General features: G+C 37.1%; 103 protein-coding genes and 1 tRNA gene (1 of these 104 only partly in view). 42 read left to right on the plus strand and 62 right to left on the minus strand.

Annotated features, from left to right (window positions below; genetic code table 11):
• Nucleotides 1-462: 462 nt before the first annotated feature.
• On the minus strand, nt 463-1,812 hold the full coding sequence (purB, locus tag MSWAN_RS00485) for an adenylosuccinate lyase (protein ID WP_013824647.1): 1,350 nt from the start codon (nt 1,810-1,812) through the stop codon (nt 463-465).
• Nucleotides 1,813-2,000: 188 nt separating this feature from the next.
• Nucleotides 2,001-2,162, minus strand: a complete 162-nt coding sequence (locus MSWAN_RS00490; protein ID WP_013824648.1) for a preprotein translocase subunit Sec61beta — start codon at nt 2,160-2,162, stop codon at nt 2,001-2,003.
• A 532-nt stretch (nt 2,163-2,694) separates the two neighbouring features.
• Between MSWAN_RS00490 and polC the strand changes: the two genes are divergently transcribed.
• From polC to MSWAN_RS00505, 3 genes are all read left to right on the plus strand, one after another.
• The gene (gene polC, locus MSWAN_RS00495) at nt 2,695-5,991 is read left to right on the plus strand and encodes a DNA polymerase II large subunit (protein WP_013824649.1); all 3,297 of its coding nucleotides are present in this window, start codon (nt 2,695-2,697) and stop codon (nt 5,989-5,991) included.
• Between the two features lie 184 nt (nt 5,992-6,175).
• Nucleotides 6,176-8,479 carry an anaerobic ribonucleoside-triphosphate reductase gene (nrdD, locus tag MSWAN_RS00500; RefSeq protein ID WP_048188145.1) on the plus strand — a complete coding sequence of 768 codons (2,304 nt, stop codon included), beginning with the start codon at nt 6,176-6,178 and terminating at the stop codon, nt 8,477-8,479.
• An 89-nt stretch (nt 8,480-8,568) separates the two neighbouring features.
• A complete protein-coding gene (locus MSWAN_RS00505; protein ID WP_013824651.1) occupies nt 8,569-9,420 on the plus strand; it encodes an AbiJ-NTD4 domain-containing protein in 852 nt (283 codons plus the stop codon).
• A gap of 99 nt (nt 9,421-9,519) precedes the next feature.
• Here MSWAN_RS00505 and MSWAN_RS00510 read toward each other — a convergent pair whose 3' ends face one another.
• From MSWAN_RS00510 to MSWAN_RS00535, 6 genes are all read right to left on the minus strand, one after another.
• The gene (locus MSWAN_RS00510; protein WP_013824652.1) at nt 9,520-10,722 is read right to left on the minus strand and encodes a hypothetical protein; all 1,203 of its coding nucleotides are present in this window, start codon (nt 10,720-10,722) and stop codon (nt 9,520-9,522) included.
• A 200-nt stretch (nt 10,723-10,922) separates the two neighbouring features.
• Nucleotides 10,923-11,438: a UGSC family (seleno)protein gene (locus tag MSWAN_RS00515; RefSeq protein WP_013824653.1), complete on the minus strand. Its 516-nt coding sequence runs from the start codon at nt 11,436-11,438 to the stop codon at nt 10,923-10,925.
• 227 nt (nt 11,439-11,665) lie between these two features.
• Nucleotides 11,666-13,243, minus strand: a complete 1,578-nt coding sequence (gene lysS, locus MSWAN_RS00520; RefSeq protein ID WP_013824654.1) for a lysine--tRNA ligase — start codon at nt 13,241-13,243, stop codon at nt 11,666-11,668.
• Nucleotides 13,244-13,604: 361 nt separating this feature from the next.
• Nucleotides 13,605-14,903, minus strand: coding sequence for a phosphomethylpyrimidine synthase (gene thiC / locus MSWAN_RS00525; RefSeq protein ID WP_013824655.1), 1,299 nt, complete (start codon nt 14,901-14,903; stop codon nt 13,605-13,607).
• A gap of 384 nt (nt 14,904-15,287) precedes the next feature.
• A complete protein-coding gene (locus tag MSWAN_RS00530) occupies nt 15,288-16,202 on the minus strand; it encodes a carbohydrate kinase family protein (RefSeq protein WP_013824656.1) in 915 nt (304 codons plus the stop codon).
• 188 nt (nt 16,203-16,390) lie between these two features.
• Nucleotides 16,391-17,254, minus strand: a complete 864-nt coding sequence (locus MSWAN_RS00535) for a LysR family transcriptional regulator (RefSeq protein WP_013824657.1) — start codon at nt 17,252-17,254, stop codon at nt 16,391-16,393.
• Nucleotides 17,255-17,648: 394 nt separating this feature from the next.
• Here MSWAN_RS00535 and hxlB point away from each other — a divergent pair, with 394 nt between their 5' ends.
• Entirely contained in the window at nt 17,649-18,233 is a 585-nt protein-coding gene (gene hxlB / locus MSWAN_RS00540; RefSeq protein ID WP_013824658.1) for a 6-phospho-3-hexuloisomerase, read from the plus strand.
• A gap of 308 nt (nt 18,234-18,541) precedes the next feature.
• Here the strand turns inward: hxlB and fdhD are convergent, their stop codons facing one another.
• From fdhD to MSWAN_RS00595, 13 genes are all read right to left on the minus strand, one after another.
• The gene (gene fdhD, locus MSWAN_RS00545) at nt 18,542-19,294 is read right to left on the minus strand and encodes a formate dehydrogenase accessory sulfurtransferase FdhD (protein ID WP_013824659.1); all 753 of its coding nucleotides are present in this window, start codon (nt 19,292-19,294) and stop codon (nt 18,542-18,544) included.
• A gap of 101 nt (nt 19,295-19,395) precedes the next feature.
• The gene (locus MSWAN_RS00550) at nt 19,396-19,725 is read right to left on the minus strand and encodes a carboxymuconolactone decarboxylase family protein (protein WP_013824660.1); all 330 of its coding nucleotides are present in this window, start codon (nt 19,723-19,725) and stop codon (nt 19,396-19,398) included.
• A gap of 197 nt (nt 19,726-19,922) precedes the next feature.
• Nucleotides 19,923-20,453 (minus strand): beta-class carbonic anhydrase, encoded by a 531-nt coding sequence (locus MSWAN_RS00555; RefSeq protein ID WP_048187783.1) that lies wholly within the window; start codon nt 20,451-20,453, stop codon nt 19,923-19,925.
• 30 nt (nt 20,454-20,483) lie between these two features.
• Complete coding sequence (locus tag MSWAN_RS00560) at nt 20,484-21,683, minus strand: Coenzyme F420 hydrogenase/dehydrogenase, beta subunit C-terminal domain (RefSeq protein WP_013824662.1); 1,200 nt, start codon at nt 21,681-21,683, stop codon at nt 20,484-20,486.
• A 4-nt stretch (nt 21,684-21,687) separates the two neighbouring features.
• Nucleotides 21,688-22,113, minus strand: a complete 426-nt coding sequence (locus MSWAN_RS00565; RefSeq protein ID WP_013824663.1) for a hydrogenase iron-sulfur subunit — start codon at nt 22,111-22,113, stop codon at nt 21,688-21,690.
• A 355-nt stretch (nt 22,114-22,468) separates the two neighbouring features.
• On the minus strand, nt 22,469-23,668 hold the full coding sequence (locus MSWAN_RS00570) for a Coenzyme F420 hydrogenase/dehydrogenase, beta subunit C-terminal domain (RefSeq protein WP_013824664.1): 1,200 nt from the start codon (nt 23,666-23,668) through the stop codon (nt 22,469-22,471).
• Nucleotides 23,665-25,719 carry a formate dehydrogenase subunit alpha gene (gene fdhF / locus MSWAN_RS00575; RefSeq protein ID WP_013824665.1) on the minus strand — a complete coding sequence of 685 codons (2,055 nt, stop codon included), beginning with the start codon at nt 25,717-25,719 and terminating at the stop codon, nt 23,665-23,667. Before fdhF ends, MSWAN_RS00570 begins: the two co-directional genes overlap by 4 nt.
• A gap of 12 nt (nt 25,720-25,731) precedes the next feature.
• Nucleotides 25,732-25,974: a hypothetical protein gene (locus tag MSWAN_RS12865; RefSeq protein ID WP_161597476.1), complete on the minus strand. Its 243-nt coding sequence runs from the start codon at nt 25,972-25,974 to the stop codon at nt 25,732-25,734.
• Nucleotides 25,950-26,075 (minus strand): formate/nitrite transporter family protein, encoded by a 126-nt coding sequence (locus MSWAN_RS12995; RefSeq protein ID WP_144011532.1) that lies wholly within the window; start codon nt 26,073-26,075, stop codon nt 25,950-25,952. Before MSWAN_RS12995 ends, MSWAN_RS12865 begins: the two co-directional genes overlap by 25 nt.
• Nucleotides 26,076-26,743: 668 nt before the next feature.
• Entirely contained in the window at nt 26,744-27,628 is an 885-nt protein-coding gene (locus MSWAN_RS00580; protein WP_013824666.1) for a CBS domain-containing protein, read from the minus strand.
• 210 nt (nt 27,629-27,838) lie between these two features.
• Nucleotides 27,839-28,843, minus strand: coding sequence for a GTP 3',8-cyclase MoaA (gene moaA / locus MSWAN_RS00585; RefSeq protein ID WP_013824667.1), 1,005 nt, complete (start codon nt 28,841-28,843; stop codon nt 27,839-27,841).
• Entirely contained in the window at nt 28,824-29,531 is a 708-nt protein-coding gene (mobB, locus tag MSWAN_RS00590; protein ID WP_013824668.1) for a molybdopterin-guanine dinucleotide biosynthesis protein B, read from the minus strand. The genes moaA and mobB overlap by 20 nt, the downstream gene beginning before the upstream one ends.
• 311 nt (nt 29,532-29,842) lie before the next feature.
• The gene (locus MSWAN_RS00595; protein ID WP_013824669.1) at nt 29,843-31,060 is read right to left on the minus strand and encodes a molybdopterin molybdotransferase MoeA; all 1,218 of its coding nucleotides are present in this window, start codon (nt 31,058-31,060) and stop codon (nt 29,843-29,845) included.
• A gap of 468 nt (nt 31,061-31,528) precedes the next feature.
• On the opposite strand from MSWAN_RS00595, the gene MSWAN_RS00600 reads away from it, so the two are divergent.
• The 12 genes from MSWAN_RS00600 to wtpC all read left to right on the plus strand — a co-directional run bounded on the left by MSWAN_RS00600 (nt 31,529) and on the right by wtpC (nt 41,855).
• A complete protein-coding gene (locus MSWAN_RS00600) occupies nt 31,529-31,984 on the plus strand; it encodes a 4Fe-4S binding protein (protein WP_048187785.1) in 456 nt (151 codons plus the stop codon).
• Nucleotides 31,974-33,038: a tungsten-dependent formylmethanofuran dehydrogenase subunit FwdF gene (gene fwdF / locus MSWAN_RS00605; RefSeq protein WP_013824671.1), complete on the plus strand. Its 1,065-nt coding sequence runs from the start codon at nt 31,974-31,976 to the stop codon at nt 33,036-33,038. Before MSWAN_RS00600 ends, fwdF (MSWAN_RS00605) begins: the two co-directional genes overlap by 11 nt.
• A 10-nt stretch (nt 33,039-33,048) precedes the next feature.
• A complete protein-coding gene (locus tag MSWAN_RS00610) occupies nt 33,049-33,279 on the plus strand; it encodes a 4Fe-4S binding protein (RefSeq protein WP_013824672.1) in 231 nt (76 codons plus the stop codon).
• Between the two features lie 9 nt (nt 33,280-33,288).
• Nucleotides 33,289-33,819, plus strand: a complete 531-nt coding sequence (locus MSWAN_RS00615) for a molybdopterin dinucleotide binding domain-containing protein (RefSeq protein ID WP_013824673.1) — start codon at nt 33,289-33,291, stop codon at nt 33,817-33,819.
• 12 nt (nt 33,820-33,831) lie between these two features.
• Nucleotides 33,832-35,172, plus strand: coding sequence for a formylmethanofuran dehydrogenase subunit B (locus tag MSWAN_RS00620; RefSeq protein WP_013824674.1), 1,341 nt, complete (start codon nt 33,832-33,834; stop codon nt 35,170-35,172).
• Between the two features lie 8 nt (nt 35,173-35,180).
• Nucleotides 35,181-36,899 (plus strand): formylmethanofuran dehydrogenase subunit A, encoded by a 1,719-nt coding sequence (locus tag MSWAN_RS00625; RefSeq protein ID WP_013824675.1) that lies wholly within the window; start codon nt 35,181-35,183, stop codon nt 36,897-36,899.
• Between the two features lie 14 nt (nt 36,900-36,913).
• The gene (locus MSWAN_RS00630) at nt 36,914-37,723 is read left to right on the plus strand and encodes a formylmethanofuran dehydrogenase subunit C (RefSeq protein ID WP_013824676.1); all 810 of its coding nucleotides are present in this window, start codon (nt 36,914-36,916) and stop codon (nt 37,721-37,723) included.
• A 100-nt stretch (nt 37,724-37,823) separates the two neighbouring features.
• Nucleotides 37,824-38,117 (plus strand): DUF2097 domain-containing protein, encoded by a 294-nt coding sequence (locus tag MSWAN_RS00635; RefSeq protein WP_048187787.1) that lies wholly within the window; start codon nt 37,824-37,826, stop codon nt 38,115-38,117.
• Nucleotides 38,118-38,182: 65 nt separating this feature from the next.
• Complete coding sequence (locus tag MSWAN_RS00640) at nt 38,183-38,500, plus strand: DUF2097 domain-containing protein (protein ID WP_013824678.1); 318 nt, start codon at nt 38,183-38,185, stop codon at nt 38,498-38,500.
• Nucleotides 38,501-38,796: 296 nt separating this feature from the next.
• Entirely contained in the window at nt 38,797-39,849 is a 1,053-nt protein-coding gene (gene wtpA, locus MSWAN_RS00645; protein WP_013824679.1) for a tungstate ABC transporter substrate-binding protein WtpA, read from the plus strand.
• A 181-nt stretch (nt 39,850-40,030) separates the two neighbouring features.
• Nucleotides 40,031-40,822: a tungstate ABC transporter permease WtpB gene (gene wtpB, locus MSWAN_RS00650; RefSeq protein WP_013824680.1), complete on the plus strand. Its 792-nt coding sequence runs from the start codon at nt 40,031-40,033 to the stop codon at nt 40,820-40,822.
• Nucleotides 40,809-41,855: a tungstate ABC transporter ATP-binding protein WtpC gene (gene wtpC, locus MSWAN_RS00655; protein WP_013824681.1), complete on the plus strand. Its 1,047-nt coding sequence runs from the start codon at nt 40,809-40,811 to the stop codon at nt 41,853-41,855. Before wtpB ends, wtpC begins: the two co-directional genes overlap by 14 nt.
• Before the next feature lie 22 nt (nt 41,856-41,877).
• On the opposite strand, the gene MSWAN_RS00660 is transcribed toward wtpC, so the two are convergent.
• From MSWAN_RS00660 to MSWAN_RS00745, 19 genes are all read right to left on the minus strand, one after another.
• Nucleotides 41,878-42,963: an ATP-binding cassette domain-containing protein gene (locus MSWAN_RS00660; protein WP_013824682.1), complete on the minus strand. Its 1,086-nt coding sequence runs from the start codon at nt 42,961-42,963 to the stop codon at nt 41,878-41,880.
• Between the two features lies 1 nt (nt 42,964).
• Nucleotides 42,965-43,756 carry an ABC transporter permease gene (locus MSWAN_RS00665; protein WP_013824683.1) on the minus strand — a complete coding sequence of 264 codons (792 nt, stop codon included), beginning with the start codon at nt 43,754-43,756 and terminating at the stop codon, nt 42,965-42,967.
• Nucleotides 43,757-43,855: 99 nt separating this feature from the next.
• Nucleotides 43,856-44,659, minus strand: a complete 804-nt coding sequence (gene modA, locus MSWAN_RS00670) for a molybdate ABC transporter substrate-binding protein (protein ID WP_013824684.1) — start codon at nt 44,657-44,659, stop codon at nt 43,856-43,858.
• Between the two features lie 265 nt (nt 44,660-44,924).
• Complete coding sequence (locus tag MSWAN_RS00675) at nt 44,925-45,971, minus strand: radical SAM/SPASM domain-containing protein (RefSeq protein ID WP_013824685.1); 1,047 nt, start codon at nt 45,969-45,971, stop codon at nt 44,925-44,927.
• A complete protein-coding gene (locus MSWAN_RS00680; protein WP_013824686.1) occupies nt 45,968-46,393 on the minus strand; it encodes a hypothetical protein in 426 nt (141 codons plus the stop codon). The genes MSWAN_RS00675 and MSWAN_RS00680 overlap by 4 nt, the downstream gene beginning before the upstream one ends.
• 136 nt (nt 46,394-46,529) lie before the next feature.
• Complete coding sequence (locus MSWAN_RS00685; RefSeq protein WP_013824687.1) at nt 46,530-47,552, minus strand: XdhC family protein; 1,023 nt, start codon at nt 47,550-47,552, stop codon at nt 46,530-46,532.
• Between the two features lie 789 nt (nt 47,553-48,341).
• Nucleotides 48,342-49,124, minus strand: coding sequence for an ABC transporter ATP-binding protein (locus MSWAN_RS00690; RefSeq protein WP_013824688.1), 783 nt, complete (start codon nt 49,122-49,124; stop codon nt 48,342-48,344).
• Entirely contained in the window at nt 49,121-50,140 is a 1,020-nt protein-coding gene (locus MSWAN_RS00695) for a FecCD family ABC transporter permease (RefSeq protein ID WP_013824689.1), read from the minus strand. Before MSWAN_RS00695 ends, MSWAN_RS00690 begins: the two co-directional genes overlap by 4 nt.
• 173 nt (nt 50,141-50,313) lie before the next feature.
• Nucleotides 50,314-51,417 carry an ABC transporter substrate-binding protein gene (locus MSWAN_RS00700; RefSeq protein ID WP_013824690.1) on the minus strand — a complete coding sequence of 368 codons (1,104 nt, stop codon included), beginning with the start codon at nt 51,415-51,417 and terminating at the stop codon, nt 50,314-50,316.
• Nucleotides 51,418-51,423: 6 nt separating this feature from the next.
• Nucleotides 51,424-52,308, minus strand: coding sequence for a class I SAM-dependent methyltransferase (locus tag MSWAN_RS00705; RefSeq protein ID WP_013824691.1), 885 nt, complete (start codon nt 52,306-52,308; stop codon nt 51,424-51,426).
• A 407-nt stretch (nt 52,309-52,715) separates the two neighbouring features.
• Entirely contained in the window at nt 52,716-52,868 is a 153-nt protein-coding gene (locus MSWAN_RS12410; RefSeq protein ID WP_013824692.1) for a ribbon-helix-helix domain-containing protein, read from the minus strand.
• A gap of 6 nt (nt 52,869-52,874) precedes the next feature.
• Nucleotides 52,875-53,462 carry an FmdE family protein gene (locus MSWAN_RS00710; RefSeq protein WP_013824693.1) on the minus strand — a complete coding sequence of 196 codons (588 nt, stop codon included), beginning with the start codon at nt 53,460-53,462 and terminating at the stop codon, nt 52,875-52,877.
• An 86-nt stretch (nt 53,463-53,548) separates the two neighbouring features.
• Nucleotides 53,549-54,175 carry a class I SAM-dependent methyltransferase gene (locus MSWAN_RS00715; RefSeq protein WP_013824694.1) on the minus strand — a complete coding sequence of 209 codons (627 nt, stop codon included), beginning with the start codon at nt 54,173-54,175 and terminating at the stop codon, nt 53,549-53,551.
• Between the two features lie 15 nt (nt 54,176-54,190).
• Entirely contained in the window at nt 54,191-54,934 is a 744-nt protein-coding gene (locus MSWAN_RS00720) for a Rossmann-like domain-containing protein (protein WP_048188147.1), read from the minus strand.
• Nucleotides 54,935-54,962: 28 nt separating this feature from the next.
• On the minus strand, nt 54,963-55,523 hold the full coding sequence (locus MSWAN_RS00725) for an FmdE family protein (protein WP_013824696.1): 561 nt from the start codon (nt 55,521-55,523) through the stop codon (nt 54,963-54,965).
• A gap of 28 nt (nt 55,524-55,551) precedes the next feature.
• On the minus strand, nt 55,552-56,154 hold the full coding sequence (locus MSWAN_RS00730; RefSeq protein WP_013824697.1) for an FmdE family protein: 603 nt from the start codon (nt 56,152-56,154) through the stop codon (nt 55,552-55,554).
• Between the two features lie 268 nt (nt 56,155-56,422).
• The gene (gene fwdF / locus MSWAN_RS00735) at nt 56,423-57,430 is read right to left on the minus strand and encodes a tungsten-dependent formylmethanofuran dehydrogenase subunit FwdF (protein WP_013824698.1); all 1,008 of its coding nucleotides are present in this window, start codon (nt 57,428-57,430) and stop codon (nt 56,423-56,425) included.
• A gap of 101 nt (nt 57,431-57,531) precedes the next feature.
• Nucleotides 57,532-57,723, minus strand: coding sequence for a ferredoxin (locus MSWAN_RS00740; RefSeq protein ID WP_013824699.1), 192 nt, complete (start codon nt 57,721-57,723; stop codon nt 57,532-57,534).
• A gap of 316 nt (nt 57,724-58,039) precedes the next feature.
• A complete protein-coding gene (locus MSWAN_RS00745) occupies nt 58,040-58,249 on the minus strand; it encodes a TOBE domain-containing protein (protein WP_013824700.1) in 210 nt (69 codons plus the stop codon).
• Nucleotides 58,250-58,358: 109 nt separating this feature from the next.
• On the opposite strand from MSWAN_RS00745, the gene tsaA reads away from it, so the two are divergent.
• Nucleotides 58,359-58,850, plus strand: a complete 492-nt coding sequence (tsaA, locus tag MSWAN_RS00750) for a tRNA (N6-threonylcarbamoyladenosine(37)-N6)-methyltransferase TrmO (protein ID WP_013824701.1) — start codon at nt 58,359-58,361, stop codon at nt 58,848-58,850.
• A gap of 176 nt (nt 58,851-59,026) precedes the next feature.
• Here tsaA and MSWAN_RS00755 read toward each other — a convergent pair whose 3' ends face one another.
• The 3 genes from MSWAN_RS00755 to MSWAN_RS00765 form a co-directional block, all read right to left on the minus strand.
• Nucleotides 59,027-60,721, minus strand: a complete 1,695-nt coding sequence (locus MSWAN_RS00755; RefSeq protein WP_013824702.1) for a DUF128 domain-containing protein — start codon at nt 60,719-60,721, stop codon at nt 59,027-59,029.
• Between the two features lie 171 nt (nt 60,722-60,892).
• On the minus strand, nt 60,893-62,221 hold the full coding sequence (gene glnA, locus MSWAN_RS00760) for a type I glutamate--ammonia ligase (RefSeq protein ID WP_048188149.1): 1,329 nt from the start codon (nt 62,219-62,221) through the stop codon (nt 60,893-60,895).
• Nucleotides 62,222-62,508: 287 nt separating this feature from the next.
• On the minus strand, nt 62,509-63,261 hold the full coding sequence (locus MSWAN_RS00765) for a HesA/MoeB/ThiF family protein (protein WP_013824704.1): 753 nt from the start codon (nt 63,259-63,261) through the stop codon (nt 62,509-62,511).
• 198 nt (nt 63,262-63,459) lie between these two features.
• On the opposite strand from MSWAN_RS00765, the gene MSWAN_RS00770 reads away from it, so the two are divergent.
• Nucleotides 63,460-63,684 carry a hypothetical protein gene (locus MSWAN_RS00770; protein ID WP_013824705.1) on the plus strand — a complete coding sequence of 75 codons (225 nt, stop codon included), beginning with the start codon at nt 63,460-63,462 and terminating at the stop codon, nt 63,682-63,684.
• Nucleotides 63,685-63,766: 82 nt separating this feature from the next.
• On the opposite strand, the gene MSWAN_RS00775 is transcribed toward MSWAN_RS00770, so the two are convergent.
• From MSWAN_RS00775 to MSWAN_RS00820, 10 genes are all read right to left on the minus strand, one after another.
• Complete coding sequence (locus MSWAN_RS00775) at nt 63,767-64,057, minus strand: DUF2769 domain-containing protein (RefSeq protein ID WP_013824706.1); 291 nt, start codon at nt 64,055-64,057, stop codon at nt 63,767-63,769.
• A 32-nt stretch (nt 64,058-64,089) separates the two neighbouring features.
• A complete protein-coding gene (locus MSWAN_RS00780; RefSeq protein ID WP_013824707.1) occupies nt 64,090-65,790 on the minus strand; it encodes a glycosyltransferase family 39 protein in 1,701 nt (566 codons plus the stop codon).
• Nucleotides 65,791-66,495: 705 nt separating this feature from the next.
• Nucleotides 66,496-67,623, minus strand: a complete 1,128-nt coding sequence (locus MSWAN_RS00785; RefSeq protein WP_013824708.1) for a DUF362 domain-containing protein — start codon at nt 67,621-67,623, stop codon at nt 66,496-66,498.
• Nucleotides 67,624-67,730: 107 nt separating this feature from the next.
• On the minus strand, nt 67,731-68,654 hold the full coding sequence (locus tag MSWAN_RS00790) for a lysylphosphatidylglycerol synthase transmembrane domain-containing protein (protein ID WP_013824709.1): 924 nt from the start codon (nt 68,652-68,654) through the stop codon (nt 67,731-67,733).
• Nucleotides 68,630-69,271, minus strand: a complete 642-nt coding sequence (locus MSWAN_RS00795; protein ID WP_013824710.1) for a PHP domain-containing protein — start codon at nt 69,269-69,271, stop codon at nt 68,630-68,632. The genes MSWAN_RS00790 and MSWAN_RS00795 overlap by 25 nt, the downstream gene beginning before the upstream one ends.
• An 85-nt stretch (nt 69,272-69,356) precedes the next feature.
• Nucleotides 69,357-70,226 (minus strand): decaprenyl-phosphate phosphoribosyltransferase, encoded by an 870-nt coding sequence (locus MSWAN_RS00800; protein WP_013824711.1) that lies wholly within the window; start codon nt 70,224-70,226, stop codon nt 69,357-69,359.
• A gap of 446 nt (nt 70,227-70,672) precedes the next feature.
• The gene (cofH, locus tag MSWAN_RS00805) at nt 70,673-71,716 is read right to left on the minus strand and encodes a 5-amino-6-(D-ribitylamino)uracil--L-tyrosine 4-hydroxyphenyl transferase CofH (protein WP_013824712.1); all 1,044 of its coding nucleotides are present in this window, start codon (nt 71,714-71,716) and stop codon (nt 70,673-70,675) included.
• Nucleotides 71,717-72,190: 474 nt separating this feature from the next.
• Nucleotides 72,191-72,300, minus strand: a tRNA-Met gene (locus MSWAN_RS00810).
• A 381-nt stretch (nt 72,301-72,681) separates the two neighbouring features.
• Nucleotides 72,682-73,062: a CBS domain-containing protein gene (locus MSWAN_RS00815; protein WP_013824713.1), complete on the minus strand. Its 381-nt coding sequence runs from the start codon at nt 73,060-73,062 to the stop codon at nt 72,682-72,684.
• 177 nt (nt 73,063-73,239) lie between these two features.
• The gene (locus MSWAN_RS00820) at nt 73,240-74,628 is read right to left on the minus strand and encodes a DUF1254 domain-containing protein (RefSeq protein WP_013824714.1); all 1,389 of its coding nucleotides are present in this window, start codon (nt 74,626-74,628) and stop codon (nt 73,240-73,242) included.
• 856 nt (nt 74,629-75,484) lie between these two features.
• Here MSWAN_RS00820 and MSWAN_RS00825 point away from each other — a divergent pair.
• Nucleotides 75,485-76,141 (plus strand): hypothetical protein, encoded by a 657-nt coding sequence (locus tag MSWAN_RS00825; protein WP_227716977.1) that lies wholly within the window; start codon nt 75,485-75,487, stop codon nt 76,139-76,141.
• Between the two features lie 168 nt (nt 76,142-76,309).
• Here MSWAN_RS00825 and MSWAN_RS00830 read toward each other — a convergent pair whose 3' ends face one another.
• Nucleotides 76,310-77,677 (minus strand): glutamate decarboxylase, encoded by a 1,368-nt coding sequence (locus MSWAN_RS00830; protein ID WP_013824716.1) that lies wholly within the window; start codon nt 77,675-77,677, stop codon nt 76,310-76,312.
• A gap of 211 nt (nt 77,678-77,888) precedes the next feature.
• Nucleotides 77,889-79,454 (minus strand): MFS transporter, encoded by a 1,566-nt coding sequence (locus MSWAN_RS00835; RefSeq protein ID WP_013824717.1) that lies wholly within the window; start codon nt 79,452-79,454, stop codon nt 77,889-77,891.
• Nucleotides 79,455-79,839: 385 nt separating this feature from the next.
• Between MSWAN_RS00835 and thiC (MSWAN_RS00840) the strand changes: the two genes are divergently transcribed.
• The 7 genes from thiC (MSWAN_RS00840) (at nt 79,840) to MSWAN_RS00870 (ending at nt 88,988) form a co-directional block, all read left to right on the plus strand.
• Nucleotides 79,840-81,111 carry a phosphomethylpyrimidine synthase gene (gene thiC, locus MSWAN_RS00840; RefSeq protein WP_013824718.1) on the plus strand — a complete coding sequence of 424 codons (1,272 nt, stop codon included), beginning with the start codon at nt 79,840-79,842 and terminating at the stop codon, nt 81,109-81,111.
• Nucleotides 81,112-81,395: 284 nt separating this feature from the next.
• A complete protein-coding gene (locus MSWAN_RS00845) occupies nt 81,396-81,674 on the plus strand; it encodes a glutaredoxin family protein (RefSeq protein ID WP_013824719.1) in 279 nt (92 codons plus the stop codon).
• The gene (locus MSWAN_RS00850) at nt 81,671-82,195 is read left to right on the plus strand and encodes a ferredoxin-thioredoxin reductase catalytic domain-containing protein (RefSeq protein ID WP_013824720.1); all 525 of its coding nucleotides are present in this window, start codon (nt 81,671-81,673) and stop codon (nt 82,193-82,195) included. Before MSWAN_RS00845 ends, MSWAN_RS00850 begins: the two co-directional genes overlap by 4 nt.
• Nucleotides 82,196-82,585: 390 nt before the next feature.
• A complete protein-coding gene (locus tag MSWAN_RS00855; protein ID WP_013824721.1) occupies nt 82,586-83,428 on the plus strand; it encodes a helix-turn-helix transcriptional regulator in 843 nt (280 codons plus the stop codon).
• A 276-nt stretch (nt 83,429-83,704) separates the two neighbouring features.
• Nucleotides 83,705-85,873, plus strand: a complete 2,169-nt coding sequence (locus MSWAN_RS00860) for a PAS domain S-box protein (protein ID WP_013824722.1) — start codon at nt 83,705-83,707, stop codon at nt 85,871-85,873.
• A gap of 563 nt (nt 85,874-86,436) precedes the next feature.
• Nucleotides 86,437-88,104 (plus strand): ATP-dependent DNA ligase, encoded by a 1,668-nt coding sequence (locus MSWAN_RS00865; protein WP_048188151.1) that lies wholly within the window; start codon nt 86,437-86,439, stop codon nt 88,102-88,104.
• 488 nt (nt 88,105-88,592) lie between these two features.
• Nucleotides 88,593-88,988: a DNA-binding protein gene (locus MSWAN_RS00870; protein WP_013824724.1), complete on the plus strand. Its 396-nt coding sequence runs from the start codon at nt 88,593-88,595 to the stop codon at nt 88,986-88,988.
• 115 nt (nt 88,989-89,103) lie between these two features.
• Here the strand turns inward: MSWAN_RS00870 and MSWAN_RS00875 are convergent, their stop codons facing one another.
• Nucleotides 89,104-90,105 (minus strand): UPF0104 family protein, encoded by a 1,002-nt coding sequence (locus MSWAN_RS00875; RefSeq protein WP_013824725.1) that lies wholly within the window; start codon nt 90,103-90,105, stop codon nt 89,104-89,106.
• A complete protein-coding gene (locus tag MSWAN_RS00880; protein ID WP_013824726.1) occupies nt 90,102-90,785 on the minus strand; it encodes a glycosyltransferase family 2 protein in 684 nt (227 codons plus the stop codon). The genes MSWAN_RS00875 and MSWAN_RS00880 overlap by 4 nt, the downstream gene beginning before the upstream one ends.
• Nucleotides 90,786-91,150: 365 nt before the next feature.
• Between MSWAN_RS00880 and glmM the strand changes: the two genes are divergently transcribed.
• Nucleotides 91,151-92,500 carry a phosphoglucosamine mutase gene (glmM, locus tag MSWAN_RS00885; protein WP_013824727.1) on the plus strand — a complete coding sequence of 450 codons (1,350 nt, stop codon included), beginning with the start codon at nt 91,151-91,153 and terminating at the stop codon, nt 92,498-92,500.
• A 205-nt stretch (nt 92,501-92,705) separates the two neighbouring features.
• Here glmM and MSWAN_RS00890 read toward each other — a convergent pair whose 3' ends face one another.
• A complete protein-coding gene (locus MSWAN_RS00890; protein WP_013824728.1) occupies nt 92,706-92,912 on the minus strand; it encodes a hypothetical protein in 207 nt (68 codons plus the stop codon).
• A gap of 202 nt (nt 92,913-93,114) precedes the next feature.
• Between MSWAN_RS00890 and afpA the strand changes: the two genes are divergently transcribed.
• The gene (gene afpA / locus MSWAN_RS00895; RefSeq protein WP_013824729.1) at nt 93,115-93,684 is read left to right on the plus strand and encodes an archaeoflavoprotein AfpA; all 570 of its coding nucleotides are present in this window, start codon (nt 93,115-93,117) and stop codon (nt 93,682-93,684) included.
• A gap of 23 nt (nt 93,685-93,707) precedes the next feature.
• On the opposite strand, the gene MSWAN_RS00900 is transcribed toward afpA, so the two are convergent.
• The 3 genes from MSWAN_RS00900 to MSWAN_RS12145 all read right to left on the minus strand — a co-directional run bounded on the left by MSWAN_RS00900 (nt 93,708) and on the right by MSWAN_RS12145 (nt 97,030).
• Nucleotides 93,708-94,034 carry a hypothetical protein gene (locus tag MSWAN_RS00900; RefSeq protein WP_013824730.1) on the minus strand — a complete coding sequence of 109 codons (327 nt, stop codon included), beginning with the start codon at nt 94,032-94,034 and terminating at the stop codon, nt 93,708-93,710.
• A gap of 180 nt (nt 94,035-94,214) precedes the next feature.
• Entirely contained in the window at nt 94,215-94,703 is a 489-nt protein-coding gene (locus tag MSWAN_RS00905) for an adenosine-specific kinase (RefSeq protein WP_013824731.1), read from the minus strand.
• Nucleotides 94,704-94,969: 266 nt separating this feature from the next.
• Nucleotides 94,970-97,030, minus strand: a complete 2,061-nt coding sequence (locus MSWAN_RS12145; protein WP_013824732.1) for a PAS domain S-box protein — start codon at nt 97,028-97,030, stop codon at nt 94,970-94,972.
• Nucleotides 97,031-97,621: 591 nt separating this feature from the next.
• On the opposite strand from MSWAN_RS12145, the gene MSWAN_RS00915 reads away from it, so the two are divergent.
• From MSWAN_RS00915 to MSWAN_RS00975, 13 genes are all read left to right on the plus strand, one after another.
• Nucleotides 97,622-98,176: a helix-turn-helix domain-containing protein gene (locus MSWAN_RS00915; protein WP_013824733.1), complete on the plus strand. Its 555-nt coding sequence runs from the start codon at nt 97,622-97,624 to the stop codon at nt 98,174-98,176.
• Between the two features lie 44 nt (nt 98,177-98,220).
• Nucleotides 98,221-99,909, plus strand: coding sequence for an AMP-binding protein (locus MSWAN_RS00920; RefSeq protein WP_013824734.1), 1,689 nt, complete (start codon nt 98,221-98,223; stop codon nt 99,907-99,909).
• Nucleotides 99,910-100,119: 210 nt separating this feature from the next.
• Complete coding sequence (locus tag MSWAN_RS00925) at nt 100,120-100,422, plus strand: 4Fe-4S dicluster domain-containing protein (RefSeq protein ID WP_013824735.1); 303 nt, start codon at nt 100,120-100,122, stop codon at nt 100,420-100,422.
• A complete protein-coding gene (locus MSWAN_RS00930; RefSeq protein WP_013824736.1) occupies nt 100,383-101,534 on the plus strand; it encodes a 3-methyl-2-oxobutanoate dehydrogenase subunit VorB in 1,152 nt (383 codons plus the stop codon). The genes MSWAN_RS00925 and MSWAN_RS00930 overlap by 40 nt, the downstream gene beginning before the upstream one ends.
• 1 nt (nt 101,535) lies before the next feature.
• On the plus strand, nt 101,536-103,002 hold the full coding sequence (locus MSWAN_RS00935; protein ID WP_144011596.1) for a 2-oxoacid:acceptor oxidoreductase family protein: 1,467 nt from the start codon (nt 101,536-101,538) through the stop codon (nt 103,000-103,002).
• 540 nt (nt 103,003-103,542) lie between these two features.
• Nucleotides 103,543-105,261 (plus strand): 2-oxoacid:acceptor oxidoreductase subunit alpha, encoded by a 1,719-nt coding sequence (locus MSWAN_RS00940; protein ID WP_013824738.1) that lies wholly within the window; start codon nt 103,543-103,545, stop codon nt 105,259-105,261.
• Between the two features lies 1 nt (nt 105,262).
• Nucleotides 105,263-106,120 carry a thiamine pyrophosphate-dependent enzyme gene (locus tag MSWAN_RS00945; protein ID WP_013824739.1) on the plus strand — a complete coding sequence of 286 codons (858 nt, stop codon included), beginning with the start codon at nt 105,263-105,265 and terminating at the stop codon, nt 106,118-106,120.
• A 301-nt stretch (nt 106,121-106,421) separates the two neighbouring features.
• Nucleotides 106,422-107,201 carry an exodeoxyribonuclease III gene (locus tag MSWAN_RS00950; protein ID WP_013824740.1) on the plus strand — a complete coding sequence of 260 codons (780 nt, stop codon included), beginning with the start codon at nt 106,422-106,424 and terminating at the stop codon, nt 107,199-107,201.
• A gap of 57 nt (nt 107,202-107,258) precedes the next feature.
• Nucleotides 107,259-107,876 carry a DUF998 domain-containing protein gene (locus tag MSWAN_RS00955; RefSeq protein WP_013824741.1) on the plus strand — a complete coding sequence of 206 codons (618 nt, stop codon included), beginning with the start codon at nt 107,259-107,261 and terminating at the stop codon, nt 107,874-107,876.
• Between the two features lie 263 nt (nt 107,877-108,139).
• Nucleotides 108,140-109,447 (plus strand): Glu-tRNA(Gln) amidotransferase subunit GatD, encoded by a 1,308-nt coding sequence (gene gatD, locus MSWAN_RS00960; protein WP_013824742.1) that lies wholly within the window; start codon nt 108,140-108,142, stop codon nt 109,445-109,447.
• Nucleotides 109,448-109,690: 243 nt separating this feature from the next.
• Nucleotides 109,691-111,559 (plus strand): Glu-tRNA(Gln) amidotransferase subunit GatE, encoded by a 1,869-nt coding sequence (gene gatE / locus MSWAN_RS00965; protein WP_013824743.1) that lies wholly within the window; start codon nt 109,691-109,693, stop codon nt 111,557-111,559.
• Nucleotides 111,560-111,632: 73 nt separating this feature from the next.
• Nucleotides 111,633-112,547 (plus strand): NAD(P)/FAD-dependent oxidoreductase, encoded by a 915-nt coding sequence (locus tag MSWAN_RS00970; protein WP_013824744.1) that lies wholly within the window; start codon nt 111,633-111,635, stop codon nt 112,545-112,547.
• A gap of 168 nt (nt 112,548-112,715) precedes the next feature.
• The gene (locus tag MSWAN_RS00975) at nt 112,716-113,555 is read left to right on the plus strand and encodes a TIM barrel protein (protein ID WP_013824745.1); all 840 of its coding nucleotides are present in this window, start codon (nt 112,716-112,718) and stop codon (nt 113,553-113,555) included.
• Nucleotides 113,556-113,604: 49 nt separating this feature from the next.
• Here MSWAN_RS00975 and MSWAN_RS00980 read toward each other — a convergent pair whose 3' ends face one another.
• Nucleotides 113,605-114,729, minus strand: coding sequence for a Fic family protein (locus MSWAN_RS00980; RefSeq protein WP_013824746.1), 1,125 nt, complete (start codon nt 114,727-114,729; stop codon nt 113,605-113,607).
• A 395-nt stretch (nt 114,730-115,124) separates the two neighbouring features.
• Here MSWAN_RS00980 and MSWAN_RS00985 point away from each other — a divergent pair, with 395 nt between their 5' ends.
• On the plus strand, nt 115,125-115,343 hold the 5' end (the start) of the coding sequence (locus MSWAN_RS00985; RefSeq protein WP_013824747.1) for an AAA family ATPase. 903 nt of this gene lie beyond the right edge of the window; 219 of the gene's 1,122 nt are visible here — the first part of the coding sequence; its start codon is at nt 115,125-115,127; its stop codon lies off the right edge, out of view.

A 115,343-nucleotide genomic window follows, 5' to 3' on the forward strand; every position in this document is an offset into this window, starting at 1 on the left:
TCCTTGTATATTGTGGTATTATTTTTATTTTAATTATTATATTAAATTATTCTTTTATTAATTAATGGAAAATGGAAGAGTTATATTGAGGTGAAATTAAATAAAATCGATTTCTGTTTTATTAATTAAAAAAAGCTTTTCCTATGAATTGTACTTTTGATTTTAAAGTTTATAAATCCTTAAATTTTTATTTTTAAAAAAAGTTTTTAACAATTTATAGATTAAAAACAATAATGGTGGAATGTTTTTTTGGAGTATGTAATCAATTAAAATAGAATTAATAAAAAAGATTAGGCACCACAGTCTAAATATTAAAAATTAAGTTTAGATATTAAAAAAATAAAAAATTTTTAATTTTAAAGGATATTTAAAAGATATTAAAGTAATTAATTTCTTTAAAAGATGAAATAATTTTAGTCAATCAAATTAAAGGTAAGAAAAAATTTAAATTGGGATTTAATCCTAAAACCATTCATTTGAGTCCTTTAAAACATTTTCCACGATCTGGATCGAGGATCCAAGGTATGTGTGGGGGTCCATTATCTTTTCGATATCATCTTCCGTTAGATATTTCTTTATTTCACTATTTGACGAGACTATCTCCTTCAATCCCACATCTTTATCATAAGCCTCCAGTGAACAGTTCCTTACAAGTGCGTAAGCTGTTTGTTTTCCTGCTCCTTTTCTTGTAAGCTCTGCCATAAACCTTTCAGCCATTATGAGGCCGTTGGTCATGTTCAGGTTGTGTTCTATGTTCTCAGGATGGAAAACGAGGTTACTGAAGAGTTTTATGGATAGTTTGAGTATGTAGTCTGTGAGCATACTGGACTCTGGCAGGATTATCCTCTCACAGGAGGAGTTTGTAAGGTCTCTTTCATGCCATAATGGGTTGTTTTGAAGTGCAGGAGCAACATAAGCCCTTATAACTCTTGAGATACCACATATTCTTTCTCCAGTTATAGGGTTTCTTTTGTGGGGCATGGTGCTTGATCCGACCTGTTTTTTAGGGTCAAAACTCTCGCCAATCTCATCTATCTCAGTTCTTTGAAGGTTTCTTATCTCGAGTGCCATCTTTTCAAGGGTGCTTGCAATGTTTGCAAGGCACATTATGAATTCAGCGTGAACATCCCTTTGAACAATCTGGCTTGAGATTAAAACTGGTCTAAGGCCAAGTATTTCAGAAACCTTGTTGTGTACTGCAAGTCCATCTGTGCCCAGAGCTGCTGTTGTACCCACGGCCCCTGTTAACATGCCCACACAGATCCTTTTATTACACTCATCAAGCCTTTCGATCTGCCTGTGGAGTTCGTCAGCCCATATTGCAAACTTCATACCGTAAGTGGTTGGAAGTGCGTGCTGTCCATGGGTTCTACCGATACAAACAGTTTTTTTATTATCATCTGCAAGTTTTAAAAGGGTTTTTGTGAGCTCAACCACTTTTTCCCTAATAATTGATATGGTTTCCTTGAAAAGTAGGGACTGCGAAGTGTCTATAATGTCGTTTGATGTTGCACCGAAGTGCACGTATTCTCCGGCATCTCCTTCACATACCTCTGCAAGGGCCTTCACAATTGAAGCAATGTCATGATGGGTTTGCATCTCAATTTCGGATACCCTCTCAGATTTAACATATTTTGTACTTGCTTTACTTTTTATTTCATCTGCAGCTTCTTTTGGAATGATATTAAGTTGAGCTTCGGCATCTGCAAGTGCAGCTTCAACTTCAAGCATCTTTTGAAGTTTGTTATCTGCCTCCCAGACTTTTCTCATCTCTTCTGTATTGTATCTGTATTCAATAGGGTGGATAGCCATGATTAAACTCCTTGTAAAATTTTAAATAAAATAAAATCTTTTTCCTAAAAAAAATATTAAATTCAGTATTTAGGTTCCGTATCTCAGATAGTCTTCTTAAAAGAATATCTTTTTAAGATGCTTCCCCTAATCCATTGATTGAACCATTCAATTTGAATTGCAATAACCTTTACTTTAAAATACTTTCTTTATGAGTATGAAAACCTCAGGGCAATGCATAACGCTGCCAGAACAACGGTCATAATTACGACCTGTTCCGGTGTTAGTTTGGGTCCCTTTGTTTCTTCTTCGAAGTACCTTACAAGTCCGGCACCGCTTGGTGGGAGAACTTTTTTATCCTTTTTTGCCATAGAATCACCATAAAATTTACTTATTTACTGAATATTAACTACTAATCTACATTTACTTTACTGAGTTTAAATATTTATTTCAAGCTTTATAATTATAGTGGTCTTTTAATTTTCAAGTTTTTCAGATTGGATGAGAAAAAAATTTTTTATAATAAGATTATCTAAAATCTTAAATTTGAAAATAAAGGGCGAAAATATTATTATAATAAAATAACTTTATTTTAAAATGATTTTATAAATTTCTAAGGTGTAATTGCCTCTTTTCAGAGAGATATACGTTTAATGTTACCTTAAAGATATTTAAACGAATGCATACTGTCTAAAATCTCTTTAACTTAATTTTCATGTTTTATAGACAAATTTATAAATGGTTTTGAACATAGGACAACAGTGGAAAAAATTAGTTTTCCCCAATAAAGATTGCAACGATTTATTACACATCTTTTATAAAATCGTATTGATTTTAGTTGAATATAACAATTATACTAAAAGATAAAGAATTGAATGATTAAAAGATCAGCAAGGGACTGTTATGGGATATTTTGAGACTTTAGAAGAAGAAACACAGAAGCTGTATGATGTAGCAAGGCAGGCAAGACTTAAAGGGTATGATATTGAGTTAGAACCTGAAATACCCCTTGCAAAGGACCTTGCAGAGAGGGTTGAAGGGCTCGTCGGGCCGAAGGGCGTAGCAGCCAGGATAAAGGAGTTAGAGGATGATCTCTCTCGTGAGGAAGTGGCCTTCCAGATAGCCAGGGAAATCGTTACCACGCCTGATGAAGAAGGCAAAGAAGACAGTATGGAGGTTAAGGAGCAGAAGTCAGATCAGGCAACAAGAACTGCACTGGCCATTTTAACAGAGGGGGTTGTTGCAGCTCCTCTTGAGGGAATAGCAAAGATTGAAATAAAGCAGAACTTTGACCAGGGACATTATTTAGCTGTGTACTTTGCAGGACCGATAAGAAGTGCTGGAGGAACTGCAGCTGCACTTGCAGTCCTTATAGGTGATTATATACGGATTTCTTTGGGGCTTGACCGGTACAAACCAACAGACGTTGAGATCGAAAGGTACGTTGAGGAGGTTGAGCTCTATGAATCAGAGGTTACAAACCTCCAGTACTCCCCAAAGCCGGATGAAGTCAGGTTAACCATAAAAAATGTTCCTGTTGAGATAACAGGAGAAGCAACAGACAAGATCGAGGTTTCAAACCGTGACCTTGAGAGGGTTGAGACCAACAACATACGGGGAGGAGCACTCCTTGCAATGGCAGAGGGAATTATACAGAAGGCCCCTAAAGTCATAAAATACGCCAGTAAACTTAAAATCGATGGATGGAATTGGCTTGAACAATTCTTGAAGGCCCCTGATTCAAAGAGTGATGAAGACTCTGGTAAAGTGGATGATAAGTACATGAGGGATATCATCGGCGGAAGACCAGTTTTAGCATACCCCAAGGCCAAGGGAGGTTTCAGATTAAGATACGGCAGATCAAGGAACACAGGACTTGCTGCAATGGGAGTACACCCATCCACCATGGAGATAGTTGGTTTCCTGGCGGTTGGAACCCAGATGAAAATAGAAAGGCCGGGTAAAGGAAATTGTGTGGTTCCATGTGACACCATAGAAGGCCCTATAGTGAAACTAAGAGATGGGAATGTTGTTAAGGTAAAATCAGCGGAACAAGGAAAGGAGCTAAAAAATCAGGTGGAGGAGATTCTATTTTTAGGAGATATGCTGGTAGCTTTTGGGGAATTCCTCAGAAACAACCATGTACTTTTGCCTGCAGGCTGGTGTGAAGAATGGTGGGTTCAGACCATTGAAAATTCACCAGAATATTCAGGAGAACTGGATCTTAAGTCCCTAGAAACAGATTCAATAAGTCCAAAAGAGGCCTTTGAATTATCAGAGAAATACAAGGTACCTCTGCACCCAGCTTACACATATTTTTACCACGATGTAACTCGAGAAGATATAAACAGGATTCAAGACAAATTGTACCAGAACATTGGTGATGAGGAAGATATAACCAATTTAAATTTGGAAAATGGTTTAATAATGGACCTATCTCCAGAAAAAAGAATTTTAGAGGTTATAGGGGTTCCTCATCGTGTAAAAGAGGATAAAATCATCATAGATACTGACGATGCATACGCACTCTTAAACACCTTAAGGGAACCTTTAAACCTCGAAGATGATTTAGATACTGTTGAAGCCATAAATAAGGTTTCACGCGTTAAAATAATGGCTAAAGCCCCAACATATCTTGGTGGAAGGGTTGGAAGGCCTGAAAAGAGTAAAGAAAGAAAGATGAAGCCTGCTCCTCATTCACTTTTCCCAATAGGTATAAACGGCGGCAGCAGACGTAACATAATTGATGCCGCTAAAAAGGGTAATATAGTAGTTGACATTGCCCGTTGCAAGTGTACAAAATGTGGTGTAGGTTCAATGCAAGCTAAATGTCCTGTTTGCGGATCGAGGACTGTGCCAACAAGTTCCGGTAAGAAAAGGATAAACCTTGCAAGCATGCTGAAAAAGGCCTATGAAAACGTGGGTGTTCGCAGGCTCGACGAGATAAAGGGTGTGCAGGGAATGATATCTGAAGAAAAATTCCCAGAACCACTTGAAAAAGGAATATTAAGGGCTAAAAATGGTGTTTTTACATTTAAAGATGCTACAATAAGGCATGATTCAACTAATCTGCCTTTAACTCACTTTATACCTAAAGAAGTGGGCGTAACTCCTGAAAAACTCAGGCAACTTGGTTACACAGAGGACATCCATGGCCAGCCCATTGAAAACGACGATCAGATCGTTGAAATCAAAGTCCAGGACGTTGTGATCTCAGAAAACTGTGCAGAATATCTTATAAATGTTTCAAAATTTATAGATGACCTTCTTGAGAATTTCTACGAACTTGACAGGTTTTACAATGTAAAGACCAAGGAAGACCTGGTTGGGCAGCTGGTTGTTGGCCTTGCACCCCATACTTCAGCAGGAGTCCTGGGAAGAATTGTTGGATTTACAAAGGCATTATGTTGCTATGCCCATCCTTATTTCCATTCAGCTAAAAGGAGAAACTGTGACAGTGACGAAGATTCCATAATGCTTTTAATGGATGCTCTTCTCAACTTTTCCAAGGTTTACCTTCCAAGCACACGTGGAGGTAAGATGGACGCTCCTCTGGTTTTATCATCCCGGATAGACCCGGAGGAAATAGATGATGAGTCCCACAACATAGATGCAATGTCGAGACTTCCAATGGAACTCTACGAAAAAACACTGAACTTTGAAAAGCCGTCTGATGTTCTTGACCTTGTGGACAATGTAAAGAAACGAATTGGAACTCCAGAACAATACCATGGACTTATATTTTCACACAACACTTCCAGCATACACAGCGGACCAAAACAATGTCTTTACAAGATGCTTCCAACCATGAAAGAGAAAGTAGAAGGTCAAATAAGTCTTGCTGAGGAAATAAGGGCTGTTGACCAGAGAGGTGTTGTAGAAGGTGTTTTAATGTCCCATTTCCTCCCGGATATGGCAGGAAATTTGAGGGCCTTCTCAAGGCAGAAGGTTCGCTGTCCCAAATGCAACAAAAAGTACAGAAGAATGCCTCTTTCAGGTGAGTGTACATGCGGTGGAAACCTTATATTGAGTATATCAAAGGGTTCTGTTATTAAGTACCTTGGAATATCCAATGAACTAGCTAAGCGATATCCAATTGACCCTTATCTAGTTCAGAGGATAGAGCTCATTGAGTCAGGTATAAACTCGTTGTTTGAAAGTGATAAGTCCAAACAAAGTTCACTGGATGTTTTTTTATAAAAATTTTTTGGAAGATCAATTTTAAAAGGTTGCTAATTCAAGGTGTAAATCCCTTGAATTTTTGTTTTTGAATAGATTTTTGAATAGATTTTCGAATGATTTAAATTCCTTAAAAATTAGAATATAATGTAACTAAGCGATAGGTGTTATGATGAGGGAAGACTTAAAGAGGCAAGATTTAGAAATGGAGGATGTGCGAGTCATGGCGGCACTTCCTACCAAGGCACAGACGTGTGTCATTAAAAATAATGGAATATTTGAAAGATTCAGCCATGAAAAAATAGTCAAATCCTGTTTGATGGTTGGGGCTCCGCTCTGGGCTTCTGAAAAGATTTCATCAAGAGTGGCCACCACTGCTTACGATGGTATATCCACAGCAGAGATCAAGATGCTGGTGTACGATCAGCTCAAAAGGGTCGACAGGAAAATTGCTGATAAGTATAAGGCAGCCAACACCATGCGGGTCAGGACATCAAGGGACACCATTGAACCTTTTGATCAAAGGAAGATAGAAAAAACCCTGATCGTTGAAACAGAAGCCTCAGGAGAAGTGGCACGGAAAATAGCAACCCAGGTCTGGAAAGAGCTTAAAAAACTGGATGTTGAGTATTTAACAGCTCCTATGATAAGGGAGATCGTGAACACAAAGCTCGTGGAAAACGGTTTTGAAACTCTCAGACGAAAATACACAAGGCTTGGTATACCTGTCTACAACATAACCAACCTCATAAAAAATGGATCAAGGGACAACGCCAACATGTTACACAACCCTGAAACAGTTCACAAGTACGTTGCAGACGAGGCCCTTAAACAATACGCACTACTAAGTCTCCCAGATGAGCTTGCAGACGCACATATGAGCGGGGACATACACATACACGACCTTGAATTCTTCTCAGGACGTCCTTTAAACTGTTTGCAGCATGATCTGAGGGCGTTCATAAAACACGGTCTTAAGGTAGACGGTACAGGGGATCACACATCCATTGCAGGAGCACCAAAACATATAGGAACCCTTATGAACCACACCGGGGAGATAATGCTGGCAGCACAGCAGAACATGAGTGGTGGCCAGTCAATGAGCCTCTGGAACGTTTTTGTAGCACCATTTGCCGCAGGGCTTTCCTACGATGAAATAAAACAGGCAGTTCAGATGCTTATATACAACCTGAACATGGCATACGCTGCAAGGGGATCACAGGTACCATTCACATCAATGAACCTTGAATTCACAGTTCCAGACTTCCTTAAAAACGAACCAGCCTACGGACCTGGAGGTAAAGTTGTAGGGGTTTACGGTGATTTTGAGAGAGAAACAAGAGCACTTCAAAGGGCATTTACAGAAGAGCTTTTAAAAGGTGATTCCGATGGAAAACCCCACCTATTCCCAAACACCATCTACATGTTAAGGAAGGAAGTGCTTAAAAGTGAATTTGAAGACGATATAAGGTTAGTCCACGAACTTTCAGCCAAGTACGGAACATCCTACTTCGTCAACATGCTTCCAAAGTACAGGGGAAACATGGCCAACTACATGGGATGCAGAACCCAGCTGAACGATAACTGGACTGGAGACTGGTCAAAAGACTGCCTCAGGACAGGAAACCTGGCATACGTGACCTTGAACCTTCCAAGAATAGCCTACAACTCAAGTAGCGATGATGATGTCTTTGAATACCTTGATTCTTATATGGGGCTGGCAGAAAAGGTTTTAATGCTCCGTAGGAAACAGGGAATGCATTGTCTTGATGATTACAATCTTCTGCCATTCTTAACCCAGGATATAGATGGAGAACCATATTATAATGTTGACAACTCAACCCTATCCTTCGGATTTGTGGGATTAAACGAGATGCTGCTTTCCCACTGTGGAGCTGGAATTCAAGATGATAACGCCCGTAAATTCGGGTTAGACGTTGTAAAGTATATCAATAAAAGGGCAGACGAGCTTAAAAAAGAAACTGGTTTAAGATGGAGCGTTCTTCAGACACCTGCAGAATCAACAGCATACAGGTTTGCAATGCTTGATAAGGAAAGATTCGGGGACAAAGCCATAACCCAGGGAGATAAAAGTGCATACTACTACACCAACTCATCCCACGTCCCTGTAAATGCAGATGTACTGCTTCCAGAGAAGATCAGGATAGAAGAGAAATTCCACCCATTAACACTTGGAGGTCATATATTCCACGCATTCATGGGAGAATCCTATGCAGACCCTGACGCACTCATGAGCCTTACAAATAAAATAACCAAAAACTCAGACATAGGATTTTGGGCCTACAGCTCAGCACTCAGCTTCTGCATGAAGTGTAAAAGTCTTATGAAAGGTTTACAGGATAAATGTGCAACTTGTGGAGAAGAAACAGAAGTTGAATGGTACGACAGGATAACAGGCTACGTACAGCAGGTTGGTCATTCCAAATCAGCTTCAGGCGGATGGAATCCTGGTAAGATGCAGGAGTTAAGGGATAGGAAACGGTTCTAAATCTCTTTATTAATTATTTTTTTTCATTTTAATTTATTACGTTAACCTAAAATTTTAATTGATAAATAATTATTATTTGGAGTGATGTTATGGAATCATTTTCTCAAAGAAATGGATTTAAACCTATTAAAAATAGTTTACAAATAAATTCAATGGATAATGATTTGAAGACGGGTCTTTGGAATGCTTTTTATGAAGTTTATGTTTTGAAATTTAATGATGAATTCCATGATTTTCTAAAAGAAAAGATATGGGTAGAATACTTCAAGTACCCTCGTGATGAATTTGTAAGGTATCCTGAGGAGTATTACAGTGATGAATGTTATGATCAGATAAGAAATCATTTTTTGGACTTGGAAGATGATGAATTTTATGAAATTTGCGATTTAATGGAATTTATAGTTCATGTTTACCCAGTTGATGCGGTCAATGAAGCATTCATGGATAAATGTAATGAAGTTTTAAAGAGAGAATTATCTGCTTATCGTTTTGTGGGTGGAAAACTCATTAAAATAACTTCAGAAGAAGAAATAGGAGAAATAGAAGAGGCATTAGAAGAAGCTCCTAATCCAATTAGTATCCATTTAAAAGAAGCATTAGATTTACTTTCAGATAGAAGATCTCCGAATTACAGAAATTCCATTAAAGAATCAATAAGTGCTGTTGAGTCTATTTGTAAAATGATAACAGAGGAACCTAAAGGAACTTTAGGAAGATGCCTAAACAGAATAGGGAATAAAGTAGAATTGCATCCTGATTTAAGGGATGCATTTAAAAATTTGTATGGATATACGTCTGATTCTAATGGAATAAGACATGCTCTAATGGATGAACCCAATTTAGATTTTGAAGATGCAAAATTTATGTTGGTTTCATGTTCTGCGTTTACTAATTATCTGATTTCAAAAGCATCTAAATCTGGTATAGACCTTAAAATTTAGTCTTTTTTTATTTTTTTAACATTATGATTCAAAGATAAGCTATCCAAACTAACGAACTTTTTTTCATGTAACTTAGTGATGAACCTTGAGTGTGGGGGTTCATAAACCCTGAAACTCCCTGATTGAATGGACAGGATCTCCATTTTTAAGGGTTAATGGCATTGTTACAGATTCCGATGATGTTCCAAACCCATGTGCAATCATTGTGTGCCTTCCAGCCCCACCAGCCACAACCAGGACAACATCCCCTGGCGAACGGGTTATTCTCACATCATCTCCAACAATCCAATCTTTATCAAGCTTCCTGCCTCCACGATCTGCAAGCTCAACAGGTACAGCTGCATTTTCATGGATGTAATTTTCAACATCCGTCCTGTCCCAGCCGTCGCCTGCAACAGTTTCTGCGTGCTCTGGACTCATCACAACCAGGATCTCACCGGGCACATGGCTGTTGTTGCAGCCGGCAGTAGATGCTGTATGCACGATTGTATCCAGAAGGTCTTCAGCTGTACTGCTCCGATGGTCGTTCACATTCTGGGGTGCTTCAACTGCCATAACAGTGACCGTGCTAGTTTCAACATCAAAACCACGTTCCACATGCAAAGGTTTCCATGGACTTTCAGATTCTGCCTCTGCAAATGCGTAGCTGTACTTGGCAGGCGATCCCATGGTTGCATGGTCTCCTATGCCAGGCACGGCACCGCCGATGTTCATGAGACATAGCCTTAAAGCACGTCCAATGGTTGCATTGGCAATGTTACCTGGGCCTAGACATCCGGCCCCACTGTTTACGGCCAATTCACGGGATACTGGTCCGTTGAGGAGGGTGCACACTGCAACTGGGTGGGTGGTTGCGTTAACTCCGGGAAGGTTGAATTTTTCCTGTGAAACTGCTTCCACAGCTTTTTGAACTATCGGCGTAAATGAGGGGATGCAGCCTGCCATCACAGAGTTTACCGCTATTTTTTCAACCGTTGCCTTACCTCTCTTTGGTGGCAGAACTGCTATGACATCATCTGATTTTCTGTCAGTATAACCGAGGAATTTCTGCACTCTTGCCTTTGTTGGGGGAATGATTGGAAGCCCATCTGTTATTTTTCTCATATAAAAGTCGTTGTTGGTTTTTTCAATATCGGGGTCGACAAAAACTTCAAAGTCGCTTTCATGGGCGCTGCATAAACGTTCATTACTTATTTTGGGGTTTTTTTTGTTTTCTCCACAACCTTCCCCTATGAGATCGTCAATAGAACATCCACAGGCATTTTCACTGATTTTAACATTCTTGTTTTCCTTTTTCTCCATAAAAATTCCCCCTTCCATCGTTAATAATGTTTATGTCATATAAAAATCATTAAATCAAATAAAAATAAAAAAATTACTTAAATCAAGTCCTCTGATTTTTGATATCTTAAAGCAAGCTTAATATTAATATCATCCGATCTAGTATTTGTCCCTAATTATGGTCTGATCCTTATAAAATCAAGTACTCAATAATCTATAAGTCAAATACCCAATATCTCTTTGATTTTGGGAATTATTTTCAGAGTTTTTGCCTTGACATCTTGTTCAGAGAGTCCTGCAATAGGATGTTCAATTTCAACGATCCTCAAATTCTTTGCACCGTAAGACCTTGCAAGTTCCCTTGCAAATGGTGCAAAATGGTGGGAGCAGATGGATATTGTGGGCACTCCCCTTTTTTCAAGTCTTATTGCATCTAAAACAACCCAGGTTGTGCACGAACCGCAGTCACCAAGTGCAAGAATTGAAAGTTCAGCATCTGCTGCTTTTTCAATCTGTTGAGGGGTTGCAGAAGCTCCAGCTGGCTTTTTAACATCAAGGAATTCTATTTCTCCCAAACTTTCCAGCACTGTTTCCAGTATTATATCTGCACCGGGTTTGGTGTTGTCAAAGAGAGATATCCTGTTTAACTCCTTGGGAATGGGATTTATTCCCACCTTCTCCATTTCAGTTTCGCCCAATGGATTTAATACTTCCCTTTCAATGATTTTAACATTCATAAGGATTTATCTGTTCATTCCATCTTATTTATTTTTTTAAAATTAAGGAAATAGGGAACAAGAATAAGGAAATAGGAACAAGGTAAAAAGAATTTAATAAATTAAAAGATTAAAAAGAGTTCAAGGATTTAAAAGAGGTATGGATGTGATAAATCATGCCACACAAGAATTAAAAAAAATTTAATGGGATTAAGGTAAAAAAAGGACAAAAAAAGCATTAAAAAGATTTAATCTTCCATTCTAAACCTTTTAATAACCATATCCTTATCAAGGGACACTACAAAAGATGCAGCTCTTGGGCCCTGTTTTTTCCCGATAATGGCTTTATAAATTGCCTGGAACGCTTTCTGAGGTTTCATATCCATTTCCTCTATTATGACGTACAGTGCATCGTGGAATTCTTGAGATGTGTAATCCCTGGCTTCCAGGGCATCTGCAACCTTCAAAAGGAATTCTTTCTGGTTGTCTTGCAGTTCCAACCTTGGGATCTTCTTTTGAACCTGGAACTTCACAAATTCCGGTGCATAGGTGTTTAACCAGTTTTTAACATGGGTAATCCTTGCTTCAAGCCTTTCAACATCATTTTTATCAATTTCAGAGAATTCTTTACGTTCCATATCTTCTGGAAGCTGTGAATTTTTCTTCAATATGTTGAAAATCTTTTCTGTGTTATTTCCTGCTACCTGATAAGCAACGGTCATGAATCTGTAGGATGGTTGGAATGGCATGGTTTCTGCAACCTGGATTTGGGATGCTTCGTAGATCTTTTTAGATTTTTCACCCTCTTTCTCGGATGCTGGTTCCTCTTTTCCATAATAGATACGTTCCACACGGTCGTACTGTTCTATGAAATCCAGAAACGGCATTGCAGGGTTGAAATCCTTTGCCTTCATGGGTTTGCTTCTGAACAGATAGTAATTCAGGGTTTCAGGAGCAGCTATTTCAAGCCACTGGCCTGGTGTGAAGAACACTCCGTGTGATTTGGACATTGACTCTCCATTGAGGGTTATCCACTCGTAAGGAACAGGGTAAGGTGCTTCGTAGTTGAATATATCCTTGGATATGATTTTGCTCACGTCGTAGGATCCTCCGCTTGCTGCGTGGTCCTTTCCAAATGGTTCGCAAGTTGTACCAAATATCTTCCACCTTGCAGCCCATTCAACACGCCATGTGAGCTTTCCTTCACCTGTTTTTATATCCATGGTTCCGTCGTGTCCGCACTGGCACCTGTATGAGACAATATCTCCATCGTAGTCATAGGCATAGGTTGTGTTTACACGACCGCACTCTTCACAGATAGGATTGTATGGAAGCCAATCTTCTCCAAGTGGGTGTTCCCTGAACTTGTTGAATATCTCCCTTATTTCAGGAGCCTTTTCAAGTGATATTCGTATGTAATCATCGTAAACCCCATCCTTGTACATCTGCTCGCCGGATTCAACTTCCAGTTCTATTTTGAAGTCGTCCATTGTGTCAAGGAATGGTTTTTCAAAGTGTTCCACGAAGTTGGCACAGCAGCCCTCGGGACATGGTATTTTAGAGTAAGGAAGACCCAGATACTTTTCATAGGACTCTGGAAGTGGGTACGGCACCTTTCTTAGGGGGTCGTGGTCGTCTGCAATCCAGATGGTTCTGGCAGATGCTCCTAGTTTTCTGAGGGCTTTACCCACAGCATTTGCTATAAAAACGTCACATGAATTTCCTATATGTATAGATCCTGATATGGATGTCCCGCTTGCAATAACATGCTCTTTGACATCTCTTTCATTTAATTCTTCTGCGATCCTTTCGATCCAGTGTTTCAATAGTATCACCTTAGTTTATTCTGATTTGGAATCCTCAAAATTCCTTAAAAATTGTTTAATAGTAAAATAATAAAATTAAGATGTTATATACAGATTCAATTAAGTATAAGTCATCTAAATTTTACAATCAGTTTGTATTTATAATCAGATTATATGATTTAAGAGATTATATGATTTAAATCTTTTAAAAGTTTTTACCAAACATGAGATTCAGGGATTAATTCAAGAATATTAAGATTCAAAAATAAAATTTCTGATCTTCATAATACAATCAGATTCAGATTAAAAATAGATTCAGATTAAACATAAAATTAAACAGACTACTACATTTTAAAAAATAAAAAAAGAATTCAGGTGATGATCAGTCAAATACATCCTGACTTGCATCATCCAGCCATTCATTCACTATTTTTATTGCACAGTAATTTCCGCACATTGTGCAGGTGTCAGGGTCTTCTGGTGGTTTTGCGTCCCTTATGGCCCTTGCATCTGCTGGGCATATTGCTGCTTTGTACTGGTCTTCCCAGTTGAGTTTTTTACGTGCGTTTGCCATTTTAAGGTCGAGTTCGCCGTTGTGTATACCTTTGGCCATGTCTCCCACGTATGCTCCTATCCTGGTTGCTATGACTCCCTGTTTAACGTCTTCTGGACCTGGAAGTGCGAGGTGTTCTGCTGGTGTCACGTAGCAGATGAAATCTGCTCCTGCTGCTGCTGATTGTGCTGCACCTATTGATGAGACTATGTGGTCGTATGCAGGGGCTATGTCTGTCACTATTGGTCCGAGCATGTAGAAAGGTGCTCCGCGACATAATTTTTTCTGGACCATTACGTTGGTTGGTATCTCTTTAAGTGGGATATGTCCCGGTCCTTCAACAATTGTCTGGACTCCTGCTTCCCTTGCCCTGTCAACAAGCTCACCTAAGATGATTAATTCCTGAACCTGGGCCCTGTCAGTTGAATCTGCTATTGCTCCGGCCCTCATACCGTTTGCAAGGCTTATTGCAAAGTCGTATTCCTTTGCAATTTCAAGTACCTGGTCGTAGTTTTCATAGAGGGGGTTTTCGATTTCGTTGTGAACCATCCATGCGGATATGAATGCTCCTCCTCTGCTTACGAGCCCGCCTTCACGTCCCTGTCTTTTGAGCCTTTTGAGGGTTTCTTTGTTAACACTGCAGTGTATTGCCATGAAGTCTACGCCGTCTTTTGCCTGTTTCTCGATGGCGTTGAACATTGAGTCTTCTTCCATGTAAATTGCAGAGCCGTGTTTGTTTATTGACTCTACTGCAGCCTGATAAACTGGTACACTTCCAATAGGAAGGTCTGTGATACTTATAATTTTCCTTCTTATGGCGTCCAGGTCTCCTCCGATACTGAGCTCCATTAAAGTGTCGGCTTTGTTTTCCATTGCAATTTTAGCCTTTTTAACTTCCATGTCAACATCGTTTATATCTGTGGAAGTTCCGATTGTTGCGTTTACCTTGGTTCTGAGGCCTGCACCTATACCTACGGGGTTTGCATTTCTCTGAACGTTGTTTGGAATTGCTATAAATCCCTTTGCAACGGATTTCCTGATAAATTCTTCATCAACATTTTCGATTTTTGCAACTGCTTTCATCTGGTCTGTTATTATGCCCTTTTTTGCATCGTCCATCTGTGTCATAGAATCACCATATCCATTTTTTTAACTTAATCTGAATGACGGTTCACCAGCTTTATCAATATTATAAAATTTATGAATATTATAAAAGCATGTTGAAACTTCTTAATTAAATCTTGATATCATTGTTGTATGTTCAACGTAAAAAATAGGTGTTTACACTGAAACATAAATTTAACAAATCAAGTATCATTAAATTCTAATGGTACTGAGGTACTATTAGTTTAATATTGTTATGTTATACTTTATTTTCTATTTAAAATTCTAGTGAGTATTTTGTTTTAATATTTATTATTCAATAAAAAGTTTATCTAAAATTTTTAAATCACGTAAAAAAGTGATTGGATAATCCCATTTAATACAAATTTTCATTTAAATTTCATGCCCCTATTTCCACATTTCATTCATCCTTTCTGTGGCCATCTCAAAGTCAGGAACATTTGTTTGGCATCCTTCAGCTTCAACAATAAATGAGGCAACGGATGATGCGAATTTTCCGCACATCTCCAGGTCTTCACCTCTCAAATAAGCGTTTAAAAATCCTGCACGATACGAATCTCCTGCACCTGTTGGGTCTGGTGTATTTTGGAGTATTGCATCCACTTTTATCTTTTTATCGGTGCATATCATGCTGCCGTCCTTTCCGTAGGTTGTAACGACTATTTTGGGCCCAAATTTCCTCAGTTCGTCTATATCCATACTCAAAGTTTTGAGTATTCTTCCTATCTCATGATGGTTTCCAAACAGGATATCACAGATTTTCAGAACTTCTTCAAGCTCTTCTTTGGAGTACATGTGAAGGTCCTGACCGGGATCGAATGATATGAGTTTTCCTGATTCATGGGCTACTTGTCCAGATCTCCTGTTGAATCCAGGGTCTCCAGTTGCCAGATGAACTGCTTCAACCTTTTGAATGGCTTTTTTGGGTGGTTCTGATTTTTCAAAGTGAGCTGCTGCTCCCCAGTAAAAATAACTTATCTGATCCTTTGAAGAATCTGTAAACACGAATGCTGTGGGTGTTTTCTCATCCTCAATCACTATTCTGCTTTCCGTGTCTATTCCAAGAGTTTTTAGTTTATTATCGTAATCAGATCCAATGAACTCACCTCCAACTGCAGATACCAGGGATGATTTAAGTCCTAAAGTTGATGCAACAACTGCTACATTTGCTGCTGCCCCACCAAAAAAGGTTCGCATCCTTTTTATTGCTGTTGATGAGTTCGGTTGTGGGAATTCCCCCACTTGTATTATGTAATCAAAGGCTGTGTGCCCAATTGCTAGTAAATCTGTTTTATCACTCAATCAATCACCCGCAATATGTTTATTTTTGAAATATTTAAAATTAACCTAAATTTTATCATTAAATATCTCCAAATATTACAAAATTCTTTTAAAATGGAAATCCCGGGTTTGATATAGTTTATAGAACAAGAAAAGTTCATAGAACAAGAAAAAGCCGTTAAAACCTAACGCAAAAACATAAATACGTTTTAAATTCTTTCAAAACCATAATTATCTATTATATTTTGTCCTTCTCCTAAAATAAAACCTAAAAAATCCTTTAAAAACTCATTTTCATTGTTAGGTAGAACAACACTTATAATGTGTTTTGTATCAGATTTTAAAATATTTGAACCATATGTAAAACTGCTGTTAAGGAAAGTGCAGAGATATTCACTCTTTTGAACAATTTTGAGGGCATTGTATGGTGATTTAACAACTTCGACAATTTTGTAGTTTATATTCCTGTTGTCAAGAGTGTTCCATGCCAGACGCTGGGAAGAACCCTCCACTTCAACGAATTCCCGACCTTCAATGTCTTCCAAACTTTTAAATGATCTGGGTTGGTTTGATACAAGGACAAGGTGGTCGTAGGCTATTGGGGTAAAATCTAGATCCCACATGAAAGCGCGTACAGGGTCGTCAAGCGTTAAAATATCCACCATATCCATACTTGCAAGTTTTAATGCACTCTCATCATCTGTCTGGTATATGGTGGCATCCAACCCATATTCCTTTGATAAAAGTTCTAGAAGTCCTGCTGAGATATGTCCACCACAAATTACAGGTTTTTTACGCTCTTCCAGGCGGCTCATGTATTTTTCATATCTTCCGAGAATTTTAAAACCATATTCTGTCAGCCCAGAACCTGCACCTGTTGTGTCAACCAGTTTAATACCTAGTTTTTCCTCTGATTCTCTTATACGGCGATTCAATACTGCATGGGATATTCCAAGTCTTCTTGCAGCTTCGCGCTGGGACCAGGTTTTTGAAACGCACTTCAAAGTTTCAAAGAGTTTGTAACTAAACTCATGTCCATCTACAAAGAGATTCAGTTTTGGATCGTACTTCATCTGACCACTTGCACATTTATTAACCTAATTTTTTCATTAGCCGTAATTCTACCAAATAACTTTTATTAGATGCAATTTTACCAATAACTTTCATTAACCGCAAGACTCTACTAACTAATTTTTAGAGTCTTCAAAACATTATTTGGGCATTTTGAGATGATTTAGTCCATTAGGGTATATCCATTTAAATATATCCTATCTAGATTTGCAATATTTTGATTTAAGAGGTGTTTGTATAGTCTTAATATATTGTAATGTTCAATTATTTTATGTAACTTAAGTGATGATCTAAAGTTTTTAAGACGATCCTACTTGAATATATATAAACAACAATCATAGATATAGGTATAAAGAAAGTATAAATAATCTTAAGTAGTCCTTATTCGGTGAACACATGATTTTAAACGATGCAATAGACGAAATAGTCGATAATATAAATGCTGTTTCAGCAGAACTTGACGAAGAAACCATTATGGAAATGTTAGAAATTTTAACATCATCAAAGAACGTTTTTCTCCTTGGACAGGGAAGGTCTGGTCTGGTTGCAAGGGCATTTGCAATGCGGCTCATGCACCTTGGAATGGGGGTTTACGTTGTAGGGGAAACAATAACTCCATCTATAAACGAAGAAGACTGTCTCCTTGCAATTTCAGGATCTGGAGAAACGAGTTACATTTTAAGCACTGCCAAAATCGCTAAAAAGAGAGGTGCAAAAATTGTTTCAGTAACATCCTATGATGATTCATCACTTGGAAAAATGTCAGACCTTATAATATCAATAAAAGGCCGTACAAAAATTGATTCAGAAAAAAATTATATAAAACGGCAGATAAATGGGAGACATCAATCCCTTTCGCCTCTTGGAACTTTATTCGAAGTTACAACCCTGATATTCCTTGATGGGGTTATAGCACAGCTCATGGATAGAATGGGGAAAACAGAAAATGATCTCAAACAGAGGCATACAGTCCTAGAATGAATTCTGTGTAAAATACATTTACCAATCGTGGAATTTAAGAATCAAGAAAGAGAATAGGAAAAGAATCAAAAGATAATTTATTTATAACGTTGATTAATCTGTTTTAAAGTCAATTTTTATAATTTTTTATTTTTTACAAATTTGAATTATTAGACAGCCTCTGAAATAAACAATAAAATCAACTAAATACACAAAAATCAGTACTATAAATCAGTACTATCTGAATTTGATTTAAAATGAAATTAAATGATATTACTATTAAATTTAAAAGATTTAAAGATTATTTCCATTCTTAAATATTTCCAATTTTAAATGGATATCCTGTCTGGATGAGTGTAAATATTGAATCTATTTCCCCTTACAAAGCCTACCATTGTTACATGGGTTTCTTCAGCAACTGCAACTCCTGAAGATGTTGGGGCTGCATTGGATGCTATGATTGGAATGCCAACCCTCGCGATTTTTATGAGCATATCTGCAGGCATTCTGCCGCTGTAAACAATGAAACTCCTTGAGAAATCGCATTTTGCAAGTGCTCCTGCACCTATGACTTTGTCAACAGCAACATGGCGACTCACATCTTCTATTGCTATGAAACTTTCAGGAGTTACAAGTCCTGCAATGTGTGTACCGCCTGTTTCCTGCCAGACCTCTGCTTTTTCGCGCAGCATGTTGAAACACTTGAATATATCCTCTTTTGCAACTTTAAAGTTTGATTCCACCTCTCCGACAAATTCTATTTTAGTTCTCCATCCTCCAAAACAGTCAGAACCCACAACGAGCTCCTTTCTGATGTCAAAGTCTGTAAGGTCGATTGTTGCTTTGATGGTGTTGGCTTTGATTGTTATATTTGTGATGTTGTCTGCAGATGTGATCAATCCTTCTCCAAGAAGGTATCCTACTGTGAATTCTTTGAGTGAATTTGGACTTATGGAAAAACGTCTGGAAACGTTTTCGTTTATCAAAAGTTCTATTTCTTCATCGTTGACTATTTTTTCTTCAATGTAAGAGGATTTTCCTTCAACCCTTACAGCGTTCACACTTTTAAACATTTCTGTCATGATAAATTACTCCTTATCCAAGATATTCTTCCTTATCCAAGATAATTTTGACCAAGATTTTTTACAAGATCTCTTAATGGTTGATTACTTTATCAATCTTATCATTCTTCAAAAAGGTCGTCCACCCAGGAAACTGCAGCTGCAACATTTGGGAATCCAATAGTACTTGTAAGGAGTAGTAAGGACTGATAAACTTCTTCAGGTGTTGCTCCTGCTTTCAGAGCTCTTTTTGCATGGCTGTGAACAGCCCCCTCTGATCTTATGGCGGTTGATGCTGCAAGCTGCACTAATTGTGAAGTTTTCTCATCAATGGGTCCACTTTCTTTTGATATGATTCCAAGATTATTTAAAGCTTCACCATACTCTTTAAACCTTTTTCTTATGCTCACATAATGTTCGGGTAAATCTTTGTTGACTTTTTTATTTAACATAAATACCCCCCATTTCTTTAATTATAATATTCCTTTGATTGAATATATTTTTTAAGAGAGTGAGGGATATGAATATTAAACAGTATTCCTTTCCAGTGCAATTACAGATTTTATAGTTGATTTTTCCATACAGTTTAACTCTGTGAATTGTTTTTACCACTTATTATGTAAGAAAGATAAACGGGCAAGAAAAGATGTTAGCTGCCATCGACCAGAACCTTTAATGCACCACTTTCTATGTCTATTATAAGTCCATGTATTGGTGCATCTTCTGGAATAAATGGAGAGTTCTTAATCTGTTCAACTGTCTGGAAAACGTTGGATTCTTCATCGTCAATAGCACCTATCCATTCTTTTAAATTTACTTTGGCTATTTCTTTAGGATCAATTCCTCTTTCTTCCATAGCAGTTTTAAGTTTTTCTGGGTTCACATTGGCCATACCACAGTTGGTGTGGCCGATGACCATCACCTCTTCCACGCCTAAGGTGAGGATAGAAGCAGCCACGGATCGGATCACATCTTGGTCCACCACGGTGTTACCCGCATTTTTAATTATCTTGGCATCACCCCTTTCAATACCTAAAGCGGGCTCTAAGAATCCTGTAAGCCTGGTATCCATACATGTAACAATGCAAAGTTTCTTTTGAGGGAGATGACTCATTTTTTTAGGCTCAAATGCCTTGATAAAATCTTCGTTGGCCTTTAATATCTTGTCAATTATCATAATATCACCAAAAAATAAATGAGAGTGAGCAAATTACTCCTCACTTGGTTCTTTATCAACTATGGAGAGTGGTGGTTTTTGAGTTACATCCATTCCGGTACGATAACTAAAGACATCTTGCAGTTGACGGTTAAGTTTATGGTAGATTTTGGTTAGTGGTATTTCTGCAGGGCATACTTCTTGGCATTGCCCACAGTTGGTACATGAATCAACTATATGGATTAACCTTACCCAGTGGAACATGGGTGATGGTGGTATCACACCTTTGGGTGCCCATAATGGGGAATCTGATTCTATAGCACACTCTTTGCAGAAACAAAGAGGACAAGCCTCTCGGCAGCCGTAGCATTTGATGCATTTACTGAACTCATCCATGTATTGGTCAATGTCCATGAGTTCATTTTCTTGGTTGAAATCTTTGGATTGCCATTTTTTGGCCAGCTTGACCATGATTTTGTCGATATTTGCTCGGATTTCCACACCTTTAGGCTCTGGATCTTTAGTCCTTAAAGCTCCTGCTTTTATGGTTTTGTCCAGAATATCTGCACCTTTGTCTGTTAATACTTCTATAAATGTGGCTTTTCCAGATAATGGTCCTATAACTCCCCAGTTTCCTAAAGCCAGGTCTGCCATTCGAGGTATGTTTATTTCGCACCGTCTACAATTGGTTCTCCGTCCGTATCCTGCTTCTTCCAGTTCGTCTATATCTATTTCCTGTTCTTCGTGGTCTTTTGTTCCGATTATGAGTTTTCCTTTGGCAATTTCTTCTTTTATTACGTCATCTGGGTCGATTTTATAGAATTTTTCGATCATTTCTCTGGCTTTCACAGGAGGCATGGTTCCTCCACAGTTAACCCCCACCATTACCAATTTGTTGTTATCAACTCTTTTCCTCTTTATAAGTTCCACTATGCTCATGGCATCGCATGGTTTGACAGTGACAGCGATTTTCATGTCTTTAGATCCGTTGAGGTATTTTTCTAGTGGTTTGGCAATGTTGAGGGTTCCGCAGTGTAAGGAACCACCAGTTTCGATTATTTTTTTAGGGTCGTTGACTAGAGTAGGAACTGCGTCGTAGATGTCTGAACCTTTTTTGACGGCTAGAACCGCATCAACTATACTATCTTCTAAAAGAAATTTGAGTATGGAGGTCACGGCTCCTCCGCATTCTCCATTATTCACTATTTCTTCGTTTGGAGACCATGCATAGTACATGTCATTTACTTGAACCATATGATCACTCCATTTTAGCCTTTTTATGTCTCCAAGAAAAAGGACCAAGTTCTTTTACTTGTTCACTCACTTTCTTCATGGTGTTAGCAAATTTTTCTCCTTCTGATGCAGATATCCATTCTAAGTAAAATCTACCTTCACTGATTCCCAAGCTTTTCATGATGGTTTTCAAAGCTGTCATCCTACGATCACAAGCGTAATTACCCCTATCATAATGACAATCTCCAAAGTGGCATCCTGCAACCATAACGCCATCTGCACCATCATCGAATGATTTTAAGATGAAAAGTGGATTTATCCTACCAGAGCACATAACTCTGATAATACGGACGTTAGGGGGATACTGCATCCTTGCTGTACCTGCAGTATCGGCCCCTCCATAGGAACACCAGTTACAACAAAAGACTATTATTTTAGGATTCCATTCCATATTTTATTCTCCCAATTAACTTTGACTGATCTTTCTTTTTTCCACTGGAGAATTATGGTAAACCACATTTTGTAAAAATTAAGTTTTGATTTAGCCCGATCCTGTTTATGCCCATAATCACTACATTCATTTTATATGTTATCCCCAATGAATCCAAAAAACTTCAAAAACTTCAAAAATTAACAGTAAACCACATTTTTGGAAATTCAGGCCATAATTACAGAGGTGATTTTGAGCGATAATCATCCTTAATTAGACCTTCATTTTGTTAGTGGTTTACTGAATTTTGATACTGTGTCTTAGACATGCTAAAGAACTGATAAAACAGTACATGAATAATTAAGTAGATTTCACCTTATTTTTCAGACGAGAAATATGCAATAGGTGGTTTTCCTTCTCCAACTCCTTTGGTGTATCCAAAAGTGTTCTTTATTTTAGTGTTTACCTCATGCCAGATTTTGGCTAGTGGTATTTCTGCAGGGCAAACTTCTTCACATTGTCCACAGTTTGTACAAGATTCTACCATGTGAAGCATTCTTTCCATGTGGAACATTGGTGATGGTGGAAGTTCTCCTTTAGTCAACCAGTCCGGACCATTGTTAGCCTCTAGACAGCAGTCTTCACAGTAACATATTGGGCAAGCTTCTCTGCATCCATAACATTTCAGGCATCTTGAGAAATCGTCCTTGTATCCTGTGAGAACGGATAGGATTTCACGGCCGGCAACGTCTTCCCAGTCTTTGTTTTGCCATTTGTCTGCGAGTTTAACCATCGCTCCGTCGATTTTTTCCCTTATTTCAATTCCTTTTGGTATTGGGGCTTCCAAATCTAATACTCCTGCTTCTTTGGCTTTTTCGAGAACTTCGGCACCTTTAGGAGAGCAAACTTCGATAAACGTTGCTTTTCCAGCAAGAGGTCCTATAACTCCCCAGTTACCACATGCGAGATCTGCCATTCTTGGAATGTTGACTTCGCATCTTCTGCAGTTGGTTCTTCTACCGAATCCTTCGTCTTCCAATACGTCTATTGGAATTTCTTTTTCGGTACCATCTTCAGTTTCCACAATAAGTTTACCTTTGGCAATTTCTTCCTTGACAACAGAGTCCGGATCAACTTCGTAGAATTTTTCCATCATCTGACGGCCTTTAACTGGAGGCATGGTTCCTCCACAGTTTAAACCGACCATTATCACGTTGTCTGCGTTGACTTTTTCTCTTTTCATGAGTTCAACCATAGTCATTGCATCGCATGGTTTGACAGTGACGGCAATTTTCATGTCCTGAGCACCGTTAAGGTAGCGGGTAACTACTTTGGCAAGGTTGAGTGTTCCAAAGTGGAGAGAACCAGCAGCCCCTACAACTTTCTCAGGATCTTCTATCAGTATTGGAACCGCATCATAAAGGTCTGAACCTTCTTCTACGGCTAGAACGGCATCTACAATTCCCTCTGAGAGTAAGAATTTCAGAAGTGTTGTAACTGCACCACCGTACTCTCCAGCTTCGGCAATTTCTGCATCAGAAGATTTTGCGTAGAACATGTCGTTTGCTTTGATCATTCTGATCCCTCCATTTTAGATATTGCAACAGCACATGCTTTGTATTCTGGCATTCCAGATTTTGGGTCTATTGCAGCAGCGTTGGTTAAAATGTTTGCAGAACACTCTCTAAAGTGCATAGGAATGTTTACTATTCCTTTCATGATGTCAGGAGTGACTCTGGCAGTTATTTCGATTTCGCCTCTTCTGGATTTAACTTTAACTTTTTCTTTGTTGGCTATTCCAAGTTCAGCTGCGTCTTCAGTGTTTATTTCTACGTATCCTGTTGGTACTTCGCGATCCAGTGTTGGGGCTCTTCTGGTCATTGCAGCGTGGTAATGGAATAAGAGGCGAGTGGTTGTTAGTATTAATGGGTATTCTTCATCTGGTGTTTCCATTGGTCCCTGTTCTTCAAGAGGCATGAATATTCCTAGTCCGTCTGGGTGTGCAAATTTCTCAACGTGCATCATAGCGGTTCCTGGGTGATCTTCGGATGGGCAAGGCCAGTGAAGTGCTTCGGGTCTTTCAAGTCTTTCCCTGTTCATACCTGCGTATTGCGGAGTTACGGTTCTAACTTCTTCGAATATATCTTGGGCAGATTCGTAGGTGAACATTTTAGGATCTGCACCCATTCTCTTGGCTAAGTCGCAGAATATTTCCCAGTCAACTTTGGATTCTCCTGGTGCATCTACAGCTTTCCTTATCAGTTGAACTCTCCTCTCACCATTGGTGAATGTTCCTTCCTGTTCAGCCCAGCAGGCAGCAGGTAATACAACATCTGCAAATTTAGCGGTGTCGGTCATGAAAATATCCTGTACTACAAAGAAGTCCAGGTTGTTCAGTGCTTCTTCAACGTGGTGGGTGTCAGGGTCAGAAATTACTGGGTCTTCACCAGTGACGTAAAGGACTTTCAGGTCACCTTTTGCAGCGGCATCTATCATTTCTGGGATTTTAAGTCCGGGTTCACATTTTAAGTCACTGCATCCCCAGGAGCACGTAATATCTTCCATTATGTCTTTATCAACTACTTTTCGATATCCTGGGTAATCGGTTGGTAATGCTCCCATATCACAAGCACCTTGAACGTTGTTTTGACCTCTTAGTGGGTTTACTCCAGTTCCTAATCTTCCAATGTTTCCAGTGAGCATTGCAAGGTTGGCTGTTTGCATAACGTTGTCTACACCGTGCGAGTGTTCAGTTATACCTAATGAGTAAACTATGGCTGCTTTATCAGCTTTAGCGTATTTTATGGCTATGTCTCTGATGGTTTCAGCTGGTACTTGAGTTATTTCTTCGACTTTTTCAGGAGTGTATTTTGCTACCACTTCTTTTAATTTCTCGTAGTTCTTGGTTCTCTCTTCTATGAATTTTTTATCTTCCAAACCTTCGCTGATGATTACGTTCATCATGGCATTTATTAATGCAACATCAGTCCCGGTTTTGAATGGAACATACTGGTTGGCATGTTTGGCAGTTGGAGTGTATCTTGGGTCAGCCACTATGAAGTATGCTCCATTCATCTTTGCTCTGAGTAGTCTTCTTCCCACGAGGGGGTGGGCTTCAAGACTGTTTGCTCCAATTGAGAATATAAGATCTGCGTCCTCAAAACTCGCATAGGAGTTGGTCATGGCTCCAGAACCAAAGGAAGCGGCAAGTCCCGCTACGGTAGGGCCGTGACAAAGTCTTGCGCAGTGATCGATGTTGTGTGTCCCAATAACTATCCGTGCAAATTTCTGGTTTACGTAGATGTTTTCATTGGGGGATCTTGCACAGCAGAAGAAACCTATTTCCTTAGGATCGTATGCACCAAGTTTGGATGTTATTAGATCATAGGCTTCGTCCCAAGTAGCTTCTCTGAATTCACCATTTTCTTTGATAAGGGGGGTGGTTAATCTATCATCCCTGTGGATAATTTCATAACAGAAGTTCCCCTTTGGACATAATTTTCCTTCATTTACAGGGTTTCTTTTCCAGGGTTCTACGCCAACTACTTTTTTGTCCTTTACAACTAGGTTCATACCACATCCAACACCGCAGTAAGGACAGATAGTTGGCACGTATTTAATATCCATATTTTTATCTCCTCATTTTTTTTGCAAATCATACATTGAATCATATTTGAAATCTTTCTCTTTTTCAATCGAAGAAAATAAAAATGAAAGATATGAAGATTTCACAAACCTTACCAATTTTCCAACAATTAAACTTTCGCTGTTCTTCTCAGGAATGTCCACCATTAGATACATGTACGGATATTTGCTCCACCAGATGATGTTACTTAATTTAGCAGGGATCATGTTGTTTATAAGAACTGTCCAGTACTCCACTCAGGAATATTTCTGACAGGTATAAAGAACATGTTTGCAACAACGTGTTCATCTGATGGCACGAAAGCCATTATTGGGACCATATTCCGATACTTTACCAACAATGTTATATCCGACCTCCTTCAATCTTCAATTAGATTTTCTATTTTTTTACCCGAATATAACATGGATATTATATGGATCTGGCTATGATCAATCTATCATGATCTTTCAGTAACTAATTTTTATTACAATGGATTAGGCACTGTTTTTTGGGATAATTAATCAAATCCTCCATGAATGTTCATGATATATTGGATATGAATGCTCTCCTAATAAGTAATATATAAATTTTTATGAAAAGAACCATTCCGAAAGGTTTATATCCGTTATGCAGGTTTCAGCATATAGATCATAAAAAGAACCAGATAATCAGGGGTTTAATCTGTTTATTAGGGATTAATATAATTCTTTAGAAGTAGTTTAACCAAATAATCCCTGGAGAATTCACTGAGAAAAGTAGAATATTCCTTGTCTTGCAGTGTTGAAATTATCGAAATGTACTATTTTACAACACGGATAATTTTTTTTAAAACAACCCATAACAAAGAGGAACCCAATTGAAGGGGCATATGGTGGACGAGTATTAAAACACCGCTTATTATCGTATTTATCTTTAAAATAATGTTAAAAACCTTACATGGAAGGATATGTAGTGTGGAGAGATTATTGATATGTTTATTTTAAGCAAGTTTAATTAGAAAAGATAGTTTAGACCCTTGCATGGTATTCAGTTCATAAAATCATTTTCTATGTTTAAAATATCGGTTTTTGTTACAATTCCGATGGGCTTTTCATTTTCATCAACTACAATAAGACGCCCAATTTTATTTTTGTTCATGATTTTAATGGCTTCTGGAATCATCACATCCCTTTTCACGGTTATTATGTACTTTGACATCAGTTTTGTTATTTTAAGATCTTTTTCTTCATTGGCAATTGCCTTTGTGATGTCAGTAAGCGTTAGAATTCCGACAACATCCGGACCTTCAATTACAGGTGCCCCACCTATTCCGTTATTTGATAAAATCCATGCTGCTTCTTTTATATCCATATGAGGTTCTAATGTTATGAGATTTTGGCTAGCAATTTCTATCACAGATTTGTTGGGGGTACTTTGTATATTCTTAATATTTAAAAGCAAAATGTTATCAGTGTCGTCTCTTCCAACAATAGTGCCATTCAACACAAGCTTATTAATAGGAGTTGGACCTACTATGATCTTATCTCCAAGATTGAGTTGCTTTATATTACCCATTACTTTTATTATAGCTTCACATCCTCCAGGGTGATGAATGCTTACAAATTCTATTTTAGTGACAGTTAAATTTTCTAATTTTTTTCCTTTTTTAAATAGGGGTACTGTTGCTTCTTCATCAGCTATGTTAATGTTTAAAGCATGATAAGCTTTTATAGTTGGTTTATATCCTCCTCTGGGACCTGGAATGCCTTTTACAAGGCCTAAACTCCTTAAATATTGCATTTGATTCCTTATGGTTCCAGGGTTACGGTTCATAACCAAGGCAATTTCTTCCCCTTTAACAGGCCGGTAATTTAATTTCTTGTAAAGATCAATCAAAATTTGTAAGATCTCTTTTTGGACTGATGTGAACATATTAAATCACCCTGAACAAGCTGTTATAATGTTATTGTGAATATTTAATGATTTAATAAATAGATAAATATTATGATATATATAAATTCTTCCGACTTTGGAATTAGTTGGTTGATGAATGATATTTTTTTTGTTACTGTAAAAATGAATGAAATAAAAGACTCAAAAATGAAAAAAATATAAGCTCAACTTAAAAAATCTAAAAATAAATTATCCAGATGAATCACATGTATCTTCATTAGAATCGGCATAAAATGGTTCTCTATTGTTTATTGCTTCTAAAAATACTTTTTTAAGTTCTTTATCAGAATAACCATTGTGCATGGGTTTTACAATGTCAACCAAATTGTCATTTCTAAGTAGGCACGGTTTTATCTTTCCATCAGGGGTTATCCTCAGTCTGGTGCAGTTTTTGCAAAATTGGGTATTGTCCATGGGCCGCACAACTTCGATTTCACCACCATCAACGAAATATTTCTTTCTGTCCTGCATAAAACGTCTTTTTTTAACCTTTGTTGAAATTTCAGCAAGTTCTCCTTCAAGTTCCCCCATATCGTAATGGTATTCATTGAGAAATTCTGATTCTTCACAGTTTTCGGTTTTTAAAAGCTCTATAAGCTGTAAAACAACCCCATTTTCCTTGCAGAACTGGAACATATCCCATATCTCATGGTCGTTTATTCCCTTCATCACAACCATGTTCACTTTAACCGGGTTGAGCCCTGCATCAATTGCTTTTTTTATCCCATCTCTTGCAAATTCCATGTAATCTCTCCTGGTTATGAAGAGGTAGGTTTCAGGGTTCAGGGTGTCAAAGCTAACATTAACCCGGTTTAAACCTGCTTTAAAAAGATCTTCTGCCAGCTTACCTAAAAGAACTCCATTGGTTGTGATTGAGATGTCCCGAAAGCCCACTGAAGCTATCCTGCGCACAATCTCAATTATATCATTTCTTACAAGGGGTTCTCCTCCAGATAGCCTTATCTTTTCTATACCCAGTTCCTTGGCAACTCTAACAATTCTTTCCATTTCCTCTGCTGTCATTTCATAGGCCCGGGGTACCATGCCGTCATGATGGCAGTAGAAACACTTCACGTTGCAACGGTTGGTTATGGAGATTCTCAGTGATATCAAGGGTCTTTTAAAATTATCCTGTATTTTATCCTTAAATTCACCCTCAATCCTGTTTAGGGGTTTATTCTTTCCTAAATTCATCTCTTATCAACAGCTCAATCTTTTTAAATTCGTCGACTCCAAATTCACCGGTTTTCAATGATTTAACCATTCCTGTGATAGTTTCCTTGACAAAGTCTCTCACGAATGGATTTAAAGGTATCAAGTGATTGTCGATCTTAAGAAGGACGTCGTCTGACTCTGTTTTGCATTGGGTATTAGCTTCTCCCTTGATGTTGGCACTTATAAATTCCGTGCAGTTGCTGAAACCGCATTTTTTACAGTTGAGATTCTGGATCGTTCCAAAACTTCTTTCATCTACAAGATCCACAAGGGATTTAACATCTTCATCATTCATTTCCATCACGTTCACATTTTTTATCGTGAACTCATCCTTAAAACTGGATGTTGAGACTTTAGCGTAGCTTAATTCTTTGAATCCTTCTAAAACCACAAAATCAATGTTTTTGATGAATTTCATCATGCTCAAAATGTCTTCAAGCTCTTTACTGTCTTTTAATGTGAAAAAAGTTTCTGCTCCCGTACCTACAACAATTTCAGCACCAGCATCCTTATGTTTGCCCGTATCGCTTTCGGCCATGTCGAAGCTGTGGTGGGAGTGTTTGACAGTTCCAACTTTAAATCCTCTATTAACAAGCTCCTTAACGATTTTGGTGACTAACGTGGTTTTACCCGTATTTTTTGTCCCTACAACTGTTATGATCTTCATTTTTACACCTTACAATTAACTTTTGGGATCATCAACGCAATTCATTGGATAATGAAAAATTCTACTGAATTTATTATTTGTCTATAAATTTTACTTATAAAATTATTGATCAAGATAGTTATAAAAAAAATAATATGGGTAACTTGAATGAATTCACTTAAAAGAAATAATTCACTTAAAAATCATTAAATTAGTGTTGGTGGATTAGATGAAGGCCATCACTTTATAAAAATAAAGTTAAGAATATCAGAACGATGAAATAAACATTTAATAAGATCTAATCTTAAAAGATTGTAAATAAAATTTTAGGTTCAACAGACTTTAAGGGAGCTGTACTTCAAAACTTTACATTTATCCCCTTTTTTGATTTCGCCAACACCTTCCTCTGCAATTATGTAACAATTCGAAAGGACTATGGATTTGTTTATTCCTGCTTTGGTTCTTATTGGATAAACTATACCTTTATCCTCTTTTAAATCAGCTCTTATGATGTTGTGTTTTTCTTTGGATGATCTGATATCGTTTCCAGCCACGTATTCAGTTAATGGGAATTCTTTTTGAATGTTTTGCATTTTAAGAATATAACTCCTAACAAAGGCATCGTACTGGACAGCTGCAGCGACAGGATAGCCTGAAAGCATGAAAACAGGTTTTTTGTTCACAACTCCGAAACCCACGGGTTTTCCAGGTTTGGCTGAAACTCCGTGTATTAAAACTTCTCCTAAACTATTTACTGCATCTATTACAAGGTCTCCTTTGCTTATTGCTGTTCCGCCAGTTGTTATAACTGCGTCATATCTACCTACTGCATCTTTCAATTCTTTAAGCAGTGTTCCAATATTGTCAGGACAGTTTATCAAGTAGGGTACTGCCATTGTATCTTCTATAAGACATTTTAAAGCATATCTATTAGAATTAATTATTTTGCCAGGTTTTAAATCTTTTGAAGGCTCAACCAATTCGCTTCCCGTTGTTATGATGCCTATTTTTGGTTTTTTAAATACTTCAACGGTTTTATGGCCTGCTGATGCAATTAATGCAACGTGATGAGGACCCAGTAATTGGTCTGCCTTTAAGATCACTTCTCCCCTTTTGAGGTCTTCTCCTTGGAATGATACATCTTTTTGAAATTTTAAGGATGAGTTAATCTTTATTTTGTTTTCTGATAGTTCCACGTGCTCATGCATAACGACAGCGTCAGAACCTTTGGGCATTGGAGCTCCTGTAGCTATTCTGAGCGCCTCTCCACTTTTCAAAACAGATTGATAAATTGAACCCGCCCCAATTTCACCTACAACATCAAGGTAAACTGGTTTTGATTTGGAAGCTTCCTTGGTGTCGTCTGCAATAACTGCGTATCCATCCATTGCAGCCCTATCAAATGGTGGAACATCTATTAAAACAGTCACTTTCTGGGCTAAAACCCTTGAATTTGCATCTTCAAGAGTTATTTTCTCTTTTTTAGGTTTTGTTTTTAAATCTTCAATTATATTCAAGGCTTCTTTTACAGGGATGAGTTCTGGATACATCAAAGCACCAACTACTATTTTTATTTTTAAGGATTACCCTCTATTATTTGGATAAACCTGATTTTTTTATAAGTACCTTAAAGAATTAATTTATTCTAACTTATTTTTTTTAAAAATTTTAAATAATTTTTTTAGTATTATACTTAAGTAAAATTAAAACTAACACGTGTTTTATCATGGTTATCTAAAATAAACTTAGTGGTATTAACTGTCTTAACAGTTTAACTTCAAAATTCTGAATTTTTCGATAGTTAAATTTGAATGTTTTGTTTGTTATTTATAAATCTGATTTAAGCATATTTTCTATTTTAAGAAGTAACTTCTTTTCAACAGTCCTTTTAAGAAATTGATATCCAAACATTTAAGTGTGATTACTACACAACAATATATATAATTTTCTTTTTTATTCCAGTAGCAATTTATATATTAATGGTAAAGAAAAGTGTAATCAACACACATGGTGTCCAAATGCCAAAACATATAATTTCAGGATTGAAGTATCTAGCAGCAGTTGAACTGATAAGGGAAGGGCATAATCAGAAAGAAGTCGCCCAAATGTTGGACATGGATAGATCAACCGTTTCACACTATTTAAATGGTAGAAATATTTCATGGAACTCCATAGAGATAGCGAAGTTGATTACAGAACTTTGTCCCAGGGACTTTTTGACTTTAGCCTATGCCCTCATGCAGGAAAAAGCAAGGATAATAATTAAAACTTGCTCAAAGAGAGAATACAAGGGAACGGTGAAGGATTCATGTATTGGTTGTGGACTTTGTGCAGACACATGTCTGATGAAAGCCATTGTGTTAAACGATCTTAAGGCACAAATAGATTCTAATTGGTGCTGTGGATGTCTCATGTGTAGGGAAACTTGCCCTACTAACTCAATAGAAATTTTGGAGGTAAAAAATGGTTTCTAATACGAAAGAGGTCAAAGCCAGGGACTTTGATATTGGAAGGTCAGCAGAAGAAAAGCGCGAGCTTTCTTTTAAAGATGACGTTTGTGTTGGTTGCGGTATCTGTGAAAAGATATGCCCAGTCGAAGCAATAGAACTTGGCGATATCGGCGCAATAGTAAGAACAGGTGCTGATGAATCCAAAATAAATGTAGATGAAGATAAATGTGTATTATGTGGTATGTGCAGTGTTGGATGTCCTGTAGATGCTTTAGACTTTAAAATAGACGAAAAATCCATAAAAGACATGGATATATATCCACATCTCTTATCATCCGCAGAAATTGAAGATGATACATGTATTTACTGCCGGGCATGTGAAACAGCATGTCCACGAGAAGCAATAACCATTGCAAGGGACTTACCAGATAGATCCAAACTCGTAACAGGTGAAATTGAGATAGATAAAGAAACATGCATAAATTGCGGTGTTTGTGAAGAGATGTGCCCTGCAGACGCAATAACAATAGATCACAAATTACCAACATCCGATGATCCTACGGTAGCCTCTGACATAAACGTTGACAAAGACAAATGTGTTTACTGTCTAGTCTGTAAAAAAGCATGCCCTGTTGACGCAATAAAAGCAGTCTGCAGAAGCTGTTCATACGGAGAATACGACTTAAACCCAGAAGATACTGAAATCAAAGGAAGTTCCTTTATAGATGAGGAAGCATGTGTGAACTGCGGATGGTGTCAGGAAATCTGTCCAGTAGACGCAGCAGAAGTCACCAAACCATTCGAGGGTGAATTATCAATTGATCAGGACACTTGTCAGGCATGCGGAGCATGTGTTGATATCTGCCCATGTAACGTACTCTCATTCCCAAGTTCCACCGAACCTGGAAAAATAGCTGAAAAAGTCAGTTCAGATGAGAAATACTGCATATACTGTGGTGCATGTGAAAATGTTTGCCCTGTTAAAGCAATAAACGTTAAGAGAACAGATATAAAACACACACCTACAAAGTCAAAATCATGGGGAAAGAGATTGGAATCTCTTAAAACTAAAACCTAAGGGTGATTAAATGGAACTTAAAGTAAATCAAGATAACTGCCTTGGCTGCGGTGTTTGTGTGGTTGCATGCCCGGTAAATGCATCCATCAGTCCAGAAGTAGCGGGTGGTCATGGATCTAAAACAACTGATATAATCATGATGGTTGAAAATGGAGTTATTAAACTATTTAGCCCAGATAAATGCACCAAATGCGGCACATGTCAACTTTTCTGCCCAACAGATGCAATCTGGCTGGAGTGAGGTGTTAGAATGACGTATGTGGATAAACCTACAGTTTCAAACGTTGTGAAACTTGAAGACCCCAACGTAGCAAAGGTCAATAAATTAGAGGTCATGCTCAACACAGGAACAGATATTTATCAAGGAGCCTGCAAAAAAAGAGGCTCTACCCTTAAAGATGAGTACAGGAAGGTTGCAGGAATAGCTTACATGGACCCAAAGGACATGGCCAAGTTAGGTGTTGCCAACTGGGAAAGTGTTCTTGTAAAATCTGACTGGGGTGAAGTTGTTGTTTACGCAGCACATTCAAGGGATGCACCCCACGAAGGAATGATATTCATTCCAAAAGGACCATGGGCAAACGTAATTGTGAGTCCTGAAACTTACTGCTGCAACGACCCAACTTACAAGGGAATCGACGCAACAGTTGAAAAAACTGACAAAGAAGTTCTTTTAATGGCTGACCTCATGAGGGCAGTTTACAAAAAATACGTTAAAACTGAAAAGGACGTTGGCGAGCTCTCTTCACTTGGAGAGATGCCTGTCTACAAAAAAAAATAAGGAGGACGTAACATGGCATACGAAGAACCTGTTACTGATTACGATAAAATCGTCGAAAACTGCACATGTGCATTTTGCGGAAGTAACTGTGACGATTTAGATTACCTGGTTAAAGATAACCACGTTGTTGGTGTAAGACATGCCTGCAGACTTGGTGCAAGTAAGATCATGGAAGACGAGGATCAGAGGTTATTAGTCCCAATGGTAAGGGATGAAAACGGTGAACTGGTTGAAGTTGACTGGGACACGGCTCTTGATAAGGCAGCTGAACTCATAGCAAACTCTGTAAGACCGCTATTCTACGGGTGGAGTGAAACTTCAATAGAATGTATGAAAAGAGGATTAGAGCTTACAGAATATGTTGGAGCAGTTATAGACAATCAAGCAACAATCTGCCACGGACCAACTGTCCAGGCAGTTCAGAACGTGGGATACCCCCTTATGACTCTGGGTGAAGTGAAAAACAGGGCAGACATGGTTGTTTACACTGGAAGTAATCCAATGAACGCACACCCAAGGCACCTTTCCAGGTACACAACATTCCCAAGGGGATGGTTCAGACAAAGAGGAAGATTCGACAGGACACTCGTTACATGGGATCCAAAATTCTCAGACACAGCAAAAATGTCGGACATATGGGTACCATTTGAAGAAAACGGTGACTACGAATTTGTAGATGCTATAAGAGCAGTTTTAAAGGGTAAAGAACTTAAAAAAGATGTTATTGCAGGTATACCCAAAGAAGACATAGTTGAACTCACCGAGGCAATGACCAAAGTTGAATTTGGAGCTCTTTTCTTTGGATTAGGATTAACCCACACCTTATCCAAACAGAGAAACATAGACATTGCAATTCAGCTTGTTCAGGACCTCAATGCATACACCAAATGGGTGCTTCTTCCAATGAGGGGTCACTACAACGTTAATGGATTCAACATCTTCTTATCCTACGAGATGGGATTCCCATACGGTGTTGACTTCTGTAGAGGATACCCAAGATACATGATAGGAGAAACAACAACCATAGACCTCTTAAACAGGAAAGAACCCGACGTATTCATGGTAATAGCTGCAGACCCTGGTGCACACTTCCCTGGTGGGGCCCTTAAACACCTTACAGAAATACCGGTCATCCAGATCGATATACACTGGGGACCATCAACAGAAATTGCAGATATCGTACTTCCAGGAACTTTCATAGGTGTGGAAACTGCAGGAACCAGCTATAGGATGGACTCAGTCCCAATTCACATGAAAAAAGCCATAGATCCACCTGAAACATGTAGGGAAGATGAATGGATCGTAAATGAGTTATTCCAAAGGGTTAAGAAAATAAAGGAAGCTAGTAAATAGGTGATCTCATGGAAAGCATATTAAAAAATGGTATAGTATATGATCCAACTAACAACATAAAAGGTGAGAAGAAGGACGTAATGATCCGCGATGGAAAGATCGTTGACAGCGTCTCTTCTGATGCTCAAGTAATTGATGTTACAAACAAACTGGTAATGGCTGCAGGTGTAGATGTTCATTCCCACATTGCAGGTCCTAAACTCTGTGTTGGAAGACTTTACAGGCCAGAAGATGAAAGAAGAGGGGTGAAAGCTAAAACAGCAACTGCAAGGGCTGAAACAGGGTTTTCAATACCAAGCTGTCCTGCAACCGGATACAGATACTCAAAAATGGGTTACGGAACAGTTGCAGAGGCTGCAGTTCCACCACTTGAGGCAAAACACACCCATGAAGAAATAATGGCCATTCCAAACATAGACATTTCACCACTCGCTCTGTTTGGAAACAATTGGTTTGTACTGCAGTTTGTTAAAGAGGGAGATCTCGAAGGTTTAGCAGCATTCGTATCCGCATGGCTCAAAATAAGCAAATGTTATGGAATGAAAGTTGTTAACCCCTGTGGAAGTGAAGCATGGGGCTGGGGTATGAACGTACATGGAATTGACGACCCTGCACCATACTGGGATGTAACTGGTAGACAAGTTATGGTAGCATTGACAAAGGTAAATGAAATGCTTGGACTACCACATTCCATGCACATACACACTAACGACCTCGGACACCCAGGAAACTATAAAACAACCCTGGAAACCATGAAAGCTGTTGAAGACCTGAAGAAAAATCCTTCAGTAAGCAGGAACCAGATAATGCACTGTACCCACCTTCAGTTCCATGCCTACGGAGGTACTACGTGGAGAGATGCTAAATCTGGTGCAAAGCCACTTGCAGATTACATAAACAAACACGACCACATTACATGTGATGTAGGGCAGGTAACTCTTGATGAGACCACAACCATGACTGCAGACGCACCAATGGAATACGATCTCTACAAACTCAGCGGTTTAAAATGGGCCAATAAGGACATTGAACTTGAAACAGCATCTGGTTTAATACCTTGCATATACTCTGGAAAAGCACCAGTTAGCTCATTACAATGGGCTATTGGATTAGAGTTATTCCTCATGATAGACGACCCATGGAAGGTTGTTCTCACAACAGACAGTCCTAACGCAGGTCCATTCATAAGATACCCAAGAATCATCTCCTGGCTCATGAGCAGTGACCGTAGGACTGAGATGATTGAAAACAAAGAAGTACACAAATGGGTAAGTAAAAGAACTGATCTACCAACACTTGACAGGGTTTACGATTGGAATGACATAGCAACAGTAACAAGGTCTGCACCTGCTAAAATTTTAGGATTTGAAGAGAGAGGACACTTAGGTGTTGGAGCAAACGCTGATGTGGCAGTTTACGATATTGAACCAGAAAACTTCGACCCAACCAAAGCTGCAAACGCTGCAGTGGTAGAAGATGTATTGGGAAGAGCTTTATACACAATTAAAGATGGTCAGATCCTTGTTAAAGATGGTGAAATCGCAAAAGTAGTTCCAAGTCGCCATTTATGGACCAACATACAGGGATTCGAACAGCAAGAGAAAAAGGTGCTTGAAGATATCATGCCGATGTTCAACAAGTATTACACCATCAAATTTGAAAACTACAAGGTACACGATCACTACATAGAACCTTCAATTGAGTACAAGGTTAAAGCAAGTAAATAAGAAGGAGTGTTTAAATGAAAACTATAACATTAACTCCAAAAAAATTTTCCAGCATAGCTCTGGAATTTGATGAACTTATTCCGGATAAGATATATAACTGGACCAAAGAAGATCTAGAAAAATATCAGGTACCAAGGGGGAATTCAAGATTCCCATTGAGTGACTACTTTGATATTCAGGTAGAAGGTTCTGCTGAAGGTCCAGAAGAAGTCAAAATGATATGTGATGGAGATATGGGCAGAGTCAAATATATAGGATGTAAAATGGGTGCCGGAGAAATAATAGTCAACGGTGATGCAGACATCCACGTTGGTGCAGAGATGGAAGGTGGTTCCATTACAGTAAATGGAAACACAGAAACTTATCCTGGCAGGGAAATGAAAGGTGGAAGCCTGGAAATCATGGGTAACGTTAAGGAGTACTGTGGAACTTCGTACATCGGTGAATGGAGAGGTATGAGTGGTGGAGTTATAAAAGTCCACGGAAACGCAGGAAAACAACTTGCAGACTGTATGTCTGGCGGTGAAATTTACGTTGACGGTGACTGTGACATACTCGCTGGAATCCATATGACCAAAGGTTACATTGAAATAGGTGGAAATGTGACCCGATGGCCTGGTGGACAGATGAAAAATGGTACTATTGTTGTCAAAGGAAAACTTGGTAGATTACTTGAAGGTTTCGAACCAGAAGGAGTTTACACAAATCCTGAGGTCCACGGAAAACAGCTTCCGGGTAAGTACATAAAATACATTGGTGACATAGGGGTAGACGGAAAAGGAAGTCTTTGGCTCAACGCTGAGAAAAACAGGGACTTATTGTAAACTTTCTATTTTCTACTCTATTTTTTTTATTTTTTAGTTTTCAAATAATTTAATCAAACTTTTTATGCTTGAAGGTTCTATATTTTTATGGGTGATTTTCATGGAAGAAGAAATAAACTTAAAAGCTGATGAAGCACTGGATTACGTAAAAAACAATGTTGAAACATACGATACCCTTGAATTATCTTATAACAGGGTTTTCGTCCCTGCGGAAGTTCTTGATATAAATGTGGGCACAAAAAATGGTGAAAATAGTTTGAATCTTATGTTGAAGATGAAAGGTGAAATTATACATGAAACTGTACAATTAGACCTTGAGGAAGTAAAGGATGAACTCGTAGAGATAAGGCATGTAACAAATGATAAAACTACTGTGATTGTTGTTGAATCTTAAATTATAAATATAATGCAACTTAAAAATCTTGTTTATAAAAAAAAGCTTTATAAGAAGGTGTTTTAGTGGAAAGAACGTTAACAATGGACTGTGAAGATGCTATAAACTACGTAGAAGAGAATGTTGAAGTCTATGATGTCCTTGAATTGTCTTACCACAGGATTTTCACGCCTGGTGAAGTTTTAAGTATTGATACAGATGATCGAAAGGGTAAAAAAAGCTTCAGGGTAATGATACAAGTCGCAGGCGATCTGGTGTCCCAGAGCGTTGAGGTTGACCTTGAGGAAGTAAAGGATGATCTGGTTGAAATCAAGCACATACCAAAAAATGGAGAAGAAGCTACCATAATCACCATAGAAAGGTGCGAGACAGAAGTTGAATGAGTTTTCATTAAATATTTTTAGGAAATGTAATTATATTTTTGTTAAATAATCAAACTAGAACTTCAAACTAGAACTTTTTTCAAGTGTAACCTTCTTCTGGTTACAATAAATATTTAATCTTTATTTTTGAAAGTAGCAATGAGCTGCCTTAGAAAATGGGATGATTCTTAGTAAGTATTCATTGTATCTTAGACTATTCGAAATGCTTATATATACATCTCGTAAAATAGAAATATATCCCATTTTAGGGATGGTACTTATGGAGAATTAGTGAAATATCTTAAGGAGGTAAAATAATGGATAACAAGATGTTAGCAGTAATAATCATAATAATAATTGCTGTTATAGGGGTAGGTATTTATGCCTACAGTACATACAGCGGTAGCCAGGAAAAAGGCACTATAACTATATACGCAGCAGACAGCCTTGGACAGCAATTGAATGCAACTACTGCCAAATTTAAGTCGGAGCATCCAAATGTTGATGTGCAGATACATTACTCTGGAAGTCAGGCTGCAATTAAACAGGTGACAGACCTTAATAAATCCGCAGATATTATGGTTTCAGCGGATTATGGCCTTATAGACAAGCAGATGATACCAAATTATACCAGTTTCAACCTCAAATATGCAAGTAATGACTTGGTAATTGCATACACAGATAAAAGTAAAAACAGCAGCCAGATAAATGGAACCAACTGGTACCAGATCTTATCAACTTCTGGTGTTAAATTCGGTTTCAGCGATCCAAACGCGGATCCGGCAGGATACCGGGCAGTGATGATGATACAACTTGCAGATACTTACTACAACAACAGCACCATATTCAACAATCTGGTGGCTAATAACTCTGCAATTACATCACAGAAGAATGGCACTGGTTACATAATAAGTGCGCCAAGTAGTTTGAATCCAAGTTCCAACATCATGATCAGATCAGATGCAGCTCAATTAATGCCTTCATTAGAATCTGGTGACATAGACTATGTTATCACATACAAAAACATTGCAGAGCAGCAGAAAAGTTCAGGTGTTAAGTATATGGAACTTCCTGGTGAATTGAGCTTAAACAACACAAACTATACCTCAGATTACAATAAAATAAGCTTAACAGAGTTCAGTGGTAGCAATCAGAGCAAAGTAATAAAATTATCGCCAATAGTTTACGGTATCACGGTGCTTAACAATGCTCCAGAGAGACAACTTGCAATAGAGTTTGTACAGCTTTTATTAAGCCCTACAGGTACACAGATAATTCAGGACAGCTTCCAGAACCCAATAAGTCCTGCGATAGCAACTAACGACTCCAGTAATATTCCAAGTGCACTTCAGCAGTACGTTAAAACTTAAACGTAACTAGGAAGACCTTTAATTTGGGGATGATATTAATCTCCTTATCCTATTTTTTTTTAAATAATGTAGATTTACATTTCGAAAGGATATTTTACAATTCGAAAAAGATATATTCAAAACATATAAAATAGTAAACAACAAGTTTTTTAGTATTTTTTAGTAATTTTGGAGATTTAACATGCGGAAAATAGATTATACCACTGTTTTTTTTGCCATAATGGGATCCTTTATGGTTTTATTTATTTTTATTCCGATAGCTAATTTAATAGTTTCTTCAAACCTCTCTTCTATTTTAAGCAATCTTCAGGATAGCCAAGTGATGAGTTCCATTTTTGTCAGCATATATTCTGCACTTATAGCAACACTGATAGCCCTTCTTTTTGGTGTACCTCTCGCATATGTTCTTGCAAGGCACGATTTTACTGGAAAAGGATTTGTGGAGTCAATAATTGATGTTCCTGTTGTAATCCCCCATACTGTTGTAGGTATAGCACTTCTGCTTGTTTTTTCTTCCACAGGCGTACTGGGAATGCCTTTGAATAAGTTAGGACTTGTTTTTGTAGATGCATTTCCAGGGGTTGTCATTGCAATGCTGTTTGTAAGTGGTTCATTTGTTGTTAACTCTGCAAGGGAAGGATTTGAAAGCATTGACCCCAGAATGGAAAAAGTGGCTAGAACACTGGGTTGCGGGAGCTTAAGAACCTTTTTCACCATAACACTGCCATTAGGATTGAGAAATATTGTGGTGGGGGCCATAATGTGCTGGGCAAGGGCAGTAAGTGAATTTGGAGCCCTTGTAATATTGGCATATTATCCAATGGCCGCACCAACCCTCATATACCAAAGATTTTCCGATTTTGGATTATCTGAATCAACACCAGTTGCGGTTATACTTGTATTAATATGTTTAACGGTCTTTATAGCGGTTAGAGTGCTTATAAAAGGATGGAGAACCTATGATAAAAATTGAAGATCTTTCAAGGGACTGGAAAGAATTTAAGTTAAATTCCATAGAACTGCAGGTGGAAGATGGTGAATATTTCGTAATTTTAGGTCCAAGTGGATCTGGTAAGACCATGCTTCTGGAAACAATTGCAGGAATGTGGAACCCCGACTCTGGGAAAATTTATATGGATAACCAGGAGGTCACACGGCTTCCTCCAGAACAGAGAGGAGTTGGATTTGTTTACCAGGATTACATGCTTTTCCCACACAAAACAGTGTTTGAAAACATTGCATTTGGACTAAAATTAAGAAAAGTCAGTAAAGAAGAGATAAAAACCCAAGTAAATGAAATGATGAAACTTTTTGGTATTTCTGCTCTGGCAAATCGTTTACCAAGAACTTTAAGTGGTGGAGAACAGCAGAGAACAGCTTTAGCCCGGGCTCTTATTATATATCCTAAAGTTCTGCTTTTGGACGAGCCTTTGAGTGCACTGGATAAAAAAACAAGCGATGAGCTGATAAAACAGCTGAAAGAGGTACACAGGAAGTTTGACATCACTATCATACACGTGACCCACAACTTTGATGAAGCATTGATGCTTGCAGATAGAATAGCCATAATGAAAAAAGGTACAATTTCCCAGGTTGGGGACTCAGTTGAAATTTTCAGACATCCCGCCGATAAATTTGTAGCTGCTTTTGTAGGGGTGGAAAATATAATCAAAGGTGTTGCACGCATGGGTGCTGAAAAGATTACCATAGTGGATACAGGAAATATTCTGGTCTACTCTGCCGAACAAAAAACTGGAGATGTTCATTTAACCATAAGGCCCGAAGACATTACCTTATCACAGAAAAAAGTGATTACAAGTGCTAGAAATGCTTTTGAAGGAAAAATTAGGGAAATAACAGAAAATGGTGCTTTAATAAAATTAACTGTTGATGTTGGAGAACCTTTAGTGGTTTTCTTGACCCACAAATCATTTTTAGATCTTGAATTGAATATAGGTAAAACAGTCTGGGCAGAATTCAAGGCCACGGCCGTGCACATGTTTTGATATATCTTTTAACGTTACCTTTTTAAGATTCATATACATCTATTATTTTAACATTCAATGATTTAAAGCTTATATAAACTTCTTTTCCTTTCTCAATTTTTAAGAGATCGTAAGAACTAAGTGTTATCATACCCTTAAATACGGTACCATTTACGTTGGTTGCAACCCATACAGTTGGGCCTCTGACGATAAAATCCTCTACAACTCCTTTCATTTGGTTTCTTAATGATGATAAAAATGGTTCATTTGATATAATAATGTTCTCAGGCCTTACAGCCGCCAAAACATGTTCCTGTTTTGTTTTAGGTGGTGTGTCGGCGCTTCTAATTAGAATGTCGTTTTTTAATTTTACAGTTGTTATGCCATTTTTTATTTCTGTTACTGTACCCTCAAAGACATTGTGAACTCCTACAAAGTCTGCCACAAAGTTATGAGTTGGTTTGGAAAAAACATCCTGACAGGTACCCTGCTGGAGAATTTTACCATCTTTCATAACTGCCACTTGCTCTGCTAAGTTATAGACATCATTAAAGTTATGAGATACATGAATGCATGTAGTTTGGCAGTCTGTAATTACCTCTTTAATGAGTTTTGTAAGGTAAGCGTGTGTGTTAACATCCAGTGCAGCAAACGGTTCATCCATGAGCAGTATTTTAGGTTCAACAATAAGGGAACGTGCTATTGCAGTTCTTTGTTTTTCACCTCCACTGAGGGTTTCAGGATTTCTATCAAACAGATGATCTATTTTTAAGAGTTCAGCCATCTCTAAAACTTTGGATTTGATAATATCCTGATTTTTTATTTTTTTCTTCAGTCCATAAGCTATATTTTCAAAAATGTTCATATGGGGAAAGAGCATGTAATCCTGATAAACAATACTAATTCCTCTGTTTTCAGGGGTTAAATTGGTTATCTCATTCCCTTCAAGAAATATTTTACCATTATCTGGGTTGTAAAAACCAGCAATTGTTTCTAAAAGTACAGATTTACCGGATCCAGTTGGCCCTATAATTACCATGTAATCATTTTTGTTCAATTTAAGATTTGCATGGGCCAGATGGAACTCTCCAAGATCCACACTCACATTTTGAACCTCTAAAAACGTCATCTTAATTCATTCCTTTTATATTTTCATTTGAATATTTTTCTAGTGTAAATATGGCTACAAAAGATATTAAAACAAGTATTATCCCTGCTGTTATGGCCATATCTATATTTCCAAGTGATAAATTGAAATAAATGGCAATTGGCAAGGTTTCAGTTTTAAGGTAGGTTCCTCCGCCCACCAAAAGAACTGCAGCAAAGGTTCCGATGCATCGGGCCAGCGTAACCACAGAAGAAGCAAATATTCCATTTTTGGCTAAGGGTAGGGTTATATTTTTAAAAGTTTCAAACTCCCCATATCCCAAACTCCTGGAAACAAGTTCGTATCGGGGGTTGATGTAACTAAATGTAGAGTAAATTATTTTTACAGCGTATGGAAATGCAACAAAAAATTGGGCCACAATGATCCCTGTTGTTGTGAAAACAATATCTATACCTAAACTTCGCAGCAGGTTCCCAAATAAATTATTCCCAAACAGCATCAATAGGGCGATGCCCAAAACTATTTCTGGAAAAGCCATAGGAAGGTCTAAAATACTTTTTACTATACTTTTAAGAGGAAAAGAATATCGAGAAATGGAGTAAGCAGTTGGCACAGCCACCAACATCACAAGCACTACTGCAAGTATTGAGGTGGATAAGGTTAACTTCAGGGCTGTTAACATTTCATCTGAAAAAAGGGATTCAATGAATCCTTGTGGGGATGGAATTAAAAATATACTGCCTATAATTACGAACAAAAAGGAAGTAAAAATAAAGGATATGGATATAAAGGTAATTTCAAACTTGCTTTTCATTTTATCCCCTTCAAAGTTTTCCTAAATTAGGTGTGCAGGATTTTAGTTGAATTAACCTTCCATCATCCTTTTATTATATAAATCCTTTTTTTATATTATTTATTGATTCACAGGTTTAAATCCATGTTTCTCCCATATGGATAATCCTTCAGATGAGGTTATGTAGTTTTCAAATTTGGTGGCTGCATCTTTGTTTTGGGTGAAGCTGGTTAAACCTACACCTATTGTAGCAATAGCATTTTGGTCCTGTGGAATCTGAATCACGTCGATTTTGCCCTGGGCAGCACTTGTGTTTGCTATGTCCTCTGTTACTATGGCCGCGTCTACCTGTCCAGATGTTAGGTATGTTAATAACTGGTTTACGGTAGGGGCATAAACAACAACATTACTTTGAACTGCAGTTAGTTCTCCTGTTTTGTTCAATAGTTTTATACTCTCTTTACCTACAGCAGTAGCATTGGTATCTCCTAAAGCCACTTTAATGCCAGATTTACCCAAGTCTGTTACTGAAGTTATATTTTTAGGGTTTCCTTTTTGAACGGCTATAACAGGTATGTGGTAAACTATAGGTTTGACAGTGTCATTTATTATGTAACCCTTGTTTTTAGCATTGTCCATAAATGTTAAGTCTCCAGGAACTATAACATCCGCAGTTTTCTGTGTTTGTAATGCTGCAAAAAGCTCTCCGCTGTTACCATATTGTATATTAACTGTGGTTCCAGGGTTTTGTTTCTCGAAGCTAGTTTTTAATTCATTCATAGCACTCATAGTTCCAGCACCAGCAAGTACAGTGATATTACCTTGTGCACTGTTTCCGCCTGTTAAAAGTCCACTGGCATACAATCCAGCAACTACGACTAAGATCAATATAATAGCAATAACAGCTACTTGTTTTGAATCCATACTGTTTCGTCTCCTTATATAGTTTTAATATGGTTATGAATACTAATTCATTACCTATAGATAATTAAAAGACATGTATTTATAAACATATCGATTTTAAAAACCTCAAAGAAGTGGCGTTGATTTAAATAAAAAAATAAGTTAAACCACTTTTTGCACCTTAAATCTCAAAATAAATCTGAAGATGTGCTTAAAGTAGCTTTATCAGCGGAAAATCCATTTTAAGAATTCATCATTTGACAGAATCATTTCTAACAGAATCATTCTAAATTAAATCACATAAGAACAGCTCATCAAAAAATGGACATTTTCCCCTACAATCAGAGCTTTTGACACAGTTAAAACAATTTGATTTACAGTTGTTATCAACGTAGTTCCTGTAACCTGAAAATTGGTTCTGCCAAATATCCTCAAAGCTGAACTTTTTTAAGCTGTAACTGTAATCTGTGTTGTTACAGAAGGAGCACGGTGAAACATCCAGGTTCTCGCTTACGTAGACTGAGAAGAAACCGCATTCGCAGCTGTCTATCAGATTGTTATCGACATTTGTTCCCTTAAGCAAGCTTGGAACGAAACATGCATCAAAACCAATCTTTATTTCTGTAGTTGGATTATCAACCATTTTCAGAAATGATCTAAGTTTATCTGGTGATTTTATACTATCTCTGCTGTTTGCCCTGCCTGTGGGCTTGTAGGTTAGGAATATGATTGCATTGAAATCTTTGATGTAATCATCGTATTCCCCCTCTAGCATCTTGGTTGCCATTTCAATTGTCTTTTCAGAGATTACGTAGTGGATGTTGGTTTTGATTCCTTCATCAGCGAGGTGAGATCCAAGCTTTGAAAGCTCTTCAAGAGAGAGATTGTTCCTGTAGGGGTCCCATGAGATAGCCACAGAACCGCAGTACTTTCTGGTTGATTCAATGTTTTCTTGGTTGAAGAACCTTCCGCAGGTTGTGTAGTTGGGTATTATATTATGTTGTTCTGTAACCTCCAAAATCTCGTTAAACTTGGGATGGCGGAGCGGTTCCCCCCCTCCAAGTGCTACCTGGAATACACCGCCATATTTTTCGCTTGTAAGTTGATCGAGTACGAATTTATACTCTTCAAGTGACATGAACCTACCTTCTTCGTTACTTGATTTGTAGCAGTATTCACATGCGTTTGTACAGTAATTGGATATGGATATGTCTGCAAGTTCTGGCCAAGGAGCCATATAGGGGTTTTCAGATAAACTGTCTCCCCACCTGAAGGTTGCACCTGTCTCCCGAATGCAGATGAAGTTATATCCTTTGAAATGTTTTCGTATCATTGGCTGTCTCTTGGGTCCTCTTCACATTCACATTTTAACTCTTTGGTTTGGGTTGCTCCGACACCAAACAAGTCACTGCCTTTACCTTTAACAACTATCCAATTAATTAAATCCCACATTTCATCATTTGAGAGTTTGCTGAAGTCTGTTTTTTGTATTTCATCGGAATTTATGCTGTCATCAAGGAAAACAGATTTTCCCAAGCTGAATTTTTTGGTTGTGGTGTAGTACTCACGACCCATAATATTGGTTTTTATGCCTTCTTTTTCCAGTTCGTCCCTTAAAAATGTTAATAGTTGTACTTCTCCGTTTTTTTCACTATCTTTAAAGTGTTTTATGTTGTCTTCCAATACATCTTTTTCAGCTGTTAGTACAAAACTGGCTGAACTGCTGTTTGTAACGAAATCGCCTCGTATTTTCAAATTCAAGCCTCCACTTTGCTGTTTTTTTAATATTTTTGTTTTATTTAACAAAGAATTTTAAGTCTCTATTAAACTACTACTGTTAACTGTTTTATAAGATTTTTTTATTAAATAAAATCATGTTTTCAAACTCATTTTATCCCCTTCTTACCATTATAAGTTCTGCTACAATGCTAACGGCAATTTCTTGGGGTGTTTCTGCATTGATAGAAAGACCAATTGGGGAATAAACATTTGATATGATATCCTCACTGAATCCACACTTTTTCATGTGATCGAAAATCATCTTCACTTTTCTTTTGCTTCCTATCATACCTACATACTTCGTATCTCTTTTTAAAGATTCTCTTAATACATCTGCATCAAACTGGTGACCTCGAGTAACAATAACTACAAATTCGTTTCCAGAAAACTGTAAACTGTTAAAAACATCTGGAATTGGTTCAACGAGAATTTCATCGGCCTCGGGGAACCTCTCTTTGTTGGCAAATTCCGCACGGTCGTCGGTGACAACAACATAAAAACCTGCTATTTTGGCAAATTTCGCTATAAACTGTGAAATGTGCCCTGCTCCAAAAATATAAAGTGTTGGCAAATGGTTAAGGGTTTCAATAAGGATTTCATTGTTAACATAAATTTTTGAATCGTGTAAACGTTCCTGAAACACTTCTTTTTCATCCTCACTTATCTCAAAGCCAAAGGTGTTTTCATTTATCTCAGAGTCAAAAATATCTTCATTTTTTTCTATGATCGTTTTGAGAAATTTTTCGTTGTTGAACTGGGTTATGAGGACTCCATTTTTATCGGTTTTTTCCATGTATCCAAGGCGTCTGTAAATTTTGTCATATTTTTTAATTACAGGTTCCAAGAAAATATCAACATTTCCACCACATATCATATATTTGCCAACTACTTCTTCAGAATCCATTTTTATATGTATCATGTGGGGATTGTGTTCGCCCATTTGGGCCATGGCTTCTTTGTAAACATTAAACTCTAAACTGCCACCTCCTATGGTTCCATAAATTTTTCCATCTTCCCCTACAAACATTTTTGCACCCACGTTCCTTGGACCAGATCCTTCTTTTGTCACTATGGTTGCAATGGCGCCTGTTTTGTCACTATCCAAATAATTTCCGATAATTTCGTATATGTTCATAGTATCCCCTATTTCCTAATTTTTTTTTCAGTATGTTACTACCAGAAAATTTAAACATTGCCTTAAATTTTCACTAAATTCAATGTTGGAGGTAGTTCATAAACAGGATTATAGAAAATTTGATAAGGCAATGAAATTCAGGGTTTGTTTCACATATTTTCATAAGCTGACATCTATATATAATTGTACCGGTTGCCGGCAACCGCCTTCTGATACAAATTTTATTCAGACAACATTTTAATGTAAAGCAGTTATTTTGTTTGTAAAAAATGCAAAAGAGTTTTGAACGTTTCTGGGATGCATGAAATGTTATGAATGAGTTATCGTTGTAATTATCATTTCTGGTTATGAGTAAGCTTTCTTCGTAAATTTTTTAAGATGCTATTTTTTTCGGAGAGAATTTAATGGATTAATAGAACAATCTTAAACAAAAGAATTTTGATTTATATAATTCCATTAAAAAAAAGGGGTGTCAAAGACTTTTAAAAGAAATTCAAACATATGTCTAAAGTTAATGGATAAAAAAATATTATTTTATAATCTGCACAAAAGGAGATTATTTTTTGGATAAAGTTATTATAGTATATTAGTTACTAATTTTTGGCATTAATGTTATCTAATGAATTTGGATGCCTATTTTCACTATATTAATCCCCTAACTTATGATTGTTGAATATTCAAAATTTTAGGGGGGAAATCTATGCCAATTTAAAGAGCGGTTGTAAATATAATATGATGTTAACCCAGTACAAACCGCATTGTAAAATTCGATAAACTATGAAATATCATCTATTTTATCTGCATAGGAATACATGCTTTCCTTGTCTCGTCCACATCCATTACTTTAACATTTATTCCATAGGCATCTCTCATATTCTCTTCTGTTATGACATCCTCTGGACTTCCCATAGCCATAATAGAGCCCCTGTTCATGATGGCCACCTTGTTGGAAGAGAGGAATGCATGGTCTGGATAATGGGACGTCATTATAACGGATAACCCACTTTTTGATAACCTGTTTATAACTTCCAGGGTTCTTATTTGGTTTCCGAAGTCAAGGTGAGATGTTGGTTCGTCGAGCAGCAAAACTTGGGGCTGCTGGGCCAGAACCCTTGCCAGAAGTACGAGTTGCATTTCTCCTCCACTGATCTCAGTGTAGGTTTTATCCTTCAAATGAGATATATTAAGACTTTTAAGCGCTTTATCTGCTATTTTAAAGTCTTTTTCTCCGGGTGTGGATGTTAAACTTAGATGTGGTGCTCTTCCCATTAAAACCACATCAAAAACTGAAAATGCAAAGGTTGAACTGTGTGATTGTGGTATGTAACCAATTATCTTTGCCAGATCAACATTATCCATGGAATAAATATCCTTATTATTTAGGAAAATATTTCCTCTGTTTAATTTAAGCAGACCGTTTATACATTTAATTAATGTTGATTTACCGGTTCCATTTGGTCCCAGAATGCATAAAACATCTTTATTTTCAATTGAAAGGTTAATATCTTCAAAAATTTTCTTTTTCCCATTGTAAGAGAACTCTGCATTATTTATTTCCAATATTTTACTCATGACCAACCCTCATAACCTTTTTTAAGGAGATAAATGAAAAATGGGGCTCCAATTAATGCAGTTAATATTCCAAGCGGAATTTCAATGGATGTTGCTGTTCTGCAGACGTCATCCACAACTAATAAGAATACTGCACCTATTGAAATGCTTGCAGGTAGAAGTTTTTTATGATCCGGGCCAACAATCATTCTGGCTATGTGGGGTATTACAAGACCAACCCACCCTATAATACCACTTATACTAACAGCAGCGGAAGTTAGAAGGGTACAACAGAGAATTACTATTATTCTCAGTTTTTCTGTATCAACACCAAGAGATCTGGCTTCTTCATCACCCATAGAAAGAACGTTAAGTCTCCATCTAAGAAGGAGTAAAACAGTAAAACCAATTAACACGGGAATTATGATCATCATCACGCTGCTACTGTCAACTGTAGAGAGGCTGCCCATTAGCCAGTATACAATTTCAGGCAGCTTGCTTTCAGGATCTGCAACATATTTAATGCATGAAATGAGTGCTGAAAATAGGGATCCAATGGCTATTCCTCCAAGCACCATCATAAGCATGGTGTTTCCTTTAAAGCTTTTACTGAGAAAGTATGTAAGACTTACTGCAACGAGTCCAAAAATGAATGCGGTTACCTGGATCATCACAGTAGAGAAACTTAGTAAAATTGCCAGTGCTGCTCCAAAACCTGCACCTGCAGAAACCCCTAATATATCTGGGGATACTAGGGGGTTTTGGAATGTTCCTTGAAATGAAGCTCCTGATATGGATAAAGCTGCACCGACTATCATAGCTGCTACTATTCGTGGTAATCGTATATTCCAAACCACGGTGTAGATGGCAGAGGACAGGTTTGTTTTTATTGGTACAAAAACCGATACAATTGCCACCAAAACATCTGTAGGTGACACAGGATACCTTCCTATCAGGAATGATCCCAAAAATACAAGGATTGGCAGGAGGATCAATGCGGTTGTTGTTGTTATGGACCCTATTTTTGTCCTGTTCATTCGTTCACTCTTCTTTTTCTTTTTGCAGATTTGTTAAAATAATATAAGAAAGTTGGTCTAGGGTTAATTTACTTTGAATTTATCTAAAAGAATTTATCAAATGTATCCGAATCTTTAGAAAAATTAAAAAAATTAGCAGGATGTGTGTCCTGCCCCATGCCAGATTTTATTGTTTAGGTGTTGTATGTTTGTGTATCGTTGAATGTTTCGTTGCTTAGTATGTTCTTCACGTCACTGTCTGTTAGGTTTACATGGTAAAATTCTGAGTAAAATTCTTCTGTTAAGCTTGTCATGTTTAGGTTCTGGAATTTGTCTGGGTAAAGTACCTTAGCCGTCCATGGTATTCCGATAATGGTGTTAACACCCGGTGGTCTGTCGAACCAGCCCTCAGGAACTGTTGGTGCAAGATAAACTCTTTTATTTTGAACAGCAGTTACATCCTGCCATGAAGAGTTGGAATAAACACCGTTATAGAACTGTGGATTGTTGGTTATGATAACTTCAGGGTTCCAAACAAGTAACTGTTCCATTGAAACATCTGACATTCCATTTCCCTGTTTAAGAGCCACATTGGCAACATTAATACCTCCACAGAATGTTATAAGCTGTGAGTGTGCTGAACCGTTAGGGTCTGTTTGCAATCCCGACGTACCTTCAGCATAATAAACTGTTACTTTATCTCCTTGGGAAATGTTTGAAACTGTACTGTTAACAGTTGTTGTCATGTTGTCATAGAAATTTATCAGTTTATTTGCCTGATCCTCTGCACCAAGCAGTTTTCCAACAAATTTAATGGATGGAGCGTAATTGGTGATGTTTGTTGAACTGTTTAAGCCCACTACTGATATACTTCCCATTTTATTTTGCATAGTATCCAGTGTTGGGGAACTATTTCCCATAACGTTCACATCGTCTAAAATAACATCCGGACTTTGAGCTATAAATGTTTCAGGGTTTCCCTGGTATGTGGAGAACCATCCACCTATAATTGGCAAGCTCTGATACTTGGAAGGCATGTATTCTTTCTCATTATCTGTTAAATTAAAATTCCAGCCTTCCAACTTGTCAGGGGCCAACATATAAACTAAGTTGGTTGTTGGAGGGGACACTGTAAGAACTTTGTTTATCTCTCCAGGTACATGGACAGATCTTCCTGTCATGTCTGTAATGGTTGTATTTCCTGTACCTGGAATTGAGTTGCTGTAACAAGTATATGCTGCGATTACAGTTATTAAAGCAACAACAGCTATTAAAGCTACTACGATCTTTTTATCCATAATACTTCACCTGTAATCACAATCTTCTTTTTTCCACCATATCATAACCCAATCCGGGTTGTTTGTGGGGTAATCAATTGTTCCATCTTCTCTTTGAACTGCATTTTCTTTTAGAAATTTTTCGAGTTTTGTTTTGTCTTCGGGTTTGATCTCTTTACCATTCCACCCCAGCTTCCATGTGCAACGATCCATTGCATCTTCAAGGTCACTGTAAACAGGTCTGCTTTCACAATCAAGCATCTCAATGTTGGCATATATGCCCATTTGGTAGAGCATGTTACAGACGTAGATGTAGTCTGGGTGTTGGTGGTACTCTGTGCCCATGGTGTTGCAGAGTTCTCTTTCGAATCTTCTTCCGTTTGCACCCCATATTGTCATGTAAACGTAATTCTTTGCAAGGCCGTCTATCTTTTTAAGCTCATCTTTGAGGTTGTAGATGCCTCCAAGTGAGCGTGAAGCTATTACAACATCATGCTGTCCCACAAGTTCTGGGTCAAGATCTTCAACCGTGCTTTGGATGTACTTGATGTTTGAAATGCCTTCATTTTCTGCATTCTCTTCAACCAGTTTCAACATTTCATTTGACATATCAACTGCAGTTACGTGTTTAACCTGCTTTGCAACCTTCAGGGTGATGCTTCCGTTACCACAGCCCAGATCAAGCACTGTGTAATCTGGTTTTTTATGAACTTTGTCAGCAAAATTTTGGGGGTAATCATCTGTTTTCATCCATTCATTGAATTTTGATGCTATTTTGTCCCATCTTTTTTTATCATTTTTGCTGGGCATTTCTTTAAGGGCATGATTCCACATTTCATTCCACTTAATATCCTCTATACTTTCAATATCATTTTTTTGTTCTATCTTCCCACCTCCAATTTTTATATTCATTCATTTTATATTCACTCATCGATAAGTTTAAGATATCATATCGATTTACATGAATGATTTATTAAATGACCTATTTAATTACAGTTTATTAAAAATCATGAATAAACCAAAAAAATAAACTTAATTATTTTAGATGTGGTTCTTTTAAATTATGATACGTGTTAAATCAGATTTATTGGTGATTAATTAGGAAAACTACTTTTTTATTTGGATCCCTACTATTCCCTTTGGATAGTTTTTCATTTGTGATATGTATATATAACCATATCGATTTTTAGCCCGTCGTCCTATTGTACAAAATTGCCATTATTGCACAAAAATTGACAAAGAAAATTAAACTGTGAATCTTAAAGTGAGAGTTTGGGTTTGTTTAAATTTAAATTGACTATAAATAAACCATAAATTTATTATAAAATTCCTTTTAATCTACTTTTTCTTATATAATCATCCACAGCTTTTCTAATAATATCTGCCATTGGAACGTTACCTTTTTTCTCTGAAAGCGTCCTTAAATCACGGTACATGTCTTGAGGTATTTTCATTGTTATTTGTTTGTCCATACTGAATCACCATTCTTGGTTTTCTGGATTTGCACACCATTTGCACAGGGATTCGTTTTCTTCTGCGATGAATGACTCACCGCAAATACTGCAAATGGTCACGTTCTTTTTCCCCTTGACAGGCACAGGCACTTCAATAAAGTACCAACTGTAAACGTCTCCATCAGCTTTTATAAGTTCAGATATGGCATCTTCATGGGAAACCTTCCTTTCGTTCATGTACCATGCATGGAATACGGGATAATTAATGGTTTTTTCAGGGTCAAGGACGATTCTAACGGCTTTAATGGTTTTTTCTCCATTTTCTGCCGATTTATTTATGGTTGCTGCCATCTTTCCATGATCAACAATGTGTAAACCTTTGTTACCTATTGTGCAACCACGGAGTATTTGAAATGGGTCTGGAAGGCAATTCTGGGTTTCACAAGTAACGAAAATTCGTTCTCCCTCCTTTATGTCAAGCAAGTTCCTTGCAAGGTTTAGCATCTGGATTCCTATAAAAGCCCCTGTACTTAAATAACCATGGAACGGAACTACCTTTTCGATCTGGGCCTCTAAATCAGGATCATTTATTTTATTTAGATTTTTGTCCATTTTATCACCTCTAATGATTATTAATGAGCAAATATTTCTTTAATCAACCTAATTAATCAACATATTAATTAAAGAGTCATATTAACTCAAACCTTTCTAATTGTCACCCACAAACCAGAATCATCATTTATTACCTCATAATTATTAATATTTGCTTTATGAATGGCTTTTTCTAGGTCTTTTGGGCTGATCTTTTTTGGTGGGTTGTAACGTTCTTTAAAGTCAATCTCTTTACTTTTAAATTCTTTAGTCATCGTTTTTTCTATTTTTTGCTTCATTTTGGAGCTTCCAAAACCTCCACCAACATATCCCACCCCTTCAGGCTTTAGAACGCGATTTATCTCTTTAAAAGAGGATGATAAATCTTGCCAGAAGGGTATTGACCCTCTACTAACCACTAAATCTACCAAGTTGTCTTTAAATGGTATGTTTTGCACATCACCCTGCAATGGAATGATTCTGCCGTATAAACCTTCCGTATATATGTTTTCCTGTGCCTTTCTGCACATGTCATCTGAAATGTCCAGTGCATATATATTAAGGTCTGTAATTTTTGCAAGGGCTATTGAAAGGGGTGCAGGGCCTGCGCCCACGTCGATGCATACTCCCTCATTAACACAAAATTTTTCGATGATCTGTTTGGCTATCAAAGGATATATTGGTGCAAAAGTCCCTTTTGATATAAAGTCCATCCTTTCAGGGTCTGTTTTCATGTTACTCTTCCATTATTACTTTTCCATTACTCTGAACTTGATCTCACCTTTACACACCTTGGTGTTTATCATTCCTCCACTCTGACTGATCTTTTGGAGTATGGTTTCAGGATCAATTATTTCAACACCCGCGAGCATATCTGCACCATAATCAAATAAAACTTCACTCATAGATGTGCTCGGACCAAGGAGGATAGTGTAAGCATCTTCATGTCTGGCAAGTTCCAAATAACGTTCCAGACTTTTGTTGATCAATGTGGAGCCAGTTATAACGATTATATCGCTTCCCGGAAAAACGTATTCTGCTGCAGATTCGGTTATTATTCCTTTTTTTGGATTTAGAAGTGTAGGATCACATTCAAGAACCCATAATTCCTTTGCAACAGCCCTTATTTCATCTATTTTTGGGAATTTACCAACCATGGTGATCTTTTTGTTTTTACCCTCTTCCATGATCAGATCCTGGGCATTGATATTTGTTTTTCCTTTGGGTTTGATCATGGAGTTTATGGCTGCAACACCAATACTGGCTTCCACAAGATTCCATGATCTGGAGTACTCTGCCAGTTCAAGGGTGGTTTTATCTGTAAGATTTCCCATGTCTTGGGTGTAGTTTCCATGTACCACGGGTATACCGTAGGTTTTGGAAACCCCTCCGTACTTTCCATGAGCACAAGTCCAGCCTACACCCACTCTAACATCTTTAACTGGAGCAGTGTTTGCACTGTTTGCTTCAATTAAATCATCAATAAGTTTCATTTCCTTCAAAATTCCACCTCCAAACCATTTAACCTGCTGGCTGGTAGTATGGCCTATCTGCACAGGCCTTGCAAACTACTTTTCCATCTACCAAAACATCTCTGCCGTCCATTATACGTTCTCCACATTTTGAACAAACTGCTTTGTGCTGTGGTAAACCCGGAATGTCATTTTCAGGTACTTTCAGTTTAACTTCTTCCAGTTTCAGAAGTTCTTCTTCAGGCATGGTTGCAAGTTTTTTAACAGCGTCTTCCATGCTCTGGTTTGCAGGGTCCTTTGATCTGTCTTCAATTGATGAAACCCTTACAGCTTTTCCTGTTTTCATGTTGATGAAGGTTGCTGCAAATTTACCGTAATCCACATATTTCAGGCTTCTATGACCTAAGGAACATCCTGTAATGGCTTGGACTGCATCTGTCATGCATCTGTCAATTTCAACGTATACAATAAGGTCATGGCTTCTCTCTTTTGGGTCAAGGCCCAGTTCTTTCATGGCTGCAATTGTCATTCTGGTTCCCATAACTATGCCTGGACATATTCCTCCATGGAATTTTCTGGCTTTTTCAACGAGTATTTTATAATCATCCATTTTTTCACATTCCCCTAAATTTCAACTGTTAAATGTTTTCATTTGCACAAGATCTGCATACAATTTTATTATCTATTTTGACTTCTTTTCCATCCATTACATGCTCTCCACAGATTGAACAAATTGTTATATCCTTTGGAAGGCCTGGAATTTCTGGCAATTTCTCATCCAATTCCTCAATTGTAAGAAGTTCATCATCTGGCATTTCAGAGAGTTTTTTGATTCCAGATTTTTTTTCTTCCATTATTTTAGGCATATTCTTTTCTTTTGCCAGTTTTGAGACATTTTCAAACCAGGTCCATAGTCCAGGATGGGATTTTATTTTATCATCCCTTGCAGAAACTCTAATCCTTCTTCCCGTCTCCATGTCAGTGAACGTTGCCACAAATTTACCGTAATCAAGACATTTTAGGGTTCTACGGCCCACTGTACAACCAGTTAATGCCTGTATGGCATCTGGCATGCACCTGTCCACTTCTACGCAAACTATAAGGTTTTCGTTTGGTTCTAATGGATTCATATTAAGTTCTTTCATTGCAGCCATACTCATACGTGTTCCCATTATGACGCCAGGGCATATTTCACCGTGCAGTTTTTGTGCTTTGTTAATTAAAATCTCATAGTCACTCATTTTTTTCACCTATTCACAATCTAATTATCGAAATGTTTATATAAACATATCATTTATTGGATCTAACTTCACGTAGCATTCTCCCTTAAAAACAATATTAAATCATTGTTTTGAATTTAATAACAACTTAACAGTGTCCCCTCTGAGAATATCAATTTTAAAAAATGAAAAAATTATTAATAATTAAAACTATTAATAATTAAAACTATTAATAATTAAAAAATTTTAACCCTTAATTTTATAAAAATGAAATAAAAGAAAAAATGGATTATTTACTGCAAGTACTGCCAGTTACAAGTTTTTTCATATGTTTCTGCCAAGATTTTGAACGTACATTGTCGAGGTTCACACTTTCCCTTTTCAGGTCTATACCGCTTTGTGGGCAGACCTGGGTGCAGGCACCGCAGAGTATGCAGAATTTTTGGTCTATTTGAGATTTGCCGTCAACCAGACTCACTGCGTTGCAGGGGCATACGTCCATACATGCATGGCATGATTCGCCTTTACAAACTTCTCTATCTGTTGTTATGCTTCCTTCAAATGGTTTTGTAATTACTGCAGCATCAACTGGACAGATTTCCTGGCACCATCCGCAGTTCACACAGTTTTCTTTGTTCAAAAATGATTGACCTGTTATTTTGGCATCTTCAGGTTTCAGATTGTACTCAGAGTATGCACAGGATGCGCAAACAGCTTTAATAGCTTCTGTTGGACATGCACGTTTGCAAACCAGGCAGTAAACACATTTCTCTTCGTCGATCTTGACTTCATACGATGTTGGACTGGCCTGTTCGATCTTGATTGCTTCTGCAGGGCACATTTCTTCGCAAACCTTGCAGTTAATGCATTTTTCCTGGTTAACACTTATTTCGCCGGTTACAAGTTTTGATCTTGTTGGAAACTGTCTTGCAATGGTTATGGCGTCTTGTGGACATGAACTTTCACATGCCTTACAGTATATACATTCTGCATCGTTTATTTCGGCATCATGGTTCCATTTAGGGTATTCTTCCATATCCTTAATGTTTGAACCATCTATCTGAAAGTCCAGTGCATCAAATGGACATGCAGTTGCGCATAGTCCACAGAGGGCACATTTATTTCCATCAAGATTTATGTAATCCATTTTCACAAGCCCTCTTGCTATGGGGAGTATTGGGCCGGTTTTAATAGCTTCCGTAGGACATATATCTTTACATATTCCGCATCCAACACATTTTTCGTTTATATGTGTCAGAGAACGGGTTTCTTCTCCATTTCTTTTTATAGAAATCATTTTATCTTTCCTTTATATTTTACCGATTTTTAATTCAATTTATCAGTTTCTATAATTAATACATTATACTTACTATTGTCTTATTATCGTAAGTTAAATTATCATGCTTTGGACATGGCTTGATTTGGACAGTTCTGAATGCATATATCGCAATCGTCGCAATTTTCTGGCTTTATGACTATGTTTCCATTTTCTTCAATAATAGCTCCCTTTTCACACAGTTTAATGCAAAGCCCTTCACCAGGACAGTCCTTGATCTTTCCACATTTCTCCGCATCTATGACTACTGACATTTGTTATCACCTTGAAAATTTATTGGATAATAACCCTATCCGATATGTATATATAAACGTATCGATTTTGTTCCAAGAACGTTGGGAATAATGTCTCTAAAATTTCATGTAAAATATGAGAATAATAGAATGGGGCATCAAGCCCACGATTTAGAGATATAAGCTTAATTTAAGAGTATAACTCTTAAAAATTAGCAAAATTTATTAAAATGAAGTAAATTAAAAGATTTTAAAGCTTCTTAAGAACTCTTCCTAAAATAAACTAGAAAATATATAAAATAAATATGTTACAATAAAAAAATAAAAATTTATATCCTTAATCCTTTGCAATCATGACTTCTGTTGATTTTACTATTGCTGAAACTGTGTCCCCTTCTTTAATTCCAAGTTTTTCAACAGATTCTTTAGTTATTATGGCAGTTACAACTCCTGGAGATTTTATTTCTATTTTAACGTTTGCCATAATAGGGCCTGTTTCAACGTTCTTCACAGTTCCTTCCATCACATTTCTTGCACTAATTTTCATAAATATCCCCCCACATTAAGTTATATTATATACTTAATTCTATAAAAGAATTCTCATGTGTTAAGGATCATCTCGATCTATTTAAACTAAAAAAGTTAACGGTGATAAAATGGAATTAATTCAGTACAAACCAATTGGTGTTATAAAGTCTCCATTTAAGCAGTTAAATGGTATGCCCATCCAACCAATCGGCGCTTGTGGCGTTCATGGTGAAATTCACCTCAAAGAAGAGTACAAGGAAGGACTCGATGATCTTGAAGAATTTTCACACATAATGCTCATTTACCATTTACATTTATCAAATGGTTACTCTTTAAGGGTTAAACCATTTTTGGACGATAAAAAACATGGAATATTTGCTACAAGAGCGCCAAAAAGGCCAAATCCAATAGGTATTTCTGTTGTAAAGCTTGAGAATGTGGAGGGTAACATCGTACACATATCAAATGTGGACATAGTTGATGGCACGCCTTTACTTGACATAAAACCTTACATTCCCCATTTTGATAGAAAATCCGATGAAAAGGTTTGTGTAGGATGGTTTGAGGATAAGCATCAGAAAGCTTCTAATAAAAAGTCAGATAGACGTTTTATGGATTAATTGAAGATAAATGAATAGATCTGGATAAATATTTATCTAGATATTATTCTTTTAAAATTTTTATTAAAAATTATTTGAAATATTTTTTTAATTTCGATATAGAACTTCTTAAGTTTTTTAGAAATTCTCTTTTTTTAGAAATCTCAATGAAATTAGGAATATGGATTTAGTTAAGGTTAAAATTCTTCCATATCGGAAATGTTCATCAACGTCTCAACCGCCTTGGGTTCCACATGAATTCCAGCTTCTCTTATGGCTGCAATTGGATTTAAACCACCGGGAGCAACAATACCTGCCCTGTAGAGTTCAACTTTTGCATTGTATACGAGTTCGCTTGGTTTTCCAACTTTAAGGATGGAAAATCCTGCTTCTTTCACGTCTTCTAAGACTTCAATGGCTCTGGGACGGGCTATGTAAGGGATCTCCCTTAAACTTGCAAGTATCCTCCCTTTCCCATTCAAAGAGTCTAAAACAGATGTCATATTCTTTGAGATGTATACTTCATGAGGATCGAGCGATGAGCCACTGTAAGCTGTAAGCTCGATAAACCGGGGTTCTTTCCCTTCTGTTTCGAGTATTCCTCCATACTGGGGTATGGCAGGTATACCATTTTTTGTGAGTATGCCGTCTATTGTCAGGCTACAAATTGTGGCTATGCCAGTTTTACCGGGTTCAACATCGGGAATTATCTTGAAAAACTTGTTTGTGCAGTAATTTGGTTTGGAAGCCATAACACGGTCAAATATTTGGAGGGCATCCTCCAGGTCCTCGTTTTTTACGTAGGATACATTTGCAATGACCTTACCCTTTTGAGTTTCAAGGTTAAAATCAACGTTGTATATGAGGTTCCATGCTTTTGAAAGCAGAAACTTCACCTTTGCATCGGTTTCAGAGTATGATGTTTTTAGTAGAGGTTTAGGTGATGTTATGCTTTTCATTTCGCTGAATTCTGCCGTATTTTCTGCAAGTTTAATGTCAACATCAAATCCTGCTTCATTTGCAGCGCATAATGGGGATATTCCTCCTATAACTGCTATACCTACCATATTATCGTCTACAGGAATTCCGAGTACTGATTCTCCGTCATCACCAATCTTGAGTAGCCCGAATATTCCTATTTTCTCAAGATCCTTGAATATTTCCATGGCCTGAGTCTTTGCACTTGCAGGGATGATCCTGAAGTTTGCAGGGATGAGCCCGTTTCCTTCATCAATAACCTGGAGTACAGATGTCATTTCACGGTCTGTAAATGCTTCAAGTGGTGTCATTGATGTCTTTTTGTAGGCTATGAGTTCTGTGAACCTTACAGGCACATGGTCTTCAACTTTAACAACTCCTCCATACTGGGGGATAACTGGTATTCCTTGATTCAGGAGCATCCCATCTATTGTTGTTCCGCAGACTGTTTCAACCTTTATTTTGTTGTTTCCGTCTTTGATGGGATATGTATTCGTGTAGGGGCTCACAGCGATCCCCATTTTGAAGACTTTCTCTATAATATCCATTACCTTTTTACTGTAGGTGAAGGTGGAGTTGTTCACAACAACAGCCCCTTTGCCTTTTGAAGGGTCAAGTGTTGTTTGATATATCATATCTTCAAATTTGGAGAAAATAAAGTCGACTTGATCGTAAATTAAGCCTTTTTCCAGTTCGTTAAGTCCTTTTTCGGTTATCTGGCGCCCTGCATATCCTATACGTTCTGTGAATCCCTTTTCATCCAGGATACGCATGTGATATCTCACAGCCCTCTCCCCAAGGTTGTATCCTTTCTTTTTCAGTTCTTCTGCAATGGTTTTGGCGCCTAGAACCCCTTCCTTATCCGCCAGGATCCTAAGGATTTCCATCATTTTACGATCGGTATCTTGTGGCATTTATTCACCGTTATCCGTTATAAGTTGGTTAAAGTTAATTAATTGTTAATTTTATAATTGTTTATCTTTTAACTCTTTTATTTTGGTTATTTTAAATACCTTTTTAATACACAGATAAATTTTGATAAACAATTAATACAGAACAAAATAAAAAAAGAAAAGTTTTGGAGATTAAATCTCCAGATATCTGTCTAATTCGTATGGGAATACTTGTATTCTGTAGTCGTCCCATTCAGCACGTTTAAGGGCCATGAACTGCTCGTATACATGGTCGCCTAAGGATGCTTTAACAATTTCATCATCTTCAAGAGCGTGGTATGCTTCCCATAGACTGGATGGTAAAACATCTATTCCATGTTTAGCAAGTCCTTCAGCGTCTAATTCGAAGACGTCAAGTTCTGTTGCTTCACCAGGGTCTATTTTGTTTTCGATACCGTCCATTCCTGCTTCTAATAATGCTGCAAATGCAAGGTAGGGGTTGCATGATGGGTCTGGGCATCTGAATTCCACTCTTGTACCGTTACCTCTGCTTGCTGGGATCCTGACAAGTGTTGACCTGTTTTTAAGACCGTAAGCTATGTAACATGGTGCTTCGTATCCTGGGACAAGCCTTTTGTAAGAGTTGACTGTAGGTGCAACAATTGCTGAAAGTGCTTTTGAGTGTTTTAATAAACCGCCTATGAAGTACCTTGCTTCTTGGGAAAGTTCGTCTTTACCATTAGGGTCGTAAAAAGCGTTTTTACCGTCTTTAAAAAGGCTTTGGTGGCAGTGCATTCCACTTCCGTTAACACCGAAGAATGGTTTTGGCATGAAGGTTACCATGTAACCCATGTTATCAACGATAGCTTTTGTGGCCTGTTTGAAGGTTATAACAGCGTCTGCTGTTTTTAACGCGTCGTCGAATTTGAAGTCTATCTCGTGCTGGCCTGGACCAACCTCGTGATGGCTCACTTCCACATCAAAGTTGAGTTCTTCGAGCCCTAAGACAAGTTCCCTTCTGACGTCTGTTCCCTGGTCAACTGGTTCAACATCGAAGTAAATTCCTTCATCGTGTGGTACAATGTTTCCAGATTCGTCTTCTCCTACTATGAAGAATTCTGGTTCTGGGCCTACGTTGAACTCGTATCCTTTTTCCTCTGCTTTTGCGAGTGCTTTTTTAAGTATGTACCGTGGGTCTCCCTCAAATGGGGTCATGTCAGGCCAGTAAATGTCGCAGATGAACCTGCAAACACCCTTTTCCTCTGGTCTCCATGGTAAAGTTGAGAATGTGTCAGGATCCGGTTTTATTATTAAATCACTTTCGTTGATGTCAACGAATCCTTCTATTGAGGAACCGTCAAATAATAAACCTTCTTTTAGTATATCCTCAATATCTTCTGGTTTTGCCAGGGGGACTGCCATATTCTTTGGAGTTCCGTGTATGTCCACAAATTGTAGCCTTACAAACTTTATGCCACATGAATCGATCTTTTTAACAATATTTCCTATTTTATCTTGCAAATTAATTACCTCCATGAAATCCATGAACTTTATACCGGAAAGAAGTTTCCTTTTAATGCTATATAAATGTTTGGAAACATTCTCTTTCCACAAAAAGACCATCAAAGCAGCGCTTGATACAGATTTTTTTAGGTCATGGTCATTTTTTTATAGTATACTCAAATATAATATGATAAATCTACTTTATTGTTTCATTCAAACTAATTTCAACTAAATTATCAATAAATAAAGTTAAAAGGATTTTATTAATAATTTAAAATATTTATTCTTTAAATATTACCTTCAAATCAAAATTTAAACATGAAAAATGGGTCTTTTTTAAGAAGGTCGAACATTAAAACATCTGGGGCAGTTATGATATTTTCTCGGCCTGTAAGAATTTTAACAACTTCAAAGGCCTGCAGGCATCCTATAATATTTGGAACGGGCCCTATAACTGGCGGAACTTCTTTGTTAAGTTTTTGAACCTTTGATATGATTTCTGGAGTTAAATCTTTTCCAGCAGAGGGTAACTTAAAGGTTTCTTCATAAGAAGGTGTTTCAGGGGTCAATGTTGTTATCTGACCCATTGTGCCATGGATTGCACCGTGAACAAAGGGTATTCCAAGTTTAACAGCACATCGACTTGTTAAAATTCTTGATATGATGTTGTCAAGGGCGTCCACAATCACATCGCTGCCTTCAAGAATTTTTTGAACGTTGTTTTCGTTCAACTCCGTGTTAAAAGCTTCCACCTCTGTGAAAGGAGTTATTGAACTTATGATTTCCTTTGTGACCTCGGTTTTTGGCCTTCCGATACTTTCAGTGCTGCTCATGAGCTGTCTGTTGATGTTTGAAAGGTCGAAGGAATCTTTATCCACAATTCGAAGGTTTCCAACACCCATTCTTGCAAGCATCTCTATAACAGCCCCGCCGATGCCTCCACACCCTATAACTGTTATTTTTGAGTCTTTAAGTTTTAGTTGTTCTTTTTTGTTTAAAATTCCCTTCTGCCTATCTATTATTTCCCAGTAATTCTCTTCAGGATACTTATTAAGCATAAAAACACTCTTCTTTTAATTTTTAAAATATTATATAATTATTATTCGTATTCTGATTAATTTCTTTACTATATTCTATAATTCTTGTTTGATTGGGAATACTAGAATAGTTTTGGTAACAAGATTTATATCAAATATCGATATATCTTAATTTAGTATATCAAATATTGATATAGTATTATATATGGAGGTTCAGTTGTGAGGAGATTGTTCAGCGGGATAAAAGCTTACTTATCTGACTGGAGAAACTGGCTTATGCACACTCTTGTTGGGATATTAATCATTGTTATAGCACTTTTTGCACCTGTAAGTGTGTATCTACGCCTTGCTTTTGTTGTTTTGGTTGTGGGATTCAACGTGTGGAGGAGGAAGTACGCACCAGATATTTTCAGCAGACTTTTAAAAAAGATGTATATGAAATAATGTTTTGTGAAATGAGTTAAGGAATTTAAAATGAAATCCTGTAAATGGAGTTTTTATTAATTGAAGTGGATGGTGGAAAAGATCAACCCCTCCTCAAATCCATTTCCGGACCTACCATGCAATAAAAATCGTTTTTTAAGTTGAAACTGTTGTAAGCTGGGCAATCCTTACACATACAAGTATCCACATTAACTTTGCAGCTGCTTTTACCTAAAATACAGAAAAGTCCTTCATTTGAGTCTTTCATACACTCAGAATAACTTGTACATTTCTTGCACACACATACCCTCTTTTTTTCCATTTCAATTAGGTTATCCCTTTGTTCTTGAGGCATTTTAGACATCTGGTCAAGTGCTTCTTCCAGTTTATCCATAAAATCACTCCTTATTATTAAGCTTGTTTAAGTTAACGTTGGAATATAAAATTACTGATCTGGAAATCTGAAGTCTGGTTTCCAATGTTAGAGTAGTATATGTTCAGACCGTTTGGAAGACTGATGGAACTAACTCCTAATCTATCCTTCACTTCCTGGTAGAAACTTGATTGATCATTCATTATCCACACGATTTTGGTGGCTGAGTTGAGAGGTATGTCCAGAACTGGGGCTTGTGAGATGTTATAGCTATGATTTTTACCATGCCATGAAGAAACTTGACCGGTGATCCCTGTGTTTTCCTGGTCGCAGAGGTAATAAACATCGTAGCCTGGCAGGTAGTACATGGCCTTTCTCCAGTTGAAACCCTCATCTTCGCGGGTGATGTCCCTTATAACAACTATGGTACTACGGGGGTCTGAATTTGAAATGTTTAATATGTCATTAATGTGTAGTTGGGTGTTTGCATCGTTGGCGTTGATCTTTGCGTTGTTATAAAATAGGCCTACATCTAGGCCAAAGGAAACATCCTGTGATACTCCCATTTTTTCCATAGGTGTTTCCCAGATCTGACCCTCGTGAATATCGTAGGGATACAAGAAGCATATGGAGCTTAATACGGCGTATAACACTAACAAAGAAATTATGGTTTGCTTATATGAAATTTTTGGGAATTTAAAACTTAAATCATGAGATAAACGGTTTAATATATAGCTCAGGATGATTATAACTGCAGGCAAATAGTTTAACAGGTATCCTGGTTTTACCACGTAGATAACTAAGTAGAATAATGAGGCGGGTCCGATCCACAACAAGAAAAAGATTGTTAACGGATTTTTAAGGTAAACCCTGAATTTGGACTTCAAACCTTTTCGATGACATACCAGAAACAGTGCAGTTATTAAAATTCCCAGGAAAGTTAATCCCAAAGCAGACCATATTATGAAGGCTCCTGAATTTAAAATCTGCTGGGATATACTGGCACCGAAGACAATGGAGGTTTGTGTTGCAGCTTTGGATGTGGTTTTTAGAAGTGCGAAGTACTCTTTATAACCTCCTGTTAACAAAATGGTTGGAACAAGCCATAATGATATACTCATAATGAATACAAATAGACCTTTGATTATTTTGGTGTAGGAAGGCCTTGCGTACCATACGCAGAATATCCACAGTGGAAACATGAATTCTACAATGTCTATTCTGAAACCACCGGCTAAACCAAGTACAAATGCAGAGATGTAAATGAATTTTTCATTTCCTTTAAGAAGCTTGTAGGAAGAGTAAGCTATTAACACACCAAAAAATGCTTCAAAAATGTATATGCTGGCAATTTCTCCGTAGAACCATATCAATGGATTGAATATCATGAGTATGGCAGCCGTAATAGCCACATTTTTGGAGAAGATCTCTCTTACCATGAAGTAAACAAGAACAACGGTAAAGATACTGAAGGTTATTGATAAAACTATCATGCTGGTGTTGGGATCGTTAAATATATAGTTAACGGCTTTTCCAAAGGCAACGTAAAGAATGTAACCCGGTGGATGGGGCTGTTGTTGTAATGTATTGTATTTTTCAAATGCCAAAGCATAGTTCACAGAATCCCATTCATAGAGGGCTTTACTCATGAAGGGGACTCTCGTGATAATTACAAGCAGGCCTAAAATCAGGGGGATTAAAAGATTCTGTTTGAAGCTGGTTTTGGATTTGAAATAGTTAAATGGGTTTAACATTCATGAACTCCTGAAAATTTCTAAAAAAAAATGGTTGGTAAGCTAACACGATTAGAGACGGCTCACTGAAGTTAATACCTGGTTAAAATGGTATTTAATTAAATATATTAAATAATAATTAAGATGGGACTGAAAGAGTCATAGACCAAAGTCCAGACACCCATCAAAACCTATTCTCATGTCCCTCCGAGGACAACATTCAATCTCATTGAAATGTTTAATAAGTGTTTTCCCAAATCTCCCCCAATTTTCACCTTAATTGCTGTTTATAAAGGAATTAACCTGATATTTTGGACTAAACATAATTTTAAAAATAGTATTATTCTTTGTTATCAATTAAGAACTAAAATCCCTACAATTTTTAATTTTAATTGATATTTAAAGTTTATAATTGATATTTAAACTGTTATAAATGGTTTTTTATAGAAATAAAATTCTTAAAGGGCTTAAAAAAATTTAATTTAAACATTGAAATGGCTTACTTAAATAAGATAAAAGATATTTTTAGGTAGCTCATGAAAGGATAGGAATTGGTTATTGGTTAGGAATTGGTTATTGGTTAGGAATTGTATAAGAACGAAAGAAAAATTAGATAAGAATTAAAAAAAGAATTGGAATATCCCAAAGGATTAATTTCAGATAAATGTTTTAAAAATAAAGCTTTAAATCACCCCTGAATAATTTAGAACAAATATTTATGTCTATTTAATAAGGATCCCACTCCTTTACTTCGGTAAATTTAGGAAATTCCCCATATTCATATTTTTCAAACATATGTCCCCATTCAGTTTTTTTGAACTCATCTATATTCTTTTTACCAGTTCTAGGGTACCAGAGTTTGTCATGATAAAATTCTGAAGCGAATATGAATGTTTTGAAGATGGGGGAGTTGAATAATAGGTGGTGCAGCCATTTGATATTCATGGTTTTCTTCCTGATTCTCTGATCCCATTTAATAACAGGACTCTTATTTACATGGAATCCAAAGTTAAGATCCTTCAACTCTCCTTTATCCATACCAACAACTTCGATCTGATCCACATCTCCCATTCCAAGCCCCCTATCATGGGCCATTTTGATGTAATCTATTTTTAGCGGGTCAAATCCCATAATTTTAGCCGCTAATGCATCTATTGCAACCGGGTCTGAACTGGCCAGTATCACATTTCCTATAAATGGGTCCATGGTACGTGGACCTGCGCCATTTCCACAGACGCATCCATCCATAACTGTAAAGATACCGGGATGAATCTCTTTTTGAATTGCCAGAAGATCAACCAGCACTTCATGGATCTTTTTATGGGCGTGGTGTCTGTATTTGGGTATTAAACCTCCGAAGGCGTTCTTCATGGATCCTGTGGTTGTGGTGTGGCCATGGGTTTTCATAGTTGGAAGATGGATGATGTTGTTGCCATAAAACATCTTTGGAACCAGAACCTCGCCGAATATTTCCTCCATCACCATCATTTCAGATTTTGGATGATGAACAGTCCATTCTACATTAGTTAAAGGCTGAAAATCTGTCTGATATTTTTCAAGGAGGGGAAGCCACTTGTTTAAATATGCTCCTTTCCATGGATGAGTTACAACGGTCTGATTTTCCACAGCTGTGACATTCTGGAATTCATCTTCTTTTAAGGTTTTTAAAACACCTTCCAGTTGCCAAGGGGGAGTGGAACAGGCTGGATAAAAAAGGGTCCATGAAAGGTTTAGTTTGAGAATGGTTTCATTTTCATGGGAAATGGTTTTATTGTATTGAGCCATGTGCATTAATTCCTGGTAATCTTGTACCAGTGTTTCAGGTGATGTTTTTAAAATGGATACTGTTGACATTAATTTGCCTCCTAAAGCATTTTTTACTTACTATTTTCTTAAATATTTTCTTAAATTTATTTTTTAAATGATTTGGGTTATTAAAATGATTCATTTAGTATGATTCGTTACTTTTTATTTATTTTTGATTTTCCCAGCAGATAAACTGCAAGACCCAGGAGGGTTCCATACCATAAGGTGGCGAAACGTACTATAATAGCTACACCAACAGCTATGGTGGCGGTTAGTCCAAAAAATTGCAGCAATCCTGATAATGTGGCTTCAGCAACACCTAAACCTCCGGGGATCATACTAAGAGCCCCTGCCAGGGAAGCAAAGCTAAATGTGAAGGTGGACACTAATATGCTGAGGTGCTGGCCAAAGGCGTAGATGGCCATGAAAAGGGCCAAACATTCCATAAACCATGCCATTAAACCTAAAATGGTGGTTATTATGAGATTTTTAGGTGTTAATGTTTTCTGGAATGTTTCGTGCATACTTCGAACATCTTTGGAGTATTTTCCTGCTCTCCCCTCCAGAATACTGATTAACTTGTCTGAAATTCTTGGAGATCTAATTGCCAGGACAAACACGGCAAATAAGAGGAGGATCACCAAGATGACGTAGGCTCCCTGTTTGTAGTAGATTATACCCAGTAGGGAAAGGAACACCAGGGCCAATATATCAATTAAACGGTCACTTATAACCACAGGAACTGTTTTACTGAGACTTTCACCATTTATTTCTTTTATAAGCCATCCTTTCCATATTTCACCTGCTTTGGCCGGGGTTATGGTCATGCAAAGTCCACTGAAATACACGAAGAGGTTGTCACTGAGTTTTAAATTGATACCAACCTGTTTGAGGAAGAAATCCCAGCGGATAAACCGTATGAAGTAGCCCAGAGTGGTCAAAGCCAATAATAAAATGAGGAAAATCCAGTTAAAACTTTCCATGGCAGATAAAAGTTTATCAAAATCGGCGTACACTCCGAGAATCAGGTAAACTACCACTGCAAAGACGAGTATTAACCAGAACTTGTTTTTTTCCATGTTTTCAGCACCTTGGTGAGTCCTAAGTTAATGAAGGAAGATTTTTGACCAAAAATTGTGAAATCCCCCTCTTTGAATGCATCTGCCGGATCCTCTGACCCGGTATCAATGCCGGCGTTCCCAATTTCATGGGCAAAATGGGCATCGCTCCCAGCTATAACATTTAATCCATGTTTTTTTGCATATTCTTTGGCTTTTTCATTGTACTTGCTGAGAAAACAGCGAGAATTGAATATTTCTACGTAATCGATCAATCCTGCATCATCCTCTGTGGGTTTAAGTCCATTTCCACGAAGTTCATCAAAGGGGTGTGGCAGTACAACAAGGCCGTTTTGTTCCTTTATTTTGTCAATTACCGCTGAAAATTTATGTGAAAGGATATCTTCCGATAGGAAAAGACCTATCACCTCACCACGTTCTGTACTTATTTCAGAGCCAACTATAACCTTGAAATTTTTTCTTTCAAATTTTTTAGTTTCTAACCCTCCTTTAATTGTGTTGTGATCTGTTACCGCTATTCCAGATAGGCCTTTTTTGACAGCTGTTTTGACCATGGTTTCAGGTTCCATCCAACTGTCTGGGGAGTATTTAGAGTGTGTGTGGAAGTCATATTTCATGTAAACATCTCTTTTTTTTGATTGAGTTAATTTAGAATGATTTAATTTTCTTATTTGAATTGGATTTTCTATTTCAATCTCATTTTCATATTAAAACTGTCAGTTTATTAAAATAAAGAACTCCAATCACTAAGAAAGCCCACAATGCCATGCTTAGCACCATTCCCTTATCTTTAAACAACATTTCAGGATCTCCGCCCATTTCTTTGGCATTGATAAGGTATAAATAACGGAATATACCGTAGAATGCCAGGGGTATGGTTAGCATGATGTAGAGACTCTTTGAAAAAAAGGTGTAGATGGAGTAAGACATGATCAATGAAGCAGTGGTGATGTTCATCATTTGATCCAGCATATCCGTGGAGTAACCATCCAGTATGTTCCTGTGACTTGTTGCTTTATCCTTGAGTAAAATCAGCTCATGTCTCCGTTTTCCCAGAGCCAGGAATAAAGCTAGAAGAAATGTAGCGATTATAAGCCATGGAGACACGAAAACACCAATAGCCACGCATCCTGCAACAGCTCTGAGTACAAAACCTGTGGAAATGACTAGGATGTCCACTATACTGATCTTTTTTAGGAACAATGAGTAGATCAGGATCAGGCTGAAGAAGCCGAGTGAAACTATAAATAAGGATATGTTCACCAGGTAAGCCAATCCCAAGGCTGTTATGATGAAAATTGTTGAGAAAAACAGTGCATGGGATGCTTTTAACCTTCCAGATGCTAAGGGACGCTTACATTTTTTGGGATGATTTCGATCCTTATCAATGTCCAAATAATCATTGATAATGTACATGCTTCCCGAAAGCAAGCAGAATACTATAAATGCAGAAATAACATTTATCCATAAGTTAAAATTCAGAAGATTCAGTGAAAATACGATCCCAATGAATATAATTAGGTTTTTGTACCACTGTTTGGGTCGCATTGATATTAGGATATCTTTAAACATTTGATCACCTATTTAATTTTTAACGCTCTCGCTCTTTGTAAATTAAAATGATTCTTAGCGGAGGTTTTATCATCAAATAGGTAATAGTGAGATATAGCAAATGTATTTCAATAGACCATTATAAGTGTTTTGGTTACTGTAATTGCTTTAACTTAATACTCTAAAACTAAGATGAAATTTTTTGCACTGGTTTCTTATGAGTATTTCAAGATATGATCCCTGTTTTTCCTGTTAAATTTATGAAGAATTGTACATACCTCAATTAACACATAAACTTATTCATAAACTTATTTTTATACGACTTCATGATTTAGTCTAATCTCTAAGCACCTAAAAAAAAGTAATTTAAAATCTAGGACAATTAAATTTTGGGGATAATTCCTGAGAGTTAGCTCCTAAAAAAAAGTAATTTTAAAAAGAATGGGGAATATGGAGATATTATTGAGTTAAACGCGTTCATAGGTGGTGGTACGCTCTACGGGTATACGTCCTATGGCTTCTACTGTTTCAACCATTTTTTCACGGGGCATGTATTCTCCGTAGGATGCCCCTGCAGCTATGGATATCTTGTCCTCCATCATGGTACCGCCCAGATCATTGGCTCCGCAACAGAGGGCTATCTGTGATGTTCTGATTCCCAGTTTTACCCAGGAAACCTGGATGTTGGGCATGTCCCTACCGAGGATCACCCTTGCAAGGGCATGCATCTTCAGATCTTCCATTCCACTTGCACCCTCTGATACTTGGCCCAACTCGTTGTTCTGGTTTAGGAAGGTCATTGGAACTAGTTCTGTGAATCCCTGAGTTTCACGCTGTATATCTCGCAGTATCAACATATGGTCGATACGGTCCTCCCAGGTTTCTACACTACCGTACATAATGGTGGACGTGGTTGGGATGCCTAGACTGTGAGCTTCTTTGATTATATTCACCCATTCCTCTGTTGAAACTTTTTTAGGGCATATCTTTTCCCTAACAGAATCCACAAGGATCTCTGCAGACGCTCCTGTCATGGTGTCCATTCCTGCCTTTTTAAGAGCCTTCAGTGCCTCTATTGTGGTCATTTCTGAGGATTTTGCAGTTTGATAAATTTCCACGGGGGACAATGCATGAAGGCAGATATCAAATTTTGATTTGATGGCACTGATAAGGTCACAGTAATAGTCAACTGTCATGTGGGGCATGATACCACCGAATAAACATATTTCAGTAGCCCCTACTTCTTTTGCTTCGTTGATACTTTGTAATATCTCGTCAGTTGTCATTTCATATCCGATATGGTCCCTAAAAGAGCAAAAGGTACATCCGATCATGCAGTGATCCGTGATATCAATTGCCTTGTTGGCAACAAAGGTAACTTCATCACCTACAATCTCTCGACGCAGTCTGTCAGCAACATCAAATAACTCGAATGGATTTGAATCCACCAGCTTTAAAGCATCTTCTTTTGTGATTTCTCCATTGAGTGAGCGTGTATATATGTCTTCCATAGTTGAAACCTCCATTTTTCAGGGTATCTCCATACTTTTAAACAACTGTAAGTTGGAAAAACTACAAGTTGGAAAAGGCCAATTTTCCATTAAATTTTCATGAAATTAATAGAAATTAAGGTATTGGTTTGGGATCTATTAATATGGTTCATAATCATCCCTTACTATTTTTTAAACTTTCCCATCATAAAAAAACCAATTTTTTTCATAATTGATTTATCCGGAGATCATAAATTGGATCACTTAAAGTACGTCGTAAAAAACGGGATTTCATAAAGATAAAATTGGTTTTTAATTATAGTTTTTAAAAAACATCTTCTAAAAGGATTTTTTACTCAAAAGAGTTCAAAAACTAGTTATATTTACATTTAAACTGAGTTATTACAAAAAAAAGATGGTTATGGTCACTTTTTATAAAAATATGAAAATTAAAGAGTCCTGAAAACTGAAAGAGGCCTTCAAGTTATTGTGAAGTGCCGGGGGCGGGATTCGAACCCGCGGCCTCACGGTATCCCAGGAAAAAGTCAGAGCACTGCTTAAATACCCTATGAGCCGTGCGCTCTAACCAACTGAGCCACCCCGGCGTGGCTTATAAGCTGTTAGATTTCATCTAACTTATACTTTTCTATCAACAACGTAGCTTAAAAATGTTTTTATGATGTTTTTACCTATTTTCTATTATTTAGACAGAATATTACGGTAAATATTCAACTTTACAAAATCATTATTAAAGCTTTATAAAATTAGAGATGAATTGTTATTAAACAAATTAAACAAATTTTCAATTGTTATAACTACTTAATTAGGTTAATTTAAAATTCAAGTGCAGAAATGGTGATAGTATGAATGAACATGTGTTTGGGGCATTTGGAACAATAATTGGGTTATGTTATCCATTTGTATATTGCCATGTTGATTTTTATAAAAAAACATAAAAATTTAGATTAAATTTTTAGGAAATCCAATTAATCGTCCAGATCTGCGAGGGCGCGAATGAGGGAACTCTGGGTTATGAGACCTACCAGTTTCCCATCTTCAACAACAGGGATCCTCTGGTAACCTTTATCTGCCATTATTCTTGTTATATCCTTTATTTGGGTTTCCCTATTAACTACCATGAGGTCCTTACTCATTAAATCGTTCACCTTAAGTCCAAGGGCCTCGCCACCGGCAAGGAGAATGTCTCGATGGGTTATGATACCTAAAAGTCTTTTTTTATCAACAACTGGCAATCCCCCCACGTTGCAGCGCATCATTTTGAGTTTTGCAGCTGCTACAAGGTCTGTGGGTGTGGTTACATGCACTTCGCTGATCATGATGTCCTTGGCGTGTAGGTTCTTTATCATGGAACTATTTTTGTTGATTTGATCTATTTAAATAATTTGAAAGATCAAAACCCCATGTTGATCAAAAGGATATTAAATTAGAGGATACCAAGATCATTAAAATCAGATTATATCAAAAGATTCAAACATGCTGAAGGTTTAAAGTAAATCCAACTAAATGCAAATCAAAAATTTAATCTATTTTTTTTGAATTGGGGGTAGCTTGAAAATTCCTTTGTAAATACCTAAAACGGGTTTTTTAGGCAAATACCATCTAAAAGTTACATTAAATGAGTTTTTTGGTGCGGGTAACCAATTAGATTCTTTTCCAGTTTGAGGGGTGGTGCTTTGCAGGTATATATCAATAGATTCATCTTCATTGTATTTTAAGCCGGGGACCTGTGATCCCACTTGATAACGGTTGATAGAGTTGGGTACGAACATCATATCAGCGTTGTAAAGGGTAAGAGACCAGAAAGCGTCATGTTGAGAGTAAATAGTTTTGGGTAACTTCAAAATGTATTTGTTAGTTCCTTTGAGTGGATTACCATCACTATCTTCGAATGCAGTTACATAGACAACTTCATCTTTTGGCAGGGCCCCAATGGCTCTTGTGGCGTAAACTGCCCGATCTAAATACTTTAAGCCGTAATTTCCCATTTCTTTCGGGGGAATTGTCCAACCATTGAGGATAGTGGGGGCATGATAAGTGGCTGACTCAATGATCTTGGATCCAGTGTCTACAGCTCTCAAAAGACCTTTATGCACTGCAGAACCAAACTCGTCACGATCAAACTTCATGCCAGGACTGATTCCAATCTGGCTGAAAAGAGCCATCAAACCCTCTTGTTTTTGATCCAGAGGAGGAGGATTCTCATTTATGATTCCGTTCAGCAGCTCGAAGAAGTGGAGTGGATCGTTGCTGAAGTCTGGATCCATCTGGTCTTTGGGGTTTCCGTACCTTGAAGGCGGAGTGTAGTTGGGATTTCCCCACTGAGACAGTGGAGTGAGAAGGATTCCTTTCTGAAGAGCTTCCAGAGGTTTGACATTTTCATCGCGAATGTTTTTAGGCGCAATACGCTGTAACAACCAGATCCAGGGTGTTGGGGCCACAAAACTTCCGTTAAGGCATGAGGGTAGATCTCCCTGCCATTTAGGACCAGTGATGGCGAAATTACCTCCCTTCTGGCCGATTGTGTTTGTCCCAAATATCTTGAAAGTGTTCTGATAAAAATCAATCAGAGCCACAGAATAATATATGGATGGGTTCATGTCAGGTATGGACAGGATCAGGGGTTCATTGCCGACAAAGGCCCAGGCTCGGGCATAGAGTGTATTGTTATTGGGCATTGCATTGTATGTATTGTCCACATTTCCAAGCTCATTTAATCCAAAAAAAACACCGGCCGGTGCTACTAAATTTTTATTATCTCCGTAAAGTTCAGTAAAACGAGTAGAATATGAAATATAAGGGCCAATCCCCCATATGTATGCCTGGGTGCCTATTGTGTAGGCATTTTCTTCGACACATTTTTCAAGGAGGACATTAGAATCTGATTCTTGATTTTTAGCTATATTCCTAGCCATAATACTTCCCACCTACACAAACCTAGTTTCATAAAATCTCAAAACCAAAAACGAACCATATGGTGGAAATTTATGATGAAAATTTAAATAATCAACTTTTCATAGCTACTTACATAATATGTATGAACACTTATTTATTAATTTTCCAGAACAAAAAAATAATAATTTTTAGTAAATATTAATTCATTATTTTGATTTGTATAATTCTATTTGGCTCTATTTATTATATTTAATCTTAAAATTGCTTATAATAATAAATAACTAATTTAAAATAATTTAAACTGGGATTAAGTTATAATCATTTCATGAAATTCTAAAAGAAAACTTATCCATTTTATAAATTTAATTTTTTTATTGAAGCCAATAATTTTTGAAAAAATCTTGCATGAATCATTTTTTAGTAGTAAAAAGGTATAAATTAAATCATGTTTTGGGGTTTATGCAGTTATTTTTTAGTAAACGTTGAATTTATGTGATTCTTTGATTTCTTGCGTAAAGATAAGATTGTGGACATTAAACTTAAAATTTAAGGAAACTACAATTAAATAGGATACAATTTGGAAGGTTTTAAACCAACATGCCAGACGAACCAAATAAAAGGACCCAGAATGAGAAAATAGATCAAAGTGCCAATAATAATTTGCCTGCTCTGGATCTGCCCAAGGACTGGGATTACGTCTCATCTGAGGGTATAGGGCCATTTGTCACCAAGGCAACCTTCAAACATCCGAAAGGTTATTTTATCACATGGAAATCACGATATAATCGTAAACATAACCCTTTACTTGAAAAAAGTCATGGATCGACATGGTGGGCGCCCGGTGCTGTGGGATGGTGGATTGGCGTGTTATTTGCTATGGGCGCGACCAGTTTTGCGCTGGGATCTGCACCTAACTACGCTACATGGGTTGGGAATAGATTAAATGGGTTGACTTTTTTTGCAGGGTCATTGTTTTTTACCACAGCAGCGTTTCTCCAATATTTTGAAGCTGTAAACGCTATTAGGAGCCCTAAAGGCTTTAAAATAATGGAAAGGCTAAAACTAATGACATGGGAGCCGAAGCGTATTGATTGGTGGTCAACTGTTGTGCAGTTTGTTGGCACCCTACTTTTTAACGTTAACACGTTTGAAGCCCTGCGAACGAACCTTTTAACCGCGCAAGCAAACCATTTAGTGTGGGCTCCGGATATGCTTGGTTCTGGATGTTTCCTGATTGCTAGCTCGCTTGCATGGTTTGAGGTTGTTCACTCTGTCTGGTCCTGGAAACCTCAAAATATCTCATGGTGGGTTGTGGCCCTGAATATGATTGGTTCTATTGGATTTGGCATTTCAGCAATTTCTGCCTATACATTACCTGCTACAGGCCAGTTTATCAATGTTGCACTGGTAAATATTGGTACTTTTGTTGGGGCGGTCTGTTTCTTTGTTGGGGCGATGCTGCTCCTTCCTGAACGTACCCAGACAAATGAACTTAAAAACTCTGAAAAAGATGATTCTATCATGGATTCATAATTTTATTCCATCAGAGTATTCATAATCTTTGAATTCACTTCGTTGCAAAAACATTTAAAAAAATTTTAAGGTGGATAGAAACCATGGGATTAAAAAATTCAGTAAAGGAAAATAAATTCAGTAAAAAAAATTGAAGAAGGATTCTAGGGATTTAATACGGAAAAAGAATTAATACAGCAAAGAAGGATTTTCACCAGTTTCAAAACCTTCCTTTTCGGTATCTTCTTCCTCTAACGTGTGATAAGCCTCTATTAAATCGTCTAAAAGCATGTCTACCATTTCTCTGCCGAAGTTTTCTTTGATAACCATCCTCATAACAGCTACGTCCTCTGCATTCTTTGGAAGAGTGTATGCAGGTATTATCCAACCTTTCTGCCGCAGTTTTTCTGAAAGATGGAAGACTGTGAAGTCTGAATTCTTTAAGCTCATGGTGACCAATGGAAACATGATATCTTTGTTGATCACATCAAATTTACCCGATTCTTCAAGTTTTCTGGCAAGATACTTGCTGTTATCAATCATATTTTCCATAATTTCCCTGTAACCACTTTTTCCAAGTCTTATGAAGTTGTAATATTGAGCAATTATGGTGCTACTTCCCTTTGAGAAGTTAAGGGAATAATTTGGCATTAAACCACCAAGGTAGTTTACTTTAAAGATTAACTCTTCAGGAAGGTCTTTTTTGTCTCTGAAAATCAACCAACCAACTCCTGGGTAAACAAGCCCGTATTTGTGGCCGGATACATTGATGGATTTTACCTGTTGGAGTTTGAAATCCCATTCAAGATCTGGATACAGGAAGGGGGCTACAAATCCCCCGCTGGCTCCATCAACATGTATTGGTATGTCCCAGCCCTTTTCTTTTTTGATATCAATTAAAAGCTGGTTAATCTCGTTTATGGGATCCATCTGTCCTGTAAATGTTGTCCCTAAAACAGCACCAACGCAGATGGTGTTTTCATCAATTTCTTCTGCAACCTGATCCACGGTTACAGTGTAAGTATCCCTTTCTAGTGGTATTAATTTCAATTCCACATCGAAGTAAAGGGCAAACTTCTCCCAGACAGTGTGCACATCCGCACCCATCACAATGTTGGGTTTGCCAAATGGCTTTCCTTCCGCTTGTCTGCGTTTTTTCCAGGTCCATTTATGGGCCAGAAGTCCCAGCATAATGGCTTCTGATGAACCTATGGTGCCTGTTCCAACTGAATGACATTCCTTTGGAGCATTAAACAGCCTTGCAAGCATGTTAATCACTCTTTCATGTATTTTTTCGGTTTGAGGGTATTCATCGTTGTCAACAAAGTTTTTATCGATGCTTTCCATTATCAATTTGTCTGCTTCAGGTTCCATCCATGTGGTTACAAAACTGGCCAGATTCAAAGCAGGATTGCCATCCAAATTCAGTTCATCATGTATCAATTGGTATGCTGCACGTGCAGGCATACCATCTTCGGGCATCACATATTTTGGGACACTTTCAGCAAAATATCTGCTTCCGTAGGTGGTGGTTAATTCCTTTTCAGATCTCTTCATCTTATCCAAATTTTTCTTTCCAGATAACGTTTCAACCCCTCCATCAAATCATTTACCAATTTTTTATGGAATTCTAATTTAAGAATTTCCCTTAAGAATTTCCATTTATTTTAGACTTCATAATTTTTATCTTATCTGTTCTAAACATTTGTTTTAAACTTATTTAACCTCTTTTATGAATTAATTACAAAATGTCAATGAATTGTGTAAATTATGGAGGTATAAAGCCCTTATTGGGCTTTGGGGGCCTTAAAAATAGGGATAATATAAATCCTAGCAACATAACTATTGAGACGCTATCAAAAGCGCTTTTCATGGCGGAGCTTAGGGTGGAATTTACAACGATGTAAGCAGTTGATTTTTCATTTTCCTTCAAACCAGGAATATCTACTGTTTTCATCTTTTCTACCCATGTCATTAAGTTCTGCTGAACTTCTTGTTTGGAGTATTCATTGGGAAAATTCTGTTGTACTGCAGTGGATAAACCGCTGAATGTTCCAAGCAGGAGTACAACACCTATAAGGGCTGTTCCAATGGATGATCCTAGATTAGCTCCTGTTGTCATCACACCAGATGCATCGGCCTGTTTATCTGCTCCTGCAGAAGATAATATTAAATTTGCAGTGGGCGGAATTGATAGTCCCAATCCAACCCCAATCAGAAATGTTCCAGGTATAAGATCTGTAATCTGTGTGTTCAGGTTGAACTGGTAGCGGAGCAACAGGCTGCCTGCCATACCTACTAAAAATCCCATAGAGATCATACGGCGAGGTGAAATATAGGATGATATTTTGGAAGAAGCTATGGAAAATATTAATAGACCAACAGTTAAAGGTAGAAGAACCAGACCTGTTGTGAATGCATCTGCACCGAGCACTCCCTGTAAGAAAACAGGTAGTACAAATACGGCACCGGCCAGCGCCAGTTGCATTATCAATCTGCTCAGGGTTCCCAGGGTGAAATTTCTGTCTTTAAATAACCTGATATCGGTTAGAGGTTTTTTATCCCCCTTTACTCTTCTCTTTTCTCTGATGTAAAATAAAGATAAGACTAATACTCCTCCCCCTATGAGAAATGGTGCTTGTTCCCACCTTTTAAGGCTATTAAGACTTAATACTCCTAAAACTATTAATAACAATCCTGAAGCGGATAATATTCCTCCTATGATGTCTATTTGAGATTTTTTCATTGTGGGTGGGAAGTATTTTATTTTGTGGGAGTTGATAAGTATTGCAGCTATCACAATCAGTTCCAGTCCAAAACCCCATCTCCAACTGAAGAATGTGGTGAGAAAACCTCCAATAAGTGGGCCAATAGCTGCTGCCACCCCAGCCATGGCGGTCCAGATCCCAAGTGCAAAGGCGCGGTCTTTTCCACTGTAGGTTCCTGTGATAATTGATGCAGTGGCTGGTGTCATGAGGGCAGCACCTACACCTTCCAGTATAGACCAGCCAATTAGTAACATGAACGAATTAATACTTAAAGCGGCAATTGCAGTTCCAACACCATAGATAGATGCCCCTATAAGAAATGCTCTTTTTTTCCCCAGAACATCTTGCATCTTACCGCCTATAAGCATTAAAGATGCCATTGTTAGGGTATAAACTGAAATAATGGTTTGTATAACACTTACCGTGGTGTTTAGATCCTTGACAAGGGTTGTGATTGCAACGTTCATAAATGTGGAATCAAGGGCTATTACAAAAGCAGATAAAGAAACAATTATGAGGGCAGTCCAGCCAATCTTGGATTTTGAATCCTTAAAATTTTCTTCCATAACTCCCTCCGAAATATTTCATTTTGGATCATCAAGAATCATAAAAATTTCTTATGTTATTAATTATTAGTGGTCACTCTATAAAACTAGTTGTATAAACCTCTCTAAGGAAAATTTAGGATCAGTTAATGGTAATTACTATGGAAATTCTTGTGATCACTTTTGACTGTGATCAGTTTTGATTACAAGATCAGTTTGACACAATAAATGGGATAGATAGATATAGGAATTTTGGTATACCATTAAATGGTTAAAACAAATATGATAATACTACTTGAATTATAGTTATGTCTTTAGAATGCGGTAATTTTAAGATATTTGTATTTTAGGCATTTGTATTTCAGATTATGTATTTCAAAATTCATGTTAAAATGAGGGATGAAAAGTGACTCAGATGCAGCAGGCCCTAAAAGGCCAGATCACAGATGAAATGAAAAAAGTAGCGGAAATGGAAGACATTGATATTCATAAACTCGTCAGAGGATTGGCAGAGGGACGTATCATCATTCCAAAAAATATTGAGGGCAAAAGCAGAGCTGTGGGGATTGGTAAGGGTCTCGCCACCAAGATCAATGCAAACGTTGGATCCTCTTCAGAACTTGAAAAAGTGAAATGGGAAGTTGAAAAGGCAAAAGCTGCCGTAAAATATGGTGCAGATACAGTAATGGATTTGAGCACAGGTCAGGACTATGAAAAGGTTCGAAAAGCCATAATGGAATCTGTTGATGTTCCAATAGGCACAGTACCAATTTACGAGGCAGGTATTACAGCTTCAAAGAAAAGGGGCGCGGTTATAAACATGGATGAAGACGATATGTTCCATGCCATAGAAAACCAGGCCAAGGCAGGTGTAGATTTTATAACTGTGCACTGTGGAATAACCATGGACTTGATTGAAAAGGTTAAAACGTCCAACAGGATAATGGGAATTGTGAGCAGGGGTGGGTCGTTCCTGGCAGCGTGGATACTCAAGAATCAGGAAGAAAACCCACTTTACAGCAATTATGATTATCTTCTGGAAATAGCAGCAGAATACGATGTGACTTTAAGTCTTGGAGATGGATTAAGGCCGGGATGCCTCCATGATGCATCGGATGTGCCTCAGATTCAGGAACTTGTAACACTGGGGGGGCTTGTTGAAAGGGCCAGAGAGAAGGGAGTTCAAGTGATGGTCGAAGGGCCGGGGCATGTTCCAATAAACCAGATACAGGCAAACATGCAGATCCAGAAGACAGTCTGTAAAGAAGCACCATTTTATGTCTTAGGACCACTTGTAACTGATCTTGCGCCCGGTTACGATCATATAACCTCTGCAATAGGCGGAGCAATTGCAGCAGCATCTGGTGCTGACTTCCTGTGTTACGTTACACCTGCAGAACACCTTGCAATACCCAACGTTGAGGATGTTAAAGACGGTGTGATAGCATCTAAAATAGCTGCTGAAGCAGCTGATGTTGCAAAGGGCGTAGGAAATGCTTGGAAACGAGAACTTGAAATGGCCCATGCAAGAAAAGATTTTGACTGGGAAAAACAGTTTGAACTTGCCTTTGACCATGAAAAACCCAGAAAATGCAGGGGACGTAAGCCCACCGAGGAGGATATGTGCACCATGTGTGGGGAGTTCTGTGCTTTAAGGCTTGTGAGAGATAATATTTAAAAGAATTAGGGTTTTATCAAATTGACCTTAATTTGGCCCTTAATGTATTAGATAACCTTTATTAATCCATATTTTTTATTTTTAAAAGGCTAATTTCATTTTTTTTATTTAAAAACCAGCTTTTATTCAAAATATTCATATTTTTTCATAAAACTCTTCTTATAACTATTAATATAATCTTTTACATAATTTAAGAAATATTGTAGGTAAAAAATATTTTAAATATTTTAGTATGTTCCTTGAAAGTTATATAAAAAAATTACATCTGTTACGGGGGTTAAGATATGCCAATGCAGCACGTAGATGGTGAAAATAAGGGTAAATTAGTTCTTTTTGCTTTAAGTACATGTCAATGGTGTAAAAAAACCAGAATGTTAATTGAAGAACTTGGAACAGAATATGATTACATATACGTTGATCTCTTAAAAGGAGATGAGAGGACGGAGATCGTAGAAGAAATTAAAAAATGGAATCCACAACTTTCTTTCCCAACACTTGTTGTCAACGATGAAAAAGTCATAGTTGGATTCAAAGAGGATGAAATCAAGGAGAACCTGGCATGAGTGGTGTATCAGACATCACCGATGATGAGGTCGATGTATTTTACAAAAAGCTTAAAAAACAAATAGAATCTGTAGGATATCACCTCAATCCTGATGTGGATTTCACAAAGGAACTTTTGAGAAGTATAATCGTAAACGAGAAACGCTACGGCTATGGTGCATGCCCCTGCAGGCTGGCATCGGGGGATAAAACGGAAGATTATGATATTGTCTGCCCATGTGATTACAGAGACCCCGATCTAACGGATTATGGTGCCTGTTACTGTGGGCTGTACGTTTCAGGGAAAATTTTGAGCGGTGAGGATAAGTTAACATCCATACCTGAGAGAAGACCTTCTCCTGATGAACGTGTAGAGGAACGTGCAAAATTAAAGGCGCAACAAGCTACTGAAACTATATCTACCCTGAAAATGCCTGTTTGGAGGTGTAAGGTTTGCGGATACCTCTGTGCAAGGGAAGAACCGCCTGAAATCTGCCCTATATGTAAGGTTTCCAAGGTGAGGTTTGAAAGGTTCATTTAACTTCTGCTGAATCCAAACAGAAGTTTTTTTCATGAATTAAAATCTTTTCATGAATTAGAATCAAAATTTAGGTATTATAAATCTAAAGTTTTTCTATAAATTAAATTTCTATTTTTTTTATTTCTATGTACTAAAGTCGATTAAAATTAATTGAATTACGATTATATTGATCTATTTTTTCTAAATTTTAAGAATAAAATTTGTCAGTTAAATATTATGAAAGAAAATTAGTAAGAGCAGGAATATTTTTAATAATTGATAACGGTATTCCCTAATCCCCAGTTAATACAAAACTTTATAATCAGTTATTGTTAACTACTACATAAAAATTAATTGATACATAAAAAGTGATTTTGAATTGAAGTTGCATAATTAAATTATCGGTGAAATATGGTGGATATTGAGGATATATTTGAGATCTATGAGAATACTAAGGATGATATGAAGTTTTTCACAGCATCTGAGGTTCGGGCAAAAATACTCATAAGCTTGACTGAGGGGCCGAAGAACCTTGCGGATCTTAGGAGTGACATTCATCGTAGCCCATCCACAATTCTACATGGAATGAATCAACTTAGGGAGAAAGAACTTGTCTTTAGGGAGTCAGGGCAATATTCACTTTCTCAGACCGGGGAAATATTGACCAATAAGATAATAGACACAACGAGGGCCGTTAATTCCGTGAACACCTGTAAATGTCTGTTTTTGAACCATGAGATAAAGTCTATTCCTCAGAGCCTTATTAAAGATATTGGCTGTTTGAGCAATGCTTATACCGTAAAATCAACATCTATAGACATATTAAAACCGCATACAACCCTTTCAAATCTTTTATCAAAAACAAAAAATGTTAAACATCTATCATCGGTGTTTTATCCTCAGATTGCAGAATTATTCCTTAAAGTCATTGAAAATAATGTTAAACTTGATCTTATACTCACCGAGGAGGTTTTGAACAAGTTTATTGGAATGGTCGGCGTTGAAAAACTGAAAAAACCAATTTTGGCAGGAGATCTCAAATTATGGATTGTAAACGATGGTATGAAAATTTTCTTCACAATGGGAGATAACTTCATTTCCATGGGACTTTTTTCAACTGAAGGATCCTACGATGTTAACGTTTTTTTAATCAGTGAAAATGAAAATTGTGATGGTGAAGAGGCAATTTCATGGGGAAACAGACTTTTTAACCACTATTTAAGGAGTGCTAAAGAATTTAAGTTGGAATCCTAATAAACTAAAGTTTTATTTCATTGAATAAAATCTTGCCACAGAATGGGGTTTTGATGTGTGTATAGGCTTTTAACCATTATTTAAGGAGTTTTAAAGAATTTAAACCAAGATTCTAATAAGCTAAAGTTTTATTGAAGTCCTTAAAATCCATAAAAGTACGTTTAGTTATTATAATTTGAATGTATTAAATTTAACTTTAAAATGAATTTCAAAAGATATAATATCTAAAAGATAATAACTAAAAACATAATCCTGTTAAATTAGTTGAGGTTTTTTATGAGCGGATCCAAAAGACTTCCAGAACTGCATGGAAAAAAAGAAAGAGATTTGTTTGAATCAGAAGCTTATTATCGGGCAATATTCGAGAATACGGGGGCTGCAACTCTATTTTTAGATGAGGACGCATCGATAACGCTGGTAAATAATGAATTTCAAAAGCTCACAGGTTACTTGCAAAAGGATTTAGACGGTAAAAAATGGTTAGATATAATTTCTGATGAAGATTCTGAAAGAGTCGATAAATACCATAATTTGAGGATGATTAATCCAAAGTCTGCCCCCCGCAACTATGAATTCCGATTCAAAAAAAAAGATGGCAGTATTGGAGATGCTTTTATAACCATAGCAACCATTCCGGGTACAAAAAAAAGTATAGCATCATTTATAGATATTACCGAGCGTAAAAAGGCTGAAAAATCACTTATGTTGAGTCAAGAAAGGTACCGTGCTATTGTGGAAGATCAAAAAGACATGATAAGCCGTTTTCTGCCAGATGGAACTTTAACATTTGTTAATGAAGCCCAATGCAAATTTTTTGGTGTAGATAAGGAACCCATAATAGGAAGCAGTTTCTTTGATTTTTTATCAGTAGATGGTCGTAGAAGAATTGAAGAATTCATAAAGTCAATTAGCAAGAAAAATTACAAGGGAATGACCGAAGACGTTTGGAAATACTCAAATGGGGAAATGAAGTGGATACGGTGGTATTACAGTGTTATATTCAAAGATAAATGTGACATTGCTGAAATTCAGGCTTCTGGGCGGGACATCACAGATCTTAAGGAATCTGAAAGAAAGTTAAAGGAAAGTGAAAAGAAATTCCGAACTCTTGCAGAAACTGCAAGTGACGCAATTTTTATAGCTGATTCATCTGGTAAGTTAACATTCTGTAATGATGCCGCACTATCCTTATATGGTTATAAAAAAGGAGAATTAGCTGGAAAACAGGTTGAAATGCTGGTGCCTGAAGAAACAAGGCTTAATTTTGAAAAAGGTTTTGAACGATACAACATAGACAATAAATACACTTTTATAGGGAATATGCACGAAATTTTGGGTTTAAGAAAGGATGGAAGCAAGTTTCCCATTGATATTTCCCTTTCCACATGGAAGATCAATGGAAAGAGGTACATAACTTCTATAATTCGTGATATAACCCAGAGAAATGAATCAGAAAAACGGATTAGGTTCCAGGCAAATATTTTGGAAAATGTTTGGGACTCTGTTATTGTAACGGATCTCCATGGGAAAATTATTTACTGGAATAAAGGTGCAAGTTCTATCTTTGGCTACTCTCCTGAAGAGGCAATTGGAAGTGATATGGCACTAATTTGCCATAATACAGATAAAAAACAGTTTGAAAGGGATTTAGACCATGTATTAAATGGAAAGGATTGTGTGAAGGAAAATGAATGCATGCGGAAGGATGGTTCCAAAGTTTGGATGGATGTTAGGGTAACCAAAATGCTTGATTCAAATGGAAACCTCGCAGGATTTTTGAATGTTTCAAAGGACATTACAGAACGTAAAAAAAGTCAAAACGATATAAGTGCAGCTCTTGAGGAGAAAGAGATGTTGTTGGAAGAGATCCATGAAAGGGTCACTAAGTACATGCAAATGATAGCTGACTTGTTCCAACTTCAATTAGATATAGAACATACTAATAATAGTGAAAGTTTGGATAGCAAAAGCCGTGTTAAATCAATTTCTATGATTTATGATGGGCTTATCCAGTCAGATGACTTTGGAATAATTGACTTCTCAGAGTACATAAGAAACCTTATAAAAGGTATAATAGACTCTTATGGGGTTGATGAGAATATTATAAAGTTTGATATAACTTTTGATAGCATACTAGATATTTATACGGCTATTCCATGTGGACTCATTTCAAATGAACTGGTTACAAATTCCATAAAGTATGCATTTCCCAAAGGAATTAATGGCAAAATTTGCATTGATTTTAACAGAGACGACTATGGAAACTGTGTATTAACTATTGAAGACAATGGAGTAGGTTTCCCGGAAGGTTTAGACTTTGAAAGTACCAATAGAATCGGTTTAAAACTTGTAAAAACTCTTGTAAAACAGTTAAATGGTACAATAGATCTTGTACAAAATAATGGTACTAAATTTCAGATTAAATTTAAGGAATTAGAATACTAGGTTTCAGATAATTAACTGAGCTTCAAATAATTAAATTAAAATTTTACTAAAAAGTTTGTTCTATTTTTAGGGGAATTGTCTTAAATGGATTTCAATTTTTAAAAAAACAATTTTAAAAAGTCTTCTTTTTTTAACATTCAAAAATTCTCATTATTTCTGATTATTATTTTTAGATTATAATAAAACAATTAATTAAAGCAATAAACTTAGATAGATAATACAACAAATATAACTAAAAACTAATTATAAACAAACTTTAAAGAGGTTTAAAAAGTTTCTAACAAAAGTAATTTCATTTTCCAAATTAAAAGATATTTTTTTATCTAAAGTTTGTCCAATTTTAATCTAAAGGCTGTCCAATAATTCAAAATCTGAAAAAAATATGGTAAATATGGCCTTAAACTCAGAAATAAGTAAAATTGTACTGTTAAAAAATAGGTACCGGACAGCCTCAAAAACTGTTTAAAAAAAATTTCGAAAAATTAAAAATCTGATTAACCTGTTTGTGATAGCTATGATAAAGTTGTGGAGCAGGTGGAGATATTATGAATTCAAAAATCAATATGAAATATATGGAGCTTGTGGAAGTTTATGAAGCATTGGATTCCACAACTAAACGGCTTGAGAAAACCTCAATTTTAGCGAAGTTCTTTAAGATCATGGGAAACGAAGAGCCTGAACTTCTCCCAATTGTTACTTTGATGTCACTTGGAAGAATATTTCCAACATGGAGTGAGGAAGAACTCGGATTGGGTTCTAAACTTCTTATGAAAGCAATATCTCTGGTTGCTGGTGTGGGCCCTGATGATGTTGAAAACATGACGAGGGATGCAGGGGATATAGGCCTGGCTGCAGAGACACTCCTCAAAAGAAAGCAGCAGTCAACTCTTTTTGCAAGGCAACCATTAACCATTGAGAAGGTTCACAGCAACTTAATAAAGATAACAAAGATATCGGGAAACAGAGCCCAAAATAAGAAGATGGAAATTTTAAGGGAGTTATTCTCATCTGCATCACCTAAAGAGGCCAAATACATAACAAGAACAGTTTTAGAAGAGTTAAGAGTTGGAGTGGGTGAGGGAACAATAAAAGATGCCATTTCAGAGGCATTTGAAGTTGAAAAAACCGCTGTTGAGCGGGCACACATGCTCACAAACGATCTGGGGCTTGTTGCAGAGGTAGCAAAGGAAGAAGGTGAGGAAGGACTTGGAAAACTTACTCTGAAACCCGGAAAGCCTGTTAAACCCATGCTTGCACAGTTATCACCAGGTATCAAAATCAGCGTAGAAGAAATGGGATGGGCTCTCTGTGAAACAAAATATGATGGTATACGGGTTCAGATTCACAGATTGGGAGATGATATCAACATATTCACCCGAAGACTTGAAAACATTTCAAATGCAGTACCTGAAATCGTTGAATACATAAGAAAATCGTTACCTGCCTGTGACTTCATTGTTGAAGGTGAAATAATTGTTACCCGAGATGGAAAACCAATTTCATTCCAGTACATACTCCAGAGGGTTAGGAGGAAGTATGATATTGAGAAGATGAGGGAGAAGGTTCCTCTGAAACTCTATTTATTTGACGTTCTTTACTACGATGGGCCTCAGATTGATACTCCGTTTGAGGAGAGGCGAAGGATACTTGAATCAATTGTAACTGTTACAGAACACAAGCTTGAACTTTCCAGCCAGGTCAAAACAACACCTGAAGAAATATGGAAGGCTGAAGATCTTTTTACAGCATCCATAAAAGGTGGGCATGAGGGTATAATGATAAAGGATCCACATGCACCATATATGCCTGGTATACGGGGTAAAAAAATGCTTAAATTAAAGGCAGTACCTGAAACTCTTGATCTTGTTATTGTTGGCGGAACCTACGGCAAAGGGAGGAGGGCTCATGTTATAGGTTCTTATTTACTTGCGGTTAGGGATGAAAACAATGATTTCAAAACTTTAGCCCATGCAGCAACAGGACTGGATGATAACATGTTAATTGAACTTTCCAGAATGGTTGAACCGCTTATTGTGAAGAAGATGGGTCGAAAGGTTGAAATAACTCCTTCAATAATTCTTGAGATTGCCTACAGTGAAATAGTGAAAAGTCCAGAATACGAGAGCGGTTACTCCTTGAGGTTCCCTGTTGTCAAGAGGATAAGAGAAGATATTGGTCTTGATGATATTGATACTGTTGAAAGGGTTGACTCCATGTTTAAAGAAGTTTAAAAAAAACTTTAAACACTTTTTACTTTTAATTTACTACTTAATTTTAAAGTGGCTTTATGTATTTAAACCATGTTTAACTATCAATTACCTGATTTGAAACGTTATGAATTTTAAAGTTATTATTTAAAACTGTTTAACGTTGTAAACTTCCTTTTTTTGCATTAAAACTAACTGTCTATTAAATTTTATTGCAATTAGTTTAACTTTTAATATCTTAACGAAAATTAAAAAATTTTTTAGTCTTATTTTAATCCTTTATAATTTGTTTAAACTCTATAAGATTCGTTAAAACGATTTTTAACATTGAAGTTTTAAAAGTTTTAAAAAAACATTGTTTTTAGTGTTGTTTTAAAATTAAGTTAAAATTTATATTTATTATTACTAAAAATATAAATAGTATTATTAATTATAATCTAACAAGATAATAAAAATTCTTTAAAATTAAGATATATGGCACTGACTTAACTCAAAAAAAACGGGGAAACTAGATGGAAGACCATTACATATTCAGGATCGCCCTCATAACATCGATCATTGGATTGGTTGGAATGATATTTTTTGCGGGACAGATAATGCCTCGGGAGGTAAAAATAAGTGATATAAGCAGGGGAATGCTCGACGAAGATGTGGCGGTTGAAGGTGTTGTTGAAAACATTGGTAAAGCCAAGGGCAGCAACACATATTTTCTTGATCTAATGGAGGGTACAGGAAAGACTACCTTGGTTATTTTTGACAGCACAGCAACTGATCTTCAAAAAGAACAAAATTTAACTGTTCAAAGTATGGATAAGCAGCGAATAAATGTTGTGGGTACTGTAAGTGAGTACAAAGGCAGCACTGAATTGATATTGAAGGATTCCAAATCTCTGAAGGTAATTTCTTAGTATTTTTTTTGGTAAGTTTAGACATAAATTTTAGACATAATATAATTTTTTAAGTGATGCTGTTTTTAAGTGATTTTACGATTAATTTTATAAAATATAAAGAGGGTCAAATTAATCATTTAGAAGTCTTCAGATCCAGGGTGTACCTTTTGATCTCACCGAGGATGTCCCTTGCGTAGTAGGATGCGAAAATTATTCCAAGGACACTTACAACCCAGAAAGATGCTAACCTATCGACCAGGGCGATACTGCCCGCTAAAGATCCAGAAACTCCAAATAACACAAACAAACCTGTGAGAGATATTTCTATGGATCCCATTCCTCCAGGAAGGGCCGTTACGATGCCGACTATGTTAGCAAGTAGGAATATGATCACAATGGCTGAAAAACTTATTTTAACGTTGAATGCGTAGAAAACAGTTAAAAGTCGGATACATTCGAGCAGCCAAGAAACTGCGGACAACGTAAATACAAATGAAAGGTTTTTGAAGTTGCTGAAGGAATTGGTGTACTCGATCATTCCCCTCAATCCTGTTGTGAATTTGGTGTACAGGTTATCAAGTACTTCCTTTTTAATAGGTAACCTGCTTATTAATGGGTGAATTTTTTCATATATCCATAAACTGCTATCTTCCCTCCAATTTATGAAGTAAATAAGTAAAACAACAGTAAATGACGCTAATCCTCCAATTAATGCCATATAACGTATTTTGGGCATAAAATAGGATGCTAAAATAAGTAGTATGGCACATATTATAATGTCAAAGAATCTTTCAGTAAGCCCTGCTGAAAGTCCCTCTGATAAACTTATCTTGTTGATCCTTTTGCCTGCCACTGCATTCATGAGTTCTCCTGCAGTTCTAGCAGGACTGAAATTTCCTGCAAAAAGTCCAATAGTCTTTACAACGTAATTTTTTTTGAATTCATAGGGCTGTTTTATTATGAAACCCCACCTCACAGACCTCACACCTATGACAACAAGATGGATTAAAACTGCAAGCAAGATAAGCCAGATATTTGCTGTTTTCACTGCAGTGATTATGTTCGATGGACCTATCCACAGTACCAGCAAAACTAAAAGGATTAAACTAACAAAAAGAACGTATAACTGTTTCAAAGTTTAATACTCTCCTTTAATTTCCTTAAAAGAATCATTAAAATGAAGAAAATATAGTTCAATACACTTCTCCATGTGACATATGATTTTTCATCACCGTACTTACAGGATATTGATGCTTCTTCGATGGTTATATTATTTTTTGATGCCACATAAAACATTTCCGATTCATAGACATAATCATCGTATTTTATGTCTAAAAATAATTTTGCAGCATCATTTGAAATTGCTCTAAATCCACATTGGCTGTCTGTAAGAGTGTAACCTGTTACATAACGCATAAATTTGGTTGTAATGGCATTTGAAAGCTTTCTTTGTATAGGTATGTTTTCTGGTAAGTTTTTTTTGAATCTAGAACCTATTACAACCTCTGCTCCATTAATGGCAGAAGTTAAGGATGGAATATCGTTGGGGTCATGTTGGCCGTCTCCATCGAGCACAACAAAAGTATTGTATCCATGTTCCAATCCAGTTTTAAGACCTGTTTTTATGGCAGCGCCTTTACCTTCATTCTGTGGATGTTTAAATACTTCTGCACCAGCTTCCTTTGCAAGTTGGGAAGTCCTATCTGTTGAGCCGTCGTCAACCACCAGAACATCAGAATACGCTAAAGCAGTTTCTACAACATTTTTTATGGCTACTTCTTCGTTATAAGCGGGAATTATTGTTATTAATTTCATTTTAATTTCCTATCCATCATAATGATATATAAATTATCAAATATAGTTATCAAAATTATTAACGATCTTGAAATGTGTATATTAGATATGTCATTCAATATTAAAATGCATGGAATATGGACATTTTATATAGATTTAAGGAAAATAAGCATTAACTATTATTTTTCGGTCATTTTTGCGGTCATTATACATGTCTGTTAATTTTGAAGCGTACCGAAATCAAAGTTTTTCATTAAACTTTTTGAGAAATACCCTAATATTGATAACGGTACAGATGAATTCTTTATATAAAAACATGCATAAACTAATAGGATACATCATTTGAGCAGTGAAATTAGTTTTATGATTTTGAAGGAAGTGCAGATATGAAACGTTTATTTGGAACCTTTGGGGTTAGAAGAATTGCTAATAAAGAATTAACGCCTGAATTCGCATCAAAACTCGCAGCGGCATATGGAACAATTGTAAAGGGTAAAGTGGCTGTTGGGGGAGACACAAGAACATCCACAAGTATGATAAAACATGCAGTAATTTCAGGTCTCCTATCATCTGGTTGTGACGTCATTGATCTGGGAGTTCTACCAACTCCTACAGTTCAGTTTGCTGTTAGAAATTATTATGATGGCGGGGTGATGATAACAGCTTCTCACAATCCTCCAAAATATAATGGAATAAAGTTCGTGGATTCAGATGGGATAGGAATCCCCGAGGATATGGAAGAAAAAATAGAAGGCATGTTTTTTGATGAAAACCCCGATCGTGTGTCATGGAACAAGATAGGGGAAATTTCAGAAAACTCTGGAATCATAGAGGAATATATTGAAAATGTTATAGACCGTGTTGACAGCGGTGCAATTGCGGATGCGAAGTTGAAGGTTGTTGTGGACTGTGGAAGTGGTGCAGCATGCTTTACAACGCCATATCTTTTAAGAAGGCTGGGGTGTGATGTTACCACTATGAACTGTCAGCCCGATGGATATTTCCCAGGAAGAAACCCGGAACCAACGGCAGAAAACCTTGAAGAGCTCATGAAAGTTGTTAAAGCAACAGGAGCAGACCTTGGGATAGCCCACGATGGTGATGCGGACCGTACAATATGTATAGATGAGAAGGGGAACTTCGTTTTTGGTGACAAGACCTTCACTCTGGTTGAAAAACACATGCTGATGGAAAACAGAGGAGGTACCATTGTTACAACGGTTGCAACATCATCTGCAATCTACGACATAGCAAAAGAATACGGTGGTGAAGTTATAGCAACCAAAGTTGGAGATTTGGTTGTTGCAAGGGAACTTAAAAATGTGAATGGCCTCTTCGGCGGTGAAGAAAATGGTGGCTTAATCTTCCCAGACTTTGTCTACGGAAGGGATGCAGCACTTGCAACGGCTAAAATCGTTGAGATAATTGCAAAGGAGAAAAAACCACTTTCAAAACTTATATCTGAACTCCCATTATATTATTCAGAGAAGATGAAGGTAGAATGTCCAGACAACCGCAAAGTTGAGGTCATGAATAAGATCGCAGAGGCAACCCAAAAACATGAAGTTGATACAACTGACGGTGTTAAAATATTCACAGAGGATGGCTGGGTTATAATAAGACCTTCAGGAACAGAGCCAATATTCAGATGTTTTGCAGAGGCCCAAAAACATGCAGACGCTAAAAAAATGGCTGAATGGGGTATAACACTAGTTAAAGACCATTTGAAATCCTGAAAATTTTTACCATTTTATTTTATCATTCCCATACTTTTTCGTTTTTTTTGTTCTTGATACTCTTTGCATCGTTATTTTTTTAATTTTGACGTTAAAATTCGTTTATCAATAAAATAAGTATTAGATATAATATAAATTGTTTTAAATTGTTTAAGAAGGAATATAATTTTTAATGAAATTTAATAGAAATAAAGGTTAATAGAAGTTAATCATAAAAACCATAGAATCGGGAGCAGTAATCGCACATTGGGTATTTATCGTATTTGTAGTGGCTTGAATCATCCTTGTTTATATCGAATTTCTTATTGCAGAAGTAGCATGTTTCTATCTTTTCAGGATTTTTTTTGCTGTTTTCATCTCCTTCACATGGAGTTTCGTGATTTTTCGTGGATTTTATTTGGAACACCCCCATAAAGTAAAGAATAGTTCTAATTTCAGTTTTTTAATTCAATTTGGGATTTTTAATGCGTTTATCCCACATGATCTTTAACTATTCATTAGTAACTCTCTACTTTAGGTTATATAATTTTTGTAGAACTATTAGTAGAAATTTGTAGAATCAAATTTTACTTAATGGAAAAATAGATTTATGTAGTAAAAACATAAAATTTCTTATGATAAAAAAAGGGAAAAGAAGGAAGATAGCATGGGGCATCACTGGAAGTGGTGAGAAATTAGTTGAAACAGTGGAAATCATGGAAAAAATGAAGGAAAAATATAAAAAAGAATTTGATGTAAGGGTTTTCGTTTCAAAGGCAGGGGACCAGGTGTTGAAGTACTACAACTTATCCAATACGCTTGAAACAATATTTGACAAAACTTGGACTGAAATAAATGCTAATGCACCATTTTTAGCCGGCCAAATACAGCTTGGAAGTTTTGAATTCTTACTTCTGGCTCCTGCTACTTCTAACACTGTTGCAAAAATTTCGTTGCGTATAGCAGATACTCTACTTACAAATGCAGCTATTATGGGTCAAAAAACATCAACACCCATTTACATAATGCCCACAGACTTTCGAGAGGGAACAGTGACCACTAAACTCCCAAACGGGCGTGATCTCGATCTTAAGATAACCCGGGCGGATGCTGAACATGTTGAAAAGCTGGCAGGTATGGAAAATACATTTGTATTTGAATATCCCGATGATATTCCCATAATTTTCAAAAAATATTCTGTTTAAGAGGTTAAGGAATAGATTATGTATTAAATTAACTTTCTTAAATGTTGCACTGTAACACCGAATTTATACCATCCTTCCTCTTCTTCCTCGTTTATGGGAGAAACACCCCTGAAATAGTGCTCAATTTCACCAGTACCTGCTATATTCATGTATAAAGGTTCCATGTCATCTATATTGTCAAAAAATTCATAAATATCCTTTAAATTTTCTTTTGGAGCTCTGAAATTTATTACCAACAATCCCTGACCTTTATCTTGAAGTTTAACATATTCATCACTTACTTCAAACTCATCTTCACCTGTTCTCTTATTTCCACCACTTCTACGAAAAAGCACAGTTGATTCTCCCATAATTAACCCCCTTCTTAACCATTGGATTTTTTTATCTGATAATATTTTTGTAGCTAAAAGTATAAATTTTTTTCACAGAAACTTTCAGTGTTGAAAAAAGAAGGTCTATGGGGCTTTATTAAATAAAAAAATAGTGAATTTATAGGTTTATTATCCTAAAATTGAAGGTTTTAGTATCGGTCAGAATTTGTAACCGATGCTTCTAAGGAAGGCTTTCCTCTGATTCACGTCTTCTTCAGTTTCAATTCCTTTAGGTATAAATCCATCTACAACTCCAATTATGCCTCTACCCTGCTCCGTTTCAACTATTAAAACTTCAACGGGGTTAGATGTGGCACAAAATAGGTTTACAACTTCTGGCACGCTTTTTATACGTTGTGTGACGTTGATTGGAAAGGCATTTTTGAGGTATATGAGAAACGAGTGTCCGCACCCGATTTCAAGCATCTTGTTGCTGGCAATTTTCACCAGCTCTTTGTTGTTGCCAGCACATCTTACAAGACAGTCGCCTGATGCCTCTCCAAAAGCGATACCAAACTCTGCCTGGGGAACTGTGTTAAAAATAGCTTCATAAAGGTCTTCAACTGTTTTTATGAAATGGCTCTGTCCAAGGATTATGTTGCAGTCATCTGGAACCTCTAATTTAACAATTTTAATTTCTAAATCCATTAAAACTCCTCCATGCTTAATATGATCCTTAAGGTAATTTAATTTAACTTCGCATAATCCAAGATATCTGTGATTGGGATGTGATGTAAATAAGCAGTTTTAAAAACAGTTTTAAAAACAGTTTTTAAGGGTTTTAATCAGTATTTAGCTAGATTTTGGACAGTTTTTAAGCATATCCCAAGTCAAATGTAAATCCAATTCTTATAAAAAAAGATTAATATTATCTAGGAGTAGACATGAAACACTAGAACACGAAACAATTCCCATCATGTAAAAGTAATCCTGAATTCGGTCCTTCCTTCAGTTATAAGTTCTAATTCCCCGTCAATTTGGTCTGTTAGGCTTGTTATTAAACGCATTCCTAAAGTATCTGTATTTCTAAAGTCCATATCTTCCGGGAAACCTATACCTGTATCAATCACAGTTAAAACGTTTTCATCATTATTATTTCTAAAAAAACCGATTTCTATTTCTCCATGCATCCCTTTGGGAAATGCATGTTTCACTGAGTTGGTCACAAGTTCGTTTAAAATGAGTCCGCAGGGGATTGCTGTGTTTATGTCCAGTAATATACTGTCAACATTTATTTTAAGCTTAATAACGGTTATATTTACTCCATATGAGCTGAACAGTCCTGATGCCAGGTTTTTGATGTAATCCCCAAAGTTGATGCGTGCAAAGTTTTCTGATTGGTATAATTTTTCATGGATCATTGCCATGGATTTAACCCTATTTTGACTTTCTTTAAAAACATTCTGAGCTTCTTTATCTTCAATGTAACCAGACTGAAGGTTCAGGAGGCTTGAGACAATTTGGAGGTTGTTTTTAACACGGTGGTGGATTTCCTTTAAGAGAACATCCTTCTCTTCAAGGGAAGCTTTTATCTGTGCTTCTGTTTTTTTGTGATGTGTTATGTCTCTGGTTGTTGTCAGGAATGCAAAGGGTTCTCCGTCAATGTTTTTAATAAGTGTTGCATTTAATTCTCCTATAAACTGTTTACCATCCTTTTTCTTCATAATGTACTCTAAATTTCTTAAAATGCCCCTTTGGATGGTTTTTTGCATGTCTAAACCGGCTTTTTGGTGGTCTTCAGGGGTTATTAATTCAAGGATGTTTTTCCCAAGCAGTTCATCAGGGGTTTCATATTCGTGCATTTCAAGGGCTCTTGGGGATAAGTAGGTAATTTTACCTGCCATATCTGTTGTAACAACAGAATCAGGGTCTGTTTTTACCAAAGTTTTGTAGAGTTCCTCAGTTTTGTGAAGCGCCGTCATCATATTTTTCTTTTCAGTTAAATCACTTCCAATACATACAATTCCAAGTGGCTCATCGTCTATGATTTTAATACCTGATACAGACAGGAGTACGGGTATAATTTTGTTATTTTTTGCCTTTAATTTGGTTTCAAAAGTTTTTACGTCTCCATTTTCCATCTGATCTTCATTTAAATTTTTTAAAATCTTATCTAACGTTTTTTCATCCTTAAAAATAAATTGTAATGGTTTACCCTTAATTTTTTCTTCAGAGTATCCTAAAAGTTTTAAAGATGCGTTGTTCACTGTTACTATCCTTTTTTTAGGGTTTAATATGATAAGGAAGTTAGACATGGTGGCTATTATTTTATCTGCAGCCATTGCAGGTGTAAGAATAGGGAAATGATACTTATAGATTCCGTAAGCAATAAACAGGAGTCCTATAGTTATACTTGTCATTGTGAGTTCTGGAACTCTTATTGATACCAATGGGAAAATAAGATCGCTTATTAAGCTAATAATTAGGGGAATGTAGAGACCTATGAATATGTACTTGGTCTGCTTTTTTTCCATGGGTTTTGTGGTCTTCGAGTAATATAAGAAGAATAGGGCGGCAGCTGTGAACCCTCCAAACATACTCCATAGACTCATTATCCCAAATAAAGTTGGATCAAATGGCACGGTGTAGGTCCAACCCCAATATTCTCTTAAAGCTCCGTTTATGATTAGATCAGTTGTGAGTCCCAGCCCCGAGAGTATTATGGCGGGTAGATACACCAGGTAAATCATTTTACTTTTAAGGAAGTCGCGTTTTTCTGTGAAGATTAATGCTATATGCAGCAGTAAAGCAGGTACAAATGGCCATAAGGTACTTAATTTTAACCAGAAGTAAGCGGTGCTTGCATTTTCAGCCTGCCGATATCCAAATTCTGTGAAAGCCAGAAATCCAACAAATATACATAAAATTGCAATCAGCTTATTTAGTTGGCTTTTAGGATTCTTGTAGTAAATGAAGTTCCCTAAAAAGATGCATATCACCGATGCGAGCAGAGATATGACGGCATATATGTTCATAGTGTGTCCTCAATTAAAACTAAAATCACAGGTTAAACTTGCAAGTTTTCCATTTAGTATCATTGTTACTGTTTTATCTGTTAATTTTATTCATGCTTTGTTATTCATTCTTATTTAAAAAAGATTATTGTAGTTTATACAGTATAAATCATATAATATAAACTTTATTTAACTTCTCCTAGAATAAAAAAAATTTTCTAACGATAATGTTCTACGATCATTATATATATCAGATTTTCATAAATTGTCATTAACAATCATTATAATTTAATCCTTTTTGTATTATTTAATGATCAAAAATAGGAACAAATGAGAATACAATATTATTGGGTAGAACTAATATGTTTTAAAAAATTAAAAAACAACAAACAGGAAAACAGATGATCTATGAGATCATCTTTGTATTGTTGCTTGATGAATTGAATTTACCAAAGTATTAAACTCGGTAAAAAATAAGCCAAAGACTGGGTTTTGAATTAAATTGTCAAACCATCAAAAAATATAGTAGGAATGCCATAATTATAACAATCAAATATAAAATTCATATATTAAATTCACATTGTCATTTTGAGAGCTAGATGAGGTTTCAACATGAAAGAAAAAATGAGAGAAATTGCTTTACGTATTTCAGAGTTGAGAGAACTGTCTGAAATTGGTGCCGAGGAGATGGCACAATATCTGAACATACCAATTGAAACTTACAAACAGTATGAAGATGGGATCTATGACATCCCTGCAAGTATTCTGTATGAAATTGCCCACAAGTTGAATGTGGACATGGGCCTTTTACTTACCGGTGAAGAAACCAGAATGCATATATTCACCGTGACAAGGAAGGGGAAGGGTGTCAAGGTTGATAGGAGAAAACAGTACAAGTACGAGAACCTCGCCGAAAAATTCATTCACAAAAAAGCGGAGCCATTCGTTGTGACAGTTGAACCTAGAGCTGATGGCAGCAAACCATCAACCAACTCACATCCCGGTCAGGAGTTTAACTATGTTATAATGGGCTCTTTGAAGTTGTACATTCACGAAAATGAGATAATACTCGAAAAAGGAGACTCAGTATTTTTTGATTCAACATATGAACATGCAATGGAAGCATTAAACAATAAAACTGCTAAATTCCTTGCAATAGTGATGTAAAAATTCTTGCAATTAATAAAATCATTAAATGGAAAGTGGTATTGATGTCACATTTACTGAATAAATTTGTTCCAAAAACTGAATTTGAATCATATAAAGATTTTAAAGAGAATTTCAGGATAGAATTTCCCGAAAACTTCAACTTCGCCTTTGACGTTGTTGATGAATATGCCAGTAAGTACCCTGAGAAGGTTGGCCTTGTCTGGTGTGATGATGATCAGGAGAAGATCTTCACCTTCAGGGACCTTAAAAATTACAGCAACAAAACAGCCAACTTCCTCAGGCAATGCGGAGTAGAAAAGGGTGACAGAGTTATTTTAACCCTTAAAAGTCGATATGAGTTCTGGTTCTGCCTGTTGGCCTTGCACAAGTTAGGGGCAATAGCAATCCCTGCAACTCACATGCTAAAAACCAAGGACATAACCTACAGGATAACAAGTGCAGGAATCAGTATGGCTATCTGCATAACAGAAAATGGAGTCCCCGACTATTTCGATGAGGCAGAGGCACAACTCAAGGATACAAAACTTTTAAAAGCTTTCGTGGGTGATGGAGAACGTGAAGGATGGTTTAATCTACGTGAAGGAATTGAAAAAGCTTCACCAGAGTTTGAAAGACCTAAGGGGGATGCTGAAACAAAAGTTTCTGATGTTTCAATTGGGTTATTCTCATCAGGAACCACAGGACTCCCTAAAATGGTTAACCACAGTTATACCTATCCTCTTGGCCACATAATCACGGCAAAGTATTGGCAAAATGTTTTAGAGGATGGATTGCACTACACGATTGCAGACACTGGATGGGGTAAGGCCCTGTGGGGTCAGATATATGGGCAGTGGATTGCAGGAAGTGCCGTATTTATATACGATTATGACAGATTCGACGCAGCCCATGTCCTGGATAAAGCATCAAAACATGGAGTTACAACCTTCTGTGCACCTCCAACAATCTATAGATTCCTCATAAAAGAAGATCTTTCCAAATATGATTTTTCAAATCTTCAATACGTGGTTACAGCCGGTGAACCATTGAATCCGGAGGTTTACAACAAATTCTATGAGTTCACAGGTTTAAAATTGAGAGAAGGCTTCGGACAGACTGAAACCGTTGCATCTGTTGCTAACTTCCCATGGATCAAACCTAAACCTGGATCAATGGGAAAACCATCTCCAGGATATGATGTTATGCTTCTTGACAAAGAGGGAAAACCCTGTGATGTTGGAGAAGAAGGGGAGATATGTTTCAGAATCCATAAAAGGCCAATAGGACTTTTCACAGGTTACTACCGCAAACCTGAGAAAACGAGGGAAGCATGCCACGGAGGTTACTACCACACAGGAGACACGGCCTGGAAGGATGAAGATGGCTACCTCTGGTTTGTGGGACGTAACGATGACATAATCAAAAGTTCAGGCTACAGGATAGGGCCTTTCGAAGTTGAGAGCGCCGTAATATCCCATCCTTCAGTTCTTGAATGTGCAATAACGGGTGTACCCCACCCCATAAGGGGGCAGGTGATAAAGGCAACCATAGTACTTGCCAAGGGTTATAAACCTTCAGAAGAACTTAAAAAGGATATACAAAACCATGTTAAAGGTGTAACAGCTCCTTATAAGTATCCACGTGTTGTTGAATTTGTTGAAGAGCTTCCAAAAACCATAAGTGGTAAAATAAAACGTGTGGAAATAAGGGAAAAAGATTTGGGAAATGTATCTGGTGGTTCAGAAACCTAGAAACGTCAGTTAAGGGTTAGCTGGGTAAAATCATTATAATTTTTATTATTATTACTCATTTAAACAAAATATTTACTGAAATTAAATTTAGGATAATTTTAAATGAAATTAATTAAACATTATTTAAACCGATTAAGAAGAATTAAAGTGATTATAAATCGTTTATTTAACGACTTAAACTTGATTATAAACAATTAGAAGTTTGATATCATGTCTGAAAAGATTCAAAAAAAGGAGCCGTATCCAGTGATCAACACTCTGGAATGTAAAGCATGTGGAAGATGTGTTTTAGCATGTAGAAAGGGTGTTTTAAAGTTAAGTGATGATACAAACGAAAGAGGATATCGTTACGTAGTTTACAAGGGTGAAGGATGCTCAGGATGTGGTGATTGTTACTACACCTGCCCTGAACCACTTGCAATAGAGATTCATATACCCAAAAAAGATAAAAAAAATGAAGGGGAGAAGAAACAATGGCCACGCAGCTCATTAAGGGAAATACAGCCGTTATAATAGGTGCAATGTACGCAGGATGTGATTGCTACTTTGGATACCCAATAACACCGGCCACAGAAATTCTTCACGAAGCTTCAAAGTACTTCCCAATGGTTGGAAGGAAGTTCGTTCAGGCGGAATCAGAGGAAGCTGCCATAAACATGGTTTATGGGGGAGCATCAACAGGGCACCGTGTTATGACAGCATCATCAGGTCCAGGTATAAGTCTGAAACAGGAAGGAATATCTTTCCTTGCAGGGGCAGAACTTCCATGTGTCATAGTGGATATTGTAAGGGCAGGTCCGGGTTTAGGGAACATAGGGCCTGAACAAGGTGACTACAACCAGATAGTTAAAGGTGGTGGCCATGGAAACTACAAAAACATAGTTCTTGCCCCCAACTCTGTCCAGGAAATGTGTGACTTCACAGCCAAGGCATTTGAACTGGCAGAAAAATACCGGAACCCTGTTATAGTGCTAGCAGATGGAGTCCTCGGTCAGATGGTAGAACCTCTACACTTCCCTGAAACTGCGTTCCAGCCTAAAATTGATACGTCATGGGCTGTCTGCGGGAACGCCGAAACAAAGAAAAACTTGGTAACATCAATATTTCTTAACTTCGACCAGCTCGAGGATTTCAATTACAGGATCCAGGAAAAATATGCTGTAATGGAGGAAAATGAAGTAAGATTTGAGGAGTATCAGATGGAAGATGCTGAGATCATTCTTGTGGCCTATGGAATAAGCAGCAGAATTGCAAGGGCTGCAGTTGAATCTGCCCGTGCTGAGGGGATAAAAGTCGGGCTTTTCAGACCCCAAACCCTCTTCCCCTTCCCAAAAAATGAGCTTAAAAAAATAGCAGAAGAACGGGAATGCAAATTCCTGTCAGTTGAAATGAGCAACGGCCAGATGCGTGATGATATAAGACTTGCAATAGAATGCAAGCGCCCTGTGGAACTTGTAAACCGGATGGGTGGAAACCTCATGGACAGGGACAGTATCATGAGTAAGATAAAGGAAATCGCTGGTAAAAAAGTTGAAGGCAAATTTGAGGGAATTGGGAAAATAGATAAGATTGACCCAGATAAAGCAATTGGAGATAAAATTGATGGAAATGGAGGAGGTGACTAACATGGCAGATAGGATCGTTGAAGATAACGTTATCGAGGAAAACGTCGAAAAAGTCATAGAAAAACCCAAATCAATGCTCAATGAATTTCCCCGCAAAGGTGGAAGCGCACCTACAGCAACCCATTACTGTCCTGGCTGTGGCCATGGAATCCTTCACAAACTCATAGGGGAATCTCTAGACGAACTTGAAATCCAGGATCGAACCATACTAACAAGTCCTGTGGGCTGTGCAGTATTTGCATACTATTACTTTGACTGTGGAAACGTTCAGACAGCACATGGAAGGGCCCCAGCAGTTGGAACAGGAATGTCAAGGGCTGAAGACAACTCTGTTGTCATACTCTATCAGGGAGATGGGGATCTAGCTTCGATAGGTCTTAACGAAACGATTCAGGCAGCAAACCGAGGGGAAAAAATGGCGGTTTTCTTCGTGAACAATACTGTTTATGGGATGACTGGAGGTCAAATGGCCCCTACAACACTTATAGGTGAAAAAACAGTTACATGTCAGAACGGCCGTGACCCGCGCTTTGCAGGGTATCCTCTTCATATGTGTGAGCTTCTCAACAACCTCAGAGCCCCTGTGTTCATTGAAAGGGTTTCACTTTCAGACCCATCTCACATAAGAAAAGCTAAAAAAACTGTTAAAAAAGCTTTGGAAGTACAGAGGGATGGTAAGGGATACGCTTTTGTTGAGGTTTTATCACCATGCCCAACAAACCTTAAACAAGATGCAGAAGGTACAGAAAAGTTTCTAAATGAACAGATGGAAGTAGAATTCCCCCTTGCAAATTTCAGGGATAAAATCAAGGAAACTGAACCATTATGCAGGGATAAAAGTGATTTCTCCAAGGAATCGCTTGATAAAATATTTGATGTTGAAAGCGAAAGCGCAATGGAAGCAATTGATGATCCGGACTTTGAAACAAAGGTTGTTAAAATTTCAGGGTTTGGAGGCCAGGGAGTTCTTAGCATGGGCCTCATAATTGCCCAGGCAGCATGTAACGCCCAGCGTCATGTTTCATGGTACCCATCCTACGGACCAGAACAGCGTGGTGGAACATCTAATTGTACAGTAGTTATATCTGGAGAAACAATAGGTTCACCTGTTGTTTACAATTACGATGTTCTTGTGGCACTCAACAAACCATCGCTTGAAAAATTCGCAGATAGAGTTAAAAAAGACGGTGTAATATTATACGATGTAGAAATCGGAGAATTTGAGGCTCCTGAAGGCGTCAGGACAATACCAGTTCCTGCACTGGAAATTGCTAAGGAGCACGGTGTTCCTAAAGCTGCAAACACTGCAATGCTCGGTGTTTTAATGGCCATTGCATCCACAGACCTTTCAGATGATGATTTTAAACATGCGGTAAAACACACATTTGCCAAAAAACCTAAACTTGTCCCGACTAACATTGAGATACTGGAAGCCGGGGCAGGATGGGCAAATAAAAATCTGAAATAAAATTTTGGATTGGACTGAAATGAGTAAGTCCAATATCCTTTTATTTTAAGATATATTATTTTAAGGAATTTAGAATCTTTCCTGAATCTTTTAAGTTAATTCATATAAATTTCTTGAATTTTATTTTGTTCAAATGCCCTCGTTGTTCATTTTTTTATTCAAGGGATGTGTATTTTAATTTATATATCAATTTTTAAATTTTTTTTTAACCTTCCTTTTTTATTCAATTTTTTATCAATTTAAAGATTAAAAGTCGTATTTTGTCATTATATGTAATGATTTTTATATTTTCTGATGTTTAACAACGTTAATTCCATTTATAAATAAGTTTAGAGGATATGGTTTAAAGATCGTTGTTGTCTGCTTTAGAAGATTTTTTCATTATAACGATTTTTTCATACATTTTAAATTTTTTTAAATTTCATGGATTTTTGATCAGAAATTTCATCAGAAATCATGATTTTGATGCTAATTTTAAGTAAATTGAAACACATATTTTTACATTGGAATGGTACTAATTTTTGGTTACGGGTGGTGACAATGTCGTTTGATTCGTTTAAAGAAGATGTATCTATAGTTTTATGTGGAGAAGCGGGCCAGGGAATCCAAACTGTAGAATCAATACTGGTTCATGCCATTAAAAAGGGAGGATACCATGTTTTCTCAACGAAGGAGTACATGTCCAGGGTTAGGGGAGGTGAAAATTCAACTGAAATAAGGATATCATCAAAAAGAGTGATTTCTTACGTTGATAGGATTGATATCCTACTCTCACTAAGTAAAGGAGCGGTTCCTCATCTTGAAAATCGTATATCCTCAAAAACGGTTATAATGGGGGATGATCAGCATCTAAAATCTCTGAAGGAAGGATATGATCTCATTAAAATTCCTCTTTTAGATATGGCAAAGGAAATGGGAGGAGTTATCTTCTCAAACGTGATAGCAGCCGGGGCGATAGCATGCATTTTGAACATACCTAGATCCATATTTGAAAGTTGTATTGAGGAGATATTTGCCCGGAAAGGTGAAGGTATTGTTAAAAAAGACATAGCAGCAGGTATGAAGGGCTATGAAATTGGTAAGGAACTGGTTGATTCTGGAAGGATCAAGGTAGATATAGAAACCAATCCTAAAGTCGCTGATGAACTTCTTTTAGATGGAACAGAAGCTGTAGGTTTGGGCTGTATTGCTGGGGGCTGTAGATTCATGTCTTCATATCCTATGACTCCTTCAACACCTCTTCAAACGTTTATAGCTCAAAATTCGAAAGATTTTGACATTATATTTGAACAGGCGGAAGATGAGATAGCTGCAATTAATATGGCCATAGCCGGATTTTATGCAGGAGCCAGATCAATGGTTGCAACATCTGGAAGTGGTTTTGCACTTATGGAAGAGGGTGTAGGTCTTTCAGGTATCATAGAAACCCCTGTTGTGATATACATAGGTCAAAGGCCGGGACCTGCCGTGGGACTTCCCACCAGGACTGCCCAGGAAGACCTGAACCTTGCATTTTACTCAGGGCCTGGAGAGTTTCCAAGAGCCATATTTGCACCAGGTAACCTGGAAGATGCATTTGAACTGTCTCAAAAGGCGTTTAATCTTGCAGATCGTTGTCAGGTGCCGGTTTTCATACTTTCGGATCAGTACTTTGCAGATGTTTTTTACAACCAGTCTCCATTTGACCTTGAGGGTCTTGAAGTTGAAGATCATACCATAAAGACGGGTAAAGATTACAAACGATACAAAATAACCCAAAATGGAATATCTCCCCGTGGAATCCCTGGATTTGGTGATGGTTTGGTGATCGTTGATTCTGATGAACACGATGAGGAGGGACATTTAACAGAGGACCTGGACATCAGGGAAAAAATGGTGGATAAACGCCTCAGAAAGTTAAATGAAGTTCAAAAGGATGTGATTCCACCTGAACTTGTCGGGAACCATGATTACAGTACGTTGGTTATAGGGTGGGGTTCAACCTATGGCCCAATAAAGGAAGCTCTGGATAATCTAAAAGCAGAGGACATGAGCTTTTTATATTTCAAGCAACTCTATCCCCTACATCCATCTACAGAAAAATATCTTAAAAATGCTGAAAGAACAGTAATATTTGAGAACAATGCTCAATCACAGTTTGCGGATTTAATAAAACTTAAAACTGGATTTAATATTGAAAGCAAGGTTTTAAAGTATAACGGAATGCCATTTTCCGTTGAGGAAGTGGAAGAAAATCTCAAAGAGCTTTTGGAGGGTTAATATGGATCCTAAAATGTTTGATGTTGAAGGTGCAGATGTTGCATGGTGTCCGGGTTGCGGAGACTTTTCAATCCTAAGAGCACTGAAGGAAGTTCTGGCTGAACTGGAAATAAGTCCGCAGGAGCTGGTCTTGGTATCTGGAATAGGGCAGGCGGGTAAATTGCCCCATTACCTTAAATCGAATGTTTTCAACGGACTTCATGGTCGGTCTTTACCTGCATCAACTACAATAAAAGCTGTAAATCCTGAGCTTACCGTAATAAATGTGAGTGGAGATGGATGCACCTATGGTGAAGGAGGTAATCACTTCATCCACAACATCCGTAGGAATCCCGATATCACCAACGTAGTACACAACAACATGGTTTATGGTCTGACAAAGGGACAGGCATCTCCAACAAGTCAAAAGGAGTTCAAAACACCTTTACAGGCTGAGGGGGTAATTTCAGAACCTTTCAATCCATTATCCATTGCAATAGCCCTTGATGCGTCTTTTGTGGCCAGGGCATTTAGTGGAGATATCTCTCAGACAAAAGAAATCCTGAAAAAAGCAATAAAACATAAAGGATATGCTCTGGTGGATATATTCCAGCCATGTGTCACATTCAACAAAGTGAACACATTTCAGTGGTTTAAAAACAACACGTATTATTTGGACGAGTCCCACGACCCATATGACAGAAATCAGGCGTTTAAAAGGTCAGTAGAAACTGAAAAGTATCCTCTGGGCATATTTTATATCAATCCCAAAAGGACATTTGAAGAAAATTTAACAGTTTACAGTAAGGATAAATCACCAATGTACAAAAGAGAGTTCCACATGCCTAGGTTAAGGGAACTTATGGACTCAAAAAAATGATCCATATTTTGAGTAATTCACTGTAATGAGTATTGTAATGGTGTAAAATCTTAGAACACAAAACTGGGCTATTTAGGAGAATTTAATCTTCTGTAGATATCTGTGTATAAAGCATATCTATAAATAAAATGTTTAAACGTTTATTTAGATCCTTAAAAATCCAGATTTTGACCCTTATCACATTGGGACAAGTGGTGGTTGAACTAGCTTTCTTTTATATTGACATTTGAACTAAATATTAAGTGTTGAATATTTTTATGTTGATTAAAAGTAGCTAAGATAAGTTGGGTAGGGAAACAAAATGGACAAAATCAGGATCTTATCGTGGAACGTAAATGGAATAAGGGCCGTGCACAAAAAAGGATTTGGTGAATGGTTTAAGACAGAACAGCCGGATATTTTATGTGTTCAGGAGACAAAAGCCGTTCGAAAGCAGGTGCCCCGGGATATAAGGGAATTTGAAGGTTACCACACCTATCTATCCGAGGCTGATAGAAAGGGCTACAGTGGAGTGGCATTGTACACAAGAATAAAGCCGGAAAAGGTTGAATATGGATTTGGAATAGATAAATTCGACCTTGAAGGCAGAACATTGATTGCAGATTATGGAGATTTTGTTTTATTCAACATATACTTCCCAAACGGTAAAATGTCCCCTGAAAGGTTGCAGTACAAGATGGATTTCTACGATGCATTCATGGAATACGCAGACAAACTCAAGGATGAAGGTAAGAACATAGTCGTATGTGGAGATGTGAATACAGCTCATAAAGAAATAGATCTGGCTCGTCCAAAGGAAAACGAGAAAATTTCAGGATTTTTACCCGAAGAAAGGGCATGGATCGATGAATTTTTAAATCATGGCTACGTGGACACATTCCGGGAGTTCAACCAGGAAGAAGGCCAGTACACATGGTGGAGTTACCGTACCAGAGCCCGGGATCGAAACGTTGGGTGGAGACTTGATTATTTCTTTGTGAACGAGGAGTTTATGAATCATATCAAATCATCATTCATCCTGAAGGATGTCATGGGCTCAGATCACTGTCCTGTGGGTATTGAGGTTGTTTTAGGGGATTAAAAATTCTTATAAATTCTTTACTAAATTTGTAAAATAAATTTTGTAAAAATGTTTCAAATGAACTTAAACCTCTTAAAAAAGTACATGGCACATGTATTGGGACTAGTTTCCATTTTAATATTTTTAATTTTTACATCGATAGCTGTAGCATGTTTTCCCGGGAATTTTACACCGGTTACCAACTGGCTCAGCGACCTTGGAAATCCAAATTTTAACCCTTCTGGGGCAATTTTCTTTAACACAGGCTGTATCTTGGCAGGTACAATATTCATTCCATTTTTTACAGGGCTTTACAGGTGGCACACCGATAAAAAATGGGATAACATTATTTTAGTTTCTGCACAGATTGTAGGGTTTATTTCAGCATTTGCAATGATCATGGTCGGAATTTTTCCTGAAACCGACCCTAAGATGCATTGGATCTGGTCATCAATCCTTTTTATTACTATTTTAATATTTTTGATACTTATCAACATTTCTTTGTTTGATCATCCAAAGTTCATGAGGCCAATATTCTATTTCGGTCTGCTGGCAGTTTTGGTGGATCTCTTTTTCATAGTTATGTTCAGAATTTATACAGGTCTTCCTGCTCCTCTATTTGAATGGTTGGCAGCATTTTTTGCCATTTTTTGGATCGCAGCGTTGACATACAACATGCTAAAATTAAAGGTTTGAATTGAATTTTGAAGAGAACTTATTATTGATTAAAATTTGAAATTGGTTAACTGAAATAGTGATTTTCAACTTCCTGAAAACCATTCCAAAATAATACTTAAAAATTTATTTTACGAGAAATATAAATTTAAAAGGTTTTATGAGATGTTAACCAACCAGTTAATTAACATTCATGAATTTGATTTGATCTTTCTGATTTGATCAAACATTTAAAGACTTTATTAATACATGGAATTTTAAAAGAAATCTTATAGAGGGTTTTTATGAGTTACAGAGGAGCTTCAAAACAATTTTTAGATTCACAAGACATATCAATTGGAGATAAAATCAGAATAACCAAAAAGGACGTATCCTATGAGGGGATGGTTCTTGAAAGGGCAGAAGATGCTGATGAAAAGCATATCGTCTTGAAACTTGCAAGTGGCTACAACGTAGGATTGGACATACTGGATGCAGAGGCGAAACTTCTGGAGAAGGGTGAGAAACCTAAAATAGAACTTCAACCACTTGAAATAGAAAAAGATGGTAAAAAACGGGATATATCCATAATATCAACCGGAGGGACGGTTGCATCTATTATAGACTATAAAACAGGGGCTGTGCACCCTGCATTTACAGCTGATGATCTTTTACGTGCCACACCAGAGCTTTTGGAACATGCGAACATAAATGGGGAAGCTATTTTAAACATCCTGAGCGAGAACATGAAACCTGATTACTGGATTAAAGCAGCGCGTTCCATAGCAGATGAAATTAATAACGGTGCTTATGGTGTTGTGGTGGCTCATGGTACAGACACCATGCATTACACCTCTGCGGCCTTGAGTTTCATCTTGGACACACCTGTTCCTGTGGTTTTGACAGGTGCCCAGAGGAGTTCAGACAGGCCATCATCTGATGCATTTTTAAACCTTATGGGGTCTGTTACAGCCGCTAAATCGGACATAGCTGAAGTTATGGTGTGTATGCATGCCACGGAGGATGATTCTTACTGCTACCTTCACCGTGGTACCAAGGTCAGGAAGATGCACACGTCCCGAAGGGACACTTTCCGCAGTATAAACACCCAGCCCATTGCAAAGGTTCGCAACGGCAATATAACAATTCTCGATGAAAATCAAGAATACAAAAAGCGTGAAAATGGAGAAGTGAAGCTTCAAGATAATTTAGAACCTAAAGTAGCATTTATAAAAAGTTATCCTGGAATTTCGGGGGAAATTATTGATTATCATATTGATAAAGGTTACAAAGGAATCGTTATAGAGGGAACAGGTCTGGGGCACTGTCCAGATTATTTGATACCTGCGGTTAATAGGGCAACAGACAGTGGAATTCCTGTGGTTATGGGTTCCCAGTGCTTGTACGGTAGGGTGAACATGAACGTTTATAGTACAGGTAGGGAACTTGTATCAGCTGGTGTTATATCTGCCCTGGACATGCTGCCTGAAACTGCATACGTCAAGCTTGTGTGGACTCTAGGACAGACTGACAACATGGAAGAAGTGAGAAAAATCATGCAGACCAACCTGAAAGGTGAGATTGGAGCTAAATCATCCCAAAAATTCTTTTGATATGATATCAAGCATTCTAATTTAATTCCCTATGATGATTAAATATAGATTGAATATATGATTATTGATTTAAGTTATTTGAATCTCATTGAATCGTAAAAAGTGAGTAGGGAATTAATAAAGGTTATGCACAGGGATTATACACAAATACATTAAATTCTTAATGATCAACGATTTAACAAGTTTAAAGATCATTTAAACCAAGTTGAACTATTACAAAATACATTAAATAGCGGTGATAGGATGGATTATGATAAATTAGGTCTTAAAATGGGTCTTGAGGTACATCAACAACTCAATACAGATGAAAAACTTTTCTGTCCATGTTCGTGTGAACTTACAGACAAAAAACCGGATTATAAAGTTTTAAGGAACCTTAGACCAACACAGAGTGAGCTTGGAAAGGTAGATAGGGCTGCCTTTGAAGAGTCAAGAAGGAAATTACAGTTTATCTATGAAGCGTACAAAAATGAAACGTGTCTTGTTGAGGTTGATGAGGAACCTCCTCACCCTTTAAATAAGGAAGCCGTTAAAATATCTCTCATAGTTGCATCACTTCTCAACATGAACGTTGTTGATGAATTACACACCATGAGAAAACAGGTCATAGATGGGAGTAACACAGGAGGTTTCCAAAGGACTGGTCTTGTTGCAACCAATGGTTACATGGACACAGAGTATGGAAGGGTTATAATAGAAAATCTGTGCCTGGAAGAGGATGCAGCAAGGCGTATAGGTCAAAAAAAGGGAAATGTAGTCTTCAGACTCGACAGACTCGGTATTCCTCTAGTTGAGATAACCACTGACCCATCTATGAAGCACCCTGATCAGGTTAAGGAAGTTGCATACCAGATAGGTCAAGTTCTCCGGAGTACAAAGGTTAAAAGGGGACTTGGAACAATAAGACAGGACCTTAACATATCCATACGTGAAGGAGCCCGTGTGGAACTAAAAGGAGTTCAAGATCTAGATTTAATGGCTCAAATGGTTGAAAACGAGGTAAAAAGGCAGATAAATCTCCTTGAAATAATGAAAGAACTTCAAAAAAGAGATGCCCATGTTGATGACACAATATACGATGTAAAGGATTTGTTCAAGCAGACAGAGTCTAAAATAATAGCAAAAGCCCTAAAAGATGGCTCAGTTCTTGCAATAAAACTAAATGGATTTGCAGGTTTAATTGGGAAAGAAGTCCAGCCCAGCAGAAGGTTCGGAACTGAACTTGCAGGTTACGCCAAAAAAATGGGAGTTTCGGGTATATTCCACACAGATGAGCTTCCAGCCTATGGTATAACCCAAAAAGAGGTTGATACAGTTTTAGAATTTGTTAAAGCAGGTGAAGAGGATGCATTTGTACTGGTTGCAGATGATGATGAAAAGGCAAGAAATGCTCTGCTTGAGGTTTTAAGAAGGGCCAAAACAGCCATCATCGAGATCCCGGAAGAGACCAGAAAAGCCTTGGAAAATGCTAACAGCGAGTACCTCCGGCCACTGCCAACTGCAAGCCGTATGTACGTTGAAACGGACATACCAACTACGGTAATATCCCGAGATTACCTTGAGAACATAAAAAACAACTTACCAGAGCTTCCAGATGAAAAAAAGGCCAGAATAATCCAGCAATACAACTTGAGCGAGGATCTTGCACATCAACTTGTCAGAAGGAACAGGGCTGGTGACTTCGAGGAGATCATGGCATCTTCCAATCTGGACTCAACAACGGTAGCATCAACCTTTGCCTACACTATTAAAGAGCTTAAAAGGGACGGAAAGGACATTTTAAAACTGACGACTGACTGTTTAAAGGAAACCTTTGCCCTTGTTGAAAAGGGTAAGATCACAAAAGAAGCAGTTCAGGAGGTTCTTGTGGGTGTCTGTGACGGTGAAAAGTCTCCAGAACAAGCAGCAAAGGATTTGAACCTTACGATGTTGTCTGAAGAAGATGTTGAATCAGTAATCGATGATATAATTTCTTCAAACAGTAAAATGGTTGAAGAAAGGGGAATGGGTGCAATGGGTGCTCTTATGGGTAAAGCCATGGCCAAACTCAAGGGAAAAGCTGACGGCAAACTTGTGAATAAACTTTTGAGGGATAAACTACAGAATAAATAAAGATAAATAAAATTATAATTAAAAAATATCTAGAAAAAAAATTCCTTATTTATTCAACCTGTAAGGTGATTGTATGGAACAATATGATATTGTAATAGCAGGTGCAGGACCTGCAGGGCTTACTGCGGGGATATATGCTGGAAGAGAAGGTTTAAAAGCAATTATTTTGGAAAAGGCTCTTAAAGGAGGCATGGGAAATGTTGCCCCTCTAGTTTTAAACTTCCCTGGATTTAAATCCATAACTGGCCTTGAACTTTTAAAGAGAATAGGAGACCATGCATCGGGTTACATGGACATAAAAGAGTCTGAAGAAATCCAGAAAGTTGAAAAAATGGATGGAAAGATAATGGTAACCACGAATAAGAATGAATATGCTGCAAAATCTCTTATAATATCAACAGGAACCAAATACAGAGAGTTAGGAGTACCGGGTGAGCAGGAATTTATTGGAAAGGGCATATCCTACTGTTCAATATGTGACGGCATGTTCTTCAGGGGTAAAGAGGTTCTCGTGGTTGGGGGAGGAAACTCCGCAGCTGAACACGCCCTCCACCTCAATGACATAGGATGTAAAGTTAAAATGGTACATAGAAGGGATGAACTGAGGGCTCAAAAATATCTTCAGGATAAAATCAAAAAAGAAGGCATTCCAATCGTCTGGAATTCTGTTGTAAAAGAAATAAAGGGTGATACGTTCCTTAAAAGTGTTGTGATCTACGATCGTGTTAGAGATGTTGAGGAAGAACTTGATATCGCGGGAATGTTCATAGCAGTCGGAGAAATACCTTCAAGCCAACTTGCAGGACCGATAGGGGTTGAAATTGACAGAGGTGGTTATATAATCACAGATAAGGACCAGAAAACCAATGTGCCTCATGTATATGCTGCAGGTGATGTTACAGGTGGTTTGAAACAGATAATTGTGGCCTGCGCAGAGGGGGCAGTGGCTGCTGAATCTGCTTACAACGACATTAAAATGGAAGAGTAAAAAAGAGTAAAAAAATATCTTTTAGAAATATTTTGAAAGTTTTTATCATCAAAATTTGAAGTTTTTATATTATCAAAAAAAGTATTCAAAAAAAATTTTCAAAAAAATAGAATTAAAAAGCAATAAATTAAATGAATAAAATTTAAATGTTATTTTAGAGGTTATTTTATGGCTGTTGTGAGATTTGGCCCTGCAGGTAAACCCATTGATTACAAGGGCAAAACTAATGATGTATGCACTTATATAAATGCAGAAAGACTCGATGCCTATGAATATCAGGCAACTTATGGCGTTAAAATATCAAAACAATCTGCAATAGAACTCAAAAAAAACTCGAAGGACAATGATGTCCTGGTTTCAATGCATGCGCCCTATTACATTAACCTGTCATCTAACAAGGCTGATGTAATTGAAAGATCGGTTAAACGGCTTGTTCAGGCCGCTAAAGCATCAGAATGGATGGGAGCATACCGCACAGTATTTCACCCGGGTTTTTACACCACTTACACTCCAGAAGAAGCAATGAAGTGCTGTAAAAAAGCAATTACTGAGATCCAGGATGAACTTGAGGCTCAGAGTGTTAATGAGTATACCTTCGCACCGGAAACAACTGGTAAAAAATCCCAGCTGGGTAACCTTGATGAGATAATAGAAATATGCGGTTCATTTGAACATTTTGCACCGACCGTGGACTTTGCCCATGTTCATGCCAGATCTGGAGGTTCTATCAAAGATAAAAATGCTTATAACAAAATATTCCAGAAGTTAGAGGATGAACTGGGACTAAAGTCATTACATTCCCATTTTACAAGGATAGAGTACACAGATGCCGGTGAAAGAAAACATCATACACTTGCTGAGGATAGTTACGGACCGCCTCTTGAACCTCTGCTTGAAGAAATTGTTGATTGCGGTTGGGATGTGACTGTAATCTGTGAAACCCCCTTTTTAGACCATGATGCCATTAAGATGAAGGTTTTGTACGAAGATATCCTGAAAATTAAATGAACTTTATGGAATTCTGAAATTAAAGAACTTTGATGGAGTTGGATGTAATTTATTTTTTTCGATTCATGGAACCTTTTTTGAAGAGAGTTTTCCACTGTTTTTTTCGCTGGTCGTCCCGAATTTTTAAAATGTAATAAATGGAACCCTTTCTTTTTTTCTCCTTAATCACTGAGAGTTCTTCCAGTTTTTGGAGTTGATTAACTGATTCATGCTTTGTTGTTCCCAGTAATTTTTGGGTTTCTTCTAGGGTTATTTTCCCATATTCATGCAAGAAAGTTATAATCCGTATTTGGTTCATTTTTATCTGCTTTTCTCTTATATGGTCCTTTTTAAGGGTTGGTTGGTTGTTTGAAGCTACTGGAACATTTATTAGTTTTGAGATCTCGTCTCTAACCTTTGATAGTGACACATTGATTCCATCTGTGAAATATTCCATCCATTTCGTCAGGCCGTTTGGATCTCCAAAACTCAAATTTAAAGCGTTTAAATAGGCTTTTTTGTCCGCTTCGTAGTACTGCTCCAATGGAAAATATTTTTCCGGATCAAAAAGTCTTAAATATAAAATTAACTCTGTTAAAGCTCTTGCAGTCCTGCTGTTACCTTCTTTGAATGGCTGGATCCTCACAAGTTCATAATGTGCAGTTCCTGCAACAGTTATTGGAGAGATTTCAGTGGAGTTATTATTGATCCATTTAAGAAGTTCTTCCATTAATCTAGGGATATGTTCCGGGGATGGAGGTCTATATTCAATATGATCTTTTTTGAAATTTGCATCGTTCACATGAACGTTACGATAATGTTTCTTATGAGGTATTCCATTCGGTGTCTTTTTAGTTATTTCACTGTTCATTTCCAAAAGCAGTTCTTCTGTGATTTTCCCATTTTCCTGATACCTCTCGATCCCCTTCAAAACGTTGAGGTAGTTAAGTACTTCCTGTTCTTCTTTGTTTTCTGTAACTTCTGGCCTGTCTAAAATCCTATTTACTTCGGCAATTGTTAAAGTGTTCCCTTCAACTGCTGTAGAAGCATGAGATGATTTAATAAGGGCATTTCTCTTTAAAAAACTATTAATTTCAGGTTTAATTGCTGCATTAAGGATGATGCCTCGCACTAACTCAATTTCGGCTATATTATCAATGGTTTTATTAGTATACGTGAAGTTGGGTATGTACATCAAGTTACCTTATTATTCTGCATAATTTATATGATTTTGCGATTATTTGTTTGGGCTTTGATTATTGAAGTGATCAAAAAAGATATTTATCCTGTTTAATTTAAATTTAAGTGGTTTAAACTCTTCAAATGTAAAAAGAATAAATATTTGGATGTTTTTTAATTTTTTTATTTATTTTCCCAGTTTTCCTTCTATGAATATGCAATTAATTACTCCCTGATCTATCAAAGAAAAACTTTTATCCATCAGTGTATAAACTATAATTAAAATAAGATCATCATCACATAAAAGAAATAAAATCAATCAAATAAGATCAGATTGATTAAGTCAAATTGATTAATATTATTCGAAACATAAAATTTTCGATTTAACAACAAAGTTGGTAGGTATTCCTAGTGAAACTAAACAATATAGTTCCTGATCAAGTTGTATCAGATAAAAAAATATTAAAAAATGTAACTGAACCGGATAAAGAATCTAAACTGGTTGTACTCCAGTCGGTAGGTTATCCTTTCTTATGCAATCTCGTTGAGAATCCTAAAATAGAAATATTCGACAAAGAACTTTTTGAGCTCTATGCAAAAGAACAATGGGAAGGATACACGGCAAAAGAA

The sequence above is a fragment of the Methanobacterium paludis genome (assembly GCF_000214725.1).
GTDB lineage: Archaea > Methanobacteriota > Methanobacteria > Methanobacteriales > Methanobacteriaceae > Methanobacterium_C > Methanobacterium_C paludis.

Bases quoted from the DNA above. Each gene is read 5' to 3' on its own strand.
- MSWAN_RS00660 (WP_013824682.1), bottom strand. From the start codon at position 42,963: ATGACGTTTTTAGAGGTTCAAAATGTGAGTGTGGATCTTGGAGAGTTC.
- MSWAN_RS00865 (WP_048188151.1), top strand. From the start codon at position 86,437: ATGAAATATATGGAGCTTGTGGAAGTTTATGAAGCATTGGATTCCACA.
- wtpC (WP_013824681.1), top strand. From the start codon at position 40,809: ATGATAAAAATTGAAGATCTTTCAAGGGACTGGAAAGAATTTAAGTTA.
- MSWAN_RS00685 (WP_013824687.1), bottom strand. From the start codon at position 47,552: ATGAACATATACGAAATTATCGGAAATTATTTGGATAGTGACAAAACA.
- MSWAN_RS00785 (WP_013824708.1), bottom strand. From the start codon at position 67,623: ATGTCAACAGTATCCATTTTAAAAACATCACCTGAAACACTGGTACAA.
- cofH (WP_013824712.1), bottom strand. From the start codon at position 71,716: ATGGAAGACATATATACACGCTCACTCAATGGAGAAATCACAAAAGAA.
- purB (WP_013824647.1), bottom strand. From the start codon at position 1,812: ATGGCTATCCACCCTATTGAATACAGATACAATACAGAAGAGATGAGA.
- MSWAN_RS00815 (WP_013824713.1), bottom strand. From the start codon at position 73,062: ATGATAAAGAACCTACACGCCAAGGACATCATGATCAGCGAAGTGCAT.
- MSWAN_RS00570 (WP_013824664.1), bottom strand. From the start codon at position 23,668: ATGATCAAAGCAAACGACATGTTCTACGCAAAATCTTCTGATGCAGAA.
- MSWAN_RS00780 (WP_013824707.1), bottom strand. From the start codon at position 65,790: ATGTTAAACCCATTTAACTATTTCAAATCCAAAACCAGCTTCAAACAG.
- MSWAN_RS00715 (WP_013824694.1), bottom strand. From the start codon at position 54,175: ATGAAAACAGACCCTGAAAGGATGGACTTTATATCAAAAGGGACTTTT.
- MSWAN_RS00710 (WP_013824693.1), bottom strand. From the start codon at position 53,462: ATGGACAAAAATCTAAATAAAATAAATGATCCTGATTTAGAGGCCCAG.
- MSWAN_RS00620 (WP_013824674.1), top strand. From the start codon at position 33,832: ATGGCATACGAAGAACCTGTTACTGATTACGATAAAATCGTCGAAAAC.
- MSWAN_RS00720 (WP_048188147.1), bottom strand. From the start codon at position 54,934: ATGAAACTTATTGATGATTTAATTGAAGCAAACAGTGCAAACACTGCT.
- MSWAN_RS00855 (WP_013824721.1), top strand. From the start codon at position 82,586: ATGGTGGATATTGAGGATATATTTGAGATCTATGAGAATACTAAGGAT.
- MSWAN_RS00835 (WP_013824717.1), bottom strand. From the start codon at position 79,454: ATGGAAGAAAATTTTAAGGATTCAAAATCCAAGATTGGCTGGACTGCC.
- MSWAN_RS00905 (WP_013824731.1), bottom strand. From the start codon at position 94,703: ATGGATTTAGAAATTAAAATTGTTAAATTAGAGGTTCCAGATGACTGC.
- MSWAN_RS00970 (WP_013824744.1), top strand. From the start codon at position 111,633: ATGGAACAATATGATATTGTAATAGCAGGTGCAGGACCTGCAGGGCTT.
- fdhD (WP_013824659.1), bottom strand. From the start codon at position 19,294: ATGACAGAAATGTTTAAAAGTGTGAACGCTGTAAGGGTTGAAGGAAAA.
- MSWAN_RS00630 (WP_013824676.1), top strand. From the start codon at position 36,914: ATGAAAACTATAACATTAACTCCAAAAAAATTTTCCAGCATAGCTCTG.
- thiC (WP_013824655.1), bottom strand. From the start codon at position 14,903: ATGACACAGATGGACGATGCAAAAAAGGGCATAATAACAGACCAGATG.
- MSWAN_RS00870 (WP_013824724.1), top strand. From the start codon at position 88,593: ATGGAAGACCATTACATATTCAGGATCGCCCTCATAACATCGATCATT.
- moaA (WP_013824667.1), bottom strand. From the start codon at position 28,843: ATGAATTTAGGAAAGAATAAACCCCTAAACAGGATTGAGGGTGAATTT.
- gatD (WP_013824742.1), top strand. From the start codon at position 108,140: ATGAGTTACAGAGGAGCTTCAAAACAATTTTTAGATTCACAAGACATA.
- MSWAN_RS00695 (WP_013824689.1), bottom strand. From the start codon at position 50,140: ATGAACAGGACAAAAATAGGGTCCATAACAACAACAACCGCATTGATC.
- MSWAN_RS00920 (WP_013824734.1), top strand. From the start codon at position 98,221: ATGTCACATTTACTGAATAAATTTGTTCCAAAAACTGAATTTGAATCA.
- mobB (WP_013824668.1), bottom strand. From the start codon at position 29,531: ATGAAGATCATAACAGTTGTAGGGACAAAAAATACGGGTAAAACCACG.
- gatE (WP_013824743.1), top strand. From the start codon at position 109,691: ATGGATTATGATAAATTAGGTCTTAAAATGGGTCTTGAGGTACATCAA.
- MSWAN_RS00690 (WP_013824688.1), bottom strand. From the start codon at position 49,124: ATGAGTAAAATATTGGAAATAAATAATGCAGAGTTCTCTTACAATGGG.
- wtpB (WP_013824680.1), top strand. From the start codon at position 40,031: ATGCGGAAAATAGATTATACCACTGTTTTTTTTGCCATAATGGGATCC.
- MSWAN_RS00675 (WP_013824685.1), bottom strand. From the start codon at position 45,971: ATGATACGAAAACATTTCAAAGGATATAACTTCATCTGCATTCGGGAG.
- MSWAN_RS00700 (WP_013824690.1), bottom strand. From the start codon at position 51,417: ATGGATAAAAAGATCGTAGTAGCTTTAATAGCTGTTGTTGCTTTAATA.
- MSWAN_RS00730 (WP_013824697.1), bottom strand. From the start codon at position 56,154: ATGAGTGACTATGAGATTTTAATTAACAAAGCACAAAAACTGCACGGT.
- MSWAN_RS00945 (WP_013824739.1), top strand. From the start codon at position 105,263: ATGGATCCTAAAATGTTTGATGTTGAAGGTGCAGATGTTGCATGGTGT.
- MSWAN_RS00940 (WP_013824738.1), top strand. From the start codon at position 103,543: ATGTCGTTTGATTCGTTTAAAGAAGATGTATCTATAGTTTTATGTGGA.
- hxlB (WP_013824658.1), top strand. From the start codon at position 17,649: ATGATTTTAAACGATGCAATAGACGAAATAGTCGATAATATAAATGCT.
- MSWAN_RS12145 (WP_013824732.1), bottom strand. From the start codon at position 97,030: ATGAACATATATGCCGTCATATCTCTGCTCGCATCGGTGATATGCATC.
- MSWAN_RS00925 (WP_013824735.1), top strand. From the start codon at position 100,120: ATGTCTGAAAAGATTCAAAAAAAGGAGCCGTATCCAGTGATCAACACT.
- MSWAN_RS00515 (WP_013824653.1), bottom strand. From the start codon at position 11,438: ATGAATGTTAAAATCATTGAAAGGGAAGTATTAAATCCATTGGGCGAA.
- MSWAN_RS00565 (WP_013824663.1), bottom strand. From the start codon at position 22,113: ATGGAATGGAATCCTAAAATAATAGTCTTTTGTTGTAACTGGTGTTCC.
- fwdF (WP_013824698.1), bottom strand. From the start codon at position 57,430: ATGATTTCTATAAAAAGAAATGGAGAAGAAACCCGTTCTCTGACACAT.
- MSWAN_RS00950 (WP_013824740.1), top strand. From the start codon at position 106,422: ATGGACAAAATCAGGATCTTATCGTGGAACGTAAATGGAATAAGGGCC.
- MSWAN_RS00595 (WP_013824669.1), bottom strand. From the start codon at position 31,060: ATGTATCCAGAACTCATCCCTGTAAAAGAAGCCTTGAATATAATTGAA.
- MSWAN_RS00800 (WP_013824711.1), bottom strand. From the start codon at position 70,226: ATGTTTAAAGATATCCTAATATCAATGCGACCCAAACAGTGGTACAAA.
- MSWAN_RS00980 (WP_013824746.1), bottom strand. From the start codon at position 114,729: ATGTACATACCCAACTTCACGTATACTAATAAAACCATTGATAATATA.
- modA (WP_013824684.1), bottom strand. From the start codon at position 44,659: ATGGATTCAAAACAAGTAGCTGTTATTGCTATTATATTGATCTTAGTC.
- MSWAN_RS00755 (WP_013824702.1), bottom strand. From the start codon at position 60,721: ATGCCACAAGATACCGATCGTAAAATGATGGAAATCCTTAGGATCCTG.
- afpA (WP_013824729.1), top strand. From the start codon at position 93,115: ATGATAAAAAAAGGGAAAAGAAGGAAGATAGCATGGGGCATCACTGGA.
- MSWAN_RS00510 (WP_013824652.1), bottom strand. From the start codon at position 10,722: ATGGAGAAAAAGGAAAACAAGAATGTTAAAATCAGTGAAAATGCCTGT.
- MSWAN_RS00860 (WP_013824722.1), top strand. From the start codon at position 83,705: ATGAGCGGATCCAAAAGACTTCCAGAACTGCATGGAAAAAAAGAAAGA.
- MSWAN_RS12410 (WP_013824692.1), bottom strand. From the start codon at position 52,868: ATGGACAAACAAATAACAATGAAAATACCTCAAGACATGTACCGTGAT.
- MSWAN_RS00550 (WP_013824660.1), bottom strand. From the start codon at position 19,725: ATGTTAAATAAAAAAGTCAACAAAGATTTACCCGAACATTATGTGAGC.
- MSWAN_RS00600 (WP_048187785.1), top strand. From the start codon at position 31,529: ATGCCAAAACATATAATTTCAGGATTGAAGTATCTAGCAGCAGTTGAA.
- MSWAN_RS00725 (WP_013824696.1), bottom strand. From the start codon at position 55,523: ATGGATGATTATAAAATACTCGTTGAAAAAGCCAGAAAATTCCATGGA.
- MSWAN_RS00795 (WP_013824710.1), bottom strand. From the start codon at position 69,271: ATGAAATATGACTTCCACACACACTCTAAATACTCCCCAGACAGTTGG.
- MSWAN_RS00775 (WP_013824706.1), bottom strand. From the start codon at position 64,057: ATGGATAAACTGGAAGAAGCACTTGACCAGATGTCTAAAATGCCTCAA.
- MSWAN_RS00610 (WP_013824672.1), top strand. From the start codon at position 33,049: ATGGAACTTAAAGTAAATCAAGATAACTGCCTTGGCTGCGGTGTTTGT.
- tsaA (WP_013824701.1), top strand. From the start codon at position 58,359: ATGGAATTAATTCAGTACAAACCAATTGGTGTTATAAAGTCTCCATTT.
- MSWAN_RS00615 (WP_013824673.1), top strand. From the start codon at position 33,289: ATGACGTATGTGGATAAACCTACAGTTTCAAACGTTGTGAAACTTGAA.
- MSWAN_RS00975 (WP_013824745.1), top strand. From the start codon at position 112,716: ATGGCTGTTGTGAGATTTGGCCCTGCAGGTAAACCCATTGATTACAAG.
- wtpA (WP_013824679.1), top strand. From the start codon at position 38,797: ATGGATAACAAGATGTTAGCAGTAATAATCATAATAATAATTGCTGTT.
- MSWAN_RS00635 (WP_048187787.1), top strand. From the start codon at position 37,824: ATGGAAGAAGAAATAAACTTAAAAGCTGATGAAGCACTGGATTACGTA.
- MSWAN_RS00845 (WP_013824719.1), top strand. From the start codon at position 81,396: ATGCCAATGCAGCACGTAGATGGTGAAAATAAGGGTAAATTAGTTCTT.
- MSWAN_RS00955 (WP_013824741.1), top strand. From the start codon at position 107,259: ATGAACTTAAACCTCTTAAAAAAGTACATGGCACATGTATTGGGACTA.
- MSWAN_RS00890 (WP_013824728.1), bottom strand. From the start codon at position 92,912: ATGGGGGTGTTCCAAATAAAATCCACGAAAAATCACGAAACTCCATGT.
- polC (WP_013824649.1), top strand. From the start codon at position 2,695: ATGGGATATTTTGAGACTTTAGAAGAAGAAACACAGAAGCTGTATGAT.
- MSWAN_RS00935 (WP_144011596.1), top strand. From the start codon at position 101,536: ATGGCAGATAGGATCGTTGAAGATAACGTTATCGAGGAAAACGTCGAA.
- MSWAN_RS00915 (WP_013824733.1), top strand. From the start codon at position 97,622: ATGAAAGAAAAAATGAGAGAAATTGCTTTACGTATTTCAGAGTTGAGA.
- MSWAN_RS00625 (WP_013824675.1), top strand. From the start codon at position 35,181: ATGGAAAGCATATTAAAAAATGGTATAGTATATGATCCAACTAACAAC.
- MSWAN_RS00665 (WP_013824683.1), bottom strand. From the start codon at position 43,756: ATGAAAAGCAAGTTTGAAATTACCTTTATATCCATATCCTTTATTTTT.
- MSWAN_RS00880 (WP_013824726.1), bottom strand. From the start codon at position 90,785: ATGAAATTAATAACAATAATTCCCGCTTATAACGAAGAAGTAGCCATA.
- MSWAN_RS00930 (WP_013824736.1), top strand. From the start codon at position 100,383: ATGGCCACGCAGCTCATTAAGGGAAATACAGCCGTTATAATAGGTGCA.
- MSWAN_RS00560 (WP_013824662.1), bottom strand. From the start codon at position 21,683: ATGGTTCAAGTAAATGACATGTACTATGCATGGTCTCCAAACGAAGAA.
- MSWAN_RS00580 (WP_013824666.1), bottom strand. From the start codon at position 27,628: ATGTTCACATCAGTCCAAAAAGAGATCTTACAAATTTTGATTGATCTT.
- glmM (WP_013824727.1), top strand. From the start codon at position 91,151: ATGAAACGTTTATTTGGAACCTTTGGGGTTAGAAGAATTGCTAATAAA.
- MSWAN_RS00535 (WP_013824657.1), bottom strand. From the start codon at position 17,254: ATGAAGTACGATCCAAAACTGAATCTCTTTGTAGATGGACATGAGTTT.
- MSWAN_RS00850 (WP_013824720.1), top strand. From the start codon at position 81,671: ATGAGTGGTGTATCAGACATCACCGATGATGAGGTCGATGTATTTTAC.
- MSWAN_RS00745 (WP_013824700.1), bottom strand. From the start codon at position 58,249: ATGAAAATTAGTGCAAGAAATGTGATGGAAGGAACTGTGAAGAACGTT.
- fdhF (WP_013824665.1), bottom strand. From the start codon at position 25,719: ATGGATATTAAATACGTGCCAACTATCTGTCCTTACTGCGGTGTTGGA.
- MSWAN_RS00490 (WP_013824648.1), bottom strand. From the start codon at position 2,162: ATGGCAAAAAAGGATAAAAAAGTTCTCCCACCAAGCGGTGCCGGACTT.
- MSWAN_RS00790 (WP_013824709.1), bottom strand. From the start codon at position 68,654: ATGGAAAAAAACAAGTTCTGGTTAATACTCGTCTTTGCAGTGGTAGTT.
- MSWAN_RS00505 (WP_013824651.1), top strand. From the start codon at position 8,569: ATGGAATCATTTTCTCAAAGAAATGGATTTAAACCTATTAAAAATAGT.
- MSWAN_RS00740 (WP_013824699.1), bottom strand. From the start codon at position 57,723: ATGTCAGTAGTCATAGATGCGGAGAAATGTGGAAAGATCAAGGACTGT.
- MSWAN_RS00765 (WP_013824704.1), bottom strand. From the start codon at position 63,261: ATGCTTAATAAGTATCCTGAAGAGAATTACTGGGAAATAATAGATAGG.
- MSWAN_RS00825 (WP_227716977.1), top strand. From the start codon at position 75,485: ATGGGCGCGACCAGTTTTGCGCTGGGATCTGCACCTAACTACGCTACA.
- MSWAN_RS00705 (WP_013824691.1), bottom strand. From the start codon at position 52,308: ATGAATATAAAAATTGGAGGTGGGAAGATAGAACAAAAAAATGATATT.
- fwdF (WP_013824671.1), top strand. From the start codon at position 31,974: ATGGTTTCTAATACGAAAGAGGTCAAAGCCAGGGACTTTGATATTGGA.
- MSWAN_RS00830 (WP_013824716.1), bottom strand. From the start codon at position 77,677: ATGAAGAGATCTGAAAAGGAATTAACCACCACCTACGGAAGCAGATAT.
- nrdD (WP_048188145.1), top strand. From the start codon at position 6,176: ATGGAGGATGTGCGAGTCATGGCGGCACTTCCTACCAAGGCACAGACG.
- MSWAN_RS00900 (WP_013824730.1), bottom strand. From the start codon at position 94,034: ATGGGAGAATCAACTGTGCTTTTTCGTAGAAGTGGTGGAAATAAGAGA.
- MSWAN_RS00820 (WP_013824714.1), bottom strand. From the start codon at position 74,628: ATGGCTAGGAATATAGCTAAAAATCAAGAATCAGATTCTAATGTCCTC.